Genomic DNA, 115,343 nt, shown 5'->3' with positions numbered 1-115,343 from the left:
CGCCCGAGCACGTGTTCCACGTCCTCACCCGCCAGTGGGCAACTCTTTGGCCGGTGCGTCAGCGCCGGGTCCGTGATGGCGTGCACCCCGACGAGCCCGACGGCCTGCGTTCGGTCCGCGCCCAGCGGGTGCTGGGGATTTGGCCAATCCAGGAAGAGATCGTCACCCATTCGTCGCCCACGCTGATCGAATACCGCACCGTTCGCGGGCCGGTCCGTAATCACCATGGCCGGGTTGAACTCACACCGGTCTCCACCGGTCGCACCCGCCTGGACTACCTGATGACGTTCGATACCCCGCCCTGGATGCCTGGCCGCCTGTTGGTCGTCGCCCTCGAGAGGGTCTGGCGTCAGTGGAGCCTGCCCCGGTTGCGGCAGCAGATGACCCCGACGAGATGACACCGGCCATGAGACGCTAGCCGCCCAAGCACCCCGGCCCGAGCAACTCTTTGAGGTCCCCCATCAATGCCGGTGACGGTGTCACCCGCAGTGACTGGTCGAGCTCCAGCGTGGTGATGCGGTCCCCACTAATCAGCCGCAGATGCACCTGCGACGTCCCAGGGTGGCGCGCCAGCACTTGCTTGAGCGCGGTGACCTTGTCGATGGTGCACTGCCGGGTGGGTAGGCTGACGGCCAGCGGCCGATCCACCTGTGCGTTGGAAAAATCCGGTACGACAAGTTCGTTGGCGATCAGTGTGGTGCGGTCATCGCGGACGGCAACCTTGGCGTTGACTAGCACCACGGCGTCATCGGCGATGTCCGCTCCGAAAGCCGAATACGTGTGCGGAAAGAACATTACTTCGATTCCGCCGGTGAGATCTTCCAATTGGGCAGAAGCCCAAGGCATTCCGTTCTTGTTGACCCTTCGGTTGACGGACGCCAGGATGCCGCCCACGCGCACCTGACTGTCGTTGGGGACATCACCGTCCAGGATCGCCGGGATAGCGGTATCGACCTGGGCAGCCAACAGGTGCGCGACCCCGTTGAGCGGATGCCCGGATACGTACAACCCCAGCATCTCCCGTTCTAGAGCGAGCTTGTGCTTGTCTTCCCACTCGTCATCGGGGACCCGGATAGCGAACACTGCATCGGTGCCGACATCACTGCCACCGAACAGGTCAAATTGTCCCATCGCTTCGGCCTTCTTGGTACCCAGCACGGAGTCGACGGCGTCGGTGTGCACCAAGAAGAGGCCCTTGCGGGCGTGCCCCAGTGAGTCAAATGCGCCCGCTTTGATCAACGACTCGGTGACTTTCTTGTTGCATACCGAAATGTCGATCTTGTCCAGATAGTCCGAGAAGTCGGTGAATTTACCTTTGTTGCTGCGGGTTTGGATCAGTGATCCAACGACGTTGGCGCCGACATTGCGCACCGCACCCAAGCCATACCGGATGTCGTTGCCCACCGACGCGAAGTTCAGACCGGACTCGTTGACGTCGGGGGGCAACACGGTGATGCCCAACTTGCGACAGTCGGCCAGATACACCGCCGCCTTGTCCTTGTCATCGCCGACCGAGGTCAACAGACCGGCCATGTACTCACCTGGATAGTTGGCCTTGAGATATGCGGTCCAGTAGGAGACCAGCCCATAGCCGGCCGCGTGCGACTTGTTGAACGCGTAGTCGGCGAACGGCAGGATGGTGTCCCACAGCGCCTTGATGGCACCGGCAGAGAATCCGTTGGCCTTCATTCCGTCCGAGAAGCCTTCGTACTCCTTGTCCAGCACGTCGCGTTGCTTCTTGCCCATGGCCTTGCGCAAGATGTCGGCTCGGGCCAGCGAGTAGCCGGCCACCTTCTGCGCAATTCGCATGATCTGCTCTTGGTAGACAATCAGACCGTAGGTCTCGGCCAGGATTTCTTCGAGCGGCTCGGCCAGCTCCGGATGGATCGGCTTGATCGCTTGGCGACCGTTCTTGCGATCCGCGTAGTCGTTGTGTGCGTTTTGTCCCATTGGGCCGGGGCGATACAGGGCCAGCACGGCGACGATGTCTTCGAAGCCGGTGGGCTGCATGCGGCGCAGCAAGTCGCGCATCGGCCCGCCATCAAGTTGGAACACCCCAAGCGTGTCACCACGGCCCAGCAGCTCGTAGGTGGGCTTGTCTTCCAGCGGTACAGACTCGAGGTTGAGGTCAACTCCCCGGTTGGCCTTGATGTTGTCGATCGCGTCGCCGATGATCGTCAGATTCCGCAGGCCGAGGAAATCCATCTTCAGCAACCCGATGGCCTCGCACGAGGGGTAATCCCAGCCGGTAATGATGGCCCCGTCCTGCGGCCTCTTCCATAATGGGATGGCCTCAGTCAGCGGCTCGCTGCTCATGATCACCGCACACGCGTGCACCCCGGCGTTGCGAATCAAGCCTTCCAAACCCAGCGCGGTCTGGTAGATGGTGCGGACATCTGGATCGGTCTCGATCAGGCCACGGACCTCGGCCGCTTCTTTGTACCGCTCATGTGCGGGGTCGGTGATGCCGGCCAGTGGAATATCTTTGGCCATGATCGCCGGCGGTAGCGCCTTGGTGATCCGGTCAGCGATCGCAAAACCCGGTTGCCCGTAGTGGATTCGTGCCGAGTCCTTCAGCGCCGCTTTGGTCTTAATCGTGCCGAAGGTGATGACCTGCGCGACCCGGTCGTGACCCCATTTCTCGGCGGCGTACCGCACCATCTCGCCGCGACGACGGTCGTCGAAGTCGATGTCGATGTCGGGCATCGACGTGCGCTCCGGATTGAGGAACCGCTCGAACAGCAGACCGTGCGGAATCGGGTCGATGTCGGTGATGCCCAGGGCATAGGCGACGAGTGAGCCGGCGGCGGAACCCCGACCGGGGCCCACCCGAATACCCACCGACTTCGCATAGCTGATCAGGTCGGCGACGATGAGAAAGTAGGAGGGGAAACCCTTAGCACAGATGACATCGATTTCATACGCCGCCCGCGTCGTGTAATTCTGCGGCGGGCCTTCGGGGAACCGACGACTTAGCCCGGCGTCTACCTCGTGGCGCAGCCAGGAAGCCGGGTCGTGTCCCTCGGGCACCGGGAAAATCGGCATTCTGTCCCGAGGCGTCCACACCTCGGCGTAGGACTGCACGCGCTCGGCGATAAGCAATGTGGAATCGCACGCACCCGGCACCTCGTCGTCCCAGAGCTGCCGCATTTCGGCGGCCGACTTGAGGTAGTAGCCGTCGCCGTCGAACTTGAAGCGATTCGGGTCCGACAAGGTCTTGCCGGTCTGTACACACAACAGCGCCTCGTGGTTGTGGGCCGCGTCGCGGGTGACGTAATGGCAGTCGTTGGTCGCTAGCGGCGGAATGTTGAGCGTCCGGCCAATGTGTAGCAACCCCTCACGGACCCGCCGTTCGATAGTCAGCCCGTGGTCCATCAGCTCCAGGAAGTAGTTGTCGGCGCCGACGATCTCGCGCCACCTCGCCGCCGCTTCCAATGCCTCGCGGTCCTGGCCCAGGCGCAGGCGGGTCTGCACCTCACCCGAGGGACAGCCAGTGGTGATGATGATGCCTTCAGCGTGCTCGGCGATGAGTTCGGCATCCATGCGTGACCACTTGCTCAGCTGGCCCTCGAAAGATGCCAGCGATGACAGCGTGAACAGATTACGTAGGCCCGTCGCGTTCTCGGCCATCATGGTCAGGTGGGTGTAGGAGCCGCTGCCCGAGATGTCGTCGGACTTCTGGCTGGGGTCACCCCAGAAGATCCGCCGGGTGTCGAACCGTGAACCTGGCGCGACGTATGCCTCAACCCCGATGATCGGCTTGATGCCTGCTCGCGTCACCGAGTTGTAGAACTCGCTGGCGCCGAACATGTTTCCGTGGTCGGTCATCCCGATCGCGGGCATCTGGAGCCGCTCGACCTCGGCGAGCATCGGGGTGATCTTCGCGGCACCGTCCAACATCGAGTACTCGGTGTGATTATGCAGGTGCACGAAGGAGGACTGGTTCATAGGGACGCCAGTCTATGACCGAGGACCGACGTCGTTCGGGCGTGTCGCAAAGTGTGTCTTACCGGCTCCTCACAGCCGCTACGCGTACAGCTGAACGAACTGCTTCAACGACTGCTCCACATCGCCCTTGACGGCACGAGCCGCCGCCGAACCCAGCGGACCGAACAACGCCCGCCCGGACAATTCGAGGCGCAAACCGAGCACTGAACCGTCCCCCGTGGCCCGTACGGTGAGCGCGACACCGTAGTTGGTTCCGCCCTTACCCGAGCCAGACATGGCGACTTCGTGCGGCGGGTCCCACGTGGTCACCGTCCAGGTCACCCGGTTGCGCATCCCTTTGGCACGTGCCACGCCGACGATTTCGACACCTTCGCCCAGCTCGTCCGGCAGCTCGCTGCGCCATCCCTCGTGGATCACGAGCCAATCGCCCAACGCCGACAAATCCGACACGTGATCCCACGTTTCCTGCGGAGTCATCGGGACCTCAGCGGTCATCTCAACGGAAGCCATCGAATGAGCCTAGCCGCCGCGATGATGCCGGCGGGCGCGCCTTCAGCAAAGTCAGCGCGGTTGGCGACTGTCTCATCCACCACATCCGTCCCAGCCCAGTAGGCGCCGCTGACCCAAGGACCCTGTGCCGAGCGCGACCGGGGTGCGCCTAGTGACTGGGTCCGCCGCGCAGCCGATTGCCGATCCGGATCGCGGGAAGCAGCAGGCTACGAGGGGCAAACCTGCCGCCGGTGCTGACGAACTTGGGTACCACGCCGGGCACCACGGTGCGCCTCCCGGACAGCATCCCGGCGATGGCCGCCTCGGCAACATCATGCGGTGAGACCTGCGCAAGGGGGATGCTGAACCGCTCAGCACTGGCGATCTCGGCCCACTCGGTGGGTACCGGGCCGGGGCACAACGCGGTGACCGAGACACCCGTTCCGTGCAGCTCCTCGTGGACGGCCTCGGAGAATGTCAGCACGAAGGCCTTGGTCGCCGAATACACGGCCATGAAGGGAATCGGCTGGAAGCCAGCGATCGATGCGATGTTGAGCACCGCACCGGCCCCGCGCTGAACCATGCCGGGCAGGACCGCGCGGGTGAGTTCCATCAGCGCCAAGGCATTGAGGGTTACCTGCTCGCTTTCGCGTTCAAAAGGCAACTCGTAGAACCGGCCGCTGGTGCCAAAGCCCGCGCTGTTGCACAGACCTGCGATCTCACCGGTACGAAGCCGATCGGCAAGCTCCGCTCGGGCTTGCACATCGGCGAGATCCAGCGGCAGGACCTCAACCCCGACCGAGAACTCGCTGCGTACGTCCTGGGCCAGTTCCTCAAGTCGCTCTCGACGACGTGCCACCAGCACCAGGGGAAAGCCGCGACCGGCGAGGCCGCGGGCCAATTCGACACCGATGCCCGAAGATGCACCGGTGATAACAACAGCTGCCTGCTTGTTCGGTTTGGGAAGGCTCATAACGTCACCAATGTATTCCTCTGGTCGCTTGCACAAACGTTTCACTTCGCTTGTCGAGATCTGATGTGTCAGTTTGGGATTGGCCGCCCTTGGCCGCGGCGGAGTCGGCGAACATGCTGAACGCGCGATTACGTACCCGATCCATCACCGCCGGATTGACGGCGTCGGCCACCGCCGCGAATTGCCCAAACGGTGAGCTGGCTCGGCGCGGCCGGTGCACAATCGCGTCGGTGATGACGCCCGCGGCCTGTTCGGGCGTCAGCGTCGGGAATTTGTCGTACATCGTGGTCGGGCTGATCATCGGGGTCCGCACCAACGCCATGTGCACGGTGGTGAATCGCACGTTGTCGTTCACCGTCTCGGCCTGCAGCGCGTCACAGAGGCTGTCCAGCGCAGCCTTGCTGGCGATATAGGCGCCAAAGCGCGGAGCGCGCGTCTGTACGCCCACCGAGGACACGTTGATGATGTGGCCAAAGCCACGTTCGCGCATCCCGGGAATGAACTTGAGGATGAGCTGGACGGCGCCGAGATAGTTCAGCTGCATGGTCCGCTGATAGTCATGAATCCGGTCGTAGGACAACTCCAGCGAGCGCCGAATCGATCGGCCCGCGTTGTTGATCAGAATGTCCACGCGGCCCAGATCGGCGAGCACCTGGTCGGCCATCGCGGCGATGGCGTCCATGTCGGACAGATCGCATGGATAGACGTGGGCGGTCCCACCGCTGGCACGGACGTCGTCGGCAACCTTCTCCAAGTTCTCCCGGGTCCGCGCAACCAGCACGACCGCGCCCCCCGATTCAGCGATCTTCTTCGCCGCCGCCTCGCCAATGCCCGACGACCCGCCGGTGATCAGGACGGTTCTGCCGTCGACCGCATCCCCGAGTTTGCGGCCTTGCACCGCATCAAGCAGGTTCCTCAGATAGAAAGGCCGATATCGGCCCGCCGAGTTCGGAGTATTGACGATGTTGGACACCGCCGCCAAGGGCTTTTCGACAAGATTCGTTAGATCACCAAGATTCATCGGTTGTCGCTCCTGAGGGCGGTGTGGTTGGTGTGACACAGGTCATAAGGCCAACCTAGGACATACATCCTCGAATAGATACGGGTGGGTCCACCCAGGCCGGGACGCGGGTCCGCCGGCACCCTGGAAAATGCCCGCCCACACAGCAATGTACTTGTTACGTAAGGCAATCCGACTGTGACTACGCGCTAATCCATGCGCAACTGAGCAATGTTGCCCTTGCCCGATGAAACTCCTGTCACGCCTAGGCAAACGCGCGCCGGTCAGCATCTACGACAAGATCGGCGGGTATGAGGCCATCGAAGCCGTCGTCGAGGACTTCTACGTCCGAGTGCTTGCCGACGATGAACTGTCCGGCTTCTTCACCGGGACGAAGATGAACCGTCTCAAGGGCAAACAAGCCGAGTTTTTTGCGGCCGCCCTCGGCGGGCCGGAACCCTACACCGGCGCCCCCATGAAGCAGGTGCATCAGGGACGCGGCATCACGATGCACCATTTCAGCCTGGTCGCCGGTCACCTAGGCGACGCGCTGACCGGGGCTGGGGTGCCATCGGAGACGGTCACCGAGATCCTCAAGCTGATCGCGCCGCTGGCCGCCGACATCGTATCCGGCGAGACCAGCACCGCTGAAGCGTGAACGCGGCGGTACCAATTTCGTGTTTGATGGGCGTGTCGCACGTTGGTATCCAGCAAGCACCCGGTAGGCAGCACATGTGAGACGAATCGCCATCATCGGGGCAATGCTGATCTTGAGCGCGTGCGGCTCGACATCGACGCAGCCGCACGCCAGCTCACCGGCGCCCAGCCCGGCCATCGGCACCACGACCTCGAACTCGTCCGCAACCGCTGGGACGTCCCCCGAGTGCGGTAAGCCTGCCGGCGAGATCCAACAGCTGGTGTGCCAAGACCCCCAATTGTCCGCGCTCGACCAGCGGCTCCAAGTCGCCTACCGGCAAGCACTTGACCGTCCCGGCGCCGACAAGGCAGCGCTGCAAGCGGCGCAGAACGGCTGGGCCACCACCCGCGATCAATGCGTGCAAAACACCGACACGCGCACCTGCCTCACGCAGGCCTTCCAAACCCGGCTGGTCCAGTTGGCCCTCGCGGATCCGGCTACGCCCGCACCGCCGGTCGTCACCTACCGGTGCCCACCCGAGAACGGGCCGCTGACCGCGCAGTTCTACAACGAGCTGGACCCGCAAACAGCCGTGCTGACCTGGAAAGGCGACCCGTACATCCTGTTCGTGCAACCGTCCGGCAGCGGCGCCCGATATGGGCGGCAGGGCATCGAGTACTGGGAACACCAGGGCGAAGTGCGACTCGATTTCAACGGCACCCAGTTTGTCTGCACCACGGCATGAGACGCTGAGCTCACGTCGCGCGAGCTCGGCACCTATCCGCTCATCCCTCGGCTCTTAGCACGTCTAAAGCATGTTGCAGGTCCGCCGGGTATGGGCTGACGATCTCCACCCGCCGTCCGTCCGCCGGATGCGCGAACGCGAGAGAACGCGCATGAAGCCATTGGCGTTCCAGACCAAGCCTTTTCGCCAGTTTTGGGTCGGCTCCATAGACCAAGTCGCCACAGCACGGGTGCCGCAGGGCGGCGAAGTGCACCCGAATCTGGTGGGTACGCCCGGTTTCCAGATGCACGTCGAGCAGGCTTGCTGCCACGAAAGCTTCCACGGTGTCGTAGTGGGTGAGGCTGTGTCGGCCAGTCTTGGTAACCGCGAATTTCCATTCGGGGCCGGGGTGTCGGCCGATCGGTGCGTCGATCGTCCCGCTGGACGGATCCGGATGTCCCTGCACCAGGGCGTGATAGCGCTTGTCGACAGTGCGTTGTTTGAACGCCCGTTTGAGCACCGTATATGCGCGTTCGGAGAGTGCCACCACCATCACCCCGGAGGTCCCGACGTCGAGACGATGCACAATGCCCTGCCGCTCATGCACACCGGACGTGGTGATGCGGTAGCCGGCGGCCGCCAACCCACCCAGCACCGTAGGCCCGGTCCAGCCCACCGACGCGTGCGCGGCCACCGCGGCCGGCTTGTCCACGGCGACGATGTCGTCATCGGCGTAAAGAACCGTCATGCCCTCGATCTCGACGGGCGTGTTCTCCAGCGGCGCCGGCGCCTCGGGGAGCTGAACCTGGAGCCAGGCCCCCGAGATCAGACGGTCGGATTTGCCCGCCGGCACACCGTCCAGTTCGACCCCGCCTTCTTCGGCGATGGCCGCGGCAGCGCTGCGCGACAGTCCCAACAACCGCGCCAGTCCGGCGTCAACACGCATGCCCGCCAAGCCCTCCGGGATCGGCATCGAGCGATCGGCCATTAGTGCTGGTCGACCTTGCGCCGCCCCACAGTGTCAAAGTCGTAGCCGAAAATTGACAGGACCACAAGCAGGATCGCACCACCGACCACCGACGGGTCGGCGACATTGAAGACCGGCCACCAACCGACCGACAGGAAATCGACGACGTGCCCGCGCAGCGGCCCGGGCGCCCGGAAGAAGCGATCGACCAGGTTCCCCATGGCCCCGCCCAGAATCATCCCCAGCCCCAGCGCCCACCACGGCGAGACCAGCCGGCGTCCCATCCAGAAAATGCCGCCGACTACGCCCGTTGCGATCAGGGTCAACACCCAGGTGTAACCGGTCGCCATCGAGAACGCGGCGCCAGAATTACGCACCAATGTCCATGTCACCGTGTCGCCGATGATCGAGACCGGCTGGCCTGGTGGCAGCAGTTTGACCGCGAGCACCTTGGTCACAACGTCCAGTGCCAGCACAACAGCGGCCACCGATAGCAACAGCCGCAGCCGCCTCGGCGCTGGCTGCGGCGCGGAGTCCGCAGGTTCCCCGGCAACCTTGGCATCCCCCGCGGTGGTCACTGAATCGGCTGATCCTGTTGGTTCGTCAAACACTCCCCCATCATCCCCTAGTTCGTTACCGGCACCCACATGCGGATGGCGAAGCCACCGATGCGGGATGATCCCACCATGGGCCGCCTAACTGTCATCACCACCGGAGGCACGATCGCGACCACCGTCGGCGCGGACGGAGTGCGCCGGCCCTGCCGAACCGGAGCGGAGCTGACCGCTGCCGTCAGCAACGGGCTCGACGTTGATGTCGTCGATTTGATGGCAGTGGACAGCTCGCAGCTAACCCCGCCCGATTGGGATCGCATCCGCGCAGCCCTGCAAGCCGAGATCGATCGGGGCGCCGAAGGCCCCGACGGTGTTGTGATCACACACGGCACTGACACTCTCGAAGAGACAGCCCTGTGGCTCGAGCTCACCTATGACGGCAGCACCCCGGTGGTGTTGACCGGGGCCATGCACAGCGGGGATGCCCCCGACGCTGACGGACCGGGTAACCTCCGCGACGCACTGACTCTGGCGGCCGATCCGGCCGCCCGAGATTGCGGCGTGCTGGTGTGCTTTGCCGGCCGAGTCTTGCAACCGCTAGGCCTGCGCAAGGTGGCCACCAATGACCTGAGCGGCTTCGCCGGCGAACTGATCGGCACGATCTCGGACACGGTGACGATGCGGCTACCGAAATCGCGGCCGTACCTGGGCAGCGTTCTTGCGGCCGGGGCGCCCCAAGTCGACATCGTCACCGCATATCCGGGAAGTGCCACCGTGGCGCTGGACGCCTGTGTGGCGGCCGGCGCACGGGCGGTCGTATTGGAAGCGTTGGGTTCGGGCAACGCAGGCCCCGCGGTAATCGACGGAGTAGCCCGCCATTGTGCGGACGGGGTGGTGATCGCCGTCTCCACTAGGGTCGCCGGCGCGCGTGTCGGCGCCGGCTACGGTCCCGGGCACGACCTGGTGGCCGCCGGCGCGGTGATGGTGCCACGGCTGGCACCACCCCAAGCGCGCGTCCTGCTGATGGCCGCGCTGGCGGCCGGCCTACCGGTTCCCGAGGTGATCAGCCGCTGGGGCTGAGATCTCAGGCTCGTCGATCCGCAGTTGGCCGAGGTAGTCGGGCCAGTCGAGGCTGTCGGCCGGGTTGGCAAGGCAGATGTCGTCGCTATCAATGGGGAACGTCCGCGCCGGGCCCGGCCCAGTAGCACGAGTTTCGAACCGAACGGTGACCACGCCGTGTCCGGCACCCTGCACCCAGCCGTGGCCAAGTTCGCGGTGGGCCACATCGTCGCCGATCCGCCATCCCGCGCCGTCCTGTCCAGTGCGCACCGCGAGGCGCGAGCCAGGGTAAGCGTGCTGGGCTTCCTCCGACATTTCCGCTGACAGCTCCAAGTCTGGAAACAGCGACTCCTGCCGCACCTCGCTGAGCCCGGAAAATCCCACGCCGAGAAGGCGAATTGGACCTATCTGGAGCGGGTCCAGCAGCAATCGTCGCGCCACCGCGATCAATGCACCCGCCTCGGTGGTCGCGTAGGGCATCGTGGCCGAGCGGGTCAACGTGGTCATGTCGGCCTTCTTCAGCTTCACCGTGACGGTGCGGGCACCGCGACCGTCTCTGAGCAGGCGTTGATGAGCGTGCTCGGCGATCGGATCAATCGAGTCAAGCAGCTGTTCGAGTGTGGTCAAGTCAACGGCAAAGGTCGACTCGGCGCTGATTTGCTTGGCTTCGGCACGCTCGGCGACCGGTCGGTCATCGATACCGCGAGCCAGTCGGTGCAACGCCGGCCCGATGGTCGCACCCAGGATGTTGGCCACCTCGGCATCGGTCAAAGCGGCCAACTGCCCAACCGTTTCAATGCCGAGCCGGTGCAGCTTCTCCTCGGCAACCGGACCGATGCCCCAGAGCCGACGCACCGGTAACCCGCCGAGCAGCAGCTGTTCCTCGTCGCGACGGACCACTCTGATCCCATCGGGTTTGGCCAGACCGGAGGCGATTTTAGCGATTTGCTTGCCCGAACCCGCTCCGACCGATGCGGTCAGGCCGGTCTCGTCACGCACCCGGCGCCGCAAACGCTCGCAGAACGTCTCGACGTCGGCGGCCGAAGCTCCGCCCAGCGCTAGTGGCTCGCCGAATGCCTCGTCGAATGAGAGCTGCTCCACCACAGGAATCAGGCTGCGCACCGTGTCGAAGACTCGGCGGCTGGCTACCCCATAGACCACACCGCGCGGCGGCAACACCACCGCCGTCACCCCGATCAACCGACGGGCCTGATGCATTGGCATGGCCGACCGCGCACCGAAGACCCGCGCCTCATAACTCGCGCCGGCGACCACACCGCGTCCACCCATGCCCCCCACCAGGACTGGTCGGCCCTTCAGAGTCGGTCGGGTGAGTTGTTCGACCGAGGCAAAGAACGCATCCATGTCCAGGTGCAGCACCCAACGGGACTCCACAATCGGCAATGCTATGCGGGCAAGCCAAGCGACCTGGTCTAACGTCGGTGGACATGGCAATGAACCTCGTGCACCGGCTGTGCTGCAACTCCGATCGTTGGGCCAAAGAGGTCCGGGGCCAGGTGTTGCCATGGGTGCTCGCCGACGTCGACTTGGGCGAGAGCACGTTGGAGATCGGACCCGGATACGGCGCATTTCTTCGGGTGCTGGTCGACCAGGCGCCCAACCTCACCGCGATCGAAATCGATACCGCAATGGCGCAGCGACTGCAGGATTTGTACGGAGATCGAGCGCGCATCATCAACGGCGACGGCACCGACACCGCACTGCCCGGCAACGAGTTCAGCTCAGTGGTTTGTTTCACCATGCTGCACCACGTGCCGACCGTGGATTTGCAAGATCGTCTGTTTGCTGAAGCTTTTCGGGTACTGCGTCCGGGAGGTGTCTTCGCCGGCAGCGACGGTGTGCCGTCCCTGGTGTTCAGCATCTTGCATTTCCGCGACACCTGCAATCCGATAGCCCCGGCAACCCTGCCGGATCGACTGCGCACAGCGGGCTTTCACGATGCCGAGGTTGAAGTTCGCGCCGGTAGGCAACGCTGGCGCGCACTCAAACCTGCAGTCTAGGAAGTGGCCGGACGCTCCAACCAACAAGTTTGCTGTACCGTGAGGCCGGTGGATCGCCGACAGATGGCGATGTTGCCTCGAGGCTGCCCGGTGAGCCAATTTGACGCCCGTTGCACCGCGTGAAATTCAGCCTGATCTCGCGATCTCCACGCGCACCCCATCGCCGATGTCGACGCCGCCTTGCAATTCGCCGAGTTCGAAGCTGGTGGCCAGGATTTCGCCGGCGATCAGATCACGGTGGGTCCGGGCCCACTCCACCCGATCGGCGGGCACCGACATCACCACCTGGATGCGGTCGGAGACGTCGAGTCCGGTGGATTTGCGCAGTTCTTGCAATTCGCGGATGCGGTCTTTGGCCCACCCCTCGGCCTCCAATTCCGGAGACACGGTGCCATCCAACACCACCAGACCCGCCCCGCCGGGAAGTGCGGCGGTGAAGTCCGGATCAGCCGCCACCAGCCGCGAGCTGTACTCGTCGGGCTGCAACACGGCCTGGCCCGCTGTCAAGGTGCCATCGGGGTTGATGACACCTTCGCCGGCCTTCACCGCCCTGATCGCCGCTTGGACATCCTTACCAAGCCGTGGCCCGGCCACGCGGGCATTGACCGTGAGCTCGAACCGACCGTAGGCGCCGATCGCATCCGTCAGTTCTACTTGCTTGACGTTAAGTTCATCACCGATTAGGTCCGCAAACGGCGCTAGCCGTTGTGGGTTCTCCACCGCCACAGTAAGTTTCGGCAGGGGAAGGCGTACCCGCAGTTTTTTGGCTTTACGCAGCGAGGACGCCGCCGAGCACACTTCGCGCACCTGGTCCATCGCGGCGACAAGCTCCGCGTCCGCGGGCAGCTCGGTGGCCTGCGGCCAATCCGTCAGATGCACCGAACGCTCACCCGTCAACGCACGCCAGATCAACTCGGTGATCAGCGGAAGCAAAGGCGCAGCCAGCCTCGCGGTGATCTCCAGTACGGTGTGCAGGGTGTCGATGGCGTCGGCATCTTCCTCCCAAAAGCGTGCCCGCGACCTTCGCACGTACCAATTCGTCAACGCCTCGGTGAATTGGCGCAACTGCTCACAAGCCCCGGAGATATCGCAGACCTCCATCGACGCGGTAAAGTCCTCGCGAAGCACCGCCAGCTTCGCCAAGATGTAGCGATCCAGCACATGCGCCGAATCAGTGCGCCAACTACCAACTTTGGGCGCATAGAGCGCCAGGAAACTGTAGGCGTTCCAAAACGGCAGCAACACCTGTCGCACGCCCTCGCGGATGCCCTGCTCGGTGACGATCAGGTTACCGCCGCGCAGGATCGGTGAGGCCATCAGAAACCACCGCATCGCATCGGAGCCGTCACGATGGAACACCTCGGTAACGTCTGGATAGTTGCGTAGCGACTTGCTCATCTTCTGGCCATCGGAACCGAGCACAATTCCATGTGCCACACAGGTTTTGAATGCCGGCCGGTCAAAGAGCGCGGTGGCCAGCACGTGCAGGGTGTAGAACCAGCCGCGAGTCTGCCCGATGTACTCGACGATAAAGTCGCCTGGGTAGTGCGCCTCCCCTTCCCCCGTCGACCCGCCCAGGAACCAGTCCTTGCTCTCGAACGGATAGTGCACTTGCGCGTAGGGCATAGACCCCGAGTCGAACCACACGTCGAGCACGTCGGGAATACGCCGCATTGTGCTTTGTCCGGTGGGGTCGTCGGGGTTGGGGCGAGTGAGCTCGTCGATGTAAGGCCGGTGCAAATTGGTGGGCCGCACGCCAAAGTCGCGCTCCAGCTCATCAAGGCTGCCGTAGACGTCAATGCGAGGGTAGGCAGGGTCGTCGGATTTCCACACCGGGATCGGGGTGCCCCAATAGCGGTTCCGCGAGATCGACCAGTCGCGGGCTCCCTGCAACCATTTACCGAACTGGCCGTCCTTGACGTGGTCGGGATACCAGGTGATCTGTTGATTGAGTTCGACCATGCGGTCTCGGAATTGCGTCACAGTGACAAACCACGACGACACTGCCCGGTATATCAACGGGTTACGACACCGCCAGCAATGTGGGTACGGGTGGTCGTAGGTTTCGTGGCGGATCAATATCGCGCCGTTGTGCGCCGCCGGACCGCTCTGCTTCTTCAGATCACGAATGATCTGCGGATTGGCGTCAAAGACGTGCTGCCCCTGGTAGTCCGGGACCGTCGAATCAAAGCGACCCTTGGAATCGACTGGCGTGACCGGCACAATACCGGCTTTGTCGCTGATCGCCATGTCGTCCTCGCCATAGGCCGGTGCCATATGCACAATTCCGGTGCCGTCGTCGGTGGTGACAAAGTCCGCGGGCAACACCTGAAAAGCGTTGGGTGAGTCAAGGAAATACGGAAACGGCGGCTGGTAGCGGGCACCCAGTAGATCGGCACCCTGGTAGGTGGCGATCACCTCGGGCTCCTCGCCGATCTCGCGAGCATATGCTGGCAGCCGCGCCGCGGCCAGCACGACGCGACGATCCCCCACGCGGACTTGCACGTACGACACGTCCGGGTGAACAGCAACCGCGAGGTTGGACGGCAGCGTCCACGGTGTTGTCGTCCACACCAGCAGATATGCGCCAACCAGCTCGCCTTCCGGCTCGCTCCCGACGACCTTGAACCCCACCGTGATTGCCGGATCTTGCCGGATTTGGTAGACGTCGTCGTCCATTCGTAGTTCGTGGTTGGACAACGGTGTCTCGTCCCGCCAGCAGTACGGCAGTACTCGATAACCCTCGTAGGCCAGGCCCTTGTCCCACAGCTGTTTGAATGCCCAGATCACCGACTCCATGTAGCCGAGATCTAGTGTCTTGTAGTCGTTGTCGAAATCGACCCAGCGAGCCTGACGAGTCACGTAGGCCCGCCATTCATCGGTGTAACGCAACACCGATTCTCGGCAGGCATCGTTGAATGCCGCGATGCCCATCGCCTCAATCTGCGACTTGTCGGTGATGCCCAGTTGCCGTTCGACTTCGAGTTCGGCAGGTAGGCCGTGGGTATCCCAACCGAAGCGCCGTTCCACCTTGTACCCGCGCATGGTGCGATACCGCGGCACAATGTCTTTGACGTAGCCGGTCAGAAGATGGCCGTAGTGCGGCAAGCCGTTGGCGAACGGTGGGCCGTCGTAAAACACGTATTCCGGGGCGCCGTCGCGTTGCTCAATGCTGGCCCGAAAGGTGTCGTCACGGGCCCAATAGTCGAGGACTTGGCCCTCCAACGCGGGAAAATTGGGAGAACCACCACGGTGGTCTGCGCCAAGGCCACCACGCGGGTAAGCGTCAGTCATCAAGTCTCCTGTGCCATAGATCACACGGCACGGGGACGACGACGCGCCACGCACGCGAACGCCGCGGTACCACCCCGCTTGCCGCACCTAGGTACGGCCACTCGCTTTGAGGCTGTAACGGGCCCACCCGTTCGGTTTTACTGGGCTTTTGCCGTTCTTCCGAAGGCTAACCGGTGATAGCCGGATCGATGCCGATGCCGCGATATTACCCGGCCACAGACGCGCGAGCGCCGCGGCCAGCGCACAAACTGCGCCCCTTTACGCCTCTGTTCGATCCCAATGCAGCGAAAACGGAAATCTAACGCCCAACAATCAACTAGGCTCTGCTCAGCGAACGTGAAGAAAAGTTAATACCCGGACGAACGGTCATCACAGCGGCGGTGTTACCACACCGGCGAGAGAATGGTCGTGCCTTCGGGGAGGCACGACCAACTTTATGAGGGGGCATGTGAACACCACATTACCTGGCATACCGAGTGCCGTCACCACTGCGGTCGGTTGGCTAGCTGGGGTGGCCGACTCGTCAGGCATGTCACGGGGGGCGTTGCAACGTCGCATCAGTAGCCCAAGCCGAAGCAACCAAAGCCAAGAGCTGAACACCGATTCAGTGGGGCCCTTACCAGCAACATCACTGTTACAGGTTTCGTGGACCACCGATGGCTCTCCGGTGCACCGCAACCTACTGCGCGACTTGGAGGAAAAATGGTCAGAGTAGGGAAGGTTGAAGCTGGGACAATCAGCGACTGGGATCCTGAGCCCGGCACGCTGGTGTCGTGGCAACCATCGCCTGCGTCGCTGACGAAGGCGGCGCATGCGCCGGTTAGCCCGGTGCCGCCCAGCTATATGCAAGCCCACCACCTGCGCAACTTCCGGTCCTACGCGGGCCGTGGTCTGGAAATGTCGCGACTGCTCATTTCCGCCTGGGACATGCCCGGTCGGTGCGATATCCGCACCATGACGCACGTCATCAATGCCCATCTACGTCGGCACGACACTTACCGGAGCTGGTTCGAGCACACCGAGGGCGATCACTTCGTGCGGCGTACCCTAACCAAGCCCAACGACATTCAGTTCGTTGCCGTTCAACACGGCGAACTGACAACTCAAAGCCAATGGCGAGACCACCTGCTGAGTACCCCAACGCCATTGGACTGGGCATGCTTCCGCTTCTCGATCATTCAGCGAGCAGATCACTTCACGTTCTGCGTCGCCATCGACCATCTCCATTGCGACGCCATGTTCGTCGGTGTCGCTTTCGCCGAGATACACCTGATGTACGCGGCACTCGTCGGGGGCGGAGCACCGTTGCGCCTGGCAGAACCGGGAAGCTATCACGACTACTGCGTGCGGCAGCGCGAGCACATCTCGGGGCTCACCCTGGAGTCCCCGGTCATCCGCAAATGGGCCGAATTCTTCGACAACAATGAAGGATCGCTGCCCGCGTTCCCGTTGCCGCTAGGTGACAAGTCGTCGCCGTGCGAGATGATGGGCGTCAAACTGATGGACGAGCGACAGACCCTCGCCTTCGAATCCGCTTGTATGGCAGCGGGAGCTCGGTTCTGCGGCGGCGTGTTCGCGATCTCCGCCGTGGTCCAGCACGAATTGACCGGTGCCGACAACTACTACGCGATCGTTCCGATCGACATCCGCCGTACCGAGGTGGATTTCATGACAACGGGTTGGTTCACCGGTTTCGTGCCAATCACCGTCCCGACCACGGGAGAGTCTTTCCGCGAAATCGTCCAGGCCGCTCAGGAGTCCTTTGACTCCGGTAGAGACCTAGCCGACGTTCCGTTGGATTGCGTGATGGAGCTCGTGCCCTGGCTGCAGGAAGGTCAGTGGGGAGCCCCGCTGCTGTTCTACCTCGACGCCGGTATTCCGCCGCTTTCCGCAATGGCGAACTCCCACGTTGAGGGCTTGCGTGCGCGGCTCTGCCACGACGGCGGAATGATGGGGCAAATTGACATCCGGGTGAATCGGCTCGAGAAGGAAACCCAACTCACGGTGTTGTTCCCGAACAACCCCGTCGCCCGCGAATCGGTTACCCGCTACGTCGAAGCGCTGAAATCCGCGTTTGTTCGAGTGGCCGAGGGACGCGATGTGATGCCCGCCCGGCACCGCAGCGGAAGTCAGCTGCACCTTGCTTACAGCCGGCGCACCTACGAGCCACCGGCAGCGGTGCCCCCGTTGACCACCTGGCGTACCGGCTAGGCGGACAATCCGGGTTTTATGAACGCTGGACCAGCAACGTCATCGACGATGACGGACGACAGGGTCGCTTATCTAGACCACGCGTCTTTCCTGCGCTTGCGGGCTACCGACCTAGAAACCGTTGGTCAAACTTTGTGGATTTACGACCGCAAGGTGGACATGGACGCCCTGCAACGATTCAACGAGAATCTTGGCTACGGGCTGCTGGGGCGCCGGATCGAGCGTTCTCCGTTGCCATTTGGTCGTCCCCGCTGGGTGGTATGCCATGATGCACCCGACATCGATGTCGCCGTGATGCCACGACCGCGCAGTGAAATTACGGCCTGGCTCAATGAACGGGGAAGGATTCTGGTCGACCCCGAGTATGGACCCGGCTGGCACCTCGGAGTCCTACCCCTGGAGGACGGCGGCACGGCCGTCAGCTTGTTGATTTCGCACACGTTGGTGGATGGCCTGGGCGGTAGCCTCGCGATATATGAGGCAATGAACGACATCACCCGGGACTTCGGGTACCCACCGTCACGATCCCGCAGTCGTATGCGCAGGCTGTTCATCGACCTGTGGGACGCTCTTCGCGAGCTACCAGAAGTCTTCCGGGCGCTTTTCGCCTGCATCATGATCCTGCTCAGACGCGATACCGGAGCTGCGGGCCGACCCGCCACAACGCCGCCGGCGGGTGACGGTGATGAACCGATCACCATTCCATCGATCACACTCTTCTGCGATCTGTCCGCCTGGGATGCCCGCGCACTCGACCTAGGCGGGTCCAGCAATGCGCTGTTGGTCGCAATTGCGACCAGATTGGCTCAACTCATGGGCCGGGTGAGAGCCGCGGATGGCGCGGTCTCGATAGTCATGCCGGTCAGCGAACGCACAGCGGATGACACCCGTGCGAATGCACTCACCGCGATCACCTTCGATCTCGACCCCGACCGCGCAAGGACGGATTTGCAGATCATCCGCAACGAGATCAAGCAGGGTCTGGCCGCTCTCGGAGACACCCCGAACGAGCTGCTCAAACCCCTTCCGCTGGTGCCCTACACACCGAAGTGGCTGGCGCGCAAGATCGAAGGGCTAGCCCTGGGAAATTCGGACTTGCCCGTTGGCTGTTCGAACCTTAGGGACCTCAGTCAGGGATTGACCCGTGTGGACGGTACCGAGGCCGACTGGTCATCCGCACGCTTGTTCACCCGTGGTGCGACCAAGGGACGCTACGAACGGGACAGCGGCGAGCTGTTCTTAGGGTCCGGACGTCTCCACGGAAAAATCTTCATAAGCATATGCGGATATCAACCTGGTGCTGAAAACTCAAACCAGTATCTTCGAGCACTGGCGGAGCAAGCGCTTGCCGACTATTCGCTGACAGCAGAGATAATCCAATAGGTCCGGCCGGCAACCGGATCGACTGGCATCTGCGGGACGAGAAATGAGTGGCAGGGGGCCGCTGATGAAATTCGCACTGGCAATAAACGGCACACGCGGTGATGTCGAGCCATGCGCGGCGCTGGGTCGGGAGTTGTCGCGCCGCGGTCACGAGGCACGTATCGCCGTCCCGCCCAACCTGACCGGCTTGGTCACGTCGGCCGGGCTGGAGGCGGTACCCTACGGCCCAGACACCCAGGAATTGGTCGACGGCGAGGACAGCTACCAGCATGACTTCTGGAAGCCCCAACATTCGATCAAGTTAGTGCGCGAAGGCATGGCGGACCTGCGTCAGGCCTGGTCGGAAATGGCGACGACGCTGATGTCTCTGGCAGACGGCGTTGACCTGGTGTTGACGGGCATGATCCACCAGGGCATCGCCGCCAACGTCGCGGAGCGCTACGACATTCCGCTGGCGGCGATGCACTACCTGCCGTCGCGGGTCAACGGCCAGGTCATTCCGATCTTGCCGGCGCGGATGAATCATGCGCTGATTTCGGCACTCTGGTGGGTCCATTGGCGCGTGACAAAGAATCCCGAAGAAATGCAGCGACGGGAGCTAGGTTTGCCGAAGGCGACCGCATCCTCCACGTCACGAATCCTGGCCGGCCGGGCACTGGAGATCCAAGCCTACGACGAGCTTTGCTTTCCCGGGCTTGCGGCCGAATGGGAAAAGTGGGCTGATCGACGACCGTTTGTGGGAGCGCTGACCCTGGAATTGCCGACGGCATCCGACGACGAGGTGTTGTCGTGGATTGCCGCTGGAACTCCGCCGATCTACTTCGGCTTCGGTAGCATGCCGGTTGATTCACCTGCCGACACAGTCGCGATGATCAGCGCCGCCTGCGCAGCATTGGGTGAACGGGCTCTGATTTGCACCGGCGCCAACGACATCGACGAATCGGAAACCCCCGACCACGTGAAGTTGGTCCCCGGCGTGTCGCACGCCGCGGTGTTTCCTGCCTGCCGCGCCGTGGTGCACCACGGTGGCGCCGGAACCACCGCAGCAGGCATGAGGGCCGGTATCCCCACCCTGATTCTGTGGATCTGGATCGAACAACCTATCTGGTTAGCCCAGATCAAACGGCTAAAAGTTGGTGCGGGGCGCCGGCTAGCGGCCACCACCAAGGAAACGTTGATCAGCGATCTTCGCTCGATTTTGGCACCCGAGTACGTCACCCGAGCCCGTGAGGTTGCAAATCGGATGACCAAACCTGGCGAAAGCGCCACGCGGGCAGCCGACCTCCTGGAAAATGAGGTCAGCCGGAACTACCCGAGCCGTCAGTTGCGCAAATGACGGCTGCTGGCTCCACCACCCACCTCGACAAGGAAGACATGGCTAGCTTGGAACGTCGGTTCAACGACAGAGCCCACAGCGCTGCCGTGCGCGTCCTGTCCGTCGATCAATTGTCGGTTAGCTGAGCGACGGGGAGCGGGAGGAGGGGGAAGATGTGGACCACAGTGCTCATACTCGCGGTGATGACGGCAACTGAGCCGGTACGCCTCGGGGTCGCCATCTTCCTCGTCACCAAGCCACGACCGATGGTGAACCTGCTCGCTTTCTGGTTCGGCGGTATGGCAACGGGTGTGGCCGTCGCCCTAGGGGTCCTGTTGCTGCTCCGCGACTTCGCGAATGCGCTGGTCGACAGTGTGACGTCCTTGGCGGCAACCTCCGTGGTCGGGCACATTCAGGTCGCCGTTGGTGTGGTCGCATTGCTGATCGCCGCGCTAGTAGCGACGGGCTTCTCGGTGCGGTCACCCGCGTTGGTAACCTCGGGCGGCGGTGACGCATCGATGCTGCTGGTAGAGGAAAAGCCGACCCGATTCGCACGCCTGATGACCAGTGCCCAGGGTGCGCTGGAGAGCGGTTTTCCCTGGGTTGCGTTTGTGGCTGGCCTAAGCTCAGCGGGGCCGCCGCCGGTGGAGTACTTGGTGGCGCTCACCGCCATCGGCGCCTCGGGGGCGGCGATCGGCACGCAGGTCAGCGCCACTGTCGCATATCTGCTCGTGATGCTCGCGATCATCGAAATCCCGCTCGTGAGCAACCTGGTCAACCCCGCCAAAACGGAGGCGACCATGTTGGCGCTGCGTGACTGGTTACGCACCCACCGGCGGAAGATCATCTCGGTAGCCGTGGCGGTGGCGGGGATCGCGCTGGTGGCAAACGGCATGGGCAGCATCTGAACGCGACTGCGCGACGGCCCGCTGCCGGATTCCAGACTTAATCCGGCTGGCTGCATATCTGCAGACACTCACTTCAACGGCTATCGGACGTTCAGCGTCTATCGGACGACCTTGTAGCCGCGACGCTTTTGCAGCCGCCGTGGCAATATTTCGAACGATGCCCACTGGAAGTAAAGCCGCCAGTATCCGACACTGTCGAACCGACGCGTCGACGTGTAGACCGTGGGCGTTGGCACGTAGAAAAATTTTCCCAATTTTCGGGCCTGCTTTATCAGCAGTAAGTCTTCACCCATAATCAGATGTTCATCGAACCTGAGTGTGGGAAAGAGCGAACGCTTTGCAATCTGGATGGCGTACGAGCCGCCCAACCGGTGCAGCAGGTCGTAGCAGGCGAACCAGGTGCGCGCGTGCCAGCCGCCACCGAGAGGCAAGACCTTGGTGGTACCCACGGCGAGCGGTTTGCGCGACGCTCGCAGCTTGGCATCGAGATCGCGGAGAAAGCCCGGTTTGAGAATTGTATCCGCGTCCAGGAACACCACCCAGTCGCTAAGCGGCGAAAGCTGATCGATACCAAAGTTTTTGGCCGCCGACACTCCGGCCCTATCGTTCTTGAAGACGCGGATGTTGGGGCCTTCGAATTGTTTTGCGTGATCATAGGTGCGGTCCGAGGAGCCGTTCTCAACCACAATGACCTCAAACGATTCCACGGGATATGAAAGGTTTGCGGCGTGTTCCAGCGTTGCGCCGATATATTTCTCTTCATTGTGCGCCGGAATGATGATGGAAAAATGCAGCTCCCGAGAGCCACCCATATCGGTACTACCCCCGGTTGAGACGTCACTCAACACGACACGATCGTAACAGGATCTGCCTGCTCGAACTCCGACAACGGCCGGCCCTGCCGCCATCCGCGGGCTATGCTCGGTGCGGTTCGCTTAACAGGACGGACAACCATGCGCATCGCAAGAGAATCGAAAAGCGTCACAGCATATTACCGCCCAACACGGCCGGAGGTGTTGCGGCTTGTACCGACCACTGCGGGACGGGTACTCGACCTAGGCTGCGGGGACGGCGCGTTCGGCGCGACGCTCAAAGACCACACCGGCGGCGAGGTCTGGGGTATTGACTCGGACCCCCAAGCGGCCCAACATGCAAACAGCATCATCGATCACGTGCTCGTCGGCGCCGTTCACGAGCGGATTGCCGAGTTACCCGACAGCCATTTCGACGCAATCGTTTGCACCGACACCCTGGAGCGTCTGGTCGAGCCGGGCGCGGCGCTACGGCAGCTTCGGTGCAAGCTCAAGCCACATGGCGTCGTCGTCGCCGCCGTGCCCAACATTCGCTTTCTACCCGCGATGGGACAGGTACTTATCCGAAAAGATTTCCCGCAGGAGGACTTTGGCACCTTCGACCGAACTCACCTGCGTTATTTTACGCGCCGGAGCACGGTACGAATGTTCAAGACGGCGGGCTACACCGTGCAACGCATCCAGGGGATCAATGCTTGGCACGGGGCCCTGGGTGTTTTACTCGCCGTGCTGACGCTGGGCTACTTCGCCGATGGCTTATACCTGCAATACGCGTGCGTCGCATCACCGTCGGGCCCGCACCAAGCCCCCTAACTGTTTCATGGTGGCCGGTGCCGGCATCACTCCACTAGCTGATGTGTGGTGTAGGCGATCGGGTTTCGCGACACCGCTTGCGGCAGGGTCCCCGGCGGAAATCGCTTACGCCACTTACGGCCATGCAATCGGCGCATCGACCGCTCCATCGCCGTGTTGGCACCGAGTAGATACCGCCATCTGCCGAAATGCACGTTGGCCGTCCCGCGACCGAAATGGTTAATGTAGGCCATCTCGGTTGTGTACAAACCAAACCCAGCGTTGCCGGCACGCAATGCAAGGTCGAGATCTACGCCCCAGCCGTAGCGGCCGAAGGTACGCAAATCCATTCCGCCGATAGCCTGCCAGCATTCGCGGGACAGCATCAGCGCCGTTCCCTCCACCGCACTCACCGCCCGATATTGGGGCCGGGGAATGTAGTCCGCGGCATCTGGTTTCTGCTCGTCCTCGGCGCAAGGGAACCCGTGATCGAGCAACGGACCAACGATTCCGGCATCGGTGGGCAGACGCGGATCAAGCAGGCCGGCGACAAATCCCTTCGATATGCGAGTGTCGTTGTTGAGCGTCATCGCATGGGAGTACCCCTCCGAAAAGGCAATTCGGAATCCAAGGTCGCTCCCACCCGCCCAGCCGAGGTTTTCGCCGAATGTAATGACACGTTCGTTGCTGATCTTGGGATAATCGCCCCGATTGTCGACGATTAGATATTCTGCGCCTTCGCGCTCCAAGTCGCCGACGAGAGCATGGGTGTACTCATGCTGCCCAAATACCGGGACAGTAATCAGTACGGACATGGGGCGACCGTACACTGGCCAGGTCACGCCCGGGGCAATTCTGGGCGAGATGCCGGCATCAAAACCGTCCCGACGGGCGCGAATGCCCACGATTCCAGGTAGACATGGCTCCAAGGGGTTGGCAAGCCGCAGCGGCACAGACAACTACGTCTGCGGCCAGTCAACCCCTTGAAGCCATGCGCCAGCCACCCCGGCGCTTGCGGGGTTGGATCGCTCACTGTCCATGACTCATGCCTGAACCTCGAGCAACCCCACCCGCCACAGTGCGGCATAGACGTGGCGCACGGGAATGCTCAGCAACCTGGCCGCGCCGTCGACCAGCGGGTCGCCCGCAACGAACTCGGGGCGGTTGGTCGGGTTCTTCTTGGGCGCCGGGGACTGAGCCGGGGTTCCATCGCGCACCACCGTCAGCTTGGGCGCGGGTGCAGCGGTTACCACTTCGTCGAACACAGCTACGGTCATGATGGTCTCCTGGACGAACTCGATACGAATTGTGTTTGGGCTGGCTTGTTCCACCCCGTACCGGTTGCGATCCAGGAGCGCTCGGCCACAGGGCCGTGCGCGTAACGACGATTCAGCCGAGAACGTCGCGCCGGATGCCGGATCGGGACGAAACATAGCCGGGATATCGACCCGGACTATCACTCGAACTCATGCGTCCCTCACCTCCTCACGGTCACGGCACGTGCGAGTTTTCGCACGCTCTAGGCGCCACAAAGGAGTACAGAAATACCGACGACTGCCGGAAATCCGCACCCCTCTCGTCAGAGCTTTGGCACTACACGACGTGTCCGATATTCCGGAAGCCACCTGGGCTCAACCCTTAAGCCGGGAGGAGCTGTCCTGACCCGGGGCGTCTTTCGACGTTCGGGGTCAGTGGCCTATGTTCGTGTAGCCGCCTCACCTAACGAGGTGCTTACCCGACTGATCATGCACGAGCCAATCCATTCGGTCAACTCACCCACGCCGTGTGTCCAAACCTTTACGGACTCACGATGGGCGTTGCCAGCTATCAACCAGTTTAAGGCCGTTGACCTGGATTTTTAGCTCGAAAACGGGGCCCCCCGGACCCCGCCGATGCTCCGGCTAGGCGCAGTCCCCGCCGGTGCACTTCAGCACAACAACCCGATCGTCTAGGCGGCACCGCCGCCATTGCTACGAGCTTGACCAGCGACTACGACGTTCCCTGCGCCGCCTTCGGGATCTCGCCGCGCGCACCGCCGTGACTTTGCGTCATCGCGGTCCGCCCCCACGCCGCTGGGTACCCGGTGTGTGTCATCTCTCGATCAACTGCTCAAGCCGCCCGACCGTATTGATGAACTCCTCAACCATGTCGAGCACCACCGAGCGCGTCGGCCGCACCCGGTCGAGCGAGCCGACGACCTGGCCAACGAAGTAAGTCGCCAACTCGCGGGCCTGGGTGCCCGGTTGGCCAGCGGCCTGGTTTATCCGCACCTGCGAGTCGGCGACCAGCGCACTTTGCAGCGGCATGCCGAGTGGGTCGGGAGTATCCGGCCGGTCCCATTCGTCGGTCCAGGCTGTCCGCAGCATCCGCGCGGGCTTACCAGTCATCGACCGCGACCGCACCGTATCCGACGACGTGGCGGTGAGGAATTTTTCTTTGACTACCGGAGTCGTTTCGGCTTCCTCGGTGGTCAACCACACCGATCCACACCACACTCCCTCGGCGCCCAGTGCCAGCGACGCCGCGATTTGGCGGCCTCGCGCGATCCCGCCCGCTGCCAACACTGGAGTCGGCGCCACCGCGTCTACCACCTCTGGCACCAAGACCATGGTGGCCACCTCGCCGGTGTGGCCGCCCGCTTCGGTTCCCTGCGCCACGATCAGGTCGACACCGGCGGCCGCGTGTCGTTGTGCGTGGTGGGTGGTGCCAGCCAGGGCGGCTACCAACACATCGTTGCTATGGGCACGCTCGACGAGGTCCTGGGGTGGCGGTCCGAGCGCGCTTGCGATCAGCCGGATCTTGTGGGCGAAGGCCACCTCCAGTAGCGGCTCATAGCCGCTGCGCGAGATGTTGAGTCCACCTCCAGACCTTGCGACCGTCGCCTGCTGATCGGCCGGCCTTTCGATTCCGTATCGCACCAACAACTCGTCGACAAACGTGCGATGCTCCTCAGGCAATAGCTCCGATACCTGCCGGGGGTCGATCCCGCCCTGCTCGGAGCCGACATATCTGGGCGGTAACAGCAGGTCGACACCGTACGGTTTGCCTCCCGCCTGCTCCTCGATCCAAGTCAGCTCACGTTCCAGCCGCGTGGGGCTATGCGCTACGGCGCCAAGGACCCCGAACCCGCCGGCGTTGGTCACCGCGGCGACCACATCGCGACAGTGGCTGAAGGCGCAGATGGGGAACTCAACGCCGAGCATTTCGGCGACTCTGGTTTGCATTCCGCTGACGCTATGAGCACCTGGTTGGCGTGTCAATCAAAACGAACGTCGGCCGTCGATCCCCTGGTAATAGCGCGAACCACCCGTCAGCAGCCGAAATAATGGCGAGCACATCGCTTTTCATGTGTGGGCGCATTGGCGTTGGACGCCGCCAGCCAGATTTTTTGGAAGGCCGGGCGCCCACCGGTTCAACGCGGGCCGCGCGCCTCGGACGGCTCGCTGGGCGCGACGCCGGCCGCGTCACGCTCACTCGAATAGCCTGCCCGGCAAAGCATCCAAGACAGCGCCCGGCGCGCTGGCCGCAGCTAGGGTGAGCGGCCGTCCGGCGGCCAGCTGGGTAACCCGTCTTCCAACGGGACCCTAAGACTGTGCAAGATGGTTGCGACCATCCGCCATGAGCTAATGGCGGTAACTAACTCTATGAGAACTGTTGAGTCACCTTGCAATTCGCGTTCGCACGCAGTCCAGCTCTCAGTGCTCACGGCACCGTTTCGCACGACGTCGTCGGTGGCCGATAGCACGGCGCGCTCGACTGACCCAAAATCGTTGTAGCTTTGCCAATCCCGAACGCCCAGCAGGTCTTCAGCTGACACACCGAGCCCGGTAGCAACGCGCCAATGTTGAGTCCACTCGTAGTCACACCCGGTGAGCCAGCCGATCCGCATGATCACCAGCTCGCGCAGCCGCGGGTCGAGCGCGCCGTGCCACAGCATGGTGGCAAGCATGTCGTTGAAGGTGCGCGCCAAATGCGGATGGTTCAGCAATACCTGAAAGATATTGAGCTCGGCCATGTAGTCGGGCACGCCCGCTTGATCAGCGGCGGCCTTGGCATCGGCGAGCGGCAGTCGCGGCACGCGAGACTTAGTCATGGTATGTGCACTCCGTTGTACTGGCTTACAGCACATTATGAATTATTGACTCGCAAGTCAATGCAGACTTGTTGTGGCACAGCGCAAAACGATCGCAACCTGGCGACGGGGCCGCGTTGCACCAATTCAGCCACTGGGCGACCCATCACCCCGCGACACGTTCTCTAGGCACCAGCCAACCTACCGCATGTATGCCACGCAACCGGCTAGGCTTGCCGTGCTGTTCACGCAGTGTGCAGTTAGCCCGCGACGCCCTTGTTCACCTTGATAGACATGGAGATCGGCTGGAATCGTGCGGACCGCCGTGTTCGGGTGCCCTGCCCGTGGATGAGGCACACGCCACCCCGATTGCCGTGATCGGCATGGCGTGTCGGCTGCCCCAGGGCATCGACTCGCCGGAAGACTTCTGGAATGCGTTGCTGCGCGGCGACAACCTGATCACCGAAATTCCGACCGACCGCTGGGACGCCGACGCGTACTACGACCCGGAGCCCGGTACGCCGGATCGATCGGTGTCCCGCTGGGGCGGATTCCTGGACGATATGGCGGGCTTCGATCCCGAGTTCTTCGGCATCAGCGAACGCGAAGCAACCGCAATCGATCCGCAACACCGTTTGCTGCTGCAGACTTCATGGGAAGCCGCAGAGCATGCCGGATTGGCGCCGACGGCCTTGAGCGGTTCACCAACCGGGGTGTTCGTGGGAATGTGCCATGACGACTACACTCACGTCACCGATGAAGCGGGCGCGTTAAGCGACGCCTACGGATTCACCGGAACGGCATTGAGCATGGCCTCTGGGCGAGTGTCGTACGCGATGGGACTGCGCGGCCCAGCCTTGACCGTCGACACCGCCTGCTCGTCGAGTTTGCTCGCCGTGCATCTGGCCTGCCGTAGTTTGCATGCGGGTGAGAGCGATCTCGCTTTGGCAGGTGGCTGCATGATCATGCTGGAACCACAACTATCCAGCTCGGCCTCGGCACAGGGCATGCTCTCCCCTACCGGGCGCTGCCGGACGTTCGATGTCGACGCCGACGGGTTCGTCCGCTCCGAGGGTTGCGCGATGCTCATGCTCAAGAGGCTGCCCGACGCGCTGCGCAGTGGTGACCGCATTCTGGCGGTGCTGCGTGGTACCGCAACCAATCAAGACGGTCGCACCGACAACGTGACAACGCCGTCGTTGGACGCACAGGTCATGGTCTATCGAGCGGCGTTGGCGGCAGCGGGGGTTGACGCCGACAGCGTCGGTTTGATCGAAGCGCACGGCACGGGTACGCCGGTCGGTGATCCGATCGAATTCAGCAGCTTGGCGCAGGTGTACGGGGCCAACGGGAATCGATGCGCTGTCGGGTCGGCCAAGAGCAATCTGGGGCACACCGAAGCCGCCGCCGGAGTGGTAGGGATCATCAAGGCGATCCTCTCGCTTCAACACGGCCTGGTGCCGCCGATGGTGCACCACACTCGGCTGCCCGAGGAGCTCGCGCGGATCGACTGCGCATTGTTTGTGCCGCAAGAAATTACGCCCTGGCCACGGGAAGGCGACGCCACGCCACGGCGTGCGGCGGTGTCATCGTATGGAATGTCAGGCACCAACGTGCACGCCATTCTCGAGCAGGCCCCCGAACCCCACCACAACGACACCGCCACATCGAGCAACCCGCTGTTGTTCCCACTGTCCGCCAGCTCGACCGAGGCGCTGCGCCGCACCGCGCACCGGTTGGCCGACTGGGTTACCGATCGCGAGGTGTCGCTTCCGGATCTGGCGTATACCCTTACGCGCCGACGGGGGCACCGACGGGTGCGCACCGCCATCATCGCCACCGACCGGGCTGGGCTGGCCGATGGTCTGCGCATGGCCGCCACCGGCGACGCCCCCGGCCAAGCCGCGGTCGGCCATGACGACCTGGGGCCCGTGTGGGTGTTTTCCGGCCAGGGTTCGCAATGGGCGACGATGGGCGCGGACCTACTGGCAAACGAGCCGGTGTTCGCCGCGACCATCGCGGCGCTGGAGCCGCTGATCGCCGCCGAATCCGGCTTTTCGGTGACCGCAGCCATGACCGCGCAAGAGACTCCAAGCGGGATTGACCGGGTGCAACCAACCCTGTTCGCGATGCACGTCGCGTTGGCCGAAACGATGAAGTCGTATGGCGTGCGCCCCGGCGCGGTCATTGGCCATTCCTTGGGCGAGGTGGCAGCCGCCGTGGTAGCAGGCGCGCTTTCGCGGGAGGACGGGGTACGTGTCATTTGTCGCCGCTCCCGGCTGTGCACCCGTATCGCGGGCATCGGAGCGATGGCGTCGGTGGAGCTGCCGGCGGCCCGGGTGCGCGAGGACCTCGTTCGCCGCGGAGTCAAAGACGCCGTGGTGGCGGTGGTGGCCTCGCCACAATCCACGGTGATCGGTGGGGCGACCCAAACCGTTCGCGACCTGGTCGCGGCCTGGGAAGAGCGTGACGTGCTGGCTCGTGAGGTAGCCGTCGATGTGGCATCGCATACACCGCAGGTCGAGCCGATTCTCGATGAGTTGTCCGAATCGCTGACCGATCTTCGTCCGACGATCGCGAAGGTCCCCTACTACTCGGCGACCTCCTTCGACCCACGCGAGCGGCCGCGTTGTGACGCCAAATACTGGGTCGACAACCTGCGTCACGCGGTGCGGTTCTCCGCAGCGGTGCGGGCGGCACTCGATGACGGGTACCGGGTGTTCGCCGAACTGTCACCACATCCACTGCTGACTCGAGCCGTCGAGCAGACCGCCACCAGCATCGACATGCCGGTCGCGGCGGTGCCCGCGATGCGACGCAACCAACCACTGCCATGGGGGCTACGTGCACTGGTAGCCGACCTACACAGTGCCGGCGCCGCAGTCGACTTCTCAACGCTGTATCCGGTGGGACGGCTGGTCGACGCACCTCTGCCCATATGGACCAACCGCCGCCTACTGCTGTCCGCGGTCAATGCCAAACACCATGCTCATTGCAATACCGTTGTGGTGCATCCGCTGTTGGGTTCGCACGTCGATCTTTTGGAGGAGCCCGAACGGCACGCCTGGCAGGCCGAGATCGGTGTCGCGGCATCGCCCTGGTTGGCCGATCATCGGGTGAACGATGTGGCGGCACTTCCGGGGGCCGCCTACTGCGAAATGGCGCTCGCCGCGGCCAGCACGGTACTTGGCGATGAGTGCGAGGTTCGCGACGTCCGCTTCGAGCACATGCTGCTGCTCGATGACGAAACCCCAGTGGGAGCAGTCGCTTCGGTGCAAGCGCCTGGAGTTGCCACCTTTGTCGTAGACACATCTCAAAATGGCGAGAAGGTGCGGCGAGCCAGCGCGTCACTGCATGCGATACGCCACGATACGGCACCCACCGCCTATGACGTCGAGGACTTACTGAGCGCTCATACTCATCGCCTGGCTGGGAACGAACTTCGAGAGTGGTTCGGCGAGCATGGAATTCACTACGGCCCAGCATTCACGGGTCTTGCCGCTGCCCATACCGGCGTAGGAGCAACGGATACGGTGCTGGCGGAGCTGAGCTTGCCGGGTTCGGTTCGCACGCAACAGGCCAGTTACTTCGTCCACCCCGCGTTGTTGGACAGCTGCTTTCAGTCCGTTGCGGCACATCCCGTGGTACAGCAAATGGGTACCGGCGGGCTGCTGTTGCCGCTGAGCGTGCGTCAGCTACGGCTCCACGCTGTTAGCCGCAGCGCCCGCTACTGCTACACACGGGTGACCGCCTGCGGCCACGAGGCCGAAGCCGACATCGACGTCATGGACCAACACGGCACGGTAATACTCGAACTGCGCGGACTGCTGATGGGCACGGGGCTTTCCGAGACTGCCGACCAGGATCGTTTGGTGGACCACCGCCTACTGAACGTGGAATGGCAACGGCGCGAGCCGCCCGAGCCAAAACCCGCAATCACTGGAACCTGGCTGCTGGTAAGGATTTCCGATACCCCTGACCCGCTCGCCACGCAGTTGTTCGGTGCATTGAAGTCGCAAGGCGCGGATTGGACGACGACATGCTGGCCTCAGCGGGCTGACCACGTAGCGCACGCAAAGCTACTAGGTGATCAGTTGCGTGACAACCAGTTCACCGGTGTGGTCGTGGTGACCGGGCCCACGCGTCACAACCCGGTGGGTGTCGAGTGTGTGCGGCATTTGGTGCGTGTTGTTCGTGAGTTGCCTGAGGTGACGGGTGAGGCGCCGCGGTTGTTTGTATTGACTCGGGGTGCGCAGACGGTGCTTGGGGGTGAGAGCGCTAATTTGGAGCAGGCCGGGGTGCGGGGGTTGTTGCGGGTGATTGGTGCCGAGCATCCGCATTTGCATACCACTCATATTGATGTTGATGAGCACACCGGTGTTGAGCAGGTGGCGCGTCAGTTGTTGTCGGGTTCAGAAGAAGACGAGACGGCCTGGCGTCATGGTCAGTGGTATACCGCACGGTTATCGCCGATGCCGTTGCGTCCTGAAGAACGCAAGACCACGGTGGTCGATCATGGCTGCGAGGGGATGCGGTTACAGATCCGCACCCCCGGTGATCTACAGACGATGGAATTTGTGGCCTTTGACCGTCCCGCTCCGGGCCCGGGTCAGATCGAAGTCGCCGTGAGTGCCTCGAGCATCAACTTCGCCGATGTGTTGGTCACCTTCGGGCGCTACAACTCCCCCGATGGGCAGATGCCGCAGCTGGGCACCGATTTCGCCGGGGTCATCACCGCGGTGGGCCCCGATGTCCGCGACCACCGCGTCGGTGACCGGGTCGGCGGGATGTCGCCGCACGGCTGCTGGGCCACATTTGTGACCTGTGATGCCAGACTGGCCACCCCGATCCCGGCCGGCCTTAGCGATGCGCAAGCGGCCGCGGTGACCACCGCACACGCCACCGCCTGGTACGGCCTGCACGACCTAGGCCGCATCCGCGCCGGCGATAAAGTCCTCATCCACTCCGGAACCGGCGGGGTCGGCCAGGCCGCGATCGCGATCGCGCGCGCGGCCGGAGCCGACATCTATGCCACCGCGGGCAGCCCCCAACGCCGCCAACTGCTCCACGACATGGGCATCGAACACGTCTATGACTCCCGCAGCATCGACTTCGCCGAGGCCATCCGCGCCGACACCGACGGCTACGGGGTAGACATCGTGCTCAACTCCCTAACCGGTGCGGCCCAACGCGCCGGACTGGAATTGCTGGCCTGGGGCGGACGGTTCATCGAAATCGGCAAACGCGACATCTACGGCGACACCAAAATGGGCCTGTTCCCGTTCCGGCGCAACCTGTCCTTCTACGGTGTGGACCTCGGGATGATGTCGATCACCCATCCCCACCTGATCCGCCAACTATTGACCACCGTCTACCAACACACCGCCGACGCGCTACTCCCCATGCCCCACACCACCCACTACCCCCTAGCCGATGCCGCCACCGCCGTACGCGTAATGGGCGCCGCCGACCACACCGGCAAACTACTGCTCGACATCCCCCGCACCGGAAGCAGCGCAGTGGTCCTGCCCCCCGACCAGGTCCCAGTGTTTCGCACCGACGGCTCCTACCTGATCACCGGCGGCCTCGGCGGACTAGGACTTTTCCTAGCCGAAAAAATGGCTACCGCCGGCGCCGGACGCATCGTCTTAAGCTCCCGATCAGCCCCCAGCCAAAAAGCCCTCGAAACCATCGAACTGATCCGCTCCATCGGCTCCGATGTCGTGGTCGAATGCGGCGACATCGCCCACCCCGCCACCGCAGCACGACTAGTCGCCAACGCCACCGCCACCGGACTCCCCCTGCGCGGGGTCCTCCACGCCGCCGCCGTAGTCGAAGACGCCACCCTCACCAACATCACCGACGAACTCCTCGACCGCGACTGGGCCCCCAAGGTCTACGGTGCCTGGCACCTCCACCACGCCACCACCGACCAACCCCTGGACTGGTTCTGCTCCTTCTCCTCAGCAGCAGCCCTCCTCGGCTCCCCCGGCCAAGGCGCCTACGCCGCGGCCAACAGCTGGCTCGACGCCTTCACCCACTGGCGGCACTCCCAAAACCTGCCCGCCACCGCCATCGCCTGGGGCCCCTGGGCCGAAATCGGACGCGCCATCGCCCTCGCCGAAAGCAGCGACGCCGCCATCGCCCCCGACGAAGGCGCCCACGCATTCCAAACCCTGCTCCGCCACAACCGCACCTACACCGGCTATCTCCCTGTCGTGGGCTCACCATGGTTGACAACGCTGGCGCAACGGAGTCGGTTCGCCGAGGCCTTCCGATGCGACAGCCTCATGCGATCCGATCGCAGCGGATTGCGTACCGAACTCATTCAGCTACCACTGGACGAGTGGCCGGCCAGACTCAGGCGGTTGATTTCCGAACAGGTCAGCCTGATCCTGCGCCGCAACGTCGATCCCGACCGCCCACTTACCGACTACGGGCTGGATTCACTGGGCAACCTGGAACTGCGCACCCGCATCGAGACCGAGACCGGGGTGCGGATCGGCTCTACCGACATCACCACGGTGCGGGGCATGGCCGACCACCTATGCAAAAAACTCATACCCGCAGAAGACGCCCCGGCCGCAATATGAGGTTTTGCAGTCTGGGTGAAATATCCTCGGAGCTACTCGCAAACTCACCGGAGTCAAATTGGTCGTCTTAGGCAATGTGGGGTTGGAGACCGTCAGCAACTGGGTCCCGGCGCCCGGTTCGGTGTGGCGTTGGCACCCGTCACCGGCCACGCTGGATCAGGTACGGCAAGCGCCAATCAGCGCGGTGCCGCCAAGCTACATCCAGGCGCGGCACCTGCGAGGTTTCAGCGAACAAACAGCTCACGGCCACGAGATGTCGCGCCTTGTGGTCGCGGCCATGGACATCCCCGGTCAATGCGATATCCGGGCGATGACCTACGTCATCAACGCACACCTTCGGCGGCACGACACATACAGCAGTTGGTTTGAATTCACCGAGGCAAACGATATCGTTCGGCACACCATGGAGGATTCGGCCGATATTGAGCTAATTCCGATCGAGCACGGCACGATGTCACCGAAAGAGTGGCAAAACTATATATTGGCTACACCAGGTCCGCTGGAATGGGATTGTTTCCGGTTCGCCATTATTCAACATGATGAGCACTTCACTTTTTGTGTGAGCGTCGACCATCTCCACGTCGATGCCATGTTTATCAGTGCAGTGTTCTGGGAGATCGAGGCGATGTACAACACGCTGGCCGACGGCGGCGCACCGATCCCGCTCCCGGAGGCCGGTAGCTACGGTGACTATTGCCTGCGCGAGCGGACCTACACCTCGTCACTGACGCTGGAATCCCCAGAAATACGGCAGTGGATCGACTTCTTCGAAAACAATGGCGGGGCGCTGCCGTCCTTTCCGCTGCCGCTCGGTGACCTCTCGCTGGTCGATACCGGCGAATTGCTGTCATTGCAGCTGATGGATGCCCGTCAGACCGCTCGGTTTGAAGCCGCATGCACTAGTGCCGGCGCACGTTTCAGCGGTGGAGTATTCGCTTGCGCAGCGTTGGCCGAACACGAGCTCACCGGCTCGCGCACCTACTACGCCGTCACGCCCACCAGTACGCGGAGCGCGCCGACAGAATTCATGACCACGGGTTGGTTTGTCGGCCACATTCCCTTTGCGGTCCCGGTCGCTCCCTCGTTCGACGAAACGGTCCGCGGCGCCCAGGCCAATTTCGATGCGAGTGCCCAGCTGGCTAACGTACCGTTTGAGCGGGTACTGGAACTGGCCCCTTGGCTCACGAAACCACCACCTCGCGGCGGCTTTCCCATGTTGTCATTCCTCGACGGGGGTGTGCCGCCGCTGTCTGGCGTCGTGGCGATGCATCTGAACCGAATCAATGCCAGAGCATTCAGCGACGGCAGGGTCGCCGCCCGGGTATGCATCTGGGTTAACAAATTCCAGGACGAGACCACCGTGACGGCGTCGTTGCCGAACAATCCGATCGCTCACGAGTCGCTGGCGCGCTACCTCGAGACGATGAAAACCGTGTATCTGCGCGTCGCGGAGGGAGCGCGCTGGAGCGAAACCGCGCAAGTGTGATGAAGTTCGCTGGTAGGAGACGCAGGGCCTAACGAAGCTTGCGCTACTCGGTCCGCTTCCTCCGGAACATGCTGGCGCTGTGGCGCTGGTCAGCGTATCCTGACCTGCCGAAGCCTGCACGTGCGGACGGCAACTTTTTTGTACGTCCGCACGATTTTCCTACATCCGCGAAGGCAACAGGTTAGTCTGTTGCTCACTTGCTGAATTAGAGATTGGCTTGGATGTTGGGGGGCCGTGGGTCGACGTGCGATGCTTCAGGATTGACAACCTGAATCCCACCGCGGTGGGTCGGTCAGACGTGCGTACGCCACGGGCCACCCCGGTCGCTGCCACCGCAACTTCCCGTCTCCGCGAGGGCGTCCGGCTGACCGGCGTGACGGCCGATGAGTGATTCCGAGGCCGCACGCGTCGGCGGCATTTTTGACAGACTGAGCAAGTTTGTCATCCAAAAGCCGTTCGTGGTCATCGCCGCCTGGATTGCCATAGCGGCCATCCCCGCGTTGCTATTCCCGCCGCTGATGGAGGCTGCGGCCGGCAAGAACAATTCGGCCGCTCTTCCAGACGATGCTCCGACGATGGTGACCTCCCGAGAGATGGCCAAGTCGTTCGAGGGAAAGAGCGACAAGGACACCAAGGACGACAAGAACACCAAGAACGACAAGGGAAACACCGGCGGCTCTCAGTTGTTGGTGATCCTGACCAACGAGGACGGCATGGGTCCGGCCGACTTGGCTGCGTACACGAAGTTGGTCGAAAAGCTACGCGCCGAGAAGTTTTCGGTACAGGACTTCGTCAGCAATCCCCCGCTGCACGAAGTGTTAGCCAGCAAGGACAACAAGGCGTGGAACCTACCCGTCATGTTCCAGACGGGCCAAGACGACCCCGCTACTCAGTCGGCATATAAGCGCATCAAGGAGATCGTCAGCGACGTCCTCAAGGGATCCACGCTGACCCCGCACTACGCCGGAGCGGTGGCCACGGTGGCCGACCTGGTCACTATCGGCCAGGAAGACACCCACCTCATCGAGATCGGTACCGCGGTCAGCGTGCTCGTCATTCTGCTGATGGTCTACCGAAACATCGTCACGATGCTGGTGCCGCTGGTGACCATCGGCCTGTCTCTGGCGACCGCTCAGGGCGTCCTGTCCGGACTGTCAAAAATTGGTCTGGACGTCCAGATGCAGACCATCGTCTTCATGACGGCCGTCATGATCGGGGCCGGAACGGACTACGCCGTCTTCCTGATCAGCCGTTATCACGATTACGTGCGCAAAGGTCTCCATTCGGACCAAGCGGTCAAGAACGCGATGATGTCCATCGGCAAGGTGATCGCCGCGTCAGCGGCCACCGTAGCCGTCACATTTCTGGCGATGGTCTTTTCAAAGCTGGCTATTTTCGCCAGCATCGGACCCGCGATTTCGATCTCGATTCTTGTCGCGTTCATCGCCGCCATCACCCTGCTGCCCGCCATCCTGGTATTGATTGGACGGCGTGGCTGGATCAAGCCACGCCGGGACCTGACCCATCGCTTTTGGCGGATCCTGGGAACGCGCATTGTGCGACGGCCGAGGATCCATCTGCTGGCCAGCTTGATCGTGCTCGCCATCTTGGCCAGCAGCACGTTGCTGGTGCGCTTCAACTACGACGATCTCAAGGCACTGCCCGAGGACGTCGATAGCGTCGCCGGATACGACGCGATGGATCGCCACTTCCCGCAGAACATGATGACTCCGATGATGTTGTTCATTAAGTCGCCGCGGGACCTGCGAAGCCCAAGTGCCCTCGCCGACCTGGAACTGATGGTCAGCCGGGTGAGCCAACTGCCAAACATCGTGGCAATACGCGGCTTGACCAGGCCCAACGGAGAGCCGCTGGAGCAAACCAAGGTCTCATATCAGGCCGGAGAGGTTGGCGGCAAACTTGACGAGGTTTCCTCTGCGATCGAGGAACACGGGGGCGAACTAGACCAATTGGCTAGTGGTTCTAATCAGCTGGCAGACGCCCTCGCTGCGGTTCGCGATGAGGTCACCGAGTCGGTTGCCAACGCGGGCGCGTTGGTCGACCTTCTAGTAACAACGAAGAAACTTATCGGCGGCGACAAGACGCTCAACGCTTTGGACCAAACGGCCAAACTCGTCGGACGGATGCGTGCCCTCGGTAGTGCACTCACCTCCAACATGGTCGACGTATCCAATACCGTCGCCTGGGCTAGCCCGATCGTTTCAGCCCTCAACGCCAGTCCGCAATGCAATGCCGACCCAGCCTGCGTGGCCTCGCGTTCGCAGCTAAAAGCACTGGTCGACGCCCAGACCAGCGGGAGCCTCAACAGCATCACCGCACTTGGCCGCACCCTGCAGCAGACACAGGAATTCCAAACCGTCGCACAAACAATCGAGAAGCTGGAAACGAACCTCAACCAAGCCGTCACCCTGTTGCGCTCCATCGACGGGATGCAGAACCAGCTGAACGAAATGCAGCGAGGTGCTTCTGCTCTCGCGCAGGGCAGCCGCGCAATCGCCCAGGGCGTGAACGAGCTGGTCAAACAAACCAAGCGGATGGGCTCCGGACTCGACGAGGCGTCGGACTTCCTATTGCAGATGAAGCATGACGCGAACAAGCCCTCAATGGCCGGCTTCAATATTCCACCCGAGGCCCTTGCCAACGATGAGTTCAAAAAGGCTGCGCAGATTTTCATTTCGCCCGACGGTCACGGGGCGCGGTACCTGGTGCAAAGCGCTCTTAACCCCTTCACCACGGCCGCCATGGATCAGGTCAATGAGATCCTGGACGTAGCACGCGATTCCAAGCCGAACTCCGAGTTGTCGGACGCCACGATATCGATGGCTGGGATTCCGACCGGCCTGCGGGACACCCGTGATTACTACAATCACGACATACGATTCATCGTTTTCGCGACCATTCTCATCGTATTCCTGATCCTCGTTATTCTGCTGCGAGCGATCGTGGCGCCGCTGTATCTCATTGGCTCGGTGTTGGTTTCGTTCTTGTCCGCATTGGGCCTTGGTGTCATCGTCTTCCAATTGATACTTGGCAAGGACTTGCACTGGAGCTTGCCCGGGTTGTCCTTCATCCTGCTGGTAGCGGTGGGCGCCGACTACAACATGCTGCTTATCTCCCGTATCCGTGACGAGTCACCGCACGGTGTGCGGGTTGGCGTTATTCGTACGGTGGGTTCAACCGGTGGCGTCATCACGTCCGCGGGTCTCATCTTCGCTGCGTCAATGTTCGGCCTGCTGGCAGCCAGCATCGCCACCATGGTCGAAGCCGGATTCATCATCGGAGCCGGCATCCTGATCGACACCTTCCTGGTGCGCAGCGTTACGGTGCCTGCTATGGCTGCAATGCTGGGCCAGGCCAACTGGTGGCCTTCGAAGCTTGGAGCAACCCCAACTCGGCGCCGGGTGTACCAACGGGCTCGCGCCCCCAAGCCCAACCTGCTAGACCGGGTGAAGAGCATCCGAAACGTCAAGCTGGGCACCAAGGTCGCTACGCCGCCGACAGCGGGCAAACGGCCATTGGCTGCTGCTAAGGGCAGCGGCCACCTGGTCGCCAGAGCCGTCGCAAAGAAACCACGGACACCGGTTATCCCCCCGCTGACGATCAGCGACTACAACGATCTCGAGGAACACTCGCTGCCGTTGTTCGGCTCCATCCGGCTACCACGTGAGGTGGTCCCGATCGGGCCACCACACGATGATGTAAGCGACAGCACCGACAAACAGCACTCGGATGATGACCTCGCTGTGGTGGCACTACCGGCGTCAGATCCCGGTGAGGCCAAACCGCAGGTGCTCAATCTGGCCGACACCACGGAATTCCGCGTACCGGCCACCAACGGCAACGGAAACGGCCACACCCACGGCAACGGCCACACCAACGGCAACGGCCACACCAACGGCAACGGCCACACCAACGGCAACGGCCACACCAACGGCAACGGCCACACCAACGGCAACGGCCACACCAACGGCAACGGCCACACCAACGGCAACGGCCACACCAACGGCAACGGCCACACCAACGGCAATGGCCACACCAACGGCAATGGCCACACCAACGGCAATGGCAACGGCAACGGCCATCTCACGACCAACGGCAACGGCAACGGCCACGGCCACACCAACGGCAATGGTAACGGCCATCTCACCACCAACGGCAACGGCAACGGCCACGCCAACGGCAAACTAAGCGCTGGTAGAAAGTCCGATGACGACGACTGCTGCCACTCGCTACCGCTTTTCGCGCCCGTCGACCTACCGGATGCGCTGGTCAATTAGTAGCCAATCACTACTTGCGCGAAGATCACCCGTTGCTTGACCAACCACACGACAACGCTTCGCGAGGTCTGCGCCAGGACCGGATCTTCGAGCCCGATACCCAGAGCGGGCCGGTGGTCGACCATCCAGAAGCGCCATCATCACCCAGCCGTTGACCGCTCACCACCCGAGACGACTCTCGTTGTTGCGCAGCATAATTCAATCCAAGAGGTCGACAACGAAGCAGATAGCCTTCGGACAGTCTCGGCGAATATGGCGACCGCATGCGAGTCATTAACCATGGCGACGTTCTCCGGCGTGTCCGGTACCTAATTTACGTGTCGCGGAAGCCGACTCGCCGATCCCACCGTTTGAACCGAATCAACATCACTCGCAACGAGTCTGGGCTACCTGCCGCCATACGTCGAAGCCGAAACGGCGCTAGGCGTCCAGGCGAGTGAACTCGTCCTGTCTGTAGAGCTCAACACACTGTGCTCGTCTGACCTTGCCGCTCGTCGTGATCGGAATGGATCCTGGCGAAACCAGCACCAGATCAGCCACGCTCAGCCCGTGCGACTTCGATATCGCCGAGATGACTTCACGTTTGACGACACTCAGCCTGTCGGCCGCGTCTTCTTCCGAGTCGTCTCGCTTCTTGAGCTCGATAATGGCGACCAGCTTCTCAGCACCTGCGCCCCGATCGGGAACCGCTATGGCGGCACATCGACCTGGCGTAACCTCTTGGATCGTCGCTTCGATATCGTCGGGAGAATGGTTGCGGCCGTAGACAATCAAGAGATCCTTAATACGGCCGATGATGAAGAGTTCCCCGTCCGAGAAGAAGCCCGAATCTCCGGTTCGCAGCCAGGGCCCCACGGGTGTGCCCTCCGAGGGATTGACTATCTGGGCACGGAATATGGTTTCCGATACTTCGGGCCGCTGCCAATAGCCGATTCCCACGTTGCGCCCATGCACCCAGATCTCACCGACCGAGCCCTCGGGACACTCGAGCGAGGTGTCTGGATCCACGATCCGCACCGTCTGCTGCTCTGGCACACCGTAGCTGACCAGCGGTGTCCCGCTTGCACACTGCTTGGCCTCGCCGGCAGGAAGCTTCTCGGAGTCGAATGAGACAATTTTGGGCGGTTCGCCCGGGGCACGGGTTGCCACATACACCGTTGCTTCCGCCATCCCATACGAAGGCCGTATGACCGCGGGGTCAAGGTTGAAGGGCGCGAATCGATCGGCGAAGCGCTTCAGGCTGACCGGCTGCACCCGCTCACTTCCATTGAGAATATGCAGCACTCCGCCGAGGTCCAACCCGGCCATATCCTCGTCCGTCGTCTTGCGCGATGCCAAATCAAACGCGAAATTTGGCGCCGCAGTATATGCGCGCGTGTTGCTTGCCAATAATTGCATCCACCGCGCTGGTCGCTGCAAGAACCCAATCGGACTGGTCAATACGGCGGGGACGCCCGCAAGTACCGGAAATACGATTCCCAGAATAAATCCCATGTCGTGATAAAACGGAAGCCACGACACCACGGTGGTGTCCGGCGGGGCGACATTCCCGAAGGCCCGGTAGTAGGCATCCATGATCTGCTCGAAGTTGGCGAACAGATTCCTGTTGGTAACCATGACCCCCGCAGGCATCCGCGTGGATCCCGAAGTGTATTGCAAATAAATAGGATTGGATCCGTCATCGGCTGGTGCCCGCAGGCCGGGCCGACTGGACGAGCCCTTCCGGGAATCCAGGTCCAACAAATCAACTTCGATTATCGACGGCGCCGGCTTTCCAGGCTGCGCCTCCCCGTACCCGCCGACGTAGTTGATCACCGACGACGTCGTGAGAATGACGGCCGGAGATGTATCACCGACCACCGAAACGGTTCGCTCATCGTGAACACCGCCATACGGCACCGAGAGCGGAACGGGGATAATTCCGGCCTGCAACGCGGCCAGGAAACTGACGATATATTCAAGTCCCTGCGGCGCCAGTATCACAGCGCGATCGCCCGCTGACGCGCGTTCCTTGAGATGTTCGGCAACGCCCAGCATCTGGCGATACAACTGCGACCATGTCAGCGTCTTTTCGACGCCGTCCCAATCCTGCTCGTAGTCGATGAAGGTGAGCGCCGTCTGGTTTGGCACCAGACTGGCGCGCTCGCGCAGCACGGCAGGTAGCGAAGACTCAACCACGCGCTCACCCTACATCGGAAGCCCGGATGCAGAACGCCAAACAACGGTAGCGCGCGCCGCCACTCCCGACCTGCTGCGTATACGAACGGCTACCCGAGGGCCGATCTAGATCGGACCGTTACCCGCCGAAAGCCAAGGATTAGCCCTCATCTATATGTGCAGGGTATAGGATTGCCCGGATCACACAACCAGCTGTTGAAGTGTTCTTGCTGGTCAGCCGCCAGGTGAACAGGGCGTGTGAATTTTTTTGTACGTCCGCACTATTTTTCCACGCGCGCGGAGCCAACAAGCTACGCTGCTGATCACTCGACTATGTACAAGTCGGAATCGGCAAGGGGGACCGTGGCTCGGTGTGCGGTGCGGCGGCATCCCCCGGCTCGGACCGATAATTCGACGAGGTCTCCTGAAGCAGGGGGAAAGAAGAAGGTGATGTGGCCGTGAACGACCCACGTATGACGCCCGTCGCGGTAATCGGCATGGCATGCCGCTTGCCCGGTGGTATCGGCTCCCCAGAAAAGCTGTGGGAAGCGTTGCTCCGGGGCGACGACATGGTCACCGAGATACCCGCTGATCGTTGGGACGCCGACGAGTACTACGACCCCGAGCCAGGCGTGCCTGGCCGGACGGTGTGCAAGTGGGGCGCCTTCCTCGACAACGTCGGCGAGTTCGATCCGGAGTTCTTCGGGATCACCGAAAAGGAAGCCACCGCGATCGATCCGCAGCACCGATTGCTCCTGGAAACCGCGTGGGAAGCTATGGAACACGGCGGTCTGACCCCGGAAAAGATGGCCGAGTCGCTGACTGGCGTGTTTGTCGGACTCAATCACGGCGACTACCAATTCGTACACGTTGACGCAAACACCTTCGACGGGCCATACGGCAACACCGGAACCAATGGCTGCTTCGCATCGGGGCGTATTTCCTATGCGCTGCGGCTGCACGGGCCGGCCGTCACCGTAGACACCGCTTGTTCTTCCAGCTTGTACGCAACCCACCTGGCCTGCCGAAGCTTGACCGACGGGGAAAGCGATCTCGCTTTCGCAGCAGGTGTTTACGTGATGCTTGAGCCACGCAGGTTCGCCTCGGGATCCGCGCAAAACATGTTGTCTCCCACCGGACATTGCCATGCATTCGATGTCGCCGCAGACGGGTTCGTGTCCGGCGAAGGGTCTGTGGTGTTGCTGCTCAAGCGGCTACCGGACGCGCAACGAGACGGGGATCGGATCCTCGCCGTGCTGCGTGGCACTGCCGCCAACCAGGACGGCCACACGGTAAACATCGCGACGCCTTCGGCGGAAGCACAATCCACGGTTTACCGCGCGGCGCTGGCCGCTGCGGACGTGGACCCCGGCAGCATCGGCTTGGTTGAGGCGCACGGCACCGGCACACCCGTAGGTGACCCGATTGAATTCGAAAGTCTGGCTGACGTATACGGCATCAACCGCCCCTGCGCACTGACCTCTGCGAAACCAAATTTCGGGCACATGCAAGCGGGTGCTGGCGCTCTGGGGCTGATGAAGGCGATTCTCGCCCTGCAGCACGGCGTGATCCCGCGGAACCTGCATTTCACCCGCCTTCCTGACGCGATGGCCGCAATTCAAACTGGCCTCTTTGTGCCACGAGAGGTGACGCCTTGGCCGTCGACTGGCGACGAGGTGCGACGGGCGGCGGTGTCGTCCTATGGGATCTCCGGAACGAACGTGCACGCCATCGTCGAACAAGCACCTGAGACCTGCCCGAGCGACGCGCCGTCGACGCCGGCCAGCGACAGCGACCTGATCTATGTGCTCTCGTCCACATCCGCCGAAGGGCTACGGGTCACCGCCGGTCAGCTCGCGGACTGGATCGATGCGCAAGCGCCGGAGTTGGCGGTATCTGATCTGGCCTACACGCTCGCCCGTCGTCGGGGTTACCGACCGGTGCGCACGGCTGTAGTGGCACGTGGCGCAGCGGAATTGTCCGCGGCTTTGCGTGAAATCGCCCAAGACGAGACTCCTTATCAAGCCGCCGTCGGGCAGGACGACCGAGGTCCGGTATGGATATTTTCCGGCCAGGGCTCGCAATGGGCGGCGATGGGCGCGGACCTGCTGGCCAACGAGCCAGTCTTCGCAGCGACGATTGCCGAGCTGGAGCCGCTGATCGCCCGGGAGTCCGGGTTCTCGGTGACCGAAGCGATGACCGCAGCGGAGACAGTGACCGGCATCGACCGGGTGCAGCCGACGCTGTTCGCCGTGCAGGTGGCGCTGGCGGCCACGATGAAGTCTTACGGGGTGCAACCCGGAGCGATCATCGGGCACTCCCTCGGAGAGTCTGCCGCGGCCGTTGCCGCGGGCGCGCTGTCCATGGAAGACGGGGCGAAGGTGATCTGTCGGCGATCGCGGCTGATGAACCGTATCTCCGGTTCCGGCGCCATGGCGTCGGTGGAATTGCCTGCTCCACAGGTGCTTTCGGAGCTGATGGGTCGCGGCATCAACGACGTCGTGGTGGCGGTTGTGGCGTCGCCACAATCCACGGTGATCGGCGGTGCTACCGAGACGGTTCGCGAGCTGGTCGCGGCGTGGGAACAACGTGAGGTAATGGCCCGTGAGGTGGCCGTCGACGTCGCATCGCACTCACCGCAGGTAGACCCTATTCTCGACGACCTATACGAGGTGCTGTCCGACATCGAGCCGCTCACACCGGAGGTTCCCTACTACTCAGCAACGCTGTTCGACCCCCGCGAGGAGCCGTACTGCGATGCCAGCTACTGGGTGGATAATTTGCGCCACACGGTCCGGTTCGGGGCCGCGGTGCAAGCTGCGCTCGAGGACGGCTTCCGAGTCTTCGCCGAATTGGCACCCCACCCGCTATTGACCCGTGCGGTCGAAAAGACCGCCGAGAGTCTCGACATGCCCGCGGCCGCCTTGGCCGGCATGCGGCGCGAGCAGCCATTGCCACACGGGCTTCGCGGCCTGCTGGCGGATCTGCACAGCGCCGGTGCCGCGGTGGATTTCTCCGTGCTCTACCCCACCGGGCAGCTGGTGGACGCACCGCTATCGGCTTGGACGCACCGATCATTGTTGCTGAACCCCGCCGGGCAGGAGCATCAAGCCCAAGGCGGCTCGTCGGTGGTCGTGCACCCCCTGCTTGGCTCGCATGTACTGCTGCCGGAGGAACCGGAGCGGCATGTGTGGCAAGCCAACGTCGGCACGGAGGCGCTGCCGTGGTTGGCCGATCACCAAATCCACAGTGCCCCTGCACTTCCCGGGGCCGCATACTGCGAAATGGCCCTTGCTGCCGCGCGCACCATTCTCGGCGACGCCGCTGAGGTCCGCGACGTCCGCTTCGAGCAAATGCTGCTACTGGACGAAGAGACTCCCTTGTCGGCTGTGGGGTCGGTGAAATCACCGGGTGTTGTCGACTTCGTGGTGGAGACCTTCCAGGAGGGTAGCGCGGTCCGGCGTGGTGGGGCTGTGTTGCACGCCACCGACGATGAGAACCAACCGCCGGCCTACGACATCCCGGGTTTGGTGGCCGCCCATGCGCGCACCGAGGACGGCGAAGAGCTGCGGCTGCGGTTCGACGAGCACGGCGTTCAATATGGCCCTGCCTTCACCGGTCTGGGGGCGGCGCACATCGCGGATGGGGCGGTTAGCTCGGTGCTGGCCGAGGTCGCGCTGCCCGGTGCAATGCGGTCGCAACAGCGCGCCTACGCAATTCACCCTGCGCTACTGGATGCCTGTTTCCAGGCCGTCGGTGCCCACCCCGATGTCCAGGTGGCCGGTAACGGCGGCCTGATGTTGCCGCTGGGCGTCCGTCGGATCCGTGCCCACGCGTCCACCCGCAACGCTCACTACTGCTATGCGCGGATAACCAACGCTGACACGGCCGCGGTCGAGGCTGACTTGGATGTGCTGGATGAGCACGGGAATGTGCTGGTGGCTGTGCATGGCCTGCAGCTCGGTACCGGGGTTTCCGAAGACGGCAACCGTGATCGCGTGCTGAACGAGCGGCTGCTGACCATCGAATGGCAAGAGCGAGACCTGCCAGAACTGGACGCCGCAGACACCGGAGCGTGGCTGCTGATCAACACCTCCGATGCCGCGGAAATGGTGGCAACAGAGTTGACTGACGCGCTGAAGCTGCACGACGTGCAGTGCGCAACCTTCAGCTGGACCCAGGATGCCGATCATGCGGCCAGCGCCGAACGGCTACGAAGCCAGCTCAATGCCGGCGGGTTCCACAATGCGGTCATCCTCGTCAAGCCGGACAACGGCATTCGCGACGAGAACAGCGGCGTCCAGGGTGTCGAGTGTGTGCGGCATTTGGTGCGTGTTGTTCGTGAGTTGCCTGAGGTGACGGGTGAGGCGCCGCGGTTGTTTGTATTGACTCGGGGTGCGCAGACGGTGCTTGGGGGTGAGAGCGCTAATTTGGAGCAGGCCGGGGTGCGGGGGTTGTTGCGGGTGATTGGTGCCGAGCATCCGCATTTGCATACCACTCATATTGATGTTGATGAGCACACCGGTGTTGAGCAGGTGGCGCGTCAGTTGTTGTCGGGTTCAGAAGAAGACGAGACGGCCTGGCGTCATGGTCAGTGGTATACCGCACGGTTATCGCCGATGCCGTTGCGTCCTGAAGAACGCAAGACCACGGTGGTCGATCATGGCTGCGAGGGGATGCGGTTACAGATCCGCACCCCCGGTGATCTACAGACGATGGAATTTGTGGCCTTTGACCGTCCCGCTCCGGGCCCGGGTCAGATCGAAGTCGCCGTGAGTGCCTCGAGCATCAACTTCGCCGATGTGTTGGTCACCTTCGGGCGCTACAACTCCCCCGATGGGCAGATGCCGCAGCTGGGCACCGATTTCGCCGGGGTCATCACCGCGGTGGGCCCCGATGTCCGCGACCACCGCGTCGGTGACCGGGTCGGCGGGATGTCGCCGCACGGCTGCTGGGCCACATTTGTGACCTGTGATGCCAGACTGGCCACCCCGATCCCGGCCGGCCTTAGCGATGCGCAAGCGGCCGCGGTGACCACCGCACACGCCACCGCCTGGTACGGCCTGCACGACCTAGGCCGCATCCGCGCCGGCGATAAAGTCCTCATCCACTCCGGAACCGGCGGGGTCGGCCAGGCCGCGATCGCGATCGCGCGCGCGGCCGGAGCCGACATCTATGCCACCGCGGGCAGCCCCCAACGCCGCCAACTGCTCCACGACATGGGCATCGAACACGTCTATGACTCCCGCAGCATCGACTTCGCCGAGGCCATCCGCGCCGACACCGACGGCTACGGGGTAGACATCGTGCTCAACTCCCTAACCGGTGCGGCCCAACGCGCCGGACTGGAATTGCTGGCCTGGGGCGGACGGTTCATCGAAATCGGCAAACGCGACATCTACGGCGACACCAAAATGGGCCTGTTCCCGTTCCGGCGCAACCTGTCCTTCTACGGTGTGGACCTCGGGATGATGTCGATCACCCATCCCCACCTGATCCGCCAACTATTGACCACCGTCTACCAACACACCGCCGACGCGCTACTCCCCATGCCCCACACCACCCACTACCCCCTAGCCGATGCCGCCACCGCCGTACGCGTAATGGGCGCCGCCGACCACACCGGCAAACTACTGCTCGACATCCCCCGCACCGGAAGCAGCGCAGTGGTCCTGCCCCCCGACCAGGTCCCAGTGTTTCGCACCGACGGCTCCTACCTGATCACCGGCGGCCTCGGCGGACTAGGACTTTTCCTAGCCGAAAAAATGGCTACCGCCGGCGCCGGACGCATCGTCTTAAGCTCCCGATCAGCCCCCAGCCAAAAAGCCCTCGAAACCATCGAACTGATCCGCTCCATCGGCTCCGATGTCGTGGTCGAATGCGGCGACATCGCCCACCCCGCCACCGCAGCACGACTAGTCGCCAACGCCACCGCCACCGGACTCCCCCTGCGCGGGGTCCTCCACGCCGCCGCCGTAGTCGAAGACGCCACCCTCACCAACATCACCGACGAACTCCTCGACCGCGACTGGGCCCCCAAGGTCTACGGTGCCTGGCACCTCCACCACGCCACCACCGACCAACCCCTGGACTGGTTCTGCTCCTTCTCCTCAGCAGCAGCCCTCCTCGGCTCCCCCGGCCAAGGCGCCTACGCCGCGGCCAACAGCTGGCTCGACGCCTTCACCCACTGGCGGCACTCCCAAAACCTGCCCGCCACCGCCATCGCCTGGGGCCCCTGGGCCGAAATCGGACGCGCCATCGCCCTCGCCGAAAGCAGCGACGCCGCCATCGCCCCCGACGAAGGCGCCCACGCATTCCAAACCCTGCTCCGCCACAACCGCACCTACACCGGCTACGCCCCGATCATCGGAGCGCCGTGGGTGGTTGCGTTTGCAGAACGGAGTCGGTTCGCCGAGGCCTTCAAGGCTTTGGAGCAGGGCCGTTCGGGCACCAGCAAGTTCCGCGCGGAACTGGCCACCCTACCGTTGGAAGAGTGGCCCGGCCAGCTGCGGCGACTGGTATCCGAACAGGTCAGCCTGATCCTGCGGCGCACCATCGATCCCGACCGCCAGCTCTCCGAGTACGGGCTGGACTCACTGGGCAACCTGGAACTGCGCACCCGCGTTCAATCGGAAACGGGGATCCGGATCAGCTCCACCGACATCACCACGGTGCGGGGTTTGGCCGACCACCTGTTTACACAGCTGGCGCCGGAAGAAGCCGCAACGTCTTCGTGATGGTCGCCGAAATAAGTTACGACTCGGTGTTGTTCGCGCTTCGGGACGGATAGATGATGCGCATATTGCCGGAATCAAAAAGTGTCACCGAGTATTACGGTCACCAGCGGCCCGAGATGTTGCGCTTCATTCCCCCCGACGCCCAGCGCGTGCTCGAACTCGGTTGCGGCGAAGGCGTATTCGGCGCCGCGATCAAGGACAGCACCGGTGCGGAAGTTTGGGGCATCGAGTACAACGAAGAAGCCGCACAGCGCGCCGGCGGCATCCTTGATCATGTCCTGGCCGGTGACGCGAACCAGCGGATCGCCGAGTTACCCGACGACTACTTTGACGCAGTGATCTGCAACGACGTGCTAGAGCACTTGGTGGATCCGCGTGACACCCTCACTAGGGTTAGGTGCAAGCTCAACCCTCGCGGTGTTGTAGTTGCCTCGATTCCGAACATCCGCTACTTGCCCGCGCTGGGCAAGGTGGTATTCCGAAGAGACTTCCCGCAGGAGGACTTTGGCATCTTCGACCGCACACATCTGCGCTTCTTCACGCGCAGCAGCATGGTGCGGATGTTCGAGGACGCGGGCTATTCCATGCGGCGCATCAAAGGCATCAATCCCTTCTTGGGGCCTTTCGGCGCGTTGTTCATCGCTTTGAGCTTGGGCCACTTCGCCGATGGAGTTTTCCTGCAGTACGCGTGTGTCGCCGAAAAACGAGAACTGGCAACATGAAGCACGCCGCGCCGCCGGTCTACCACGTAGACGAACTCGGTGAACACGACTTCCCCCACGACGAGCCAGGCGAGCGAACCGGCATCACCCGATGACCGTATTCTCGTCAGAGCGCGGTGAATACGTCAATGCCGAACCGGGTTTGCACGCATCGCCGGAGCTAGTAGCGAAGTCCCCCCTGTGACGGTGCTGGATGACAGGGTTGACGGTCGCCTGCGGTCAGCCCTTTGGTACCTCGCCGTTGCCGTCGGATTTGTAGCGATCACCGCGTTGCTGCGGGGCCAGCAGATCGGCGAGTGGAATTACCTCAACCCCGACGAGGCTGAGCTATTGGTGCAGGCACGCGCGGCACGCCACTCGCCGGTTCCGTTCAGCACCTGGATCACCGGTACAACCGGACCGTATTGGACGTTGTTCCTGACAGGCCTGGCCGTCCTCGGTGCGCCGCTGAACCTCGCGTTCGCCCATATGCTGGCCGCGGTCCTGCTCGGGCTCACCGCCGCCGCCTTGCTTGTCGTCGCTTCCCGCGCGATTGGTTTCGGTCTCGCGTGCGTGGTCATCGCCTGGTGGTGGTTCCCTGTTGCCGCGATTTTCCCGGTAGGCGACGCTGTGGACTTCGGCGCGCTCAGCACCGAATACCTGCCCACGCTGCTCGTCGTGATGTCGGCGTTGGTGAGGCGTGAGCGATTGGCGAAGCGGCCCTGGCTGTTCGCCGTCCTTGGCACGCTGGCCGGCCTCGCGCTCGGCGCCAAGTTCCAGGTCGCGCCCCTGGCCGTCGCATTCGCCGTGGCACAACTGATCGTGTTGCACACCAACACTAGACGCACTGTCGTATCACTGTTTTGGTGGCTGGCGGGCGCGGCGCTGCCCATCGCGGCGATCGTGCTGACGATCGTGGCCTCACCCGCGACCAACTGGGATCTCGTCGACCAGACCCTCTCCTTCCTGGGGTCCTATGCTGGCGGCCCTACCGCGCTGCAGAAACTCATCCACACCTGGGCCGCGTTCACCTGGGCAGCGGGTTATTTGCTGGTCTTAGTCGCCGTGGTCGTCTGGCTTGCCCGTCATAGCGACAGACGGTCCAACGTGGCCCGCATCGTGCTCATCGGCGGCGGATTGGTATCCGTACTGATCGGGGGCATGGGCTTCCCGCACTACCTCATCCTGCTGTTTGGGGCTCTCGGTCTGGCCGTCACGATGCCGGTCAGACCCGGTGCTCAACTGGTTCCCAAGCGGTTGTCGATACGTGTGCTGGCCTGCACGTTGGCCGTGGTCGCGGTCGTCATACTCCTGGCCGGCTATGTGATGGATCGCTGGCGACCACTGTCACCGCAACGGGCGATCGCAGCGCTTTCGGCCAATTCGGTCAACCGCAACTCCAGCATCGCCCGTGTGTGCCCGCCCGGCTCATCCGCCCTGGTCTGGGGCTGGGCGCCCGAGATCTACATTGCGCAGGACTGGCAAAGCACGATCCCGTACCCAAACGTGCTCGGCATGGCGATTAGTCCCGCCATCCGCGACTCCGCCGAGCCGGTGATACGCAGCGGAATCGACCGGGCTAGTTGCGTCGTCGACGCGACGAACGTGACGCGCCCACAATGCCCCGGTGTGCGCCCCGAGCACCCGCTCGGTTATTGCCTTCCGCCATCGGTGACGTTGCCCCGTATCTACCCGCAGCTGTCCGAACTGATAGGCGAGCAGTTTCGCACCGCCCCCATCACCGATGGCTGTGATGGTTGCACGCTCTACGTGCGCTCGATATTCGGCGCCTCGCCCTGAATTTCGGCGGCGCTGCGCCGAAACGAAAAGTGCCGGTGACCGAAATAGCTTAGGAGTGTCGCGGACGCGACAATGATCGCCTGCGCCGGTATCCGGGACATGCCCAGCTCAACCAGTAAGGGTAGTGCGATGGCATTGATGGCCAGGGCGGTGAGATAGACACTTTCGAACCGCACCAGATCGCGCAGCACGTGTCCGCGAACGCGGAATACGAACTGCCGGTGCATGACGAAGGCAAACAGGACGCTCAGCACATGCGCGATGCCGAGGGTTACCAACGCCGCGACGGTCTTGCCGAACCGGTGGTCGACGAATTGGCCCACCATCACCGAGCAGGCGACGAAGATCGCGAACCCAACCACCGTGTTGATTCCCCCGACCACCAAGAAGGCGACTCGCTGGTCGTGAAAGAGCCGGATCAATGGACCGGGCGGCGCCGATTCCGGTGGCAGGTCGAATTCGGTCATTCCAGGCCTTCGAATGCGGCGATCTGGTCCCGAGTTATTGCCAACGGATCGGCGCCGTCGTACACACGCCGCTCCCAGCCGATTGTCCATGCCACGGCATCGCGGAAGCCGAGCCGATTACGCCAGCCCAGTTCCGCCTCGGCTTTGCCGGCGTCGAGCGCAAGCAGATGCGCCTCGTGCGGGTGTTCTCCGCTGTCAACGTCCCAGTGGGCGCCGCCGCCCCACAGGTCGGCCGCCAACGTGGCCACCTGGCCGACCTCGACAAAGCTGTCGCGGCCCGGCCCAAAGTTCCACTGGCCCAAACCGGATCCGGCCAGCAGCGCGTCGGCGAGGGCGAGGTAGCCACTAAGGCAGTCGAGTACGTGCTGCCAAGGGCGCACGGCCCGGGGGAATCTCAGGCGTGGAGCCTGGCCCTGCGCGTAGGCGGCCACCAGGTCTGGGAATAATCGGTCGCGACTGATGTCGCCCCCACCGATGACGTTGCCAGCACGTGCAATGGCAGTGGGGCAACCGGGGAAGCTCCGGACCCACGATTGAGCCAATAGGTCAGCCATAGCCTTCGACGCGCTGTAGGGGTCGTCTCCACCCAGCGGGTCGGTTTCGACATAGCCGGCCTCTTGGTTGACGTTGCGGTAGACCTTGTCGGTGGTGATGACGACATGCGCACGCACCGAAGGGGTGGCGCCGACGGCCTCCAAGACGTTGAGTGTGCCCATCGCGTTGGTCTCGTACGTGTAGTGCGGGTTGCGGTAGGACTCGCGGACCAGCGACTGGGCTGCCAGGTGGATCACGACGTCCGGCGCGACCGCCTGTAACGCCGCCGTGGTGGCCTCGACCTCACGGATGTCGACTCGCAAATCGGACACGAGCTGGTCGGCAAGCCCGGCGCGCTTGAAAAGACTGCCCTGCTCCGGGTCGAGGGCCAGACCGGAAACCTGATGTCCGCGGCTAAGCAGGAGCAACGTCAGCCAGGGTCCCTTGAACCCGGTATGGCCCGTGATCAGGTAGTGCACGGCTATCGCGCGGCCTCGGCCATGTACTCGCGGATCGAATCCGCCACGAAGTCCAGCATCGGCCTGGTCAGACCCGGGAAAGTGCCCACCCAGAAGGTCCGATTCATCACAATGTCGGTGTTGGTCAGGTCGCCGACGATCCTGAAGTCAACGTTGCGATACGCCGGCTGCTTCACCAGGTTGCCAGCGAACAGCTGGCGAAAGCCGATCTTGCGCTCATCGAGGAAGCGCATGAACTTGGTGCGCTCCACCGGGTGCTCGGGATCGAGGGTGATCGGGAAGCCGAACCAGGACGGATCTGATTTAGGTGTGGCGACCGGCAGGATAAGTCCTTCGACCCCGGAAAGTCGCGCGCTCAGGTAATCGAAGTTTTCCTTGCGCGCTTGGACGAAGCCATCGAGCTTTGCCAACTGGGACAACCCCAACGCGGCCTGCATGTCCGTGGCTTTCAAGTTGTATCCAATATGGCTGTAGATGTATTTGTGGTCGTAGCCCTTTGGTAGATCGCCGAGTTGCCACTCGAACCGCTTCTGGCACGTGTTGTCGTTTCCCGGTGCGCAATAACAGTCCCGCCCCCAGTCGCGGAACGATTCGACCTGTTTGCGGACCAGTGCCGACTTGACGAACACGGCGCCACCCTCGCCGGTAGTGATGTGGTGTGCGGGATAGAAGCTCACGGTCGCGGTGTCGCCGAAACTTCCGGTGCGTTTGCCGTCATAGGTCGAGCCGAGCGCATCGCAGGAGTCCTCGACCAACCACAGACCATGCTCGTCGCACAGCTCCTGGACGGTGTCCAGGTCGAACGGATTGCCCAGCGTGTGCGCCATCATGATAGCCCGCGTCTTGGGCCCGACCGCCTCCCGGAGCCGCTCCGGCACCGCGTCGTAGGTCCCCAGCTCAATGTCGACGACGACGGGTCGCAGTTGGTTCTGGATGATCGGGTTGACCGTGGTGGGAAAACCGGAGGCCACCGTCAGCACCTCGTCACCGGGCTCCAACGGCCGCTTTCCGAACCTCTTCTTGTTCTTCCCCAGCTTTGGGCTGGTCAGCGCGCTCAGTGCACACAGGTTGGCGCTCGAGCCACTGTTGACAAAGACGGCGTCGCGGGCGCCCACATAGCGGGACAGCGCGCGTTCGAAGAGGGGATGGAACCGGCCCGCGGTCAACCATCCATCAAGTGAGGCGTCCACCAGCGCCGCGAAATCCTCGGCATCGAGCACCTTGCCCGACACCGGGACCGGCGTAGAACCAGCGATGAACTCCGATGTTGCTAGCTTGCGCTTTGCGTACCCGCGAACCGCCGCGAGGATGTCCTGGCGATCCTCCTCGAGCCCGTCCTCCCCGTAACCATCGGTATCGAGTCTTGAAATGAGTGCTCCTCAAGCGTTGGAATCCATACATTACGCCGCGATCTCGAAACGCCACCCTGCGTCTCGCGACATTGCTAGTGTGTCACCTGCGCGACGCTGCGTCAGCGAAACCGCTTCGGGGGAATGCATACATTGAGATTGGACACTCCATCATGAAAGCCGTGCTCCTCGCGGGTGGCCTCGGTACCCGTATGCGCGAGGAAACCGAGTTCCGCCCCAAGCCAATGGTCGAGGTGGGGGGCCGGCCGGTGCTGTGGCACATCATGAAAATCCTGGGGCACCATGGGATCTCCGAGTTTGTAGTGTGCACCGGATACAAGAGCGAGTACATCAAGGACTACTTCTCGAACTATGGGGTGTCCAATCTGGACTTCACCATCACCCTGGGCGACCAGTCGAGCATCCAGTATCACGGCTCGCACGACGAATTCAACTGGCGGGTGACCGTAGCCGACACCGGCTTGAGCACGATGACAGGCGGCCGGATCAAACGCATCCACAAGTACGTTGGCGATGAGCCGTTCCTGTGCACCTACGGCGACGGTATCGCCGACGTGGATATACCCGCGTTGCTGGAGTTCCATCGCGCACACGGCAAGATCGCGACGGTGACGGCTACCCAGCCGATGAGCCGGTTCGGGGTCATCGACCTGGAGCGGGACGGCGCGGTCGCAAAGTTCCGAGAGAAGCCGAAGACCGAAGACTGGATCAACATCGGCTACTTCGTCTTCGAGAAGGGCGTGTTCGACTACCTCGAGGGTGACGAAACCGTCCTCGAGGACAAGCCGCTGCGCCGGATGGCCGAAGATCACCAGATCGCCGCGTTCCCGCACCACGGGTTCTGGCAGCCGATGGACACCTTCCGGGAGTCGCAACTGCTGAATAACCTGTGGAACAGCGGAAACCCGCCGTGGAAAGTATGGGAGTGAGCGTGGGAGCAGGTGCGGGAACGAGGAAAAAGATCGCCGTGATAGCCCCCGCCTATAACGAAAGCGAATGCGTTGAGGAATTGGCGCGCCAGCTGGCCGCCGTGTTCGACTCCGAGCCTGCGTACGACTTCGAGGCAATCATCGTGGAAAACGGCTCCAGTGACGACACGATGGACAAGCTGCTCGCCATCCGCGCGGCCGACCCTCGGTTCAAGATCTTGCAGCTGGCCCGCAATTTTCGGATGGACGGCGGTCTGACCGCTGGCCTCAATGTGGTTGACGCCGACGCTGTTGTGCTGATGACCGCCGATCTGCAGGACCCGCCGGAGTTCATCCCGGAAATGATCCGTGCATGGGAACAGGGCTACGAGAACGTCTACGGAGTGGTCACCGAGCGGGGCGGCGTGGGACCTGTCCGCCGAATGAACTCTCAGCTGTTCTACTGGCTGGCGGGCAGGCTTACCGACGACCGGATTACCAGCAACGCCAGCGATTTTCGCCTTGTAGACCGCAAGGTCTATGAAGCGGTTCGTTCGATGGACGAGCGCAACCGGTTCGTGCGGGGGTTGTTCTCGTGGGTCGGTTTCAAATCGATTGGGCTACCGATGAAGCGGGCACCCCGCTTCGCCGGGGAGTCCAAGGCCTACACCTTCAAGGTGATGGACCTGGCGGGCAAGGGGATTCTCGCGCACTCGTATGTGCCACTAAGACTTATCACCCTCACCGGTTTCCTGTTGAGTGCCATTGCCGCAATCGCGGTGTTGGTACTTGCCGTGCGCTTCGTCTTCTATGGGGTTCCCTTCCCGGGCTTCGGCTCGCTGGTAGGTCTGATGCTGGTCGGCTTCGGGGTGGTCACCCTGCTCCTCGGGGTCGTCGGCGAGTACCTCGCGCTCATCTACGAGGAGGTCAAGCAGCGCCCCAACTTCGTCGTCACCCGAAAGGTGGGCATGTGAGTCCGGCCGCCGCGAACGCCCCCGCCCAGCCCGCCAAGTATTCGGATCAGCTGGTCGACTGGCTGGTAGGTGCCGGCTATACGCACTGTTTCTTCGTTGCGGGCGGCAACATCATGCACCTACTGAATTCGGTACGCACCCGGATGGTCTGCGTGCCGTTCGTACACGAGGTGGGTGCGGCGATCGCGGTGGAATACTTCAACGCCTCCCGCGGCCAGGGAGGCGGCCGTGCGCTGGCGCTGGTGACGGCGGGTCCCGGCATCACCAATGCGCTGACCGGGATTGCGGGCGCCTGGCAGGAAAGTCGTGAACTCTTAGTGTTGGGCGGACAGGTCAAGAGCAGTGATCTGAGCCGTGGCGTGGTGCGCCAGCGGGGTATCCAGGAAATCGACGGCATAGAGCTGGTCAGCAGCGTGACCAAGCGGGCACTTAGAATCGAGCATCCGGTGGGCCGCGAGCTGATCTTGGACGCCGTGCTCGACGGACGTTCACCGCGGCAGGGCCCGGTATTCCTCGAAGTCTGCCTGGACGCGCAGGCGGCCCTTCCGTTGCCCGGGCAGGATCCGGTTGCCATCCCCGAGGAGGCCGCTCAACCGGAGGTATCCGGAGCCGACGTTGAGCAGATCGCCGCGTTGGTGCGCGAGTCGGAGCGCCCGGTCATCTTGATCGGCGGCGGCGTTAGCCGCGGGGCAGTACGGGCTCTGGGTGAGCGGGCGGCAGCCGCCGGTGTACCGCTCATGACCACGTGGCACGGCGCGGACCGGCTGTCCAGCGAACACCCGCTGTATGCCGGACGTCCGAATACCTGGGGGCAACGAGCCGCCAACATCCTCATTCAGCAGGCCGACCTGGTGGTCGCAGTCGGCACCCGGCTGGGGTTGCAACAGACGGGATTCGCGTGGCAAGAGTTCGTGCCGATCGGGCGAGTCGTGCAGGTCGACATCGACGTCGCCGAACTGACCAAGGGTCATCCACGGGTCGACGTCGCACTGCGAGGAGACGCGGACCGCTTCTTGGCCGCCCTGTACGCCGCTGACCTTGGTGCCCCCGACGGCTGGCAGGCGTGGCGGGAGTTCATTGCGTCGGTGCGTGCCGAACTGCCGCTGAACGATCCACAGAACGTCACCGCCCCCGGGTACGTCAAGCCTTACGAGTTCGCGATGCGATTGGCCGAAGTTGCCGAGCCCGATGCCATCATTCTGCCCTGCAGCAGCGGCGGTTCGTTCACCGTCTCCATGCAGGCTCTACAGCAGCGGGCCGAGCAACAGCTGATCTCGAACAAGTCGATCGCGGCCATGGGCTACGGGCTGTCCGGAGCGATCGGGGCGGCCCTGGCCAACCCCGGACGTCAAGTGCTGTTGAGCGAGGGAGATGGCGGGTTTGCGCAAAACCTCCAGGAGCTCGGCACGCTGGCGGCGACAGCAGCCAACGTCAAGGTTTTTGTACTCAACAACAATGGCTACGCGTCGATCCGGATGACACAACGGAACTACTTCGGCGGCGCCTGGATCGGCTGCGATGCCCAGACCGGGCTCGGCCTGCCGAACTGGGAGGACTTGGCACGGGCATTCCGAATTCCGTTCGCGCGACTCGACGCCGCGGTCGGACTGGATGACCCGGTGATCCGCTCGCTGATGGATGGGGATGGCCCGGCGCTGATCGAGGTGCCCATCGACCCCGACCAGACGTACTATCCCAAGATCACTTCTGCGGTTCAGGCGGACGGCTCGATGAAATCGAACCCGTTGCACAGGATGAGCCCCGACCTTCCTGCCGATGTCGAGGAACGGGTGACCGCGTACCTCTGCGCTGCACTACCACAAGCCTGAACCGCTCGTTGGACACGATCACCGGGAAAGTACTTGTATCCGCACCGAGTAGGCTCAATCGCACGCTCAATTGCGCGCTCGGAGGCGGGTTTTCCTGCGCAAATTGGCCACGGGGCCGCGTGACCGGCGGTTATACTCGGCACACTCGTTGCGAGGCATTACCAGGGGAGGCATGGTGAACAAGACCGAACGGCAGATGGCCGAAATTCTGCGCGTAGGTAAGGAAAAACACGGCGTGGTGAGCGTCAAAGCGGAATTCGAGGCCGAGGGGACCCGCATTGACGAGTTGCTGCGTCTGGTCGATATCGCCCGTTCCGCGGGGCTGCCGCTGACCGTCAAGGTTGGCGGCTGCGAGGCCATGCGTGACCTATTGGAGGCCAAGCAAATCGGTGTGCGCTACATCGTCGCGCCCATGGTGGAATCCGCATACGCGCTATCGAAATACATCGCCGCCAAGAACGCCGTCTACGACGCGGACGAGGAACTCGACACCGACTTCTTGTTCAACCTGGAGACAATCACCGGCTACAACAACCTCGACGACATGCTTGAGCTGGCCACCAAAGGCCGCGGCGTGCATGGCATCGTCTTCGGCCGGGTGGACTTCACCGGATCGCTCGGCCAGACCCGCGAGACCATCAACTCGCCGGAAATCACCAAGTATGTGACCACCGTCGCCGAAAAGGCCAAGCAGGCGGGCCTGGACTTGGTCCTCGGCGGCGCGATATCCAGCGATACTCTCGACACCATCCGCGAGGTCGCCAACGTGCACCTGACTCGCTTCGAAACCCGCAAGGTCGTGTTCGACGGCTCGGCCGGCACCCTCGCCTCAATTGCCGACGGCTTGCTCAACGCGGTGCACTTCGAATTGCTCTGGTTGCTCAACAAGCGCGACTACTACGGCCACATCACCGACGAGGACGCGAAGCGGATCGAAATGCTCGACGCACGTTGGAAAGTCCTGAACCACCACTGAGAAGCCGCCCGCAGCGATCCAAACTGGCTGGCAGCCGGGGCAGCGCCGCGTTGTGCAAACCGCTGCTTGCACACGCGGCCGGGTTATCCCGCGACTTGCCCGCCGTGCAATGCAAGAAGGGAAGGCAAGCGTGACCAATTCCGGCCAGCCGCGCACACTCCTCAACGACCGCTGGTTCTGAAAACACGTGCCTTCCAAGTCGTCTTCCAGGGCTACGGCCAGGGCTCTTGTCACCGGCGCCGCCCGGGGCATCGGCCGCAGCGTTGCTGACACGTTGGAGTCCAAAGGAATCCAGGTACTCAGGCCTGGGCGTCAGGAACTCGATCTCGCAGTGCCGGAATCCGTCGCCGACTATCTCACGAATTTGGACCAAACGGTCGACATTTTGGTGCTCAATGCCGGCATCAACAATCCCGAACCGATGGAGACGCTTTCGGCGGATAACTGGTCAACCACACAACAGGTCAACCTCAACGCCAATCTGTTACTGCTGCAGGGCGTGCTGCCCGGGATGGCAGCCGAGGGGTTCGGCAGAGTGGTCGCCCTGTCCAGCGTTTACGCCCATCGAGCCCGCATGGGGCGGGTAGCCTACAGTGCCTCCAAGGCTGCGATCGAGGAAGTGGTACGCGCGGTCGCGGTCGAGTACGGGCCTTTCGGAGTGCTGGCCAACTGCGTTGCCCCGGGTTTCGTGCTCACTGATCTCACGTACCAGAACAACGACGCCAAACAGCTGCAAGCTCTGGCCGAGCGCATTCCGGTAGGCCGACTGGCCGAACCCGAGGAGATTGCTACCTTCATTTGTTGGCTGGCATCTGATGAGAACTCCTACATCACCGGCCAGTGCATCACGATTGACGGAGGTTTTTTGTGCGTGTGACCCAGGATCGGATGATCATCAAGTCCGAGCAGGGCGATTACCCGGTGGACTTCGTCGGGGAAGTCAAGCAGGTGCCCGAGCTCATTGATGGGGGCCCCGAGACCTTCGTGATCATCGATGAGGCGTTGGTGGACCTCTATGGCCAGGCTCTGAGTGGACTGTCGTCGTACCCGACCTATCGGGTACGTGCCGACGAGGAGAGCAAAACCCTTTCCGGTGTAAGCCTTTTCGTTGACTGGCTGCTGGAGAACAAGGCAACCCGGTCAGCACACATTGTGGCGATCGGCGGCGGTGTCATACAGGATGTCGCAACTTTCGCCTGTCACATCTACTACCGTGGAGTGGGGTGGACCTTCGTTCCGACCACGCTGCTTAGCCAGGCGGACAGTTGTATCGGAGCGAAATCCAGCATCAACGTGCTACCACTGAAGAACCAGCTCGGCGTGTTTCACTCACCCAGCCACGTAATCGTCTGCTCGGAGTTCTTGACGAGCCTGCCGCAGATCGAGGTCGACTCGGGCTATGGCGAAATCTACAAGCTTGCACTCACCAATGAGGGTGCCTTTTTCGACGAACTCACCGAAGCGTTAAGCGTTGGCGGACACCGCAACCCGCGTGTGCTGGAGATGATCCGCAACGCCTTGGAGAGCAAGCGACTGGTCATCGAAAAGGACGAGCACGAGTCCGATCTGCGACGAGTGCTCAACTACGGCCACAGCTTCGGCCATGCTCTTGAAGCGCTCACCCACAACGAGATTCCGCACGGACTCGCGGTGATGTGGGGCATGGATCTGATCAATTTCCTTGGGGTGAAGTGGGGACTGACCAACCCCGGAACGGCAGCCAGGGTGCGCACCGTCCTGGACGCCAACACCGATTACGCCATTCCCACCATTCCGTCAGCGCGAGAATTGGTCGACACGCTCAAACGCGACAAGAAGGTGCGCAAGGGTGTCATGTACTTCGCTGTGTTGCACGACGAGGGCGATCTGAGGATCGTGCCCAAACCGCTCGACGAGACACTTGTTGGCGAGGTCTCGGAATACTTGGATGGCAACCCCCTTTTCGCTGCTCGTTGACCTCGGCGCGACCTATGTCAAGGTCGCAGTGCTGCGCCCCGATGCCGGCATAGTCGCGGAGAGCAGCTCCCCTTTCCCCCCATTCACCTCACTCGATGGGCCGTACCGCACGCTGGACCCCGGCGTAGTCCTGGCCGCGGTCGAAGCGGCCATCGCATCCGCGTTGCCCCCGGCCGAGCGTCCAGAGCGAATCCTGCTCAGCGGCCAAATGCACGGTTGGACATTGACCGACGAGCACAATGTCCCGCATCTGCCGCTGGTCACGTGGCAGGACAACCGAGCGCTGCTCACTCGCGACGGAACCGCTCATCTGGATCGATTGCGCCGCAACTTCGCACCGGAAATCTGGCATGCCGTGGGCAACGAGCTGCGCTCGGGGTTGCCCGTAGCGGGTATTTTCGCAACCGATCTTTCGGCGATCGGCGGCCCGTTACGCGCGCACAGTCTGCTGTCTTGGGTGGCCGCGGCGCTGACCACGAAATCGGAGTTCGTACAACACGTCACCGACGCAGCGGCCTCCGGAATGTACGACCTCGGGATCGGATCGTGGTCCGAGCAGATCACGGCATTCGTCGGCGGCTCGCGACTGATCTTGCCTCGAGTGTCGTGGGTGGCGGAGAGGATCGGCGTCCACAAAGGTTCGGGCGCGGCCGTTTACACCCCGGTCGGAGATCAGCAGGCGGCGCTCCTCGGCGCAGGACTCGGCGCGGGTATCACCGCCTGCAATATCGCGACCGGCGGCCAGGTGGCCCGGCTCGCCCTCGAACCCGCCGGCGTCCGCTGCCAGATCAGGCCCTACTTCGGCGGGAGGTTGCTCCACACCCGGACCCATTTGCCAGCCGGGCGAGCGTTAACGCAGGGTGTTGCGCTGTTGTCCCGCGGTCGCGCAGACGACGCGGCGTGGCGATGGGCCGCCAACGCCGCCGCCATGCCCGCACAGACCGGTCTTCCCCGCGCGCACCCGCTCTTCCATACCGTTGACGGGGGTGGTTGGTCGGGCATCACAGCGGCACACAGCGCCGAAGACCTGGTCCGGGCACTGGTCGCTGCCGTCGCGGCGCCGTACATCGAGGGTGCAGCGGACGTCGGGTTCCGACCGCTGGACGAGCTCCTGTTCTGCGGCGGGGTGGCCCAACGTTTCGCGCCGCTGCGCGCCGCAATCCAGGCGGGCCTAAATCGGCCGGCAAAGGTCGCACCCAAGGGTGACATGGCCCTGCGAGGACTGGCACTGCTGGCCGGTCAGCTGTAGAGATGCGAAACGAGCCGAGCTGTTCGGGCGCCGGACATTCCCCGGTTGATGGTCACCGCTCCGAAGATCGGGCGGTGTGATCGCCACATCGCAACTCCGCCACCATCATCGCCAATCCGGGCGGCCTGCCGGTAACCATCCGGATGGCGGGTCCGACCGCAGCGCTACCCGGGCCGTCTGGCATCCGAAACCGAGGGAAGCTTCCGACCGCTGGCGGAGACCGTTTGGACGTCGGCCACAGTGTCGTTCGGATTGACCGCTGCCGTGGCGACCGCCGGTGTTGCCGGTTCATCCGATCTTTCAAGCGACCTTTCGACCGACCTTGCGACCGTCGCCAATGCGACGGACGCGTCCGCGGAGGCTACCCGAGCCGGTTTGCGTGCATACGACACGATGATCACCATGCACGCGACCAACCACAACGCCGGCGAAAGGACCGCCGTGGTAGTGATGACCGGACTTGTGCCGAATGCCGTCAGAACCCCCGGCTCACCCGCCACCGGCACCGGAAACGACGGGCCGGGTACGGCGACGTGGGCAAGGCTTAACGCCGCAGCGACGCTGACGCTGATTCCGACGGCGCGACGGCCGCCGCCGAGGCGGTCGAATATGCCGGCTCCAGGCGGCCCCTCGGGGTCGCGGACCACCAACGCCGCCACCGCCAAGACGAACACCAGGTAATAGCGGTAGGTGACAGCCGGGAAGAGTGAGGCAGCGGCTAACAGCACGATTCCCGCGGTGACCGGCGGGATGCGCCGCCCGAGAACCAAAACGGCCACGACGACCAGCAGCAAGACGGCGTACCCGATCAGGGCTCTGGGAGCGGCAAAGTAACCGTCCGGTAGCGTGCCGCCGGTCTGCAGGAGCTTCAACCCGTCCGGGATCCACATCAGGGCCTTGCCGAAGGACACGTTGCCGACGCTGATCTCGTCGCTGAAGGCGCCATAGCCCAGAGCATTGTGAATCGACTGCGAGATCGTCTCCGGTAGATTGCTCGGCCACAACAGATACGCGGCCAGGTTGGAGATCACCGCTCCGACAACCGCGATCCCACCCATCCGCCATTGCCGTGCCGCGAACAAGGCGACTGCTAGCACAACAAGCTGGGGTTTTAACAGCGCGGCCAAAATCACCATGATGGTGACGAGCCCCCACCGCCGTCGGCACAACGCCACCAAGAAAAACAGCGCGATCGGCGCCAGAAAACCCGTCGAATTACCACGATCCACAGCGACCCAGGCCGGGATAGCCGCCACGCCCAACGCCAAAAAGATCACCAGGCGCTCAAGACCCCGCGCACCCCGGCTGGCCCATACGGCGGGGGTAAGGACCGCGATCACCAACGTCAGCAGGTAGCAGAACAACCCCACCTGCGGCGTGTGCAGCCATTTGCCGATAAGCCCGAACAGCAGAAACGGGACCATCGCCGCTGGCGGGTAGGGATTGCCCGGCCAGTTCGCTGGACCCAGATGTTCCCAAGGATCTGGCCGAAGCGCGGCGGTCGCTTGCCATGCGTAGTCGCTGAAGCAGTGCCGACCGAAACTGATGTCCCAGTCAAGCCAGCAGTCCTGTGGGACGTAGAGCAGCGAGCTGAACACGTCGATGGAGAAGTACTGGACGTAAATAATGCCCGTCACCATCGACACCGCCGACGTCAGCAGCACGGTACCGAGTAGCAGCGTGCGTGGGGATTGCCGAGCTAGTCCCACGGCCTGCTGCCGGACCGCCGTGACCCCCGGCACCTCCCCAGGTCGACTCACGTGTGCTCTCCATTCGGATCCGAAACTCCGCAAGAGCGGGCGCCCAGCGCACCCCCCCAGGGGGTAAATCTAGTGCGCATGTCGTTCTGTCGGGGAGAATTCGACAAATCTTGTTGTGACGAACAGGGCTCTTGTTGTGACGAACAGGGCCTTCGGCTCACCGCTTCCGTGGACGTTACCTACCGCGACCAAATGTTAATGCTCGATCAACACATCATCGCGGTTCCGGCCGTGAGCTGCACGGGGACGCGACGGGTTTGACCGCGACGCGTCCAGATCCCGGATGAGGGCGTGGAAATTGAGCCGGAACGCACAACGCAATATTCCACACCCGGGGGAACTCCCCCCACGGATGGTTTGAAGCGCACAATCGGACGAGCCGCAGACGAGAACCCAACCGGGCGCTGCGCTCACACTTACCCTCTCCCTTTAATCGCAATAGGTGCGGTCTATGATACAATTTTTTCGATTTTAGGGGCCCGATAATTTCTCTATCCAATTTGGAGATTTGCCGTTGAAGAGAGTTGCGATTGTTCAATCGAATTATATTCCCTGGCGGGGGTATTTTGACATGATCGCATTTGTCGATGAGTTCATCATCTACGATGACATGCAATACACAAAGCGTGACTGGCGGAACCGGAACCGGATCAAAACCAGTCAGGGACTGCAGTGGATGACCGTTCCCGTGCAGGTCAAAGGGCGCTACCACCAGAAGATCAGGGAAACCCTCATCGACGGCACTGACTGGGCAAGGTCGCACTGGCGAGCCCTTGAATTCAACTACAGCGCGGCGGCTCATTTCGGGGAGATCGCCGAGTGGCTCGCGCCAATTTATCTCGAAGAGCGGTTCGCTAATCTCTCTCTACTCAACCGGCGACTGCTAGAGGCCATTTGTGGATATCTGGGCATCGAAACCCGTCTAACGAATTCATGGGACTATGAATTAGCCGACGGCAAGACCGAAAGGTTGGCCGACCTCTGCCGGCAAGCCGAAGCGACAGAATATGTCTCGGGCCCGTCGGCCCGCTCTTATGTCGATGAGCGCGTTTTCCACGACCTTGGGATCCGGCTCACCTGGTACGACTACGACGGCTATCGTGAGTATGCGCAATTGTGGGGAGCGTTCGAGCCGGCCGTGTCAATTCTGGATCTGCTCTTCAACGTGGGCGCCGAGGCGCCGGACTATTTGAGGCACTGCCGCGGGTGAAAGCCTCCATCGTCTAGACCGCTTGGTTGCCGAGCACGCGCGCCAGCGGACCGCACCCCTAAAGTTGCGCTGATGCAACACGATCCAACATGACAATCGTCGAACCGTACCGCGCGGCAAATGGTTTTCGACAACCGACGGGTCTAGTCGGCCAGGATTTCGGCTGGTTCGCTTGCCGGGTAATCGGATTCGTGGCCCGTTGGGCACCACCATCACTCGGCGGCGGTCCCGGATCCGGAGGTTGCTTCGCCGCCGAGCGCGGCGTGCGCCCAGGCCGCCGCGGATGGACACAACTAAAGTGGTTTCCGTAGTGCCGCAAAGATTCTGCCGGCGCAGGGCTCGCCCGGGCCGCATTCGGCCGCGCCCATGGCACGCAGCCACATTGAATCGTTCAGCGAGACCCGGGCACGCGATTTCTCAACCGCGCAACACTTGGCCACCCAGTCGGCCGGTTGACTGTCGGCGGCTTCGAGCAAGACCCCGCCGTCGTCATCTCGGCGCCGGACCACCACCGCAACCCCCAGCACCCCGCGCCGGTAACCCGTTGGCCTGCGCGATCGATCGAATCCGGACAACCACCCGGCTCGACATCGAGTCGGCGCGCCAGCGGGATCCAGCAGTACCGAAGAACCTTTCATCGGAATCGAGTAGAACTCTTAGGCATGAGTCCCTACGTCTACTTCGTCTTCTTTCTCACCCTCGCCACCGCTTTCCTGGTGGTGCGGTTTTGCCGACCGGTGGCAGCGCCGATCGACGCCTGGGTGGCGAAGGTTGGACGCAAGGCTCTTCCCTCGACCGCTGTTGAGGGACCAAAGTTCGCGCTGATCCGGGTAGGTTTCGGGGTAGTCCTATCCTGGCGTGCGGCCGAAGTGTTCTGGTATCTGGCCCCGGCGGACTACCACGATTCACACATCCTGTTGTTTGCCATCCTGAATCTCGTCGCCGGCGTCGCCGTCCTCCTCGGCTTCTTGTGTCAATACGCGCTGATCTTTCTCGTGGTCATCCAATGGCACCTTGGTGAGCTTGTACTCGGCACAAGCACACTGGGAAACGACGTCGCCGCGGTTCTTGCCGTGCTCTTGCTGTTGGTGAACAGCGGACGGAACTTCGCGTTGGACGGGTGGGGGCTGAAGCACTTCCCCCGACTACGCCGACCACTACTTTATTATGCTGGCCCACCAAGTCCGGCAAGCATAACGACGGCTAAATGGCTGGCGCTCTTCTCCTTCTGGCTTATCTGCCTGTATTCGCTTTCGATGCACCTCAACGAACCTGCTTGGAAAACCGGTACCGCCGGACCGCTGCTATTTACCAATAACTTCATGACCGGCCCTCACGAGGCTCTGGGGCAGCTCTTAACGGATAACCAGTGGGCCGTCTTTGCGGCCCGTTTGGCGCTGTGGTCAATGATGCCTTGGTATGCGTTGCTGGTACCGTGCGTATTGATCGGGTCCATCACGCGCGCGTATGCAATCGTCTGGGGCTTATCGTTTTTCGTTTTCAGTCTGGTCTTGTTGAAGCTCGGGTGGCTCGCGGAAATTGAGCTCCTCCTTTGGGCGGCGATCTTTTGGTCAAGGACGGGGATCACCACCCCAAGGGAATTCTCCGTGGTGTTCGACGATAAGAACAAGCTGTGCAACCGAAGTGGCCAGTTTGTACGCATGGTCGACATCTTCGATCGCATTAAGCTGGTACCCGCTGGCAAAGATCTGGATTGGCTGCAGTCGTTTGGGATCAGTGAACAGCAGACGATGGACCATCCGCAGGGTGTCGATGAGGCTACCGGCGACGTGCTCTCGGGGTACGACTGCTGCACCAGGGTGGCGCGCAATGTGGTTCTGCTTTGGCCGATGTACCCCATTCTGCTGATGGGCAGATGGTTGCGCTTCGGAATCGTGGCCTACGACTGGATCGCGAAGCGCCGACACACATTGTCGGGTGTCTCCCCTGCGTCGTCTCGCAAACGGCCCACGCTTTCATCGGGTGTTGCCCGCGATGACCCTGCACAGCTGACCGTCGCGCGGGCCGTACTGCTGCACGCCACACTTCTCGGCGTGTTCTTTCTGGTGGCCATTCCCGCGCCCTTTCTCGGGCACCAGGGCCGGCCCAATCCGCTCGCCGAGGGCGCGCATATCTACGGCATGGCACCGATCAACGTCTTCAACGAAACCGATCTGCGGATGGCCGAAAACTGGTTTACCTTGTCTCTGCTGTCGGACGCTCACGAGACGCTACTCCCGATCTTGGCCGAAGATGGATCACGGCTGGGCTACCACGCCTCGGACCGGGTCTACTTTGGCAAAACCTTGCAATGGCGGCGACGCCATATCGGTCAGTCGGGGTGCTTCTTTCCGCAAGACGAAAACGAGATGCGCTATCTGACAAGCATTTACTTGCGCAAACAGGACCTCCCGCCGGGCAGCTATCGCGTGCGCTACCGGCAGTACTTCGAGCCCTTGCCAACGTCTGGGCTGATTACCCACAACCGATACCAGCGCCAGCCCCGCCAATTGCGCTGTACAGACGACTTTTCGGTGACATGGCCTTAGCCGTCCTACATCCGAGACCCCCGACAAGGTGCCGCTCAATACGGACCGCGACAACTCAGCCCGAACAAGATATCCGGGTCCCGCTGGCACCCACGAAACGCCTGGAATCGCACCGCCGGCCGCCATCTAGCCGCTATGCGGGATGGTCGTCTTCGTTGGAGTCATCATCGGCGGGTATCTGTCGAAGGTATATTCCGAAACCAGGCAGCGAACCCTACACGATCGTTAGGCAGGTTCATGGCGGACGACGCAACGACCGTGCTCGGCGAGGTGGCCCGCTACTACGCATCGAAACTTGTCGAGCATGGCACCACGGCACGTGGCGTCGATTGGAACGGCGAAGTCAGCCAGACGCTGCGCTTCGAACAACTGCTGCGCATTGTCGATGTTGCAGATCGTTTCTCGATAAACGATCTGGGGTGCGGGTATGGAGCGCTGCTGGACTACCTCGATGGGCGTGGTTTCGAAGTGGACTACACCGGGGTCGACGTCTCCGCCGAAATGGCTCGTGCCGGCGCGCGACGCTTCGAAGGCCGGACGGATGCCGACTTCGTCTGTGGATCCCACTTGGATCGGGAAGCCGACTACAGTGTTGCCAGTGGGATATTCAACGTTCGTCTCGAACGGTCGGACGCGGAGTGGCGAAATTATATTGAGGCGACCCTAGATATGCTACATGCCGCGAGTCGCCGCGGCTTCTCCTTCAACTGCTTGACGTCCTATTCTGACGCCTCGAAGATGCGAGACGACCTTTACTATGCCGACCCCTGTGACCTTTTCGATCTCTGCAAGCGCCGCTACTCCAAGAGCGTTGCACTCCTGCACGACTACGGACTCTACGAATTCACAATTCTGGTTAGGGAGGCGCCATGAAAAAACCATTGGTGATTTTCGGGGGCGGCGACATTGCGCAACTCGCCCACTACTATTTCACGAGAGATTCGGAATATGAAGTCGTGGCATTCACCGTCGATCGCGAGTATGCCAGCGAAGCTGAGTTCTGCGGGGTGCCACTGGTCGCCTTTGACGAGGTCACACAACACTTCTCGCCCGAATCGCACGCCATGTTCGTGGCGCTGGCGTACGCCAAACTGAACGGGGTGCGAAGAGAAAAGTATCTAGCCGCCAAGGCCCTCGGCTATGAGCTCGCCAGCTATGTCAGCTCGCACGCTACCATCTTGAACGACGGGCGGATCGGAGACAACGTCTTCTTGCTCGAAGACAACACGATTCAACCATTCGTCAGCATCGGAAACAATGTCACGTTATGGAGTGGAAACCACATCGGACACCACTCGACGATTCGCGACCACAGTTTCCTGGCTTCTCATATCGTCGTCTCCGGCGGTGTGATGATTGAGGAGCAATGTTTTATCGGCGTCAATGCGACGCTGCGTGACCATATCACCGTCGGTTCGAAGTGCGTGATCGGCGCGGGCGTCCTGCTGCTCGGCGATGCCGCCCCCGATGGGCTCTACATAGGCCCCGCGACAGAGCGCCGCCCCGTGCCAAGCACGGGGTTGCGGAAGATATGAAGAATACTGAGGGTATGCATCGATCCTGGAAAACACTCCGGATCTTCAGACCACCGAGGGAATTTCCTCTCCTAGTCGGGCACACAATCGTGCCGAGCGCCGAACATCGCTCTGGTGCTTGAGAGTTGGCGCATATGGGGGATCACAAAATTCCATTCAACCGGCCGTATATGACCGGTCAGGAGCTCGACTACATCGCCGAAGCCCACTCCGGCGGCCACCTCGCCGGCGACGGCCCCTTCACCCGTCGCTGTCACGCCTGGCTCGAAGAGCAGACCGGCTGTCGCAAGGCGCTGCTCACTCCTTCGTGCACCGCCGCGCTGGAGATGATGGCTTTGCTGCTGGACATAGCCGAGGGGGACGAAGTCATTGTGCCGTCATTCACCTTTGTCTCCACGGCGAACGCGTTCGTATTGCGCGGCGGCGTGCCCGTCTTCGTTGACATTAGATCCGACACACTCAACATCGACGAAACCCAGATCGAAGATGTCATCACGCGGCGGACCAAAGCAATCGTCCCTGTTCACTACGCTGGCGTGGCCTGCGAGATGGACGCGATCATGTCGATCGCCAGGCGACACAACCTCGCCGTGGTCGAGGACGCCGCCCAAGGCGCAATGGCTTACTACCGCGGCCGGGCACTCGGCAGCATCGGTGACCTCGGCGCCCTCTCATTTCACGAAACCAAGAACGTGATTTCGGGAGAGGGAGGCGCCCTACTGGTAAACACCGAAGAGTTCATGTCCCGCGCCGAGATCCTCAGGGACAAAGGGACCAATCGCAGCCGCTTTCTGCGCAAGGAGGTTGACAAATACACCTGGCAGGACAAGGGGTCCTCTTACCTGTCAAGCGAACTGATCGCCGCCTTTCTTTGGGCTCAGTTCGAGGAAGCCGAGCGGATTACCCGCTGCAGATTGGACTTGTGGAACCACTACCACGAAAGCTTCGAACCGCTGGAACGGCGCGGCCTACTACGTCGCCCAATCATCCCCGACGGATGCTCGCACAACGCCCATATGTACTACGTTTTGCTGCCGCCCGGCGCTGATCGCGCGGAGGTACTGGCAGCTCTGGCTGACGAAGGCATAAACGCCGTCTTTCATTATGTGCCCCTTCATGATTCGCCGGCCGGCCGGCGCTACGGCCGCACCAACGGCGACCTGCGCGTCACTACGGAGCTGTCTTCTCGGCTCATTCGCCTGCCGATGTGGGTGGGACTTCAGGAGACGGACCAGAACCGCGTCGTCGACGCGCTAACGCGCATCCTGACGTTCCGCGCATGAATGAGCGTGACGTGACAGATCCCGCCGCTGCCACCTCGGGGCAAGCCGACGAAACCAAGTCGTCGGCGCCCCTTTACCGCGCTCTCGGTGCCACCGGCGTCGCCTTCGCCTGTCTGGGCGTCTGGGCGTTATCGCCGATCTACCCCGACGAGATCGCCTATCGACAACAGTCTGGACGCGTCGTCCCTGACCACGGCGTCGTTTATGGCCTCTACGAGATGTGCCCGTCCAACGTCAAGGCGGTGCCGGTCGTCCTCGAACCCGTCGCATGGCTGCTATCGCAGACCATGCGCATGTTATCGCCGCTGGAGATGCGGATTCTGTCTTTCGCGGCCGTGCTGGCCGTGGTGTTCACGGTGGTCCGTCAGACCGCAGGCAATCGGAATCCGGGCGCCGGCTATTTGGTCCTGGCTTCGTTTGTCGGCGTCGCCGGGGCCAGCCTGATCTTCGTCCGATATGAATTTGCGCTCGAACTCCAACTACTCTCCTGCCTGGTGGCCGCCGGACGGCTGACGAGGCGACGAACCGGCATCCCAGGAGACCTCGGCGTCGCCCTCGGATTGATCCTGGCCGCCGCGCTGTCTGTGTGGTCGCACATTCAGGGTTTGCTTTTCTTGCCTCTCACGTCCTACCTGTTGGCGCGGCTCGCCGTTCGCCGATTTGGGTCGATCGGATTGCTTGCAGGAATCGTCCCATTAGCGCTTTTCGTCCCCCCGGCTCTGACCCTGCATCATCCGGTCTGCACCGAGCACCCGGAGATCGAGGCGTTCTGGCAAAGCCTGGCCTTTGACGACTCCAACTTTGGGGCGCGGCAGCTAGCTCTGCTGCTGTTCCACAGCGCGCGCTCCTATGTCGGCAGCTTTGTCTATGCGCCTCTTTTCCCGATCCGGTTTCTCCCGGGCGTCGCATCGAATGCCCCCATCACGGCGATGAACATGCTGATTTCACTGGTCATCATCTTTATGGCCGGGCTTGTCCTGTGCATCCTTGCGGTGTCGCTGTTTCGCTGGTGCAAATCCTTCCGACTCCCCCTGAGAAACATCGCGCCAACCAAGCTATTCGAGGAGAATCAGCCGTTCGTCATCGCTGCACTGATTGCACTCCCCGTGCTAATCCTTTTTGCTTACGACGCACAAAACGCTTTCTACAGAAATTCCTACTTGAATCACTTGATATCCGTGGCCGCCTGCTTGATACTGGCATCGTTTTCCGGCCCCGTCGCACTTCGCTTTACTAAAGGCGCATCTGCGATCATAGGAATCGTCGTCGGGGCATCGCTTGTTTTCAACGCAGTGTTATTTGTTCCGCGGCTCGCGAACGGGTACGAAGGCCCATCCTTGTCCGTTCTGCGCAGGTGGTCTCAGGCGTCGCACGACACTGAAAAACTGGCTCGGCTGTGCAAGATGGACCTACGGCGGGGCCGTATTATTGTCGATGATTTCACACAGGCCGGTGTTTACTCCAGGAAGATGACGATTCCGATAACGTATTTGCATCTCCAGGCAAACCTCATTGGCATGAGCACCCACGACGCAGCGATCAGCGTCAAGGCGAACTATGCGATCCTTCATTGTCCCTACTTTGACGTCCTGGACATTCGGCCACAAGCCAGGATCGGTGAAGTCTGCTGCTATACGTTCGGCTAGACCTATCAGCCAAGACCCAGACCCGGGCAATACCCGCTGCACGCACCCGCGCGAGCACTCGGTCGTGGCGCGCCACGCCTTGATCAGTCTTCCCAAACCGCTAAACCAAACCCCGTGCGCCCGTAGCCGTCTCCCGAATACAACAGGAAGCGCTGTCCGGCATGGTCGAATACGCACGGGTACCCAACCATATCGGAGTCCCAACTACCGGGCGATACGTTGATGCCGCCATCTTTACCGAGTTGCTGCCAGGTCAAACCGTCCTGCGAGATGGCACTGTAAATGCGATAGCGTGCGCCGCGGGCGCAGTACCACATTCGGTACAGCTCAGGATCGCGTACCACGCAGGGTCTGGCTGCGGCGATGTCGTCACAGCCGGTTGTATCCACGGCGACGAAGTCGTGCTTGTTCCAGTGAATGCCGTCACTGGATTCCGCGCTCTTGATGACATGCGGGAGTCCGTCCATGTTCTTTGTATTCTGCTCCCAGCACACATTCGAGCCATACCACATTCGGTATCTGCCTTCATCCAGAATTACCCACGGATAGGAAATCGAATATGGATCGCGCTCGTCGAGCGTAACCACCGGGAATGTGGACCATCGCTCGAACTGCGCACCCGCCTCGCTAATCGCCAGGCCGATGGCGTTTTTCCATGGCACGGTCACGGCGAGATTCCAGCCCATGTAATAAAGGAAGCGCGTATCGCCCACGCGCACAATCGATCCTATCGAAACACCGCAGTCATCGAACATCCCGAGAGCGCCCGGGCGCAAAACCGGCTCTGCCGAAATATCCAGAACCTTGCCGCCCACCGACAAGTCAACGACCACGCAACCGATGCTGGACCGATTCTGGTCGTCGCGAGTGCTGAAGTAGATTCGGAAAATATCGCCATCAATCCACTCAGGAACGGGTTGCGCTGCGTGCGTGCGCGCCCAATCGAGTGTGCCTGATGGCACATATATTCTGCCGAGTTTCCGCCAAGCCATCAATACTTGTTAAGGCCGGTCATTGCGCGACTGTACCACCCGAGTAGTTATTTACCGAAACGTTCCCAACTCGCCTGCGGAGCAACATGAAGAGCAGCCTCGAGGGGCGGCGACGCCTGCGCGAAGTCCGGGCCATAGATTCTTCGGATAATCGTGTAGGGCCGCTGCTTGGTTTCGGCGAATATTTTTGAAATGTAAATCCCGATCAGCCCCAGGCAGAATATCGTCAAGCCACCCAACATCCAAATGGAAACAATCAAGGATGGCCAGCCGCCTAGCAGAGTCCTAAAGAAAAGACGGTCGATGATGAGGTATCCCGCCGCCAAGCTCGAAATGATGAAAATGGCGGCACCAAGATAGAAAATGAAGACCAAAGGCTTGTTGCTAAACGACGTGACGTTGTCGACGAGCGCCTTTACCCGGTGCGCGAAGGTATATGTCGACGTTCCCTTCGACGCCTTGTCCACGGACATGGGGACCTGGTCATACCCCGTGATCTGCCACAGACCGGCGATGGACAGCTCCCGCTCCTGGTGCTGGACCAGACTGCGCACATAATCGGCTCTCATCAACCGGACCGTGAGGACGTTTTCGTGCAGCGGGGGGTCGCACAACATGGCAGAGGCACGATAGGCGACTTTCGGGCCAAGATTCTTCCACCACCCGCCGGGCCGCTGAGCCTGGCAGCCAAATACCACGTCGGCGTCGGTCGACACCAATTTCTCGTAGAACCGCTCCAGGAGTCCCGGATCCTCCTCCAGGTCCGAGTCGATCAGAAAGACGAGATCCCCCGTCGCGTGCGCCAGTCCGGTCATCATCGCCTTGTAATGACCGAAATTTCGTGAAAGCTGAATAACCCGCACACAGGGGTCGCTGCCGAGCAACGAGATCGCCCGATCGAGCGATCCGTCCGGAGAGCCGTCATCGACGAAGATCATCTCGACATCGCTGGTGACCTTGTCCGCCGCCGCGCGGGCGCGCCGATAGAACTCCAGCACGTAGGGCTCGGACATGTACAGAGTCGTTACGATCGACAGACGCATCCGCAATCCAATCCACCACCGCTAAGCATTCTTCCGGGATCATACCGAGGGCTGACCAGCCTGGACTGGCTTTTGGCCGCGTTCGACCCAAATCGCAAATGGCGAGCCACCTGGCCAGCTCCCCGGCAAGATTTCTTTGCCGCCTTTGTCGTCTGTGCCGAAATACTCGACTTTTGTTGTGACCCATAATGATTCGTTGATCGCCCGCGGTTTCGGCGCTGTGGGCGTGCCACCGGCTTGCCTGCTCGATAAGACAACTGAACCGGGCGATTTCGCCAATTCGCTGCAGCGACCGGTCAGTTACTGCCGAGCACTCCACGCGCGGTGATCTCGATCTGACGGTCGAGGGGCGCGCTGGCCAATTCCCACCGCTGGCACCGAAGCTGCCAGTCGCGACCGTCGGAGTGGTATCGATCCGGATCGCGGGGGTCGACCTCATCACGGCTGATCAGCGCATCGGGACGCACCACCGAGGCGATGTGCGCGGCAAGCTCGGCCATCTCCACCAGCTCACCACCGCTATCAATGGTGGCCGGGCCGACACCGCCCTCCGCGATCGCCACCGCCAGCAGCTCCTCAGCCAGGGTATAGCGGCGAAATACCGGACGGCGCGCGGTGATCCTGATGGCCCCGGCCGCTGCGGCCCGGATCATCGAACCCAACGCATAAGCCTCCGGCCTCTGCACATGGGCTCCCGAGATGCTCCAGGCACGCGCGACCACGGGCACCGCCCCGCTCTCGGTGGCGGCCCGTACCAGGCGACCCTCGGCCTCGTGCTTGAGGTAGCCGTACGGGTTGTCACGGATCGGGCCGCGGAGCGCGTCGTGCGGGTAAACCGCCGCTCCGCTAGAAATCGTGACCGCAAGGCGTACGTCTGCCAGCCGTGTCGCGTGGACCAGGCGCTCGGTCAGGGCGCGGTTGGCAGCAACGTAGTCTCCCAAGGGCATGCCCGCGACTCGGTCCCGGGTGAGAAACGCGCAGTCCAGCACGACAGTCGGCGCGAAGGCAGCCACTTCCCGGTCGTCCCACACCCGGCACTCGATGGCGCAATCCCCCACCCGGATCATCCGGGCGCGGCTGGCCAGGGCCAGCGTGGGCAGCCCAAGCGGGGCCAACAGGTCCAGCGCAGTGCGCCCGAACCAGCCCGTCGCACCGGTGACCAGTATCCGATCCCTGCCCAGCGCCCGCGCCGCCAGGGCGCGGGCGCCTCCATCCACCAGTCCACTCACGCCACGGGCCAGGAATTCATTGCCGGGAACGGAAACCGCGACGTGCGTTCCCCTCACCGCGTCGGAGTCGACGCAGGAACCACACTGCCCCGAACGTGCCCGCCCCACTGCCCGCCCACCGCAGCACGGGGCGTCGCATCGCCACGCCGTACCAATGCAGATACGACGGCAACCAGCCGACCAAGTCAAACTTGCTGGTGCCGGCGGTCCGGTCTTCCCAGCTGCTGGGCACCTCATCGACTCGAAAACCCGTCAAATGCGCCTTCGTCGTGAGTTCCAATCCCACTTCGAACCCCTTGACGCTCTCCACCGCAACGTCGTCGAGGAAGCGTCGGCTATAACCTCGAAAATTCGTGGTCGCGTCATGGGTGGGCATCCTGCCCACGTAATGCAGGCTCAGCCCCGCCGTCCTCGACATCAACGTCTTCAACCGGGGCCCGCCGGTCTGCGAGCCACCGGGCATGTATCGCGATCCGCTAACGATGTCCGCACCCTCGTCGCGGATCTTGGCCGCCATCAGCGGAATGACCGACGGTGGATCGGACAGGTCGGCCATGCTCGTCACGACGACATCCCCACGGGCGGCCGCGAAGCCCGCGATCAGCGCATTCGCCACGCCCTTGCCGATGGAGTTGCGGATCAGCCGGACGGTCGCCGGCTTGTCTGGCATCGCCGCAAGCGCCGGCAACGTGGTGTCCTCGTCGAAGTCGTAGCAAATGAGCAGTTCGTGGGGCAGTTCCGAGAGCGCCTCGGTCAATCGGCGGACGCAGACTTGAATGTTCTCGCCCTCGTTGTACACCGGGATTACCACGCTGACCAAACGATCGAGGGCGACTTCGGAGCGAGCTTTGCGGGCGCGGATCACGAACTGCTTGCCGAAGAACGGCCACATCATTGGGGAGCGCAGATACCGCCGCACCAGGACCGGCGCCTGCGGCCAGGGCGACCTCGTCGTGTAGGGCAAAAACCGGTCGTGGTGGTCGATGATCTTCAGATGCTGCGATTCCAGCACCTCGATGAGCGAACGATCGCTGATCGGCACCGTGTGGTCCCAGAAATCCCAGTAGTCGCCGCCGAGAAAACGAATATTGGGACCCATAGCGATCAAGTGGCCACCCGGTTTGAGCACACGGCGTGCTTCAGCGATCGTGCGCTCCACCTCGGCTTTGCTCTGCAAGTGCTCGAGCAGGTTGCTGGTGAAGACCACGTCCACCGAGTCGTCGACCAAGAAACTGAGATCGTCGGCTCGGCCACCATAAAACTCGACGCCTGGCTCGAGCATGCTGGCGCTGTCGGGGTTCAGGTCAACACCGATCCTGCGGGCCGCGCTCACATGATTGAGGAACTCGCCGTAACCACAGCCGAGGTCTACGACCGTGTCACTGCGTCTCACCCAGGCCTGAAAAAAGTCCCCGACTAGTACGCCCCAAATGGCAGAACGCGATTCGCGGGCATGGCCAAAGCGATTGCGGTAGATCTGCTGCAGGTCGGGTTCACCCGCGATGCGCATGGCATCCTCGTGGGTTGCACCAACACACGTCAGATCGTCCCGGCCTCAACTGCGTTCACGATCCACGGGATGACTTCGTCGAGCATGGCGTCAAGCGTAGTCGTGGCCTCGAAACCGAGTACCTCCGATGCTTTGTGAACGTCGGGAGAGCGGAGCTGGACGTCATGCTCGAACGGCGGATCGCTTTCATAGCGGAACGGCGTATCTGGCCGCATCTTGCGCCAGATCACTTCGGCCAGCTCCAGCACCGTGGTGGCTTCGGGCGTCGAGAGATTGAAGTCGCCGTTGAGCGCGGCCGGGTGCTCCATACATATGCGGATGCCCCGCGCCAGGTCACCACCGTAGGTGTAGTGCCGAACTTGGGTACCGTCCCCGAGGATGTGCAGCGGGTCTTGGCCTTTGACCACCTTCTGAATCAGGTCCGGAACGACGTGGCTCATCGCGAGTTTGACATTGCCGCTTGGGATTTCATGGCCGCCCAGCGCCCGTTGCTCACCGGTTCCGACACAGTTGAAGGGACGAATGATGGTGTACGGGAGTCCGTACTGCTCGTATGCTCCGTGCGCGAAGTACTCACAGGCCAGCTTCTGAAAGCCGTAAGTGCTGGTCGGGGGCGGGCATTCGGTGATGTGTTTTTCCGGCGTCGGGAAGATGCTCGCATTCTCGAACACCATGGACGAACTGATCACGTTGATCTTCTTCAGCCATCCCTTGCGGTAGGCGTGGATGGCCGTATCAAAGTGGGCCGCCGCGATTCGCTCGTTCTCGGCCAGCAAATCGTAGGCGTACTCGTGGAAATAGGTGATGCCACCGATGCGAGCCGCGCTGGCCACCATCTGCTCGCAACCCTCGACCAGTTCGAACATCAGGTCAACGTCTTTGACGTCGCCCTCGACGAAGTGGTAGTTGGGGTGGTCGTCGTAGCTCTTGGCCACCTTGCCGTATTTGGAGTAGTTGTCGATCCCAACCACTTCGTGCCCGGCACCCAACAACTCTTCGACGACGTACCCGTTGATGAATCCTGCGCTGCCCGTTACTAGTACCTTCACCGGGCCACCGCCGCCGTGCCCAGCGTCGCGAAATTCACTCCGTTGCATGGGTCATCGTCAAGCTCGCTGATGTCCAGACATCCCCAGACGTCCTCCACCACCTTGCCCCGCGGCACGCGAAGACCTCGGTAGGCGGAGTGAGGCACACCTACAACGATGACATCGGACCGGTCCAGCACGGTCTCTAAGGGGTAATAATCCTTACCCTCGAGGAACGGGTCGTGCAACATCACTTCCTTTGCTTCCAGCATCAGCAGGTGCCTGAGTTTAAAGCTGAGTGAGTCGCGGGTGTCGTCGCAGTCAGCCTTGAAGGTCATGCCGAGTATGCCAACGGTCCTGTCGCGCAGATTAACCCGGCGCTTGAGCATATTGACGATGAACTGCGGCTGGCCTTCGTTGATCAGCATGGCCGAATGCCCGAGCATAAAGTTGTTATTGCTGAACGCCGCGAGCTGCATCGTGTCCTTGAGCAGGCATGGGCCGGCGGCAAGTCCGGCTTTCGGAAGGCTGTCGACACGACCGTTCTTGTAGGTCGCCGCATGGTGGACTCGATCGAAATCGAGCCCAGCCTCGCGGCTGAGCAGATAAAACTGGTTGGCCACCGCGAACTGAATGTAGCGGTAGCTATTACAGAAGAGTTTGGCCAGTTCCGCTTCTTGCGGCTCGACCTCGATGATCTCGCTGGCAATGTGCGCGAACAGTTCGCGAACTACGCGAAGCCCCTCGGCGTCGAAACCGCTGATTATCTGAGGAATAATCCGCAACTCGCGGATCGAGTGGCCCTGGGCGATGCGCTCAGGGCAGAACGTGACGTGCACGCCAATGCCACGCTCGGAGAACATGTCGTGAACCCGCTGACTCAGTCCCGGGTAAACGGTGCTTCGCAGAATGAGTGTTTGCCCATCATGGAAGAACGGGCTGATTTCATCGATCACACGAAAGAACGTGTGCGCCTGGGGCGTTAGGTATTCGTCAACCGGCGTGCCAACCACACAGATCACGATGTCGGAGTTGCTGACCACCTGCGCATCGGTGCTTGCGCCGATACGCCCGGTTGGCAACAGCCGCTTGAGAAGGTCCTCGGCTCCGGTTTCGATGAATGGCATTCGACCGGCCATGATGGTCTCCAAGGCCTCGGCATTGGTGTCGAGGATGTCGACGTTGTATCCCTCGTCGGCCAGCACCAACGCCAGCGGTAGCCCGACGTGGCCGGCGCCCCCGACGATACAGATTCGCTCAGACGCTTGAGTTGTCACGCGAACCGCCGCCTCCCCTTCCTGCTCTCGGCCTCGTTAAGGGATTTGACCATAACAAGGCCGGTCGTTGTCCATATAGATGGTGTTGGAGCCTACGAGATCACCGCCAGAGCGTGCGGCATTTCTAGCGAACCAACAAGGCCGGTCCTCCCCGCGGCTCCGTTGACTGCGGTTGCCTTTCGCTACAGCATTCCACGCGTGCCGGGAACTTGTCTTTTGATTGGTGAAGATCAGAATCGCCACGGCGCGGACCACGTTTGATTGCTGAGTTCTGGCCCGCAGCGTCTTGGTAGCGGGTAACTTGGCTGCCCATGGGGCTGGCGGGGGGCTTGAGCGTGCACACCAGCAGTGAGACCACGCGCAGGAAGCTGCGTTATGGTGCGGTGGCGCTGGTCTTTCTGCCCATCGGCCAGGGCCTCATCCAGGTGCTCGGCCCATGGCTGAACAACTACACCCTCGCCTCGCTGCTGGCCGCGGGTTTGGCCACGATTCCCAACTTTTTCGCCAATAGGCACTTCGTCTGGCGGGCAACCTCGGATGGCGATCTCCGCAGGCAGGTGTTGCTGTTCTGGACGATGGTGATGCTCGCCGTTTTGCTAGCCACCGGCTTCACCTACCTCGTCGAGGGCGCCATGGCGGCTCGGCCGGCGCCAGCGCACGGCCTGGCCGTATTCTTCGCCCAGCTGCTCGGCTTCGGTGTCGTATGGGTTGGCCGGTTCCTCATCCTGGACCGATGGCTCTTCAAGTTCGATGAACGCCCCGCCGAACACGCCTTCATGGCCTTCGGCGAGATTCGGGCCTGATCCGGGATAGCTTGCACGCATGGTTTCAACGCGGTCGGAACGCGTCAGGTCCTGGTGTCCCGAGACGACATGGGGCTCCGCACGCTGGCAACGTTGCCTGGCCGCCCTTGTTGCCGTGGTCTTCTTCTGGCCGCAGGTGCCCGTCGAAGCCCCAACCGGGGTCGACCCGTCCTGGCAGGCCGCCGTGGCGTTGGGCCAAACCCGCCATCTCGCCTGGGGGCCGCAGATCGTCTTCACCTATGGACCGCTGGCATTTCTGCAGGACAGCTCCTACTACTCGACCACTCAGGCGGTGCTGTCCACCCTCTACCAGGTAATCGTCGTCGCCGCCCTGTTCCTCGGTATTGCGGCCGTGTTGCGCCAACGCTATCCACCGCTGACGTCGCTCGCGTTCGCCTTCGTGACCACCGGTATCACCGCCATCGCGCTCGGTTCCATGTATCCCGAAATGGTCGTACTTGCGGCCTTTGCCTGGGCCAGCGTTCCCCTGTTGGGCGCCACGAGTCGACCCTCGACCGTGTTTGTCACCTCTACTGTGCTCGGTGCGGTCGCGGGACTTGAACTGCTGGTCAAGTTCAACACCGGCCCCGTCGTCCTGGCGATCGCCCTGGGCATGTCGATGTTGCTGGATTGGAAAGCTATCTGGCGTCACTGCGCCACCGTCGCCGCGTTCGCCGGCGCTGTTCCCATCGGCTGGCTGCTCGCCGGTCAACCACTGCAGAACCTGCCAACGTGGCTCAAACTCAGCTCGGAGATTGTGTCCGGCTATATCGATGCGCAATCCGTACCCATCCCGTTGGATGCCGCCGGTGCGGTTGCTTTGACCCTTGTCTGGATCGTCGCGATTTGCGTCATGTTCCTTCGCGGCGGCCGGCACATCCCACGCAAGTACGTAGTGCTTGTCGGCCTGGTGACTGTGCTGGTGGCGAAGAGCGCGTTCGGACGCTACGACACGATTCACTTCGCCGCGCTGCTCGGATTGATGGTCGTTGCGATGACGATTGGCGGTGTGTTCGAAATACTGCCTCGGGCAGGCAAGTTCGTTGTGGTCGCGGTTGTTGTCATCTTTGTCGCCGGCGTTGTTGCGATCGAGATCCGCCCGCTAGGAGTGATACAGGCGCCGGCACGCGCGCTTGATCGTTTAGCCACCGTCGCTGTGCCGGGTCTGGCGCGCAGCCATATCGAGACGGCCAAGGCGCGTCAACGCCGGCTTTACGACGTCCCGAGCCGCTTTATCAAGACCATCGGGCCCGATCCGGTCCACATTGACCCGGACGAAACCTCCGCGGTGTGGGCCTACGACCTGGCCTGGCGCCCTGCGCCGATCTTCCAGACGTACTCGGTGTACACACCGGCGCTTGACAAACTGAACAGCGACACGCTCTCGGCCGGTCCGCGATTCGTCCTGTCACGGCGCTCCCCCACCTCTCCCGCCACCGGCATCAATCAACGACTGGGCGTGCAGGAGAACCCGCTATATTCGCGCGCGCTGCTGTGCAACTTCCTGCGCAGCGCAGTGCAGGACGACTGGGCGCTGTTCACCCACACCCGACCCCGCTGCGGACCGCTTGACCCGATCTCGCAGGTCGTCGTCCGCGATGGCGACGCTGTCGCGGTGCCCGCACCGAGTGGACCCGACAACGCCGTGCTGGTGGGTATTGATTTGGAACCAACCATCGTCGACCGGCTATTCATGGGATCTCTCGTTCCGCTCACTTCCTTCACGGTGATCCTGGACGGGGTCAGCTACCGCCTCATCGCCGCCAACGCCGCCGAGCCGTTTCTGGTCAGGACACCCAGTTCGGTCCACAGCACCAACCTCGAGATTGCCTCCCGCACAATCGGTATCGACCGCAGCCGGTCCCTGGGTCAGTCCAAGCCGACTGCGCGACTGCGCTTCTATGAGATGCGCGTCAGCCCCTAACACGCGCTCCGTTCGATCGGCGGGAAGTAGCGCAACGCGGTGGGCGCCCCACCCCCTTCGCGGGCCACGGTCGGCTGTCCCCGCGATCGCCTGCCGTGAGACGCGTGTCGGGCGCTGTCCCGCGGGGTTCGCTGGCGCAGGATTGTGCTGCACACCCTCACCCGGGTTGCCACCACCGAACGCAAGGGGACGCGATGAGCAATCACACCTACCGCGTGATCGAAGTTGTCGGATCATCACCCGACGGAATCGACGCGGCGATCCGCAGCGGCCTGGCTCGCGCGGCCCAGACCATGCGCGCCCTGGACTGGTTCGAGGTCGAGTCCGTGCGCGGCCACCTGGTTGACGGCGCCGTCGGCCACTTCCAGGTGACCATGAAGGTGGGTTTCCGCCTCGAGGATTCGTAGGCGTTTCGCTTGCTCAGCCGGCAACGGCTCCCGGCTCCGAGTACGGCGCCCCGATCCCGGTGACTGGCTGGTAACCGCGTTTGCGCGCTTTGGCGGCGGCCTGCCGGATTAAGGCGTAGAGGGCGACAAAACCGGCATGGTCGGTGGCCACCAAAGGGGTCAGCAGCCGGTTGTGCACCAACGCAAACGCCACCCCGGTCGACGGATCATTCCATCCGACGGAACCACCCATTCCGACATGGCCAAATCCGGGCATGATGTTGCCGATGGGCAGACTGTGATAGCCCAGGTGGAAAGCCAGCGGCACAAAGAGATTGCGATCAGGCCGCAACCGTTGTCGCTCGCCGGTGAGGCCGGCCACCAGCTCTCTGGACAGGAATTGGGTGCCCTCGATCTCGCCGCCGTTGGCGATCGCGCCATACATCCGCGCCAGCGCGCGGGCCGTCACCACTCCGTTGGCCGCCGGAATCTCAGCATCGAGTAACGGAGTCTCGCCCTGCACCGCGGCCAGCATGCCCGGAAAGTACATCGAGCGGAATCCGCCGGAGAGCTGGCTGGCAATCTTGTGCACGGCACAGGTCAGAACCGGATTGGCCGCGATGTCCTGCGGCATGATGATGTGCGCAACCCGGGTGGACGAGCCGGCCGGGGGCCGGCCCAGATGAACGCCATCGGTGTCCAGCGGCTCGGCAAGCTCCTCACGAAACAGGACCCGCATGTCTTTGCCGGTCACCGCCCGGGCCAGCCCCGACATCAGCCAGCCGAAGGTCAGCGCGTGATATGCCGACTTGCCCAGCAAACGCCCGGGAGCCGCCGCCGCCAGCCGCTCTTCCATCACGACGTGGTCCAACAAGTCCGCCTGAGTGGCGCCGCGCAGACCCGACAGGCCGGCCGTGTGGCGCATCACTGCACGGACCGTCAGGTCTTGCTTCCCGTTGGCAGCGAACTCCGGCCAATATTCGGCAACCGGCGCCTCATAGTCGATCAGCCCGCGGTCAGCCAGCCGGTGGATCACCGTGGCCGCCATGCCCTTGGTCGCCGAGAACACCATCGGAGCGGTGTCCGCTGACCACGGCTCGTGGCCCTCGCGGTCTGACCACCCTTTCCACACGTCGACGACCGGTTCGCCGTCGAGATACACCGCCAGCGCTCCTCCGCCGAACCGGCGGCCGGGAAACATGCTGGAAAACATCCGAACGACGCATCCAAAGTGGGAGTCCGCAGCCCCGGACACACGATGACCTGCGTCACGGTCATCGTGAGAACGAACGACGCGGCGATTGACTCCAATGTCTACCGTCACATCTTCGAATTTACTTGGCTTTCATAGAGCCCAGTGTCAAACCGGAAGTAATTTACCGTTCCGTTAGGACGATGCGATATTCAGTATTTCCTGGGCGGCCAGAGCGGGGGTCAATTTGCCGTCGCGGACCCGACGTTCCACCTCGGATCGGACCTTACGCACCTCCGGATTGGACAGCACGCGGTCCAGCACCGTGTCGCGGACCAGTTGCCACGTCCAGTCGACTTGCTGGTCGCGGCGACGAGCTTCGAATTCGCCCGCCTCGGTGAGCACCTGGCAGTGCCGCTCAACGGTGTCCCACAGCTGCGTCAAGCCTTCGCCTTCCAACGCACTCATGGTGAGAACCGGTGGTCGCCACAGTGTTTCGCGCGGGTAGATCAATCTGATCGCCGCGGACAGCTCCCGTGCAGCCAAGCGGGCATCACGCAGATGGTCTCCGTCGGCCTTGTTCACCACCACAATATCGGCCAGCTCCAGCACACCCTTTTTGATGCCCTGCAACTGGTCACCGCTGCGCGCCAAGGTCAGCAGAACGAAGGTGTCCACCATGTTGGCCACCGCGACTTCGGACTGGCCGACGCCGACGGTCTCGATCAAGATCACATCGAAACCTGCGGCTTCCATTAGGACCACCGTTTCTCGGGTGGCCTTGGCCACCCCGCCCAACGTGCCCGAGGTCGGCGACGGCCGGATGTAGGCGTCGGGGTGCATCGCCAACCGCGCCATCCGCGTCTTGTCTCCAAGAATCGATCCGCCGGTTCGCGTTGAGGAGGGGTCGACGGCCAAGACCGCAACCTTGTGCCCCTGCCCGATCAGGTGCATACCGAGGGCCTCAATGGTGGTTGACTTCCCCACCCCTGGCACCCCTGTGATGCCCACCCGGTGAGCGTTCCCGGAATCGGGCAGCAGGGCCAGCAGCAGCTGTTGCGCCTGCTCACGATGGTCTGCGCGGGTCGACTCCAGCAGGGTAATTGCCCGTGGCAGCGCGGCGCGATCACACTTGCGCACGGCCGCCGCCAGCTGCTCCGTGCTCACGTTGCCAGCCTCATTCGGGGCGCCGAGCGTAACGTTAGGGCGAGAAAAGTCGCGGGCGAATTTGGCCATTGCGTCACGCCCGTGGAAAACCTATTGCCGGCCACTAATTCAGCGTGTATCCCAGCCGTTCGGCCAGCTTGTGCAGCAAGCCGATGGCGGCGTCGGCGATCACCGTCCCGGGCGGATATATCGCGGTAGCGCCGGCCGCGTACAACTCGTCGAAATCATCTGGCGGAATGACCCCGCCGACCACGATCATGATGTCGGGCCGGCCCACATTGACCAGCGCGTCGCGCAGCGCCGGCACCAGCGTCAGGTGCCCGGCGGCCAACGACGAGACGCCGACGACGTGTACGTCGTTGTCCGCGGCCTCGCGGGCCACCTCATCGGGCGTGGAAAACAGAGACCCGACGTCGACGTCGAAGCCGATGTCGGCAAACGCCGTGGCAATCACCTTCTGACCACGGTCGTGACCGTCCTGGCCCATCTTGGCCACCAGGATGCGGGGACGGCGGCCGTCAGCCTCGGCAAATTTCTCGACGAGTTCGGTTGCCTTGGACAGCGGGGTGATGTTGCCGCCTCCTTCAACTTCATCACGGTAGACGCCGGCGATGGTACGGATTTCTGCCCGATGGCGCCCATACACCCGCTCCAGGGCGTCGGAGATCTCCCCGACGGTCGCCTTCGCTCGGGCCGCGTCGATCGCCAACGCCAGCAAGTTGTTGCCCAATCCGTCCGGTCCGGCGCGGCCGTGCGCGGCAGCGGCACGGGTCAGTTCCGCCAGCGCGGCCGCGGCCGCCGCCTGGTCCCGATCGGCCCGCAATTCCTGCAGCTTGGCCAACTGTTCGGCGCGCACCCGGCTGTTTTCAACCTTGAGCACCTCGATCTGCTGGTCCTCGTCGACCTGGTACTTGTTGACCCCAACCACCGGCTGCTGGCCGGAATCGATGCGCGCTTGAGTGCGCGCGGCCGCTTCCTCGATGCGTAGCTTGGGAATGCCGTCGCTGATGGCCTGCGCCATGCCCCCGTGCTCAGCGACCTCCTCGATGTGGGCACGCGCCCGCTGCGCTAACCGATGCGTCAGCCACTCGACGTAGTAAGAGCCCGCCCAGGGGTCAATCGGCCTGGTGGTGCCGGATTCCTGCTGCAACAGCAATTGGGTGTTACGGGCGATCCGAGCAGAAAAATCGGTGGGCAACGCCAACGCCTCGTCGAGCGCGTTGGTATGCAGCGACTGCGTGTGACCCTGAGTGGCGGCCATCGCCTCGATGCAGGTGCGGGCGACGTTGTTGAACGCATCCTGCGCCGTGAGCGACCAGCCCGAGGTCTGCGAATGGGTGCGGAGTGACAGCGATTTGGAGTTTTTCGGCTCGAATTTGGCCACCAGCTCGCTCCACAGCAGCCGACCCGCGCGAAGCTTGGCAACCTCCATAAAGAAATTCATTCCGATGCCCCAGAAGAAGGACAACCGGGGCGCGAATTTATCGATGTCCAGACCGGCATTCAGGCCCGCCTTGATGTAGTCGACACCGTCGGCAAGGGTGTATGCCAGCTCCAAATCCGCTGTGGCGCCGGCCTCCTGGATATGGTAGCCGGAAATCGAGATGGAGTTGAACTTCGGCATCTTGGCGCTGGTGTAGGCGAAAATGTCGGAGATGATCCGCATGGACGGCTTGGGCGGATAGATGTAGGTGTTGCGGACCATGAACTCCTTGAGGATGTCGTTCTGGATGGTGCCCGCCAGTTTCTCCGGCGGCACACCCTGCTCCTCGGCCGCGACCACATACAACGCCAGGATCGGCAGCACGGCACCGTTCATCGTCATCGACACCGATACCGACGACAGGTCGATGCCATCGAACAACTGTCGCATGTCGAGGATGGAATCGATTGCCACGCCGGCCATTCCGACATCACCTTGAACTCGGGGGTGGTCGGAGTCATAGCCTCGGTGGGTGGCCAGGTCGAAGGCCACCGACAATCCCTTCTGGCCCGCGGCCAGATTCCGGCGGTAGAACGCGTTGGAATCGGCGGCGGTGGAGAAACCGGCATACTGCCGAATGGTCCAGGGCTGGTTGACATACATCGTCGGGTAGGGGCCGCGAACAAAGGGCGGCTCGCCCGGGAAACTGTCCAACGGATAGCCGTCTGCCTCGGCGGCCCGCCGGTCGGCGGCGATATAAACCGGTTTGACGTCAATGCCTTCCGGGGTGTGCCAGTGCAACTGATCGGGCGTGTGCCCATGTGTTGCTGCGGCCGCTGCCACGTACTCTTCGACAGCGCCTTCGGTAACGGCCTGTACGGCTCGCTCACTATGGAGCGGTATGTCGGCGAAACTGCCAATTGCAGGTGCAGTGGTGGTCATCGTCACTACGCTCCCAACCGGGTAAGCAGATTCGAAAGGGCTTGGACTGCATTAATTTTGGCGGTCAGGAACTCGTCGGGCCGCTGCGCGTCATCGGCCACGTCCGCCAAAGCCGTTTCCGGTCCGGCCAGGTAGACCCGGTCAATGCCGGCGTCTCTCGCCGCCCGTATCACGTCGGCGGCCTCGTCCTGGTATCGCTTGTCGGTACCGCAGATAACCGCAACCGTCGGCGATCCCGCCCCACAGACCACCTTCCTGATACCGGCGGCGTCGACCGTTCCCGGGTTGAGGGCCTCGATGCCGCCCGATGCTAATAAGTTGGTCGCGAACGTCGCCCGGATATTGTGCTCGGCCAGCGGGCCCAGCGGCAGCAGCAGCGCCTGCGGCCTTGTCCCCTTGCGGCCCAGGTAGTCATCCGACCGGTCGCGCAGAGCTTCGAATTCAGCCGCATAGCGCAGCAACTTTCCCGCTCCAACGGGCGAAAAAGACGTATCACTGCAGGGCAGAACAGGTTCGCTGAGGTCGGGAAATTCGTTGACGCCTGTGATCGCGATGCGCCGATGCGCAATGTCGTCGGTGCGGCGCGCCGCAAGATCGGCGATGCGGCCGGCCAGATAGTCATGGGCGTCGACGAACCCGCCGTGCGCCTCGATCGACTGGAAATGCTGCCAGGCCTGCTGGGCCAGCTGTTCGGTGAGGTGTTCGACAAACCACGCCCCGCCGCCCGGGTCCAGGACCCGGCCGACATGGGACTCTTCCAACAGGAGCAGTTGGGTGTTGCGGGCGATCCGGCGAGCGAAACCGGTCGGCGAGTTGGGAAAGCCGCCTGGGATCGCCACGTCGAAGGGGTACACCAAGACGGTGTCCGCGCCGCCCACCCCGGCGCCGAAGCCGGCCAGCGTGCACCGCAACATATTCACCCAGGGGTCGCGCTGGGTCATCATCGGCAGCGACGTCTCGGCGTGCAACATGGCTGCGCCGCCATCCGGATCCCCGGCCACCTCGGCGACTCGGGCCCACAGCAGACGGGCGGCCCGCATCTTGGACAGCGTCATGAACTGGTCGTCGTCCGCGGCCAAGCGAAGGCTGATCTGGCGCAATGCATCGCCGACCGGGAGCCCGGATTTGGTGAGCAAACGAAGATAGGCGACCGCGGCGGCGATGGTTCCGGCCAGCTCCCAGGCCGCGGTGGCCCCGAGATTGTGAAACGCGGGTCCGTCGACGGTAATCGCTCGCACGCGTCGATAGCTGGCCACCCGTCCCGCAACCGCGACGACCTCTTTGATCGCCGGGGCGGGACGTTCGCTGAGCGTCGCGGTTAAGGGGTCGGCGCCCAGATCGATCGACACGGTGCCGCGCTGGGCGGTATCCAGCCGGGCCAGCAGCTCCAGCATCACCTCGCAGGCCGCCGAGTAGTCCGCGCCCGCGTCGAGGATTACCGGCGCCAGGTTCAGGTACACACCCGCGAGCAACGCTTTGAGCTGGTCGGGCGCCACGCCGGCATCCCCCACCCTGACCAGCAGCGCGCTGACACCGTCGCCGAGCGCGGCCAGCAACGCATCGTTGGCGTCACGGACGGACGTGCCCTGGGCCGGAAACGCCTCGACAACCTTCCAGCCCGACTTGACGTCGCGGGCCGCATCGCCACCGCGTACGTAGGGCCAGTGGCCCGGCAGCGGCGGCTCCGGCAGCTCGTCGAACACGCTGTAGAGCGCCCGGATGGCAAATCCGTCGTAGGTTGCGGCGTCCAACGCCTGCTCGGGATGATCGCCGAGCTCGGCCGGGTCACCGCGGGTGGTCTTGGAAAGCACACCGGCCACCGCGCTGCGCCAACGCTCGCGAACCTGTTCTAGGTCGGCGAGCCCGGGTACATCAATGGACACCGACTGCTCCTATTTACGCAGCAATTGCCAACATTGTTTCCAGTTGCTTGGGGACTGCTACTTAACTAATCAGGCTAATTGATCAGGGTGGGCGCATAGGCCTCCAGGTGCCCCAATAGATCCCTGAGTGTGATAAGAAACGCCAGCGGAGGGAAACGAGATATTCACCTTCGACCCGTACCCTTGGAAGGCGTGACGGCCCAGGCCACCTGCAAAACCAGCGATACGGTGCGCGGTATCGCGACCGCGCTGGTGGCGGCTGCGCGTCAGATATCGCTGCAGCGGATGGTGCTCACCGTGGCGGGAATCACAGTATTGGTCGTGGTCGCCCTGCTGGTGCAACTGCCCACCGCGGTGCAGATGCGGGAATGGGCGTCGTCGGTCGGCCCGTGGTTTCCCTTGGTATTCCTGTTGGTGCACGTCGCCATCACGGTGCCGCCGTTCCCCCGCACTGCGTTCACCGTGGCTGCCGGGATGCTATTCGGGCCGGTACTCGGCATAGTGCTAGCGGTGACCGCCAGCACCGCGAGCGCGGTGTTGGCGCTGCTGCTGGTCCGCGCAACCGGGTGGCGGCTCAACCGCCTGGTGCATCATCGCGCAGTCGATCGGCTGGACGAGCGCTTGCGTGATCGCTGCTGGCCCACCATCTTGTCGTTGCGCCTGATTCCCGCCGTACCGTTCGCCGCACTCAACTATGGCGCTGGCGCTTCAACGGTGCGGGTGACTCCCTACGCGCTGTCCACGCTGGCGGGTCTGCTGCCGGGTACCGCCGCGGTGGTGATCCTGGGCGATGCGCTCGCCACTAACGGCGATCCGCTGCTGGTCCTGATATCGGTGTGCACCGCCGCGCTGGGGATGACGGGCCTGATCTTCGAAGTCCGCCACTACCGACGGCAACATCACCGGGATGCGCCGCAGCTCGACGACCCGCCGGTGCGTGAGCCGGCGATTACCTGCTGACCGGGGTTGCCGCCCGGAGCAACGGTTGAGCGCGCTCCCGGTTGGCTGAAAAGATCTCTCAAATGGTGAGGGTTAGCGCCCGCGAACTTTCGAATGTGGCGCTGCAGCAGTCCCCGGCTCGCACCGCACTACTGGTGGTCGGGGCGCTGCTGTGTCTGGCCGTGGCGGCCGGCCCATTCTTGGCCAATCGCATCCAACGGAATCGTGACCGGCGTGCACAGGTCTTCCCTGGCACCGATGTGCCCTACTCGGCGCCGGAACGTCGACGAACCGACGGCGTGAGACTTTCGATCGTGGCGCTGGTCTGCGCCGTCGCATTCGTGGCTTTCATCTGGACGCCGGGTCGGACCGCGACCACGCTGCGGCCCCCGATCCCGTTGCCGAGTACCGATGCCATCGGTCCCGGCGCCGGGATCGCGGTCAGCTATGCCGACGGTTCCGGGGGAATGGGCTGTACAGCCGGGTTTTTGGTGCGCACCAGCACCGGCAAGACCGGTGTGCTCACCGCCGGTCACTGCAACAAGCCGGGGGAAGCGAGCAAGGTAAGCATCAACTACACCGGAACCAGCCCGTACGTGATAGTGGGCACGTTCAACCAGACCATCAGCGAGGGACTTCGCGGCGAAGCTCACGACATCGGCCTGATCGTGCTCGATTCCGGCAACGTTCCACGAACCTCGGCCATTGCCGCGTCGCTACCGGTCACCGGGGTGGCAGATAACCTGCGGATAGGCCAGCAGCTCTGCAAGTTCGGCATGCGTACCGGCAGGGCCGAATGCGGGCAGATCACCGACGTCACCGACAGCAAGGTCGAGTTCCTAGCGGCCAGTCAGTGCGGCGATTCCGGAGGTCCGGTATACGCCATCCAAAACGATGGCAGCGCAATCGCAGTGGGTATCCACATCCGCGCCGGGCGGCCCAACGACCCCAACCCCGGGTGCTCGATCCCGGCAACCTTTTCCATCGCCGAGCTGGTACGGCCATGGCTGGACAAATGGAATCTGACCCCGCTTACCGGGCCGAACTGAGGCACCCGCCGACGGTGAGCCCGGCGCACTCAGGTGCCTGGTCAGATCGCCACGTCGGCGATCCGCAGGTCGGGGTTAGCCACCACCTGATCAATGATGGCGAAGAACGCGGTCACCAGTGTGTCCACCGTCGCCGCGTCGAATATGTCGACGGCGTACTCGATCTTTCCGTACAACGGATCGGCGTCCTCCATCAACAACGTGAAGTCATACGTACTGACGGCTCGGTTGAGCGGGCGAGGCTGCAAAGTTGCCCCGGCGAACTCGGTCGACTTCACCGGCGGTCTGAAATTGTATTGTGCCCGGTAAAGCGGCTCCCTGACCAGGTTCGGCCAGTTCGGCTTTCCGTGCTGATCCAGATGCCGATTCTCTTGTTCGAGATATAGCGGCAACGGCAATGACTGACGAGCCAACGCCTGCAGCACGCCTTCGCGGACCCTGGTCAGGACGTCACGGAACGCCGGAGAATCGGCCATGTTGGTGCGCACCACCGTGTAGTTCGAGAAGTAGCCGATCAGTTGCTGGGTTTGCTGGTGCTGACGGTTCACCATAGGGACACCAACCGCGACGTCGTCAATGCCCGCGGTACGCGCCAGCAGCACCTGTAAGCAAGCAAGCATCGTCATGAACAACGACGCACCTTCGCGCCGCGAGAAATCGCGTAGCCCGGTGGACTGCGCCGGCGTGAACGCGAAGTGCGTGTGGGCACAGCGGAAGTCGCGCTCGGCGGGTGGCTCACGGTCCCAAGGAAGATTGGCGGGCGGCAGATCGGCGAGCAGATTCCGGCAGAACTCGGCGTCGCTGCGCCACTCACCCCGTTTCAGCCAACCCGCTTGCCACCGCGCGAAGTCTCGGTATTGCACCGGCAACGACGGCAACTGGGCTCTGCGGCCCGCGATCGTGGCCCCATACAACGCGGCCAGCTCGGACAGCACGATATCCAGTGACCAGCCATCGGCGATCAGGTGATGGGCCACGATCGCCAGCACAGTGGCATTGTCTGCAATCCGGTACAAGCCCAACCGCACCAGCGGCCCGCTGGTGAGATCGAACGGGTTGCGCAGCAACCCCTGCGCATGATCTAAGGCGGCTCGCTCCGCAGTGCCGGCCCCCCGGTCGCGCAGGTCAATGATCACCAGATCAAAATGCGGCGCCGGACCGATTCGCTGCATCGGATTCTGCGGCGTCGGATCGATCCTGGTTCGCAGCGTCTCGTGCCGCATGGACATCTCCTGGGCGCAGAGCCGGAACACCTCGACGTCAACCGGCGCATCCAGGCGCGCGCAGAAACCGATGTTGTATAGCTGCAAGTCCGGTGTCTCACGCTGCCTGTCGAACAAGAATTGTTGTTCGTAAGAACACTCGGCCAGCGCGGACGGTGCCCCCGCAATCAGTTGAGCTGGACCGGTCGGCCGGAGGCTGCCATTGCGCCAGCGGGCAAGCAACGCCGCTTTGGCCGGGGACAGGGTCGGCTCCTCAGCTGCCATCCGCCCTCCACGCCAGCCGGAAGCCAACGTGCCTGACAATGCAAACACGGCGGGCTTGGTGTGCACTCCGCAGCCCGAGCACGGGCCGGTGCGGCTTTCGAAACTCCCACGGCAAGCTCATAATTCGGTCTATGGTATCGCTCCCGACCGCCGCTATTCCTCCCAGCCGGCAAGGGCCGCCGCCTCATCGTCGGTCATGTTCGCCAGCAGGCTGAGCATCTCCTGTTCGGCGAGCTCGGCAAGACCTGCGACGGTCAGCGCTCGAAACGCCCGCTCCGGCTCGATCCGGACGCCGAGCATGCGGTTGATCTCGATCAGGATTTGGTTGGCAAACACCGAGTCGCCACCGAGTTCGAAGAATCCGTCGAACACGCTCAGCCTGTCGACGCCCAGCGCGGTCGCCCAAATCGTGGCGATCCGCTGCTCGAGTTCATTGCGCGGAGCCACATACTCCCCGATATCGGGCCGCGACCTCAGACCGGCACCCACAGCCGTTACGGCCGTGGTGGCGTCGCACTGCGGCAAGCTCGGCTGCGCACCGTGCGCCTGCAGGCTCAGCCCACCGACGAGCAGAATCGGCACGCCGTTGGTATCGAAAAGTGTTAAGTCACATACAATTTCGTCAGCGTCACCGTTCCGCAGCGCAACGGTGACGTCGACCTCACCCAGCAACCGCGCGCTGGGTGCATGGCGGACGAACTCGGCGCTCACCGGGAGGAACGGGCGCGGTCCATGGTTGGTAGGCGGCATCCCCGCCGCGGCAGCGACCACGTGGAAGGCGGAGTCCAGCAGTCGGGTGAAATCGCCGTTGTCCACGCTGATGCGCGCTACGGCCTCGTCCGCGCGCCGCCAGACCTGGCGCACGCCGCGCAGCTCGGGTGCATAGTCGGAGCCGTGCCGGGCGAGCATCTGGTACACCTGCCGCGGCGACAATTGCTCGTCGCACCGGCTTCTTGCCCCGGCCGCACGATCGGAGACCGGAGCCAGGGCGGCATCCACCGGTGGCCGAAGCGACGCGCTGGCCTGCAGCCGCCAGCTGCAGTCACGGCGGGCGTGCATGGTGACTGCGAACTCACCCAGATCACCGGGAACCACGGTCCACTGCACAGCAATCGGCTCCACACCGAGCAGCAGCGGTTCATAGATGACGACATCGACGACGTCGGCGTCGGGTATGCCAATGACCGTGGCGAGCACGACCACACCTTCGATCACCGCGCTGGCCGGCAACACCGCCGCGCCGGCGACACGGTAGCCGCCGAGGTGGGGCAATGAATCCAGGCTCAGCCAAACCTCCCAAACGCGCCGACCGTCGCTGTTGGACAAATCAATTTCGGCGCCGACCAACGGACCCGCCGACCGACCGGTCCCAACAGTGACGGGGGGAGGACGCAACCAGTGCCGCGCCGGATCGAACGGGTACCGCGGGGCCTGGACCACCCGGGCCCGGGGTGGACTGACCCGAAATCTCCCGGGCTCGACGACGGGTGTCGACTTGTGCCGCCAGCGGATATTGCAGCCTCGCGAGTACAGATCCGCGACCGTCTCATACGTCGACCTCAACTCATCATCGTGGCGAACCCGCTTGGCCGGCAACACCACCGGGCCCTGATGGTCGAGCGACTGGACGGTACGGCGAATCGCGGCATGCAGCACGGGGCGCGCGCCAACCTCGAGCACCGTGTCCGCGCCCAGCTCGACTGCGATGTGCAGGGCCGCGGCGAACCGCACGGTATGCCGGAGGTTGTGGCCCCAATAGGTCGCATCTAGCGATCGACCGTCCTGTACCGCTCCCCCGGTGCCGGAGACGAATGGCACCGCACCTTCGCGCGACTCGAGTCCGCTCAGCACCGCCACGAGTTGCTCGGCTGCGGGTTGGACCAGCGAGCTATGGAAGGGGTAGTGGCCATTCAGCCAGCGGACGAACGTGCCCCGCGTGCTCACCGTCTTGGCGATCTCTTCTAGCCGATCAGCCGCGCCGGAGAGCACAGTTGTATCGGGGCTGTTTATCGCAGCCACATCCACGCCGTGGCGCTCCGCCAAAGCGGCCGTGTCGGCCTCGGGTAAGCCGATGGCGAGCATACGTCCATGACCATGCAATGGCGCCGTCAGCCGACCGCGCTCGTAGGACAGGCGCATGGCGGTCGGAATGTCGAGTATGCCGGCTGCCTCGGCCGCGGCGATCTCGCCGACACCGTGGCCTAGGACCGCGCCAGGTTGCACTCCCATCGACCGCCACAGCGCATTGAGTGCGATTTGGGTCGCACACAGCGCGGGCTGGACAAACGCGGTGTCGGCAAACAATCGAGGATCGGTGGTGGCGGCGAGTTCCCGTAGCGACCAGTCAGCGCATTCGGCCAGCGCCTCGTCGCAGCGCGCCAGCACCGATGCGACCAGCGACTCCTCAGCGGCGAGACCTCGCAGCAGGTCAACCGACTGGGCTTCGTGTCCGGCGAATACGAACAAGGGTTTCGGTGCGCCGTTCAGGGTTTGGATTCGGGCGCCGCCGTTGCGCAATGCGGTGGCCAATTCCTGAGAGCTGGACCCCGCGACGGCCAGCCGCAGGGGGTGGTGGGTGCGCCGCAATGCCGCAACGCGGACCAGCTCAACCATGCCGCCTTCGCCGGCGCCGTCCAGGGCGTCTGCCCATTCCGCTCGTGTCGCGGCGAGCGCGGCCTGGGTGCAGGCCGAGACCGGTAACACTGCATAACGTGTCGGCGCGGTCGCGGTCGTAGGCTCTTGGCCGGTTATGGCTTTGACGGATTCGAGCACCACGTGCGCGTCGGTTCCGCCGAATCCGAAGGCACTCACGCCCGCCAGTGCTACCCCATCGCTCGGAAGTTGAACGTTTTCGGCGGCCACCCGCAAGCCGAGTTTCTCGAACGGAATTGTCGGATTGGGCTCGGTGTAGTTGATGTTGGACGGCACGACGCCGGTATGTAGCACCAACGCGGCCTTGATCAGACCCGCGATGCCGGCAGCCGATTCGAGATGCCCGATGTTGCTCTTCACCGATCCGATCAGGCAAGGCTGCTCAGCATCGCGCCCGCTACCGGTCCCGATCACCGAGCCAAGCGCGGTGGCCTCGATTCGATCTCCGAGCGGAGTGCCGATGCCGTGGCACTCGATGTAACCGACATCTTTGGGTGAAACGCCTGCGTCGGCGTACGCGGCCGACAACACGGCACGTTGCGCAAGTGGGTTCGGCGCGGTGAGACCGTTGGTAAGGCCATCCTGACCCACTGCGCTGCCGCGGATGACCGCATAGATCCGGTCCTTGTCCCGCCGAGCCTTGTCGAGCGGTTTGAGCACCAGCACGCCGCAGCCCTCAGCCCGCACGTATCCATTGGCACGGGCGTCGAATGGCTTGCACCGGCCGTCCGGAGCCAACATTCCAGCCGCAACCAGCCCCCGCGAAATCTGGGGTGTCAACAGCAGATTGACCGCACCGACCAATGCCTGCTCGCAGTCACCCGCGCGGATCGCGCGGGCCGCCAGGTGCGTGGCGACCAGGGCCGACGAGCACGCGGTGTCCACCGTCATGCTCGGCCCGCGCAGGTCGTAGAAGTAGGACAACCGGTTGGCAAGTAGTGCCAACGCACAGCCGGTGTTGGTCAACGCGTGCCCATTGACGCTGGCGGCCAGCTGAGTCATTCCGTAGTCACTGAACGACGCGCCCACGAATACCCCGACCGGATTGGCCTTCAGCCTGTCCGGGACTACTCCGGCATCCTCCAGCGCGTGCCAGCTGACCTCGAGCAGCAACCGCTGCTGCGGGTCCATGCGGGCGGCTTCGGCCGCCGAGACCCGGAAGAAGTGGTTATCGAACAGGTCGACGCCGTCGACGAAGCCGCCGGACAGCCCAGTTGACTCGTCGGCAGGCCAGCGATCTTGCGGCACAGCGGAAATCGCGTCGGCACCGTCTAGGAGGCGTTGCCAAAACATGTCGGTACTCGGCGCGCCGGGCATCCGACACGCCATCCCGGTGATGGCTATTGCTTCGTGTGTTGACCTGGACGAGACCGCCGTCGTCTTGCGCCTACCGGGACCGGAAGATGAGGCGGTCAGACCGTCGACCAACGTTGCCACACAGGGGTATTCGAACAACGCAAGTGGATCGATCTTCATCCCGAGCCGGTTCGCCAACTCACCGGCCACGGCAGCGGCAGCGACCGAGCCCAGCCCATAGGAACTGAACGGCTCGAACTCATCGATATCCGTTGGCATCATGTTCGTGTGCTCGGCGAGCACTTCGAGCACGAGCGAACGGATTGCCGCCTTGTCGGACATCACTCGTAGGTTCTTGTTGCCAGCTGAGCCACCACCGGTAGCGACCCGTCCAGGAAGGCAGTGCGAATCGCTGCCCGGCGAAGCTTGCCGCTAGTGGTCTTGGGCAGGCTCCGAGCCGGGGTCAACACGACGGCAGCGGGGTCGATCTGGTGTGCTTCCAGCACCGCCTTACGTGCCGCCTTGACAAGCAGGTCCAGCTCGCTGCGATCCTCCTCGGCGGTTTCCTGCACAATCGCAATGCTTTCGGCCTCGTCCACCACGATTCCGAACGCGGCTCCGCAACCAGGGCGCAGTCGGGTGTCGGCGCGTTGCACAGCGAGCTCGATATCCTGCGGATAGATGTTGCGTCCGGCGATGATGATGATGTCTTTGATCCGGCCCGTCACGTACAGCTCGTCGCCAAGTTTGAAGCCGAGGTCGCCGGTGCGCAGAAAGCCATCGTCTCGAGCGGGCAACCGTGCACCGAAGGTCGTCTCGGTCAGCTCGGGCCGACGCCAGTAACCGTGCGCGACGCTTGGTCCGCTGACCCAGATTTCGCCCACCTGCCCGGAGGGAAGCTCCTGCCCGGACGCTTGGTCAACCACCGCTACCGTGCTGTCGGTCGGTGCGCGCCCGGACGACACCACTTGAACCGCCTGGGGTTGTCCCTCGTCGACCACGACGGCGATGCCGTGCGCCAGCTTCTCCCTGTCGATCCAGGTGGTGCGCGGACCGAGCTCGCGCACCGCCCCGGTGACCAGCAACGAGGCCTCGGCCAGGCCGTAGCAGGGTGAGAATGTCCCACGACGAAATCCATGCTCGGCAAAGCGTTGCGTGAACCGTCGTGCGGTATCCGCCATGACCGGCTCTGCCCCGCAGAACGCCACCTGCCAGGACGACAAGTCGAGTCCCACTTTTTGCTCATCACTGACCCTGCGCAGGCACAGCTCGAAGCCAAAGTTCGGGCTGGACGAGTGGGTTGCGGAAACCCGGTCAATGGCTCGCAGCCAGCGCACCGGCTTTTGCAAGAAGTGCATCGGCGACATGAGGTATCCGCACCCGCCGCGGTAGATGGGCGCGAACAGGCTCCCGCTCAGGCCCATGTCGTGATACGGCGGCAGCCAATTCATGGCTACCGGGCCTTCTGGGATGCCAAACGTTTGTCTGATCGCAACCTGGTTGGCCAAGAAGTTCGCGTGTGTCAGCACCACGCCCTTGGGCGCCGCGGTCGAACCCGAGGTGTACTGGATCAATGCCGCGGCGTTGCTGGGAATCTGCGGATCCGTCCAGTCGGCGGGGTCGGCATCGAGGCAATCCTCGTCGTCGGTGGCCAACCAGGGCACCGCTCGCCTACTGACCGCTGGATCCAGCACCATTGTCTGCATCGATTTGAGCAGCGCGGTGGTCAACACCGCCTCGGCCGAACAGTCCTGCACCACGTCCGCCAGCCGTGCCCCATATGCCTCTGGTGCAGCGGGATTGGGTGGGTAGATCGGCACCGGGATGAGACCGGCATACAGGGTGCCGAAAAGGCCTGCAACGAAATTGAGATCCGGTGGGCACATCAACACCACCCGACCACCGGGAGCGATCCGGTCGGACAGCACAACGGCAATTTGACGCGCCCGGCTGTCAAGTTCGCCGTAGCTAAGCGTGATCAGGTCATCCTCGCCGTCCGCCAAATACCCGAACGCGACCTGATCGCTCTGGCTGTCCACCTGGTCCGACAGCATCCGTGCCAGATTTTGGGGAGATCTACCCATCGTGGTTTCCTCCGCCGATGCGCCGGCGCCCCCCGCCGGGCGCGACCGCGGCCACCCGTTCGGTGCGGTCGAACAATTGCAATTGAGCCAGCACCCGCTGACACCGCCCTGATTCCGCTGCTCTTTGCGGTGTACGACGGGTGGATCGCACAACGCAGGCCGGTATTACTTCGCGAGTCCCCGACATGTGTGATTCGCGCATATGTTTGGGTCCGCATTTGCCGCCGGTCAACGACGCCAGTTGGTTAAGGCTCCTTACCAGAATGGTCTTCCGATTTGTCGGTACCACTGCCGCCGCAGGACGGCGTCGGGCGGCCGGGTTCACCGTCTCACGGACGATTCGAAATTCGCCTGGCGGTGAATACCGGGAATGCACCCGTACAGGTGCCGCGTCGCGCGCCGCCATTAAAGAGCGGGGGCCGTGGTGCCGAGATGAGGCGTGCCGGCCGTAATCTTCGTGGTTTCCAACACCGGGTAACGCAGCTTGCCTTGATTCGCGAAAAAGTTGACACCGCGGCCCTCGTGTTCCGCCCGAGAACTGACGCCTGCTTGCAAGATTCGCCTCCTCGCCACCGCACCGCCTTCAGCCTTGGCAGCCTAGCGCGTAGCTTATGTCAGTTGGCCGGTTTTGAACATTTCGTATGTGGCCTCTTTAATCGCGACTTGCGATAACATGCAGCGGGCGGGCGTGCGGAGCTGGTCTGCACGGGGCGAGGCCATCCGTGGGCCGAAACCGACGTGCTACACGTCCGCAAAATTGCGGTCATGTGGTGGTCATCTGATGGAAACCAGAGTAGAGGGATAAATGAGTAACGAACTCTTCCTTCTTGTATTGGCATCGCTCTTTGCCGCGCTCTTCACCTGGGCCTTCCGCGCATTACCGAAAGAGCAGTGGCAGATCCTCGCTGCCGTGCCCTTGACAAAAGGCGGTAATGGTGAATGGCATGGACTAAATCTCACTTATTACGGCTTCTTCCAGGCCACCTCGAACTCGCTGGCGGTGGCGATGGCATTCATACTGTTTGGCGCCATCGGCGTTACCACAAACGCCATCTTCGCCCTGACCGTACTCCTTTTCGCAGTGTGCTGGACGGCGTCGAAGCTGATCGTGTGGTTGATCGAGCGGAGGCAACATCTCTTCACAGTCGGTGGGGCGGTATTCGCTGGTACGCTTGCGCTGCCGTGGCTAATCGGCCTGCTAAATCATTCATCGGGCGATGCACTCGGTGGCACGATCCCGGTAATCCCGGCGCTCGCGGTCGTATCGGTTGCGTATGCATATGGCGAAGGATTGGGCCGGCTGGCTTGCATCAGCTTTGGGTGTTGTTACGGCAAAAGCCTGCAGGAGCTTTCCCCTCGCTTACGTAGGCTGCTTTCATCATTCAGCTTCACCTTTACGGGAGCGATGAAAAAGGCCGCGTATGAAGGGCGCTTGGAGGGGATACGCATCGCACCGGTGCAGGCGATGACCTCTGTGGTCTTTATTTCAATCGCGCTCGTAGGCACGTATCTGTTTCTGCAATCTTGGTTCATTGGAGCATTGTTGACAACAATGATAATGACACAACTCTGGCGGATATTCTCGGAAACCTTGCGCACCCGATCGAACCGTACCTTGCGCAGGTTTTCCCCCTATCAGATGATGGCGATTATCACCGTTGCCTACATCACGATAATTGCGGTCATGTTTTCCGTAGAACAAACGGAAAGCACCGAAATCTCAGCGGGTCTAGCGACATTTTGGAATCCGTTAGTATTGCTCTTCTGTCAGCTGATCTGGGTTGTTGTATTTCTGATTACCGGCCGTAGCAGCGTGACGGGCTCCAAGCTCTATTTCTACGTCCACCAGGACCGCGTGAAAGGGCATAGACCATCGGGGGAAATCGGAGCCCAGAACGGCAGCGACCACATGCCTGCCGGTTCATCGTGAGCGATAACAGAACCGCGCAGCACCCGCGCATGCTGGCCCTTGCCCGGATAATCCATAAGTTGGCGTTGCCCATTGTCTTGGCATGGATCGGGCTCGTCGCCATTCTTATCGTTTTTGCCCCCTCATTGGATAAAGTCGGCAAAGAACACACGGTGTCGATGAGCCCGAAGAACGCGCCGTCCATGCAGGCGATGAACCGTGTCGGTGAGGTGTTCAATGAATTCCATACCGACAGCGTGATCATGCTCCTCCTGGAAGGCGACCAGCCCCTCGCCGACGATGCCCACCATTTCTACGAGCAGCTGATGGATCGGGTATCGGCGGACACGAAGCACGTCCAGTACGTCCAGGACTTCTGGGGCGACAGACTAACGGCGGCCGGTTCGCAAAGCCCGGACGGCAAGGCGGCCTACGCGCAGGTCTACCTCGCCGGCAGTCAGGGCGAGAGCCTGGCCAACGAGTCCGTCGCAGCGGTGCGCAAGATCGTGGAAGGCGTAACCCCGCCGCCGGGCGTCAAGGCCTACGTCACCGGCCCCGCCGCAGTTTTCGCCGATCAGTCCGTGGCCGGGGAGAGAGGCATTAAGAAAGTCACCGCCACGACCATACTGGTGATTTTTGTGATGTTGGTTTTCGTCTACAGGTCGATTGCCACCGCGCTTGTCACCTTGCTGATGGTCGTCGTTGAGCTAATGGCCGCCCGACAGGTTGTCTCGTTGCTGGCTCACAACAACATCATTGGGCTTTCGACCTTTGCGGTTAATCTGCTGGTGCTGATGGTGATCGCGGCCGGGACGGACTATTCGATATTTATTTTGGGCCGATACCAAGAGTCTCGCGGCCGTGGCGAGGACCGGGAAACGGCCTTCTACACCATGTTCCGCGGAACCGCGCACGTTGTTATTGGCTCCGGATTGACCATTGCCGGTGCCACGTATTGCCTCAGCTTCACCCGCATGCCTTATTTTCAATCGATCGGCGTGCCGTGCGCCGTAGCAATGCTCGTCACTGTCTTTGCCGCGATCACCCTGGGTCCGGCGGTCTTAACCGTCGGTAGTTTCTTTCACCTGTTCGACCCGAAACGAAAAATGCGAACCCGGGGATGGCGGCGGGTCGGCACGGCGATCGTGCGGTGGCCCGGGCCGATTCTGGTCGCGTCGATCGCGATCGCTCTCATCGGTCTGCTCGCCTTAACCGGGTACAAAACGAGTTACGGTATGCGCGATTATCTGCCGCCGAGCGCCAACTCGAACATCGGATATGAGGCGGCGGACCGGCATTTTTCCAACGGTCGGATGAATCCGGAAATACTGCTAGTCGAAACCGATCATGATATGCGCAATCCGGAGGGCATGCTGATCTTGGATCGGATTGCCAGGACCGTCTTTCACACCCCTGGCGTCGCGCGCGTCCAGGCGATCACCAGACCTTTGGGAACACCGATCAAGCACACGTCAATACCCTTCCACCTCAGCATGCGAAACACGACGCAAATCGAAAACCTTCAGTACCTACACCAACGCATGGGCGACATGCTGACGCAAGCCGACGCCATACAGGATTCGATCGACACGCTGCATCGCATGTACGACATCATGGGGAACATCGTCACGACAACCCACAACATGGACTTGCTAACGCATGACATGGTGGAAATTACCGATGAACTTCGCGATCACGTCTCCGATTTCGGCGATTTCTGGCGGCCAATCCGGTCTTACTTCTATTGGGAAAAGCACTGCTTCGATGTCCCGATCTGCTGGGCGTTGAGGTCGATCTTCGACGCGATGGACGGCGTGGACAAGCTCACCGAAAAGCTCACCGCCCTGTCCGGAGAACTGGACAACCTCGACATACTGCTGCCGCAGATGCGCGCTCAGATCCCGCCGCAGATTGCCTCGTTGACCACCATGAAGCGAATGATCCTGTCCATGCGCACCTCCCAGGCGTCGTTCTACGCCCAGCTGGATGAGCTGACCCAGAACGCGACGGCGATGGGCAAGGCATTCGACACTGCCAAGAATGACGACTCGTTCTATTTGCCGCCAGAAGTCTTCGACAATCCGGACTTCCAACGAGGCCTGGCAATATTCGTGTCGCCCGACGGGCACGCGGCACGGTTCATCATCTCCCATGAAGGTGATCCCGCATCCGCTGAAGGCATCTCGCACGTCGATCCGATCATGAGCGCGGCGAAGGAGGCGATAAAGGGAACCCCACTCGAGGGCGCCAGGATCTATCTGGGCGGAACGGCCTCTTTCTATAAGGACATGCGCGACGGATCCCAGTACGACCTGATGATCGCCGGAGTCGCCGCGGCCACTCTTATCTTGATCATCATGCTGATCATTACCCGGAGTTTGGTCGCCGCAATCACCATTGTGGGCACCGTGGTGCTCTCGTTGGGCGCCTCCTTCGGGCTTTCCGTACTCGTCTGGCAGTACATCATGGGCGTCGGATTGCACTGGATGGTGCTTGCAATGTCGGTCATCCTGCTTTTGGCGGTGGGTTCTGACTACAACCTGTTGTTGGTTTCCCGCTTCAAAGAGGAAATTCACGCCGGACTGAATACTGGCATTATCCGCTCCATGGCCGGCACCGGCGCGGTAGTAACATCTGCGGGCCTCGTATTCGCCGCTACGATGTCGTCCTTCATCATTGGCGATTTGAAAGTCATCGGTCAGGTGGGGACCACCATCGGCCTGGGTCTATTGTTCGACACCCTGATCGTTCGCTCATTCATGATGCCGTCCATTGCCGCGCTGTTGGGACGCTGGTTCTGGTGGCCGCAGCAAGTGCGCACCCGCCCCGCCAGTCAGCTACTGCGGCCGCTTGGGCCGCGTCCGGTGGCTCGTGCCCTGCTCCTGCCCCGACCCGACGCGCAGGCCGACAGCGCCGAATCGCAGAACCCCCGCACTCCACGGGTGATGTCGAGTTAGCCGATGCGGGTGGCCGTGGTGTGCTGCGACCGGTCGGGCCCGCCAGCCACCGCGGTCCTTTTCGCCCAGCAGACCTACTTGTCCGCATTGCGTCTGGCGTGCGCGAGCAACGCGCTGCTGTAAGCGAAATTTACTGTGGTGCCAATGATTAGATTGGGCGCGATAGTCAACGCAATGTTCGATGTGCCCGCCACCACGTGCCCGCCGATGAGCCACATGGCCGCAAGGACCGACGTCCCAACAGCGGCGAGCCAGAACCCACGAGTGGAGTTTGACGGCCACCGAAAAAGTTGCTCGAGAACCATGACCAGCACCAGAGTCGCCGTCAAGCTCAGCGCGAATTGTGCCGAACCGGCCTTCAAGGCAACGGCCATGCCGAGGTGGTAGTGGGTCAACGTGGCCCAACTTCCGTATCCCACGCCCGCTGCCGCCGCCACCGACACCGGCCGAGCTTGGGCTCGCAGCCACCTGTTGGTAGAGAACGTGCGGATCGGCCCCGTGGCCTGCATGGCCACACCTTACTAACGACTGATGGTTGGCACCACCACGTGGTAACGATCGGTGAGACGCGCCGGTCTCATGTCATGGGCGGCCGGCAGCAGGCAGGCTGAGCCGGAACCTGGCGCCGCCGTCATGCGGCAGACACGCCAGTTCACCGCCATGAGCGCGGGCCAGCGCCCTGGCAATCGGCAAACCCAAGCCGGCGCCGCCATGGTCGCGGGTGCGCCCGGCATCCAAACGCACCAGCCGCTCGAAGATCCGGTATCGCTCGTCCTCGGGCACGCCAGGGCCGCTGTCAGTGACGGTCACCTCGGTGACCCCGCGAACGGTGCGCAAATCGACGGTGATCGATCCGCCAGCCGGGGTGTACCTGCGCGCGTTGTCGAGCAGGTTGGACAGGATCTGGGCCACCCGAGTCGGATCTGCTCGCACGTGCAGTCCGGTGCGGCCGGTCCGGACGACCTCGATCTGCGGCGCCATCATTGCCGTCCGTTGGACTTCGGCGTCGACGATCGCGGCCAGATCGGAGTCTTGGACATCCAGGGGAAGGCCAGCGTCGATTCGACTCAGATCCAGCATGTCGGCCACGAGGCGTCCGGCGCGGCGCGCATCGGACTGCAACAGGCTCGCCCGACGGTACTGACCACGCGCCGCAGGATCGGATTCCTGTTGTCTGGCAGTGGTGGCAAGTTGTTCGGCGGCAACCTGGATACCGGCGATCGGGGTGCGCAATTCGTGCGCGGCGTCGACGAGGAATTGCCGGGTGGCGCTCTCGGCACGTTGCGCGGCATCCGCCGATTGCTGGGCCCGCAGCTCAGAGGCTTCCAATGCATCGAGCATCCCGTCGAATGCACTGGCCGCACGCCCGAGTTCGGTATCGATGCGATCGGGGCGCAGCCGCCGGCCGCGATCACCGATCGTGATGTCTTTGGCCAGCGCGGTAAGCCGATCCAACGGCCGCAGCGCCGCGCGGCTGACGACCACCAACAGCAGGGCCGCCACCACCAGGGTCGCCAGACCGGCACCGACCATGAGTTGGCGTAGCTGGCGGGTCACCTGCGTGGTCTGGGTGGTGTCGGCAACCAAGATCACTCGTCCACCCTCGGGCAGTGGGTGCACCACCACGGTCGCGGTGGCATCCGGCGGCCCCCCCGGCGGTGGCGGCGGAGGCGGCGGCAGAGCGGGCGGAGGTCCTGGATGCGGACCGGGCGGAGCCGGAGGCGGCGGCCCCGGGGGCGGTGGGATGGTGGGTCCCGCAGTGGTGTCCGCACTGATACCGGGGTCACCGTAAGTGGTGCCGTCGTCGGTGACCAGCAGCGCCCGCACACCGCCGCCGTTGAGCTCGGCGGCGATCAGCTCTGGCGAAGTCTGCGCGGCCACCAGCGCATCGGCACGTGAGGTAGCGGCAACCAACCGGTCGTGCAGGTTCCGACGAGCCTGAATACCGAGGCTGACGTCGATGATGGTGCCCAGCACCAGCAACAGCACCGCGAGCAGCATCACTACCAGAACCGTGACTCGCCGCTGCAGCGACGGCGTCGGTGTCGCCGGTTCGGCGACATTCGACGGGCTCGCTGCGGAGGGGCTCATGGCCGCTGCGGCTGCAGTCGGTAGCCGATCCCTCGGACGGTGTGCAAAATCCGCGGTCCGTGCGCCTCGAGTTTGCGGCGCAGTCCGCTGACGTGCACCTGCACCAGGTTGGGGTCATAGGCGTCGTAGCCCCAGACCGCGTTGAGGATCTGTCCGGCGCTGACTATCCGGCCACGCTGCTCCACGAGGAAAGCCAGCAGCCGCAGCTCGGTGGCCGTCAGATCCAGTCGGTGTCCATCTCGCGCGGCCGCCCCGGCATCCACGTCGAGCATCAGCTCGCCCAACTGAACCACCCGAGGCAGGCGCCCGCGCCGCCGCAACACAGCTCCAACCCGCGACACGAGTTCGGCGAGCTCGAAAGGTTTGATCACGTAGTCGTCGGCGCCGCCGTCCAGGCCGCGCAACCTGTCCGGTAGACCATCGCGCGCGGTGATCAACACGATGCCGATGTCGCCCCATTCGCGGATAACGTCGATCAGCGCGAACCCGTCACGGCCAGGCAGCATCACGTCCAGGACCACCAGATCCGGCCGCAGGCCGTCCAGCAGATCTTCCAGTCCATCTCCGTCGCAACGAGCGTCGGTGTGGTAACCGACGTCGGTCAGGGCCTCGCTGACCATTTCGCGGATGGTCTCGGAATCCTCGACCACCAGCACCCGCGGCGTGCCGACACTGAATTGATCGGTCCGGCCTCCAGCCGGACCCGCCGAACGGATGCTGGTCCGGTCCGGACGCGAACATTCGGTCATGGCCCTATTGTTAGCTCGCTGTCCTGAGATCAGCCTGAAGCACGCCATGTTTCTAGAGTCGTTTGCGAGTTGCTTTCGGTCTCATCGATCTCGCTCAGCCCACCACAACGAGATGGGAAGCGACATGAACGCTGGCGACGCCAACCCAGACATCAAATCGGGCACCCGTGCAACCGCGATCGACAGCCGCACCCGGCGCCATTCCACGGCCGTGGTGATCGGCGCCACAATGGCGGGCATGGTGCTCGGCGCAATGGCAGCTTTCGCGATAACCGGCCTGGTCTGGACCGTACGAGTCGAGCTACCCCCGCCGCTGTATCCGTCGTCGACACCGACGGTAAGCTACCCGCCGCTGCCTCCAGGAACGGCGACCTCGACGCCGCCGCCGCAATCGACGCCCAGCGGCTTACCCGCGCCGCCCCCGCCCCCGGGCCCCTAAACGCGTCGAAATTCTTCAGATCCACTTCAAGTTCGGTCATTACGGTCTCGATTGCCAACCAACGAGATCGCCAACAACCCATGAAGTGGAGGTCAGCATGACTACCGAAGACGGTGACACAAATCCGAATATCGGCGCCCATACCGGGCACCCGGGCGCCGTCCCCCCGCCCGCACCCACCGCCCAGCCAGATCGGCCGCGTCGTCGCTACTCCACCGGGGTGGTGGTCGGCGCCGGGTTGATCGGCTTGGTCACCGGTGCGGTGGCCAGCGCCGGTGCATCGCTCTTCCTCTGGGCCTTCGCTTTCGGGTCTCCCCCGCCGCCGCCCATGCCGCGAGGTCCAATCGCATCGCAAATGGCGCCCATGGGCTTGCCACCGGCGCCCCATCCTGGTGCGGGATTGCAGCGGGGACCGATGCCAGGTGGACCACCCATGCTGCCGCCACCGCCAGGTGGACCCGGATTCCGCTCCGGCCCTCCGCCCGGTGCCCCTGCGCCTGGCCAAATACCGGGAGTGCAAGCACCGGCACCCGCGCCCGGGGGCCCGGCATCGCCTGCACCCAGCACCCCGGGGCCGCACACCTGAGGCCCGCAGGGACGCTGAGGTGAGGCAGAAAACCTCGGTTGGGCGAACCGACCGCGCGGGTGGGCGCCGGAGCCGCCCCGCGCGGTCGGTCGCTACCGGGTCCCGGTCCTCGGCCCGACGGCCGCCCCCGGGACGCCGTCGTCATCGCGTTTCCGGTCCCGAACACCAACCACTCGGCAACCCCAACGACCCGCATCCAGGCGGGCTACCACGGATTCCAAATGGCATTGAACTAAACGGTTGTTTAGTATTGTAAACATGTATTCACCCCAGCCGGACGATCGCACAGCGCGGGCACGGATCCGTGACGAAGCGCTGCAACTGTTCGCCCGCCGCGGTCCCGACGCGGTCACCATGCGCGACATCGCAACCGCAGCCGGAGTCTCCCCAGCCCTGCTCATTCGGCACTACGGCTCCAAGGACGGGCTGATCGAGGCCGTCGACCAGCACGTGGTCACGACCTTCGAGCTACTTCTGGTCCAGATGACCCAGCAGACCGGGACGGGCGGACTCGATGTGGCAGCCGTACCTAGCCTGCTCGATGGCCTGGCAACCCACCTGCCGCCAGCATCGGCTATCCCCGCGTACCTGGGCCGGCTGCTGATCACCGGCGGTCGCGCCGGGGCGGATTTGTTCGAGCGCCTGTTCCGACTCAGCCAAAACGCTTTGGACCAGATGGTGTCGGCCGGAATCGCCAGTCCCGGCGAGGATTCAGCGGTGCGAGCGGCCTTCCTGCTCGTCAACGATCTGGCCGTGCTGACCCTGCGGCCCCGGCTGACCGAAGTGCTCGGCGTCGACCCCCTATCGGGCGCGGGCATGCGCCGCTGGGCGGGCGAAGTGTTCACGATCTATCGCGACGGTCTTATCGGCACCTGACCCAGCAGAAAACAGAAATGGAGGTAGCCATGTCACTCTTCGCCAAGACCGGCGCCCGGATACTGCGCTCGCGCTTTCTCATGCGCGCGCCAATCTGGATCTACAAGGCCAGGGCCGGCGCGGTGTTCGGGTCGCGGATCCTGATGCTCGAACACGTCGGCCGCAAATCCGGCGCGCGCCGATACGCGGTGTTGGAAGTCATCGATCACCCCACCCCCGACAGCTACGTCATCGCCTCCGGCTTCGGCCGCAAGGCCCAATGGTTCCGCAACATCGAGGCCAACCCGCGGGTACGCGTCTACGCCGGCAGCCGCGCGCCCGCCCCGGCCATGGCACGCATCCTCGACCAGGACGAAGCCGACCGCACACTGGGCGTCTACCGCAGCCGGCACACCCGCGCCTGGGAGCAGTTCAAACCAATACTCGAGGAAACCCTCGGCACCGAAATCACCGAAGCCAATACGGCGCTATCGATGGTCGAGCTACAACTCGCCTAGCTGCGCTCCGGCCCTTTCACCGTCATCAGCGCGTATAGCGTCAGAAATGACGCCGCCGGAATCATGTTGACCAGCCGATCCCGCGCACGGACATGCGCACCCACCGCCAGCACGAAATAGAACGTCAGCATGGCCGTCGTCAGCCTTGCCAGGGCGGGGAATCGGGTCACCGACAGCAAACCGACCGCAGCGGCGGCCTTGACCACCGGAAAAACCGGGCGAACGGTGTCCGGGACACCCAAATCGTCCAGGATCTTGGCAATCGCAGGCAACGGAATCGCGCAAGCCACCGCATCGCCGGCCTGAAACGCGCCCAGCGCCACATAGGTTTTCGGTGACGTCAGGGCGGTCACCGGTTGTACTGCCCGAGTTGTGGTGGCTGGCCCAGCGGGCCCTCGACCGGCTTACGGGCTATCGCCTCGGCCTTGGCAACCGCCTGGGCGATCGTCGGGTCGGTCTCGGTGGAAAACCAATCGGCGACCTCGTCGTCTTCACCTTGGGCAACGTGCTTGGGCGCGTCGTCGGCTGGCGAAGGCTCGAACCGGAACACGCCATCCTCCCCGGGCTTGCCCAACATCCGGGTAAAGCCTTGCAACGCGGCATTGAAGTCGCTCGGCACGACCCATACTTTGTTGGCATCACCGCGCGCCATCTCCGGCAGGGTCTGCAGGTACTGATAGGCCAGCATCTCCGGAGTCGGTCGGCCGGCCTTGATCGCGGCGAACGTCTTCTCGATCGCTTTGGCCTCACCCTGCGCCCGTAGGTAGGCAGCGGCACGTTCACCTTGGGCGCGCAACATCCGGGACTGCCGGTCAGCCTCGGCGGCCAGGATGGCGGCTTGCTTGGCGCCCTCGGCGGCCAAGATCTGCGACTGCTTCTGGCCCTCTGCTTGTTTGATCGCCGCCTCTCGTGTGCCTTCGGCGGTCAGGATCATCGCCCGCTTCTCCCGGTCGGCCTTCATCTGCTTTTCCATCGACGCCTGAATCGACGGCGGTGGGTCGATGCTGCGCAGCTCCACCCGCGCTACTCGCAGGCCCCAGCGGCCCGTCGCTTCGTCGAGCACGCCGCGCAGCTGGGCGTTGATCTGGTCTCGGGAAGTCAGCGTCTGCTCCAACGTCATCCCACCGACGACGTTGCGCAGCGTGGTCGTGGCCAGCTGCTCGACGCCGACGATGTAATTGCTGATTTCGTATACCGCCGCCTGCGGGACCGTGACCTGGAAGTACACCACAGTGTCGATGTTGAGGGTCAGATTGTCCTCGGTAATGACGGGCTGCGGCGGGAAGGACACCACTCGCTCGCGCAGATCGACGCGGGCGCGCACGCGGTCGATAAACGGCACCAGCAGCGTCAGTTGCCCGCTGACCGTGCGGCTGTACCGACCCAACCGTTCGATCACCGCGGCCTCCGCCTGCGGTATCAGCGCGATTGATTTGGCAACCACGATGATGGCAAATATCACCAGGACAGCCAGAAACACCAGACCAACCACCGCATCTTCCACCGGCATACCTCTCTCGAGTTGCTATACGTCCCTGAACACCACCGCGGTGGCGCCTTCGATGTGCACCACCGTCACCGAATCACCCGGTTCGAACACGTCCCCCTCGTTTAGCGGGCGTGCCGTCCACACTTCGCCGTCAATTTTCACCTGGCCCGCATCATGAGCGACCCGATCGAGCACCAGCGCATTCTTGCCCTCCAGCGCCTTGATGCCCATCCGCAGGCCTTTGCCCGGTGCCAGCCGCCGGCGCAACGTGGGTCGAACCAGCGACAGCAGCAGCACCGAGACGATCAGAAACACGATTCCGTCCGCCCATACCGGCCAGTCCGCAAGCCAGCTGCTCGCCGCGGCCGCAAGCGCGCCGCCACCGAGCATCAGCAAGAACATGTCGCCGGTCAATGCCTCCGCGCCGGCGAGTACCAACGCTGCGATCAGCCAGATCAGCGCGACGGGCATGGCCACAGGATACGCGTGATCCGCCTCAACCGCGGCGAGCAACTACACTGCGAGACCATGTGGTGTCCCAGTGTTTCGCTGTCCATGTGGGCCAATGCCTGGCTCGCGGGTAAGGCAGCGCCCGACGACTTCTTGGACGCATTATCACTATGGGCGCCAACGCAATCGGTCACCGCCTATGATGCCGTGGCGGCTGGCCACACGGGTCTGCCATGGCCCGATGTGCACAATGCGGGTACGGTGTCACTGCTGCAGACGCTGCGAGCCGCAGTGGGCCGGTCGACCATCGCCGAGCCCGGTAGCGCGGATCGATTGCGCGGAACGATCAATGTGGTATTGCCGGTGCCAGGCGATGTGCGTGGATTGGCGGCCGGAACACAGTTCGAGCGCGATGCGTTGGCCGCGGGTGAGGCGGTGATCGTCACCAACCCGAACGATCCCGGCACCTCGATCGGGTTGGTACCGGAATTCTCCTACGGCGAAATCGAAGAGACACTCGATGACGACGCGGCCACACCCGAATTGTGCGCCCTGGCCTGGACGGTGTACTCCTTGCCCGGTACGCCGGTATTCGAGCACCACGAGCTGGGTGATGCCGAATACGCACTGCGCTCTGCGGTGCGCTCGGCCGCCGACGCACTAAGCACCATGGGCCTGGGACTGGGTGCTAGCGACGTCGCCAATCCGCGCGGCCTGGTCGAGCAGTTGCTGGAATCCGCGCGTCAACACCGGATTCCCGACCACGCGCCGACCCGCGCCCTGCGGGTATTGGAGAACGCCGCGCACGTCGACGCGATCATCGCGGTGGGCGTGGGGCTCAGCCGGCTACCCGACGCCACCACCGACCGCATCGTCGCCAGGATCGGCACCCAATCGTCATCGGACGCCCAGGTCGCCACCGCGGCGCTGCGGCCGCTGACCGCCGTGGTGCGTTCGGCTCGGATGGCCGCGGTTAGCGCGATCCTGCACTCCGCCTGGTCGGACTGACCACGTGGCCGCCTAGTCGCTTGCCTGTGCTACGCAGTGCGGTGGACGGCAGGGCTCCCCATCGACACTGGCCAGACAGCCGGGCACCGGATCGGTGCCGCCGACCCGGACGGGCGCCCGGCCATGGCGGACTTCGTCGATCAAACCCGCGGCCAGACGTGCGAATCGCCGATCGGCGTTGGGCGTGCGGACACGGGAAAATGCCATGCCCGCCGCCTCGGCCTGGGATCGCAACTCATGATCAAGATCCCACACCACCTCGATGTGATCGGCGACAAATCCGACGGGACAAACGATCACGGCGTTGGTGCCGGCGGCAGCCAATGTTTCGAGGTGGTCGGCAATATCGGGCTCTAGCCAGGGAACCCGGGGCGGGCCCGACCGGGACTGCCAGGCCACGTCATAGTCGGCGTATCCGGCAGCAGCCGCGACCAGCTTTGCGGCATAAATGACTTGGCGGCTGTAGAGCTGCGGACCGCAGCGCCGATCCGCAGCCACCGGAATCGAATGAGCGGTGAATACCAGGCGCGCGTCATCGGGCATGCCTTCGGCCGCCGCGGCGATCGCGTCCACGAACATCTCGACGAACATCGGATGGTCGAAATAGGGCCTTAGCTTCACCAATTCGGGTGCATCTGGTCCGGCCGCCAGCCGTGCCCTGGCTATGTCCTCGACGTACTGTGTGCAGCCGGAGTATCCACTCCATGCCGAGGTGGTGAATACCGCTGCACGACGAATACCCTTGGCCCGCATCGCCGTAACCGCGTCTTCGACATAGGGTTCCCAATTTCGGTTGCCGAAGTACACCGGCAGATCCTGTTCGGCTTGCAGCTCTGCGATTAACGCACGGTTGATGCCGTTGATCGGCGATACGCCCCCGAAATGATAATAGTGCTCGGCCACCGCATCGAGCCGTTCGGCCGGCACACCGCGACCCCTGGTGACGTTCTCCAGGAAGGGCCGCACCTGTTCAGGCCCCTCCGGCCCGCCGAAGGACAGCAGTAGGACGGCATCAAATTCCACGGTATTCTGTTGCCTACTACAGCAACTGGGTGTGTGCGCCGCCGTCCGCGAAAATGATGTCACCCGTTGTCGCGGGCAGCCATTCAGAAAGCAGCGCGCAGACCGTCTTGGCGACCGGCGTCGGATCCTTCATATTCCAGCCGATCGGGGCTCGCTGGTCCCAGCCTTCCTCGAGCAGCTGGATCTGGGCACCGGCCTCGTCGCCAAGCGCGCCACCGACGATAGCGCTCATGGCCAGCGTCCGGATCGGCCCGGCAGCAACAAGATTCGAACGGACACCGAATTTGCCTGCTTCACGCGCGACAAACCGGTTCACCGACTCCAGTGCACTCTTGGCAACCGTCATCCAGTTGTAGGCCGGCATTGCCCGGGTTGGGTCGAAGTCCATACCGACGATGCCGCCACCGGGATTCATGATGGGCAACAACGCCTTGGCCAGCGAGGCATAGGAGTACGCGGAGATATGAATGCCTTTGGCGACGTCCTCGTAGGGGGCGTCGAAGAACGGATTGATGCCCATACCGCTCTGTGGCATGAAGCCGATGGAGTGCACCACCCCGTCGAGCTTGTTGTCCTTGCCGATCACCTCGGTCACCCGGTCGGCAAGCGTGGCCAGGTGCTCTTCGTTTTGCACGTCGAGTTCTAGTAGCGGGGCTTTCTCCGGCAACCGATCGACGATGCGCTGGATCAGCCGCAGCCGATCAAAGCCGGTCAACACCAACTGGGCGCCCTGCTCTTGGGCTACCCGGGCGATGTGAAACGCGATCGATGAGTCGGTGATGATCCCGCTGACCAGGATCCGTTTGCCGTCCAGCAGTCCTGCCATGTCCGTCCTTAGGTGTTGTTGGAATCAGTGGCCCATGCCCATGCCGCCATCGACCGGGATAACCGCACCGGAGATGTAACTCGCGTCCTCCGACGCCAGGAAACTGACCACCCCGGCGACCTCGGCGGCGGTGCCGACCCGCTTCGCCGGGATGAACTCCAGCGCCCCCTGTTGAATCCGCTCATCCAGCGCGCGCGTCATGTCGGTGTCGATGTAGCCCGGGGCCACCACATTTGCGGTTACGTTGACCTTCGACAGCTCCCGGGCGATTGACCGGGCCATGCCGATCACACCTGCCTTGGAGGCTGCGTAATTGGCCTGGTTGCCGATGCCCCAGCTGCCGGAGACGGATCCGATGAAGATCATTCGGCCGAACCGCTTTCGCTGCATGCTGCGTGATGCCCGCTGGGCCACCCGGAACGCCCCGGTCAGGTTGGCGTCGATGACCTTCTCAAACTTCTCCTCGGTCATCCGCATCAGGAACGCGTCGGCGGCCATACCGGCGTTGGAAACCAGCACCTCGACCGGGCCCTGGTGTTCTTCGACCGCTTTGAACGCCCGATCGACGGCCTCGTTGTCGGTGACATCACATTCGACGCCGAACATTCCCTCCGGCGCCCCGGATCCACGGTGCGTGACGGCCACCTTGTGGCCATCGGCGAGAAGTCGCTGCGCGATCGCCAAACCGATCCCCCGGTTTCCGCCCGTCACCAGGACAGAGCGGGATACGAATGCGGGTTTTCCGCCCTCGGCGGCACTTTCGGTAATTTGCTCGGTGGCCGTGTCAGTCACCCCGCCAACCTAGCGCCTCATGTGAGCAGGACTGTAACCGGCTCGTCGCCAACGTGACACCACGACAATCTTGTGCCCCGTGAAGTCACGTTGTCGTTGCAACATCTGGACTTCAAGAGCCGGGTTTCGCCATGTCGTCACGCTCCCGCAAAGTCAGGTGGGCAGCCGCCGGTTGATCAACAGCGCGGCCAACGCAGCCAGCACCAGGACCAGCGCACCGAGCCGCAACCAACCCATGCTGGCGTCGCCCCTGATGGTCTCGTAGCCGATCTGCTGCTGCAGCGATGCGTACACGGCCTTCAGCTCCGCCAGCGTCGCCGCGTTATAAGCATTTCCACCGGAGAGTTGGGCGACCTTCTTGAGCGTCTCGTCGTCGACGGGGACGGGCTGGCGCTGGTCGTTGATCTCGACGAAGCCATAGGGGGTGCCGAACGAGATCGTCGAGATCGGCACGCCTTGGTCCTTGGCGGTACGGGCGGCGGTAAAGGCTCCCTTGGGGTTGTCCGGGTTGGTGGGCATCGTCTCCTTGCCGTCGGAGAACAACACGATGCGCGCCGGCGGCGGCGTATCGCCGCCACCGATCACCGCGCCCACGGTGGCGATGGCCTGCAAGGCGGTGAAGATGGCCTCCCCGGTGGCCGTGCGGTCGGCGAACTGTAGCTTGTCCAGCGCCGCCTTGGTCGCCTCCCGGTTTGTCGTCGGCGAGACCAGGACCGTCGCCGTGCCCGCATAGGCGATCAGTCCAAGGTTGATTCCGGGGGTCAATTCGTCGGCGAACTGCTTGGCAGCCTCCTGCGCGGCGACCATCCGGTTGGGTTCGACGTCGGTGGCGCGCATCGATTGCGACACGTCGATCACCAACATGACCACGGCGCGGTTGCGTGGAATCCGGACGTCGTGCGTCGGCCCGGCCATCGCGACGGTGAACAGCACCAGCGACAACGCCAGCAGGATGGCCGGAATATGCCGAAAGCGCGATGGCCGCAGCGGGGCCACGCTCTCCAGCAATTCCATGTTGGCGAACCGCAGCATTCGCTTCTGGCGAGCCAGCTGGAGCACCACGTAGAGCGCGACCAACCCGACAACGATAAGGAGGAACAGAAAGAACCAGGAATGGGCGAAGCCGGACAGCGTCATCGGTCCAAGCAGCGGCAAAGTCATAACAAACCCGTCTCAATGTGTATGAGCGTTTGTGTCACCGGCGACCCGCCATTGCCCCACGCCGACGGGAGGCGACGAAACGCACGATGTCGGCGATCCAATCCCGGTCGGTGCGAAGCGACATCACCGGTGCCCCGCAACCGCGGATCGTGCGGGCAACCTCGGCGCGGTGGACCGCGGCGGCCCGAGCAAAGTCGCTCTGCAGCTGCGCATCGATGGTGAACTCGCGGGTCACGCCGGATTCGGCATCCTGCAGGATCACGTCGCCGATATCGGGCAGTTCGACATCGCGGGGATCGAGCACCTCAATGGCCAGCACTTCGTGGCGGGCCGAGATTGCCCGCAGTGGACGCATCCAATTGATCGGTCCCAGAAAGTCGCTGATGATCACGGCCATTCCGCGACGGCGCTCCGGCCGGCGCAGTGCATCGATGGCAACCGCCAGGTCACCCCGCACCCCGACCGGCGCCTTGGGTGTGGTCGCGATGGTGCGCAGCATCGTGTGCAGATGCTGGCGACCGGACCGCG

Annotated in this window: 83 protein-coding genes and 1 riboswitch (2 of these 84 cut by a window edge); of the genes, 40 read left to right on the top strand and 43 right to left on the bottom strand. The window is 63.0% G+C overall.

Annotated elements, in window-relative coordinates:
* Positions 1–398: the 3' end of an SRPBCC family protein gene (locus MB901379_RS10590; RefSeq protein WP_232022041.1), read on the top strand. Its footprint begins 949 nt before the window's first position; 398 of the gene's 1,347 nt are visible here — the last part of the coding sequence; the start codon falls outside the window, past its left edge; it ends in the stop codon at positions 396–398.
* 16 nt (positions 399–414) lie between these two features.
* Here the strand turns inward: MB901379_RS10590 and dnaE are convergent, their stop codons facing one another.
* The 4 genes from dnaE to MB901379_RS10570 form a co-directional block, all read right to left on the bottom strand.
* The gene (gene dnaE, locus MB901379_RS10585; protein WP_158016659.1) at positions 415–3,948 is read right to left on the bottom strand and encodes a DNA polymerase III subunit alpha; all 3,534 of its coding nucleotides are present in this window, start codon (positions 3,946–3,948) and stop codon (positions 415–417) included.
* A 78-nt stretch (positions 3,949–4,026) separates the two neighbouring features.
* Positions 4,027–4,458: a type II toxin-antitoxin system Rv0910 family toxin gene (locus MB901379_RS10580; protein ID WP_158016658.1), complete on the bottom strand. Its 432-nt coding sequence runs from the start codon at positions 4,456–4,458 to the stop codon at positions 4,027–4,029.
* Between the two features lie 148 nt (positions 4,459–4,606).
* Complete coding sequence (locus MB901379_RS10575) at positions 4,607–5,410, bottom strand: SDR family NAD(P)-dependent oxidoreductase (RefSeq protein ID WP_158016657.1); 804 nt, start codon at positions 5,408–5,410, stop codon at positions 4,607–4,609.
* A gap of 4 nt (positions 5,411–5,414) precedes the next feature.
* Positions 5,415–6,431, bottom strand: coding sequence for an SDR family NAD(P)-dependent oxidoreductase (locus MB901379_RS10570; protein ID WP_158016656.1), 1,017 nt, complete (start codon positions 6,429–6,431; stop codon positions 5,415–5,417).
* A gap of 226 nt (positions 6,432–6,657) precedes the next feature.
* On the opposite strand from MB901379_RS10570, the gene MB901379_RS10565 reads away from it, so the two are divergent.
* Together MB901379_RS10565 and MB901379_RS10560 are read left to right on the top strand one after the other, a co-directional pair.
* Positions 6,658–7,068 (top strand): group I truncated hemoglobin, encoded by a 411-nt coding sequence (locus MB901379_RS10565; RefSeq protein ID WP_158016655.1) that lies wholly within the window; start codon positions 6,658–6,660, stop codon positions 7,066–7,068.
* Positions 7,069–7,144: 76 nt separating this feature from the next.
* The gene (locus tag MB901379_RS10560; protein WP_158016654.1) at positions 7,145–7,792 is read left to right on the top strand and encodes a lysozyme inhibitor LprI family protein; all 648 of its coding nucleotides are present in this window, start codon (positions 7,145–7,147) and stop codon (positions 7,790–7,792) included.
* Between the two features lie 40 nt (positions 7,793–7,832).
* On the opposite strand, the gene MB901379_RS10555 is transcribed toward MB901379_RS10560, so the two are convergent.
* Complete coding sequence (locus MB901379_RS10555) at positions 7,833–8,759, bottom strand: RluA family pseudouridine synthase (RefSeq protein ID WP_158016653.1); 927 nt, start codon at positions 8,757–8,759, stop codon at positions 7,833–7,835.
* The gene (gene lspA / locus MB901379_RS10550) at positions 8,759–9,349 is read right to left on the bottom strand and encodes a signal peptidase II (protein ID WP_158016652.1); all 591 of its coding nucleotides are present in this window, start codon (positions 9,347–9,349) and stop codon (positions 8,759–8,761) included. The genes MB901379_RS10555 and lspA overlap by 1 nt, the downstream gene beginning before the upstream one ends.
* A 57-nt stretch (positions 9,350–9,406) precedes the next feature.
* Here lspA and MB901379_RS10545 point away from each other — a divergent pair, with 57 nt between their 5' ends.
* The gene (locus MB901379_RS10545) at positions 9,407–10,372 is read left to right on the top strand and encodes an asparaginase (RefSeq protein ID WP_158019089.1); all 966 of its coding nucleotides are present in this window, start codon (positions 9,407–9,409) and stop codon (positions 10,370–10,372) included.
* On the opposite strand, the gene MB901379_RS10540 is transcribed toward MB901379_RS10545, so the two are convergent.
* Complete coding sequence (locus MB901379_RS10540; RefSeq protein WP_456319944.1) at positions 10,337–11,746, bottom strand: DNA polymerase IV; 1,410 nt, start codon at positions 11,744–11,746, stop codon at positions 10,337–10,339. The two genes, MB901379_RS10545 and MB901379_RS10540, sit on opposite strands and share 36 nt — an antisense overlap.
* A 53-nt stretch (positions 11,747–11,799) precedes the next feature.
* Here MB901379_RS10540 and MB901379_RS10535 point away from each other — a divergent pair, with 53 nt between their 5' ends.
* Positions 11,800–12,372, top strand: coding sequence for a class I SAM-dependent methyltransferase (locus MB901379_RS10535; RefSeq protein WP_174237009.1), 573 nt, complete (start codon positions 11,800–11,802; stop codon positions 12,370–12,372).
* A 126-nt stretch (positions 12,373–12,498) separates the two neighbouring features.
* On the opposite strand, the gene ileS is transcribed toward MB901379_RS10535, so the two are convergent.
* Positions 12,499–15,666: an isoleucine--tRNA ligase gene (gene ileS, locus MB901379_RS10530; protein ID WP_158016651.1), complete on the bottom strand. Its 3,168-nt coding sequence runs from the start codon at positions 15,664–15,666 to the stop codon at positions 12,499–12,501.
* 702 nt (positions 15,667–16,368) lie between these two features.
* Between ileS and MB901379_RS10525 the strand changes: the two genes are divergently transcribed.
* The 4 genes from MB901379_RS10525 to MB901379_RS10510 all read left to right on the top strand — a co-directional run bounded on the left by MB901379_RS10525 (position 16,369) and on the right by MB901379_RS10510 (position 21,483).
* Positions 16,369–17,877, top strand: a complete 1,509-nt coding sequence (locus MB901379_RS10525; RefSeq protein WP_158016650.1) for a condensation domain-containing protein — start codon at positions 16,369–16,371, stop codon at positions 17,875–17,877.
* Positions 17,878–17,925: 48 nt separating this feature from the next.
* The gene (locus tag MB901379_RS10520; RefSeq protein ID WP_232022040.1) at positions 17,926–19,260 is read left to right on the top strand and encodes a condensation domain-containing protein; all 1,335 of its coding nucleotides are present in this window, start codon (positions 17,926–17,928) and stop codon (positions 19,258–19,260) included.
* 64 nt (positions 19,261–19,324) lie between these two features.
* A complete protein-coding gene (locus MB901379_RS10515; protein ID WP_158016648.1) occupies positions 19,325–20,596 on the top strand; it encodes a glycosyltransferase in 1,272 nt (423 codons plus the stop codon).
* Between the two features lie 152 nt (positions 20,597–20,748).
* Positions 20,749–21,483, top strand: a complete 735-nt coding sequence (locus tag MB901379_RS10510; protein WP_158016647.1) for a GAP family protein — start codon at positions 20,749–20,751, stop codon at positions 21,481–21,483.
* Positions 21,484–21,581: 98 nt separating this feature from the next.
* Here the strand turns inward: MB901379_RS10510 and MB901379_RS10505 are convergent, their stop codons facing one another.
* Complete coding sequence (locus MB901379_RS10505; protein ID WP_232022039.1) at positions 21,582–22,331, bottom strand: glycosyltransferase; 750 nt, start codon at positions 22,329–22,331, stop codon at positions 21,582–21,584.
* 105 nt (positions 22,332–22,436) lie between these two features.
* On the opposite strand from MB901379_RS10505, the gene MB901379_RS10500 reads away from it, so the two are divergent.
* Complete coding sequence (locus MB901379_RS10500) at positions 22,437–23,108, top strand: class I SAM-dependent methyltransferase (RefSeq protein ID WP_158019085.1); 672 nt, start codon at positions 22,437–22,439, stop codon at positions 23,106–23,108.
* A gap of 26 nt (positions 23,109–23,134) precedes the next feature.
* On the opposite strand, the gene MB901379_RS10495 is transcribed toward MB901379_RS10500, so the two are convergent.
* The 4 genes from MB901379_RS10495 to MB901379_RS10480 all read right to left on the bottom strand — a co-directional run bounded on the left by MB901379_RS10495 (position 23,135) and on the right by MB901379_RS10480 (position 27,180).
* A complete protein-coding gene (locus MB901379_RS10495) occupies positions 23,135–23,902 on the bottom strand; it encodes a glycosyltransferase family protein (RefSeq protein ID WP_158016646.1) in 768 nt (255 codons plus the stop codon).
* Between the two features lie 228 nt (positions 23,903–24,130).
* Positions 24,131–24,364 (bottom strand): Rv1535 family protein, encoded by a 234-nt coding sequence (locus MB901379_RS10490; RefSeq protein WP_158016645.1) that lies wholly within the window; start codon positions 24,362–24,364, stop codon positions 24,131–24,133.
* Positions 24,365–24,651: 287 nt separating this feature from the next.
* Positions 24,652–24,821, bottom strand: a riboswitch (M-box (ykoK) riboswitch).
* 356 nt (positions 24,822–25,177) lie between these two features.
* Positions 25,178–26,311 (bottom strand): NAD(P)H-dependent flavin oxidoreductase, encoded by a 1,134-nt coding sequence (locus MB901379_RS10485; RefSeq protein WP_158016644.1) that lies wholly within the window; start codon positions 26,309–26,311, stop codon positions 25,178–25,180.
* Between the two features lie 305 nt (positions 26,312–26,616).
* Entirely contained in the window at positions 26,617–27,180 is a 564-nt protein-coding gene (locus tag MB901379_RS10480; protein WP_158016643.1) for a carboxymuconolactone decarboxylase family protein, read from the bottom strand.
* A gap of 323 nt (positions 27,181–27,503) precedes the next feature.
* Between MB901379_RS10480 and pks2 (MB901379_RS10475) the strand changes: the two genes are divergently transcribed.
* From pks2 (MB901379_RS10475) to MB901379_RS10465, 3 genes are all read left to right on the top strand, one after another.
* Positions 27,504–33,752, top strand: a complete 6,249-nt coding sequence (gene pks2 / locus MB901379_RS10475) for a sulfolipid-1 biosynthesis phthioceranic/hydroxyphthioceranic acid synthase (protein ID WP_269462780.1) — start codon at positions 27,504–27,506, stop codon at positions 33,750–33,752.
* A gap of 76 nt (positions 33,753–33,828) precedes the next feature.
* Positions 33,829–35,238, top strand: coding sequence for a condensation domain-containing protein (locus MB901379_RS10470; protein ID WP_174237086.1), 1,410 nt, complete (start codon positions 33,829–33,831; stop codon positions 35,236–35,238).
* A gap of 383 nt (positions 35,239–35,621) precedes the next feature.
* Positions 35,622–39,536 (top strand): MMPL/RND family transporter, encoded by a 3,915-nt coding sequence (locus MB901379_RS10465; RefSeq protein WP_158016641.1) that lies wholly within the window; start codon positions 35,622–35,624, stop codon positions 39,534–39,536.
* A 420-nt stretch (positions 39,537–39,956) separates the two neighbouring features.
* Here MB901379_RS10465 and MB901379_RS10460 read toward each other — a convergent pair whose 3' ends face one another.
* Entirely contained in the window at positions 39,957–41,714 is a 1,758-nt protein-coding gene (locus MB901379_RS10460) for an AMP-binding protein (RefSeq protein WP_158016640.1), read from the bottom strand.
* Positions 41,715–42,166: 452 nt separating this feature from the next.
* Between MB901379_RS10460 and pks2 (MB901379_RS10455) the strand changes: the two genes are divergently transcribed.
* The 3 genes from pks2 (MB901379_RS10455) (at position 42,167) to MB901379_RS10445 (ending at position 50,931) form a co-directional block, all read left to right on the top strand.
* Positions 42,167–48,430, top strand: a complete 6,264-nt coding sequence (pks2, locus tag MB901379_RS10455; protein WP_158019083.1) for a sulfolipid-1 biosynthesis phthioceranic/hydroxyphthioceranic acid synthase — start codon at positions 42,167–42,169, stop codon at positions 48,428–48,430.
* Positions 48,431–48,486: 56 nt separating this feature from the next.
* A complete protein-coding gene (locus tag MB901379_RS10450) occupies positions 48,487–49,152 on the top strand; it encodes a class I SAM-dependent methyltransferase (RefSeq protein ID WP_158019082.1) in 666 nt (221 codons plus the stop codon).
* Positions 49,153–49,332: 180 nt separating this feature from the next.
* Positions 49,333–50,931 carry a hypothetical protein gene (locus MB901379_RS10445; protein ID WP_158016639.1) on the top strand — a complete coding sequence of 533 codons (1,599 nt, stop codon included), beginning with the start codon at positions 49,333–49,335 and terminating at the stop codon, positions 50,929–50,931.
* Here MB901379_RS10445 and MB901379_RS10440 read toward each other — a convergent pair.
* Genes MB901379_RS10440 through rfbH form a run of 3 tightly spaced genes read right to left on the bottom strand, consistent with a single transcriptional unit; the run spans position 50,898 to position 53,781 of the window.
* Positions 50,898–51,398, bottom strand: a complete 501-nt coding sequence (locus tag MB901379_RS10440) for a GtrA family protein (protein ID WP_158016638.1) — start codon at positions 51,396–51,398, stop codon at positions 50,898–50,900. The genes MB901379_RS10445 and MB901379_RS10440 overlap by 34 nt on opposite strands.
* The gene (gene rfbG, locus MB901379_RS10435) at positions 51,395–52,411 is read right to left on the bottom strand and encodes a CDP-glucose 4,6-dehydratase (protein ID WP_158016637.1); all 1,017 of its coding nucleotides are present in this window, start codon (positions 52,409–52,411) and stop codon (positions 51,395–51,397) included. Before rfbG ends, MB901379_RS10440 begins: the two co-directional genes overlap by 4 nt.
* Positions 52,412–52,413: 2 nt before the next feature.
* Positions 52,414–53,781, bottom strand: a complete 1,368-nt coding sequence (gene rfbH / locus MB901379_RS10430) for a lipopolysaccharide biosynthesis protein RfbH (RefSeq protein ID WP_158019081.1) — start codon at positions 53,779–53,781, stop codon at positions 52,414–52,416.
* Positions 53,782–53,933: 152 nt separating this feature from the next.
* Here rfbH and rfbF point away from each other — a divergent pair, with 152 nt between their 5' ends.
* The 7 genes from rfbF to MB901379_RS10395 all read left to right on the top strand — a co-directional run bounded on the left by rfbF (position 53,934) and on the right by MB901379_RS10395 (position 61,673).
* Positions 53,934–54,710, top strand: a complete 777-nt coding sequence (gene rfbF / locus MB901379_RS10425) for a glucose-1-phosphate cytidylyltransferase (protein ID WP_158016636.1) — start codon at positions 53,934–53,936, stop codon at positions 54,708–54,710.
* Positions 54,707–55,663 carry a glycosyltransferase family 2 protein gene (locus tag MB901379_RS10420; protein WP_232022038.1) on the top strand — a complete coding sequence of 319 codons (957 nt, stop codon included), beginning with the start codon at positions 54,707–54,709 and terminating at the stop codon, positions 55,661–55,663. The genes rfbF and MB901379_RS10420 overlap by 4 nt, the downstream gene beginning before the upstream one ends.
* Positions 55,660–57,492: a thiamine pyrophosphate-binding protein gene (locus MB901379_RS10415; RefSeq protein ID WP_158016634.1), complete on the top strand. Its 1,833-nt coding sequence runs from the start codon at positions 55,660–55,662 to the stop codon at positions 57,490–57,492. Before MB901379_RS10420 ends, MB901379_RS10415 begins: the two co-directional genes overlap by 4 nt.
* 175 nt (positions 57,493–57,667) lie before the next feature.
* Positions 57,668–58,468 (top strand): aldolase/citrate lyase family protein, encoded by an 801-nt coding sequence (locus MB901379_RS10410; RefSeq protein ID WP_158019080.1) that lies wholly within the window; start codon positions 57,668–57,670, stop codon positions 58,466–58,468.
* 187 nt (positions 58,469–58,655) lie between these two features.
* Positions 58,656–59,345: an SDR family NAD(P)-dependent oxidoreductase gene (locus tag MB901379_RS10405; RefSeq protein ID WP_158016633.1), complete on the top strand. Its 690-nt coding sequence runs from the start codon at positions 58,656–58,658 to the stop codon at positions 59,343–59,345.
* Positions 59,336–60,424, top strand: a complete 1,089-nt coding sequence (locus MB901379_RS10400; protein WP_232022037.1) for a 3-dehydroquinate synthase — start codon at positions 59,336–59,338, stop codon at positions 60,422–60,424. Before MB901379_RS10405 ends, MB901379_RS10400 begins: the two co-directional genes overlap by 10 nt.
* Positions 60,396–61,673, top strand: a complete 1,278-nt coding sequence (locus MB901379_RS10395) for an FGGY family carbohydrate kinase (RefSeq protein ID WP_158016632.1) — start codon at positions 60,396–60,398, stop codon at positions 61,671–61,673. The genes MB901379_RS10400 and MB901379_RS10395 overlap by 29 nt, the downstream gene beginning before the upstream one ends.
* Before the next feature lie 164 nt (positions 61,674–61,837).
* Here the strand turns inward: MB901379_RS10395 and MB901379_RS10390 are convergent, their stop codons facing one another.
* Positions 61,838–63,433, bottom strand: a complete 1,596-nt coding sequence (locus MB901379_RS10390) for a glycosyltransferase family 87 protein (protein WP_158016631.1) — start codon at positions 63,431–63,433, stop codon at positions 61,838–61,840.
* Positions 63,434–63,947: 514 nt separating this feature from the next.
* Here MB901379_RS10390 and MB901379_RS10385 point away from each other — a divergent pair.
* The 6 genes from MB901379_RS10385 (at position 63,948) to MB901379_RS10360 (ending at position 71,656) form a co-directional block, all read left to right on the top strand.
* The gene (locus MB901379_RS10385; protein ID WP_158016630.1) at positions 63,948–64,643 is read left to right on the top strand and encodes a WbqC family protein; all 696 of its coding nucleotides are present in this window, start codon (positions 63,948–63,950) and stop codon (positions 64,641–64,643) included.
* 662 nt (positions 64,644–65,305) lie between these two features.
* Positions 65,306–67,192 carry a thiol-disulfide oxidoreductase DCC family protein gene (locus MB901379_RS10380; RefSeq protein WP_158016629.1) on the top strand — a complete coding sequence of 629 codons (1,887 nt, stop codon included), beginning with the start codon at positions 65,306–65,308 and terminating at the stop codon, positions 67,190–67,192.
* A gap of 237 nt (positions 67,193–67,429) precedes the next feature.
* The gene (locus tag MB901379_RS10375) at positions 67,430–68,065 is read left to right on the top strand and encodes a class I SAM-dependent methyltransferase (RefSeq protein WP_197717881.1); all 636 of its coding nucleotides are present in this window, start codon (positions 67,430–67,432) and stop codon (positions 68,063–68,065) included.
* Positions 68,062–68,727 carry an acetyltransferase gene (locus tag MB901379_RS10370; RefSeq protein ID WP_158016628.1) on the top strand — a complete coding sequence of 222 codons (666 nt, stop codon included), beginning with the start codon at positions 68,062–68,064 and terminating at the stop codon, positions 68,725–68,727. Before MB901379_RS10375 ends, MB901379_RS10370 begins: the two co-directional genes overlap by 4 nt.
* 134 nt (positions 68,728–68,861) lie before the next feature.
* Positions 68,862–70,010, top strand: a complete 1,149-nt coding sequence (gene rffA, locus MB901379_RS10365; RefSeq protein ID WP_158016627.1) for a dTDP-4-amino-4,6-dideoxygalactose transaminase — start codon at positions 68,862–68,864, stop codon at positions 70,008–70,010.
* Entirely contained in the window at positions 70,007–71,656 is a 1,650-nt protein-coding gene (locus MB901379_RS10360) for a mmar_2319 family lipooligosaccharide biosynthesis protein (protein WP_158016626.1), read from the top strand. The genes rffA and MB901379_RS10360 overlap by 4 nt, the downstream gene beginning before the upstream one ends.
* Before the next feature lie 83 nt (positions 71,657–71,739).
* Here MB901379_RS10360 and MB901379_RS10355 read toward each other — a convergent pair whose 3' ends face one another.
* The 6 genes from MB901379_RS10355 to MB901379_RS10330 form a co-directional block, all read right to left on the bottom strand.
* Positions 71,740–72,648: a mmar_2318 family lipooligosaccharide biosynthesis protein gene (locus tag MB901379_RS10355; RefSeq protein ID WP_158016625.1), complete on the bottom strand. Its 909-nt coding sequence runs from the start codon at positions 72,646–72,648 to the stop codon at positions 71,740–71,742.
* 47 nt (positions 72,649–72,695) lie between these two features.
* Positions 72,696–73,691: a glycosyltransferase LosA gene (gene losA, locus MB901379_RS10350; RefSeq protein WP_158016624.1), complete on the bottom strand. Its 996-nt coding sequence runs from the start codon at positions 73,689–73,691 to the stop codon at positions 72,696–72,698.
* Between the two features lie 296 nt (positions 73,692–73,987).
* Positions 73,988–74,908 carry an NAD-dependent epimerase/dehydratase family protein gene (locus MB901379_RS10345; RefSeq protein WP_232022036.1) on the bottom strand — a complete coding sequence of 307 codons (921 nt, stop codon included), beginning with the start codon at positions 74,906–74,908 and terminating at the stop codon, positions 73,988–73,990.
* 28 nt (positions 74,909–74,936) lie between these two features.
* Complete coding sequence (locus MB901379_RS10340; protein WP_232022035.1) at positions 74,937–76,430, bottom strand: glycosyltransferase; 1,494 nt, start codon at positions 76,428–76,430, stop codon at positions 74,937–74,939.
* 29 nt (positions 76,431–76,459) lie between these two features.
* Positions 76,460–77,479: an NAD-dependent epimerase/dehydratase family protein gene (locus MB901379_RS10335; protein WP_158016623.1), complete on the bottom strand. Its 1,020-nt coding sequence runs from the start codon at positions 77,477–77,479 to the stop codon at positions 76,460–76,462.
* Complete coding sequence (locus tag MB901379_RS10330) at positions 77,476–78,735, bottom strand: nucleotide sugar dehydrogenase (RefSeq protein WP_158016622.1); 1,260 nt, start codon at positions 78,733–78,735, stop codon at positions 77,476–77,478. Before MB901379_RS10330 ends, MB901379_RS10335 begins: the two co-directional genes overlap by 4 nt.
* Before the next feature lie 335 nt (positions 78,736–79,070).
* On the opposite strand from MB901379_RS10330, the gene MB901379_RS10325 reads away from it, so the two are divergent.
* The 3 genes from MB901379_RS10325 (at position 79,071) to MB901379_RS10315 (ending at position 81,869) form a co-directional block, all read left to right on the top strand.
* On the top strand, positions 79,071–79,538 hold the full coding sequence (locus MB901379_RS10325; protein WP_232022034.1) for a GtrA family protein: 468 nt from the start codon (positions 79,071–79,073) through the stop codon (positions 79,536–79,538).
* 19 nt (positions 79,539–79,557) lie between these two features.
* Positions 79,558–81,462, top strand: a complete 1,905-nt coding sequence (locus MB901379_RS10320; RefSeq protein WP_158016620.1) for a cyclin family protein — start codon at positions 79,558–79,560, stop codon at positions 81,460–81,462.
* 194 nt (positions 81,463–81,656) lie between these two features.
* Complete coding sequence (locus tag MB901379_RS10315; RefSeq protein WP_158016619.1) at positions 81,657–81,869, top strand: dodecin; 213 nt, start codon at positions 81,657–81,659, stop codon at positions 81,867–81,869.
* A 13-nt stretch (positions 81,870–81,882) separates the two neighbouring features.
* Here the strand turns inward: MB901379_RS10315 and lipL are convergent, their stop codons facing one another.
* The 4 genes from lipL to mutA form a co-directional block, all read right to left on the bottom strand.
* Positions 81,883–83,172, bottom strand: a complete 1,290-nt coding sequence (gene lipL, locus MB901379_RS10310) for an esterase/beta-lactamase LipL (RefSeq protein ID WP_158016618.1) — start codon at positions 83,170–83,172, stop codon at positions 81,883–81,885.
* Between the two features lie 63 nt (positions 83,173–83,235).
* The gene (gene meaB / locus MB901379_RS10305) at positions 83,236–84,207 is read right to left on the bottom strand and encodes a methylmalonyl Co-A mutase-associated GTPase MeaB (protein ID WP_232022033.1); all 972 of its coding nucleotides are present in this window, start codon (positions 84,205–84,207) and stop codon (positions 83,236–83,238) included.
* 103 nt (positions 84,208–84,310) lie between these two features.
* Positions 84,311–86,572: a methylmalonyl-CoA mutase gene (gene scpA, locus MB901379_RS10300; protein WP_158016616.1), complete on the bottom strand. Its 2,262-nt coding sequence runs from the start codon at positions 86,570–86,572 to the stop codon at positions 84,311–84,313.
* 5 nt (positions 86,573–86,577) lie between these two features.
* Positions 86,578–88,455, bottom strand: a complete 1,878-nt coding sequence (mutA, locus tag MB901379_RS10295; protein WP_158016615.1) for a methylmalonyl-CoA mutase small subunit — start codon at positions 88,453–88,455, stop codon at positions 86,578–86,580.
* A gap of 192 nt (positions 88,456–88,647) precedes the next feature.
* On the opposite strand from mutA, the gene MB901379_RS10290 reads away from it, so the two are divergent.
* Both MB901379_RS10290 and MB901379_RS10285 read left to right on the top strand, forming a co-directional pair.
* A complete protein-coding gene (locus MB901379_RS10290) occupies positions 88,648–89,415 on the top strand; it encodes a TVP38/TMEM64 family protein (protein ID WP_174237008.1) in 768 nt (255 codons plus the stop codon).
* 62 nt (positions 89,416–89,477) lie between these two features.
* Entirely contained in the window at positions 89,478–90,443 is a 966-nt protein-coding gene (locus MB901379_RS10285) for a S1 family peptidase (RefSeq protein WP_158016614.1), read from the top strand.
* Between the two features lie 41 nt (positions 90,444–90,484).
* Here MB901379_RS10285 and MB901379_RS10280 read toward each other — a convergent pair whose 3' ends face one another.
* The 3 genes from MB901379_RS10280 to MB901379_RS10270 form a co-directional block, all read right to left on the bottom strand.
* Positions 90,485–91,930 carry a condensation domain-containing protein gene (locus tag MB901379_RS10280; protein ID WP_158016613.1) on the bottom strand — a complete coding sequence of 482 codons (1,446 nt, stop codon included), beginning with the start codon at positions 91,928–91,930 and terminating at the stop codon, positions 90,485–90,487.
* A 153-nt stretch (positions 91,931–92,083) separates the two neighbouring features.
* On the bottom strand, positions 92,084–96,220 hold the full coding sequence (locus MB901379_RS10275; RefSeq protein WP_158016612.1) for a type I polyketide synthase: 4,137 nt from the start codon (positions 96,218–96,220) through the stop codon (positions 92,084–92,086).
* Positions 96,220–97,962, bottom strand: coding sequence for a fatty acyl-AMP ligase (locus MB901379_RS10270; protein WP_158016611.1), 1,743 nt, complete (start codon positions 97,960–97,962; stop codon positions 96,220–96,222). Before MB901379_RS10270 ends, MB901379_RS10275 begins: the two co-directional genes overlap by 1 nt.
* 805 nt (positions 97,963–98,767) lie before the next feature.
* Here MB901379_RS10270 and MB901379_RS10265 point away from each other — a divergent pair.
* Positions 98,768–99,892, top strand: a complete 1,125-nt coding sequence (locus MB901379_RS10265) for a prolipoprotein diacylglyceryl transferase (RefSeq protein ID WP_158016610.1) — start codon at positions 98,768–98,770, stop codon at positions 99,890–99,892.
* A 29-nt stretch (positions 99,893–99,921) separates the two neighbouring features.
* Positions 99,922–102,828 (top strand): MMPL/RND family transporter, encoded by a 2,907-nt coding sequence (locus MB901379_RS10260; RefSeq protein ID WP_158019075.1) that lies wholly within the window; start codon positions 99,922–99,924, stop codon positions 102,826–102,828.
* A gap of 74 nt (positions 102,829–102,902) precedes the next feature.
* Here the strand turns inward: MB901379_RS10260 and MB901379_RS24540 are convergent, their stop codons facing one another.
* The 3 genes from MB901379_RS24540 to MB901379_RS10245 form a co-directional block, all read right to left on the bottom strand.
* Positions 102,903–103,337 (bottom strand): hypothetical protein, encoded by a 435-nt coding sequence (locus MB901379_RS24540; RefSeq protein ID WP_232022032.1) that lies wholly within the window; start codon positions 103,335–103,337, stop codon positions 102,903–102,905.
* A gap of 73 nt (positions 103,338–103,410) precedes the next feature.
* The gene (locus MB901379_RS10250) at positions 103,411–104,919 is read right to left on the bottom strand and encodes a sensor histidine kinase (protein WP_158016609.1); all 1,509 of its coding nucleotides are present in this window, start codon (positions 104,917–104,919) and stop codon (positions 103,411–103,413) included.
* Positions 104,916–105,668, bottom strand: a complete 753-nt coding sequence (locus MB901379_RS10245) for a response regulator transcription factor (protein ID WP_232022031.1) — start codon at positions 105,666–105,668, stop codon at positions 104,916–104,918. Before MB901379_RS10245 ends, MB901379_RS10250 begins: the two co-directional genes overlap by 4 nt.
* A 124-nt stretch (positions 105,669–105,792) precedes the next feature.
* On the opposite strand from MB901379_RS10245, the gene MB901379_RS10240 reads away from it, so the two are divergent.
* Positions 105,793–106,107, top strand: a complete 315-nt coding sequence (locus tag MB901379_RS10240) for a hypothetical protein (RefSeq protein ID WP_158016608.1) — start codon at positions 105,793–105,795, stop codon at positions 106,105–106,107.
* 207 nt (positions 106,108–106,314) lie between these two features.
* Here the strand turns inward: MB901379_RS10240 and MB901379_RS10235 are convergent, their stop codons facing one another.
* Positions 106,315–106,542: a hypothetical protein gene (locus MB901379_RS10235; RefSeq protein ID WP_158016607.1), complete on the bottom strand. Its 228-nt coding sequence runs from the start codon at positions 106,540–106,542 to the stop codon at positions 106,315–106,317.
* Between the two features lie 409 nt (positions 106,543–106,951).
* On the opposite strand from MB901379_RS10235, the gene MB901379_RS10230 reads away from it, so the two are divergent.
* Both MB901379_RS10230 and MB901379_RS10225 read left to right on the top strand, forming a co-directional pair.
* Positions 106,952–107,569, top strand: coding sequence for a TetR/AcrR family transcriptional regulator (locus MB901379_RS10230; RefSeq protein WP_158016606.1), 618 nt, complete (start codon positions 106,952–106,954; stop codon positions 107,567–107,569).
* 29 nt (positions 107,570–107,598) lie between these two features.
* Positions 107,599–108,066, top strand: coding sequence for a nitroreductase family deazaflavin-dependent oxidoreductase (locus MB901379_RS10225; RefSeq protein WP_158016605.1), 468 nt, complete (start codon positions 107,599–107,601; stop codon positions 108,064–108,066).
* Here MB901379_RS10225 and MB901379_RS10220 read toward each other — a convergent pair.
* Genes MB901379_RS10220 through MB901379_RS10210 form a run of 3 tightly spaced genes read right to left on the bottom strand, consistent with a single transcriptional unit; the run spans position 108,063 to position 110,026 of the window.
* A complete protein-coding gene (locus MB901379_RS10220) occupies positions 108,063–108,419 on the bottom strand; it encodes a DoxX family protein (protein ID WP_158016604.1) in 357 nt (118 codons plus the stop codon). The genes MB901379_RS10225 and MB901379_RS10220 overlap by 4 nt on opposite strands.
* Complete coding sequence (locus MB901379_RS10215) at positions 108,416–109,570, bottom strand: SPFH domain-containing protein (protein WP_158016603.1); 1,155 nt, start codon at positions 109,568–109,570, stop codon at positions 108,416–108,418. The genes MB901379_RS10220 and MB901379_RS10215 overlap by 4 nt, the downstream gene beginning before the upstream one ends.
* 21 nt (positions 109,571–109,591) lie before the next feature.
* A complete protein-coding gene (locus MB901379_RS10210; RefSeq protein ID WP_158016602.1) occupies positions 109,592–110,026 on the bottom strand; it encodes an NfeD family protein in 435 nt (144 codons plus the stop codon).
* 57 nt (positions 110,027–110,083) lie between these two features.
* Here MB901379_RS10210 and MB901379_RS10205 point away from each other — a divergent pair, with 57 nt between their 5' ends.
* The gene (locus MB901379_RS10205; protein WP_158016601.1) at positions 110,084–111,013 is read left to right on the top strand and encodes a hypothetical protein; all 930 of its coding nucleotides are present in this window, start codon (positions 110,084–110,086) and stop codon (positions 111,011–111,013) included.
* Between the two features lie 12 nt (positions 111,014–111,025).
* Here MB901379_RS10205 and MB901379_RS10200 read toward each other — a convergent pair whose 3' ends face one another.
* The 5 genes from MB901379_RS10200 to MB901379_RS10180 form a co-directional block, all read right to left on the bottom strand.
* On the bottom strand, positions 111,026–112,036 hold the full coding sequence (locus tag MB901379_RS10200) for a ferrochelatase (RefSeq protein ID WP_158016600.1): 1,011 nt from the start codon (positions 112,034–112,036) through the stop codon (positions 111,026–111,028).
* Positions 112,037–112,052: 16 nt separating this feature from the next.
* The gene (gene inhA / locus MB901379_RS10195) at positions 112,053–112,862 is read right to left on the bottom strand and encodes an NADH-dependent enoyl-ACP reductase InhA (protein ID WP_158016599.1); all 810 of its coding nucleotides are present in this window, start codon (positions 112,860–112,862) and stop codon (positions 112,053–112,055) included.
* A 24-nt stretch (positions 112,863–112,886) separates the two neighbouring features.
* Positions 112,887–113,630 carry a 3-oxoacyl-ACP reductase FabG1 gene (gene fabG1, locus MB901379_RS10190; RefSeq protein ID WP_158019072.1) on the bottom strand — a complete coding sequence of 248 codons (744 nt, stop codon included), beginning with the start codon at positions 113,628–113,630 and terminating at the stop codon, positions 112,887–112,889.
* A 177-nt stretch (positions 113,631–113,807) separates the two neighbouring features.
* The gene (locus MB901379_RS10185; protein WP_158016598.1) at positions 113,808–114,815 is read right to left on the bottom strand and encodes a VWA domain-containing protein; all 1,008 of its coding nucleotides are present in this window, start codon (positions 114,813–114,815) and stop codon (positions 113,808–113,810) included.
* A 34-nt stretch (positions 114,816–114,849) separates the two neighbouring features.
* Positions 114,850–115,343: the 3' portion of a DUF58 domain-containing protein gene (locus MB901379_RS10180; protein WP_158019071.1), read on the bottom strand. The gene runs 418 nt beyond the window's last position; 494 of the gene's 912 nt are visible here — the last part of the coding sequence; its start codon lies beyond the right edge, outside the window — the gene reads right to left on this strand; the stop codon is at positions 114,850–114,852.

This window comes from Mycobacterium basiliense, from assembly GCF_900292015.1.
Taxonomy (GTDB): Bacteria; Actinomycetota; Actinomycetes; order Mycobacteriales; family Mycobacteriaceae; genus Mycobacterium; species Mycobacterium basiliense.
The sequence above is the reverse complement of the archived record's forward strand: the minus strand, read 5'-3'. Positions and strand labels throughout refer to the sequence as shown.

Coding starts and splice junctions, on each gene's coding strand:
- dnaE (WP_158016659.1), bottom strand. CDS start 3,948: ATGAACCAGTCCTCCTTCGTGCACCTGCATAATCACACCGAGTACTCG.
- MB901379_RS10580 (WP_158016658.1), bottom strand. CDS start 4,458: ATGGCTTCCGTTGAGATGACCGCTGAGGTCCCGATGACTCCGCAGGAA.
- MB901379_RS10575 (WP_158016657.1), bottom strand. CDS start 5,410: ATGAGCCTTCCCAAACCGAACAAGCAGGCAGCTGTTGTTATCACCGGT.
- MB901379_RS10570 (WP_158016656.1), bottom strand. CDS start 6,431: ATGAATCTTGGTGATCTAACGAATCTTGTCGAAAAGCCCTTGGCGGCG.
- MB901379_RS10565 (WP_158016655.1), top strand. CDS start 6,658: ATGAAACTCCTGTCACGCCTAGGCAAACGCGCGCCGGTCAGCATCTAC.
- MB901379_RS10555 (WP_158016653.1), bottom strand. CDS start 8,759: ATGGCCGATCGCTCGATGCCGATCCCGGAGGGCTTGGCGGGCATGCGT.
- MB901379_RS10545 (WP_158019089.1), top strand. CDS start 9,407: ATGCGGGATGATCCCACCATGGGCCGCCTAACTGTCATCACCACCGGA.
- MB901379_RS10535 (WP_174237009.1), top strand. CDS start 11,800: ATGGCAATGAACCTCGTGCACCGGCTGTGCTGCAACTCCGATCGTTGG.
- ileS (WP_158016651.1), bottom strand. CDS start 15,666: ATGACTGACGCTTACCCGCGTGGTGGCCTTGGCGCAGACCACCGTGGT.
- MB901379_RS10525 (WP_158016650.1), top strand. CDS start 16,369: ATGGTCAGAGTAGGGAAGGTTGAAGCTGGGACAATCAGCGACTGGGAT.
- MB901379_RS10520 (WP_232022040.1), top strand. CDS start 17,926: ATGACGGACGACAGGGTCGCTTATCTAGACCACGCGTCTTTCCTGCGC.
- MB901379_RS10515 (WP_158016648.1), top strand. CDS start 19,325: ATGAAATTCGCACTGGCAATAAACGGCACACGCGGTGATGTCGAGCCA.
- MB901379_RS10510 (WP_158016647.1), top strand. CDS start 20,749: ATGTGGACCACAGTGCTCATACTCGCGGTGATGACGGCAACTGAGCCG.
- MB901379_RS10500 (WP_158019085.1), top strand. CDS start 22,437: ATGCGCATCGCAAGAGAATCGAAAAGCGTCACAGCATATTACCGCCCA.
- MB901379_RS10495 (WP_158016646.1), bottom strand. CDS start 23,902: ATGTCCGTACTGATTACTGTCCCGGTATTTGGGCAGCATGAGTACACC.
- MB901379_RS10490 (WP_158016645.1), bottom strand. CDS start 24,364: ATGACCGTAGCTGTGTTCGACGAAGTGGTAACCGCTGCACCCGCGCCC.
- MB901379_RS10485 (WP_158016644.1), bottom strand. CDS start 26,311: ATGCAAACCAGAGTCGCCGAAATGCTCGGCGTTGAGTTCCCCATCTGC.
- MB901379_RS10480 (WP_158016643.1), bottom strand. CDS start 27,180: ATGACTAAGTCTCGCGTGCCGCGACTGCCGCTCGCCGATGCCAAGGCC.
- MB901379_RS10465 (WP_158016641.1), top strand. CDS start 35,622: ATGAGTGATTCCGAGGCCGCACGCGTCGGCGGCATTTTTGACAGACTG.
- pks2 (WP_158019083.1), top strand. CDS start 42,167: ATGACGCCCGTCGCGGTAATCGGCATGGCATGCCGCTTGCCCGGTGGT.
- MB901379_RS10450 (WP_158019082.1), top strand. CDS start 48,487: ATGCGCATATTGCCGGAATCAAAAAGTGTCACCGAGTATTACGGTCAC.
- MB901379_RS10440 (WP_158016638.1), bottom strand. CDS start 51,398: ATGACCGAATTCGACCTGCCACCGGAATCGGCGCCGCCCGGTCCATTG.
- rfbF (WP_158016636.1), top strand. CDS start 53,934: ATGAAAGCCGTGCTCCTCGCGGGTGGCCTCGGTACCCGTATGCGCGAG.
- MB901379_RS10395 (WP_158016632.1), top strand. CDS start 60,396: ATGGCAACCCCCTTTTCGCTGCTCGTTGACCTCGGCGCGACCTATGTC.
- MB901379_RS10380 (WP_158016629.1), top strand. CDS start 65,306: ATGAGTCCCTACGTCTACTTCGTCTTCTTTCTCACCCTCGCCACCGCT.
- MB901379_RS10375 (WP_197717881.1), top strand. CDS start 67,430: ATGGCGGACGACGCAACGACCGTGCTCGGCGAGGTGGCCCGCTACTAC.
- MB901379_RS10370 (WP_158016628.1), top strand. CDS start 68,062: ATGAAAAAACCATTGGTGATTTTCGGGGGCGGCGACATTGCGCAACTC.
- rffA (WP_158016627.1), top strand. CDS start 68,862: ATGGGGGATCACAAAATTCCATTCAACCGGCCGTATATGACCGGTCAG.
- MB901379_RS10360 (WP_158016626.1), top strand. CDS start 70,007: ATGAATGAGCGTGACGTGACAGATCCCGCCGCTGCCACCTCGGGGCAA.
- MB901379_RS10355 (WP_158016625.1), bottom strand. CDS start 72,648: ATGGCTTGGCGGAAACTCGGCAGAATATATGTGCCATCAGGCACACTC.
- losA (WP_158016624.1), bottom strand. CDS start 73,691: ATGCGTCTGTCGATCGTAACGACTCTGTACATGTCCGAGCCCTACGTG.
- MB901379_RS10340 (WP_232022035.1), bottom strand. CDS start 76,430: ATGCGCATCGCGGGTGAACCCGACCTGCAGCAGATCTACCGCAATCGC.
- MB901379_RS10320 (WP_158016620.1), top strand. CDS start 79,558: ATGGTTTCAACGCGGTCGGAACGCGTCAGGTCCTGGTGTCCCGAGACG.
- MB901379_RS10315 (WP_158016619.1), top strand. CDS start 81,657: ATGAGCAATCACACCTACCGCGTGATCGAAGTTGTCGGATCATCACCC.
- scpA (WP_158016616.1), bottom strand. CDS start 86,572: ATGACCACCACTGCACCTGCAATTGGCAGTTTCGCCGACATACCGCTC.
- MB901379_RS10285 (WP_158016614.1), top strand. CDS start 89,478: ATGGTGAGGGTTAGCGCCCGCGAACTTTCGAATGTGGCGCTGCAGCAG.
- MB901379_RS10280 (WP_158016613.1), bottom strand. CDS start 91,930: ATGGCAGCTGAGGAGCCGACCCTGTCCCCGGCCAAAGCGGCGTTGCTT.
- MB901379_RS10275 (WP_158016612.1), bottom strand. CDS start 96,220: ATGTCCGACAAGGCGGCAATCCGTTCGCTCGTGCTCGAAGTGCTCGCC.
- MB901379_RS10270 (WP_158016611.1), bottom strand. CDS start 97,962: ATGGGTAGATCTCCCCAAAATCTGGCACGGATGCTGTCGGACCAGGTG.
- MB901379_RS10265 (WP_158016610.1), top strand. CDS start 98,768: ATGAGTAACGAACTCTTCCTTCTTGTATTGGCATCGCTCTTTGCCGCG.
- MB901379_RS10260 (WP_158019075.1), top strand. CDS start 99,922: ATGCTGGCCCTTGCCCGGATAATCCATAAGTTGGCGTTGCCCATTGTC.
- MB901379_RS24540 (WP_232022032.1), bottom strand. CDS start 103,337: ATGCAGGCCACGGGGCCGATCCGCACGTTCTCTACCAACAGGTGGCTG.
- MB901379_RS10250 (WP_158016609.1), bottom strand. CDS start 104,919: ATGAGCCCCTCCGCAGCGAGCCCGTCGAATGTCGCCGAACCGGCGACA.
- MB901379_RS10245 (WP_232022031.1), bottom strand. CDS start 105,668: ATGACCGAATGTTCGCGTCCGGACCGGACCAGCATCCGTTCGGCGGGT.
- MB901379_RS10240 (WP_158016608.1), top strand. CDS start 105,793: ATGAACGCTGGCGACGCCAACCCAGACATCAAATCGGGCACCCGTGCA.
- MB901379_RS10235 (WP_158016607.1), bottom strand. CDS start 106,542: ATGGGTGGTCCACCTGGCATCGGTCCCCGCTGCAATCCCGCACCAGGA.
- MB901379_RS10230 (WP_158016606.1), top strand. CDS start 106,952: ATGTATTCACCCCAGCCGGACGATCGCACAGCGCGGGCACGGATCCGT.
- MB901379_RS10225 (WP_158016605.1), top strand. CDS start 107,599: ATGTCACTCTTCGCCAAGACCGGCGCCCGGATACTGCGCTCGCGCTTT.
- MB901379_RS10210 (WP_158016602.1), bottom strand. CDS start 110,026: ATGCCCGTCGCGCTGATCTGGCTGATCGCAGCGTTGGTACTCGCCGGC.
- MB901379_RS10205 (WP_158016601.1), top strand. CDS start 110,084: ATGTGGTGTCCCAGTGTTTCGCTGTCCATGTGGGCCAATGCCTGGCTC.
- inhA (WP_158016599.1), bottom strand. CDS start 112,862: ATGGCAGGACTGCTGGACGGCAAACGGATCCTGGTCAGCGGGATCATC.
- MB901379_RS10185 (WP_158016598.1), bottom strand. CDS start 114,815: ATGACTTTGCCGCTGCTTGGACCGATGACGCTGTCCGGCTTCGCCCAT.